97 protein-coding genes, 1 pseudogene and 2 riboswitches (1 of these 100 running past the window's edge) are annotated in these 115,343 nt (G+C 45.4%); of the genes and pseudogenes, 35 read left to right on the top strand and 63 right to left on the bottom strand.

Translation table 11 applies throughout. The annotated features are described in order from the left end of the window. From pncC to OH455_RS15025, 6 genes are all read right to left on the bottom strand, one after another. Positions 1-78: the 5' end (the start) of a nicotinamide-nucleotide amidase gene (gene pncC, locus OH455_RS15050; protein WP_269981964.1), read on the bottom strand. Its footprint begins 408 nt before the window's first position; the window shows 78 of its 486 coding nt (coding positions 1-78); it begins with the start codon at positions 76-78; its stop codon lies beyond the left edge, outside the window. 78 nt (positions 79-156) lie between these two features. Next, complete coding sequence (locus tag OH455_RS15045) at positions 157-1,221, bottom strand: toxic anion resistance protein (RefSeq protein WP_045977631.1); 1,065 nt, start codon at positions 1,219-1,221, stop codon at positions 157-159. Between the two features lie 9 nt (positions 1,222-1,230). Beyond that, positions 1,231-1,941, bottom strand: a complete 711-nt coding sequence (locus OH455_RS15040; RefSeq protein WP_269981963.1) for a phospholipase D-like domain-containing protein — start codon at positions 1,939-1,941, stop codon at positions 1,231-1,233. Continuing rightward, a complete protein-coding gene (locus tag OH455_RS15035; RefSeq protein ID WP_269981962.1) occupies positions 1,931-6,796 on the bottom strand; it encodes a DNA repair ATPase in 4,866 nt (1,621 codons plus the stop codon). Before OH455_RS15035 ends, OH455_RS15040 begins: the two co-directional genes overlap by 11 nt. Positions 6,797-6,855: 59 nt before the next feature. Next, positions 6,856-8,943: a peptidase gene (locus OH455_RS15030; RefSeq protein ID WP_045977628.1), complete on the bottom strand. Its 2,088-nt coding sequence runs from the start codon at positions 8,941-8,943 to the stop codon at positions 6,856-6,858. 28 nt (positions 8,944-8,971) lie between these two features. Further along, a complete protein-coding gene (locus OH455_RS15025) occupies positions 8,972-9,586 on the bottom strand; it encodes a DUF1449 family protein (protein ID WP_045977627.1) in 615 nt (204 codons plus the stop codon). 312 nt (positions 9,587-9,898) lie between these two features. Between OH455_RS15025 and mutS the strand changes: the two genes are divergently transcribed. Next, positions 9,899-12,463 (top strand): DNA mismatch repair protein MutS, encoded by a 2,565-nt coding sequence (gene mutS / locus OH455_RS15020; protein ID WP_269981961.1) that lies wholly within the window; start codon positions 9,899-9,901, stop codon positions 12,461-12,463. 63 nt (positions 12,464-12,526) lie between these two features. Here mutS and lptG read toward each other — a convergent pair whose 3' ends face one another. Further along, entirely contained in the window at positions 12,527-13,597 is a 1,071-nt protein-coding gene (gene lptG, locus OH455_RS15015; RefSeq protein ID WP_045977626.1) for an LPS export ABC transporter permease LptG, read from the bottom strand. A 3-nt stretch (positions 13,598-13,600) separates the two neighbouring features. Continuing rightward, positions 13,601-14,704, bottom strand: a complete 1,104-nt coding sequence (gene lptF / locus OH455_RS15010) for an LPS export ABC transporter permease LptF (protein ID WP_269981960.1) — start codon at positions 14,702-14,704, stop codon at positions 13,601-13,603. 190 nt (positions 14,705-14,894) lie between these two features. Between lptF and pepA the strand changes: the two genes are divergently transcribed. The 3 genes from pepA (at position 14,895) to OH455_RS14995 (ending at position 19,875) form a co-directional block, all read left to right on the top strand. Next, entirely contained in the window at positions 14,895-16,403 is a 1,509-nt protein-coding gene (pepA, locus tag OH455_RS15005) for a leucyl aminopeptidase (protein ID WP_045977624.1), read from the top strand. Positions 16,404-16,455: 52 nt separating this feature from the next. Continuing rightward, positions 16,456-16,905 carry a DNA polymerase III subunit chi gene (locus OH455_RS15000; protein WP_045977623.1) on the top strand — a complete coding sequence of 150 codons (450 nt, stop codon included), beginning with the start codon at positions 16,456-16,458 and terminating at the stop codon, positions 16,903-16,905. 96 nt (positions 16,906-17,001) lie between these two features. Continuing rightward, the gene (locus tag OH455_RS14995; protein ID WP_269981959.1) at positions 17,002-19,875 is read left to right on the top strand and encodes a valine--tRNA ligase; all 2,874 of its coding nucleotides are present in this window, start codon (positions 17,002-17,004) and stop codon (positions 19,873-19,875) included. Between the two features lie 52 nt (positions 19,876-19,927). Here OH455_RS14995 and OH455_RS14990 read toward each other — a convergent pair whose 3' ends face one another. Further along, on the bottom strand, positions 19,928-20,920 hold the full coding sequence (locus OH455_RS14990; protein ID WP_269981958.1) for a M48 family metallopeptidase: 993 nt from the start codon (positions 20,918-20,920) through the stop codon (positions 19,928-19,930). Further along, positions 20,920-22,095: a YjgN family protein gene (locus OH455_RS14985; protein WP_269981957.1), complete on the bottom strand. Its 1,176-nt coding sequence runs from the start codon at positions 22,093-22,095 to the stop codon at positions 20,920-20,922. Before OH455_RS14985 ends, OH455_RS14990 begins: the two co-directional genes overlap by 1 nt. Positions 22,096-22,394: 299 nt before the next feature. Between OH455_RS14985 and OH455_RS14980 the strand changes: the two genes are divergently transcribed. Further along, the gene (locus OH455_RS14980) at positions 22,395-23,132 is read left to right on the top strand and encodes a substrate-binding periplasmic protein (RefSeq protein ID WP_269981956.1); all 738 of its coding nucleotides are present in this window, start codon (positions 22,395-22,397) and stop codon (positions 23,130-23,132) included. Here the strand turns inward: OH455_RS14980 and OH455_RS14975 are convergent. Together OH455_RS14975 and OH455_RS14970 are read right to left on the bottom strand one after the other, a co-directional pair. Further along, positions 23,129-24,091: a D-2-hydroxyacid dehydrogenase gene (locus OH455_RS14975; RefSeq protein ID WP_269981955.1), complete on the bottom strand. Its 963-nt coding sequence runs from the start codon at positions 24,089-24,091 to the stop codon at positions 23,129-23,131. The two genes, OH455_RS14980 and OH455_RS14975, sit on opposite strands and share 4 nt — an antisense overlap. A gap of 29 nt (positions 24,092-24,120) precedes the next feature. Further along, positions 24,121-24,858 carry a pseudouridine synthase gene (locus OH455_RS14970; RefSeq protein ID WP_269981954.1) on the bottom strand — a complete coding sequence of 246 codons (738 nt, stop codon included), beginning with the start codon at positions 24,856-24,858 and terminating at the stop codon, positions 24,121-24,123. Between the two features lie 187 nt (positions 24,859-25,045). Here OH455_RS14970 and OH455_RS14965 point away from each other — a divergent pair, with 187 nt between their 5' ends. After that, positions 25,046-26,317: an NRAMP family divalent metal transporter gene (locus tag OH455_RS14965; protein ID WP_269981953.1), complete on the top strand. Its 1,272-nt coding sequence runs from the start codon at positions 25,046-25,048 to the stop codon at positions 26,315-26,317. 61 nt (positions 26,318-26,378) lie between these two features. Here the strand turns inward: OH455_RS14965 and rapA are convergent, their stop codons facing one another. Then, on the bottom strand, positions 26,379-29,288 hold the full coding sequence (gene rapA, locus OH455_RS14960; RefSeq protein WP_045977615.1) for an RNA polymerase-associated protein RapA: 2,910 nt from the start codon (positions 29,286-29,288) through the stop codon (positions 26,379-26,381). 473 nt (positions 29,289-29,761) lie between these two features. On the opposite strand from rapA, the gene OH455_RS14955 reads away from it, so the two are divergent. The 5 genes from OH455_RS14955 to OH455_RS14935 all read left to right on the top strand — a co-directional run bounded on the left by OH455_RS14955 (position 29,762) and on the right by OH455_RS14935 (position 34,430). Further along, complete coding sequence (locus OH455_RS14955) at positions 29,762-31,138, top strand: PhoH family protein (protein ID WP_269981952.1); 1,377 nt, start codon at positions 29,762-29,764, stop codon at positions 31,136-31,138. Positions 31,139-31,256: 118 nt separating this feature from the next. After that, entirely contained in the window at positions 31,257-32,261 is a 1,005-nt protein-coding gene (locus tag OH455_RS14950) for an ornithine carbamoyltransferase (protein WP_269981951.1), read from the top strand. A gap of 247 nt (positions 32,262-32,508) precedes the next feature. Further along, positions 32,509-33,438, top strand: coding sequence for an aspartate carbamoyltransferase (gene pyrB, locus OH455_RS14945; protein WP_029236336.1), 930 nt, complete (start codon positions 32,509-32,511; stop codon positions 33,436-33,438). 14 nt (positions 33,439-33,452) lie between these two features. Continuing rightward, positions 33,453-33,914 (top strand): aspartate carbamoyltransferase regulatory subunit, encoded by a 462-nt coding sequence (gene pyrI, locus OH455_RS14940; protein WP_045977612.1) that lies wholly within the window; start codon positions 33,453-33,455, stop codon positions 33,912-33,914. 126 nt (positions 33,915-34,040) lie between these two features. Beyond that, positions 34,041-34,430 (top strand): RidA family protein, encoded by a 390-nt coding sequence (locus OH455_RS14935; protein ID WP_206375141.1) that lies wholly within the window; start codon positions 34,041-34,043, stop codon positions 34,428-34,430. A gap of 55 nt (positions 34,431-34,485) precedes the next feature. On the opposite strand, the gene OH455_RS14930 is transcribed toward OH455_RS14935, so the two are convergent. Together OH455_RS14930 and mdh are read right to left on the bottom strand one after the other, a co-directional pair. Next, positions 34,486-34,677, bottom strand: a complete 192-nt coding sequence (locus OH455_RS14930) for a hypothetical protein (RefSeq protein ID WP_269981950.1) — start codon at positions 34,675-34,677, stop codon at positions 34,486-34,488. 99 nt (positions 34,678-34,776) lie between these two features. Next, positions 34,777-35,709, bottom strand: coding sequence for a malate dehydrogenase (gene mdh, locus OH455_RS14925; RefSeq protein ID WP_269981949.1), 933 nt, complete (start codon positions 35,707-35,709; stop codon positions 34,777-34,779). Between the two features lie 331 nt (positions 35,710-36,040). Between mdh and argR the strand changes: the two genes are divergently transcribed. The 5 genes from argR to OH455_RS14900 all read left to right on the top strand — a co-directional run bounded on the left by argR (position 36,041) and on the right by OH455_RS14900 (position 41,730). Continuing rightward, positions 36,041-36,511, top strand: coding sequence for a transcriptional regulator ArgR (gene argR, locus OH455_RS14920; RefSeq protein ID WP_045977608.1), 471 nt, complete (start codon positions 36,041-36,043; stop codon positions 36,509-36,511). Positions 36,512-36,845: 334 nt separating this feature from the next. Next, positions 36,846-37,814, top strand: coding sequence for a TAXI family TRAP transporter solute-binding subunit (locus OH455_RS14915; RefSeq protein WP_045977607.1), 969 nt, complete (start codon positions 36,846-36,848; stop codon positions 37,812-37,814). A gap of 228 nt (positions 37,815-38,042) precedes the next feature. After that, a complete protein-coding gene (locus tag OH455_RS14910; RefSeq protein WP_269981948.1) occupies positions 38,043-40,622 on the top strand; it encodes a TRAP transporter permease in 2,580 nt (859 codons plus the stop codon). A 133-nt stretch (positions 40,623-40,755) separates the two neighbouring features. After that, complete coding sequence (locus OH455_RS14905) at positions 40,756-41,193, top strand: universal stress protein (RefSeq protein ID WP_045977605.1); 438 nt, start codon at positions 40,756-40,758, stop codon at positions 41,191-41,193. A gap of 144 nt (positions 41,194-41,337) precedes the next feature. Continuing rightward, positions 41,338-41,730: a DUF2061 domain-containing protein gene (locus tag OH455_RS14900; protein WP_206375146.1), complete on the top strand. Its 393-nt coding sequence runs from the start codon at positions 41,338-41,340 to the stop codon at positions 41,728-41,730. 6 nt (positions 41,731-41,736) lie between these two features. Here OH455_RS14900 and OH455_RS14895 read toward each other — a convergent pair whose 3' ends face one another. Together OH455_RS14895 and rraB are read right to left on the bottom strand one after the other, a co-directional pair. Beyond that, positions 41,737-42,537, bottom strand: a complete 801-nt coding sequence (locus OH455_RS14895) for a glycosyl hydrolase 2 galactose-binding domain-containing protein (RefSeq protein WP_206370020.1) — start codon at positions 42,535-42,537, stop codon at positions 41,737-41,739. A 132-nt stretch (positions 42,538-42,669) separates the two neighbouring features. Next, positions 42,670-43,083, bottom strand: a complete 414-nt coding sequence (rraB, locus tag OH455_RS14890) for a ribonuclease E inhibitor RraB (protein WP_045977602.1) — start codon at positions 43,081-43,083, stop codon at positions 42,670-42,672. A 564-nt stretch (positions 43,084-43,647) separates the two neighbouring features. On the opposite strand from rraB, the gene arcA reads away from it, so the two are divergent. After that, a complete protein-coding gene (arcA, locus tag OH455_RS14885) occupies positions 43,648-44,868 on the top strand; it encodes an arginine deiminase (protein WP_045977601.1) in 1,221 nt (406 codons plus the stop codon). A gap of 77 nt (positions 44,869-44,945) precedes the next feature. Here the strand turns inward: arcA and tldD are convergent, their stop codons facing one another. From tldD to OH455_RS14755, 26 genes are all read right to left on the bottom strand, one after another. After that, complete coding sequence (tldD, locus tag OH455_RS14880; RefSeq protein WP_206370019.1) at positions 44,946-46,391, bottom strand: metalloprotease TldD; 1,446 nt, start codon at positions 46,389-46,391, stop codon at positions 44,946-44,948. Between the two features lie 9 nt (positions 46,392-46,400). After that, on the bottom strand, positions 46,401-47,219 hold the full coding sequence (locus OH455_RS14875; protein ID WP_269981947.1) for a carbon-nitrogen hydrolase family protein: 819 nt from the start codon (positions 47,217-47,219) through the stop codon (positions 46,401-46,403). 12 nt (positions 47,220-47,231) lie between these two features. Next, positions 47,232-51,107, bottom strand: coding sequence for a YhdP family protein (locus tag OH455_RS14870; RefSeq protein ID WP_269981946.1), 3,876 nt, complete (start codon positions 51,105-51,107; stop codon positions 47,232-47,234). 7 nt (positions 51,108-51,114) lie between these two features. Then, on the bottom strand, positions 51,115-52,584 hold the full coding sequence (gene rng / locus OH455_RS14865) for a ribonuclease G (protein WP_045974794.1): 1,470 nt from the start codon (positions 52,582-52,584) through the stop codon (positions 51,115-51,117). Between the two features lie 22 nt (positions 52,585-52,606). Beyond that, positions 52,607-53,167, bottom strand: a complete 561-nt coding sequence (locus OH455_RS14860) for a Maf family protein (RefSeq protein ID WP_269981945.1) — start codon at positions 53,165-53,167, stop codon at positions 52,607-52,609. Between the two features lie 3 nt (positions 53,168-53,170). Next, positions 53,171-53,659, bottom strand: a complete 489-nt coding sequence (gene mreD / locus OH455_RS14855; RefSeq protein WP_045974796.1) for a rod shape-determining protein MreD — start codon at positions 53,657-53,659, stop codon at positions 53,171-53,173. Next, positions 53,649-54,536 (bottom strand): rod shape-determining protein MreC, encoded by an 888-nt coding sequence (gene mreC / locus OH455_RS14850; protein ID WP_045974797.1) that lies wholly within the window; start codon positions 54,534-54,536, stop codon positions 53,649-53,651. Before mreC ends, mreD begins: the two co-directional genes overlap by 11 nt. Before the next feature lie 58 nt (positions 54,537-54,594). Further along, positions 54,595-55,638: a rod shape-determining protein gene (locus OH455_RS14845; RefSeq protein WP_004747218.1), complete on the bottom strand. Its 1,044-nt coding sequence runs from the start codon at positions 55,636-55,638 to the stop codon at positions 54,595-54,597. Between the two features lie 153 nt (positions 55,639-55,791). Continuing rightward, positions 55,792-59,256: a DUF6701 domain-containing protein gene (locus OH455_RS14840; protein ID WP_269981944.1), complete on the bottom strand. Its 3,465-nt coding sequence runs from the start codon at positions 59,254-59,256 to the stop codon at positions 55,792-55,794. Beyond that, positions 59,253-59,675: an MSHA biogenesis protein MshP gene (locus tag OH455_RS14835; RefSeq protein ID WP_269981943.1), complete on the bottom strand. Its 423-nt coding sequence runs from the start codon at positions 59,673-59,675 to the stop codon at positions 59,253-59,255. Before OH455_RS14835 ends, OH455_RS14840 begins: the two co-directional genes overlap by 4 nt. Further along, positions 59,647-60,423, bottom strand: a complete 777-nt coding sequence (locus tag OH455_RS14830) for a PilW family protein (protein ID WP_269981942.1) — start codon at positions 60,421-60,423, stop codon at positions 59,647-59,649. Before OH455_RS14830 ends, OH455_RS14835 begins: the two co-directional genes overlap by 29 nt. Further along, positions 60,420-60,986, bottom strand: coding sequence for a prepilin-type N-terminal cleavage/methylation domain-containing protein (locus OH455_RS14825; RefSeq protein ID WP_269981941.1), 567 nt, complete (start codon positions 60,984-60,986; stop codon positions 60,420-60,422). Before OH455_RS14825 ends, OH455_RS14830 begins: the two co-directional genes overlap by 4 nt. Next, the gene (locus tag OH455_RS14820; protein WP_269981940.1) at positions 60,964-61,455 is read right to left on the bottom strand and encodes a type II secretion system protein; all 492 of its coding nucleotides are present in this window, start codon (positions 61,453-61,455) and stop codon (positions 60,964-60,966) included. Before OH455_RS14820 ends, OH455_RS14825 begins: the two co-directional genes overlap by 23 nt. Positions 61,456-61,604: 149 nt before the next feature. Continuing rightward, entirely contained in the window at positions 61,605-62,066 is a 462-nt protein-coding gene (locus tag OH455_RS14815) for a type II secretion system protein (protein ID WP_219348171.1), read from the bottom strand. A 31-nt stretch (positions 62,067-62,097) separates the two neighbouring features. Beyond that, complete coding sequence (locus OH455_RS14810; RefSeq protein WP_045974803.1) at positions 62,098-62,673, bottom strand: prepilin-type N-terminal cleavage/methylation domain-containing protein; 576 nt, start codon at positions 62,671-62,673, stop codon at positions 62,098-62,100. 77 nt (positions 62,674-62,750) lie between these two features. Next, positions 62,751-63,212: an MSHA biogenesis protein MshF gene (locus OH455_RS14805; protein WP_269981939.1), complete on the bottom strand. Its 462-nt coding sequence runs from the start codon at positions 63,210-63,212 to the stop codon at positions 62,751-62,753. Between the two features lies 1 nt (position 63,213). Next, positions 63,214-64,437 (bottom strand): type II secretion system F family protein, encoded by a 1,224-nt coding sequence (locus tag OH455_RS14800; RefSeq protein WP_269981938.1) that lies wholly within the window; start codon positions 64,435-64,437, stop codon positions 63,214-63,216. An 8-nt stretch (positions 64,438-64,445) separates the two neighbouring features. Next, the gene (locus OH455_RS14795) at positions 64,446-66,170 is read right to left on the bottom strand and encodes a GspE/PulE family protein (protein WP_269981937.1); all 1,725 of its coding nucleotides are present in this window, start codon (positions 66,168-66,170) and stop codon (positions 64,446-64,448) included. Next, a complete protein-coding gene (locus tag OH455_RS14790; RefSeq protein ID WP_269981936.1) occupies positions 66,160-67,197 on the bottom strand; it encodes a tetratricopeptide repeat protein in 1,038 nt (345 codons plus the stop codon). Before OH455_RS14790 ends, OH455_RS14795 begins: the two co-directional genes overlap by 11 nt. Continuing rightward, positions 67,194-68,039, bottom strand: a complete 846-nt coding sequence (locus tag OH455_RS14785; protein WP_269981935.1) for an ExeA family protein — start codon at positions 68,037-68,039, stop codon at positions 67,194-67,196. Before OH455_RS14785 ends, OH455_RS14790 begins: the two co-directional genes overlap by 4 nt. Positions 68,040-68,045: 6 nt before the next feature. Continuing rightward, positions 68,046-69,680: a pilus (MSHA type) biogenesis protein MshL gene (gene mshL, locus OH455_RS14780; RefSeq protein WP_269981934.1), complete on the bottom strand. Its 1,635-nt coding sequence runs from the start codon at positions 69,678-69,680 to the stop codon at positions 68,046-68,048. 15 nt (positions 69,681-69,695) lie between these two features. Beyond that, the gene (locus tag OH455_RS14775) at positions 69,696-70,019 is read right to left on the bottom strand and encodes an MSHA biogenesis protein MshK (RefSeq protein WP_269981933.1); all 324 of its coding nucleotides are present in this window, start codon (positions 70,017-70,019) and stop codon (positions 69,696-69,698) included. Continuing rightward, entirely contained in the window at positions 70,012-70,662 is a 651-nt protein-coding gene (locus tag OH455_RS14770) for an MSHA biogenesis protein MshJ (RefSeq protein ID WP_269981932.1), read from the bottom strand. The genes OH455_RS14775 and OH455_RS14770 overlap by 8 nt, the downstream gene beginning before the upstream one ends. Then, a complete protein-coding gene (locus tag OH455_RS14765; RefSeq protein ID WP_269981931.1) occupies positions 70,662-72,101 on the bottom strand; it encodes an MSHA biogenesis protein MshI in 1,440 nt (479 codons plus the stop codon). Before OH455_RS14765 ends, OH455_RS14770 begins: the two co-directional genes overlap by 1 nt. Further along, positions 72,098-74,113 (bottom strand): RNase E specificity factor CsrD, encoded by a 2,016-nt coding sequence (gene csrD / locus OH455_RS14760; protein ID WP_269981930.1) that lies wholly within the window; start codon positions 74,111-74,113, stop codon positions 72,098-72,100. The genes OH455_RS14765 and csrD overlap by 4 nt, the downstream gene beginning before the upstream one ends. Positions 74,114-74,258: 145 nt before the next feature. Continuing rightward, positions 74,259-74,810 carry a single-stranded DNA-binding protein gene (locus tag OH455_RS14755; RefSeq protein ID WP_045974814.1) on the bottom strand — a complete coding sequence of 184 codons (552 nt, stop codon included), beginning with the start codon at positions 74,808-74,810 and terminating at the stop codon, positions 74,259-74,261. A 281-nt stretch (positions 74,811-75,091) separates the two neighbouring features. On the opposite strand from OH455_RS14755, the gene OH455_RS14750 reads away from it, so the two are divergent. From OH455_RS14750 to OH455_RS14735, 4 genes are all read left to right on the top strand, one after another. Next, positions 75,092-75,739 (top strand): response regulator transcription factor, encoded by a 648-nt coding sequence (locus OH455_RS14750; protein ID WP_269981968.1) that lies wholly within the window; start codon positions 75,092-75,094, stop codon positions 75,737-75,739. 117 nt (positions 75,740-75,856) lie between these two features. Beyond that, on the top strand, positions 75,857-76,729 hold the full coding sequence (gene galU / locus OH455_RS14745; protein ID WP_269981929.1) for a UTP--glucose-1-phosphate uridylyltransferase GalU: 873 nt from the start codon (positions 75,857-75,859) through the stop codon (positions 76,727-76,729). A 139-nt stretch (positions 76,730-76,868) separates the two neighbouring features. Further along, complete coding sequence (uvrA, locus tag OH455_RS14740) at positions 76,869-79,691, top strand: excinuclease ABC subunit UvrA (RefSeq protein ID WP_269981928.1); 2,823 nt, start codon at positions 76,869-76,871, stop codon at positions 79,689-79,691. A 64-nt stretch (positions 79,692-79,755) separates the two neighbouring features. Next, the gene (locus OH455_RS14735) at positions 79,756-81,519 is read left to right on the top strand and encodes a PglL family O-oligosaccharyltransferase (RefSeq protein ID WP_269981927.1); all 1,764 of its coding nucleotides are present in this window, start codon (positions 79,756-79,758) and stop codon (positions 81,517-81,519) included. A gap of 54 nt (positions 81,520-81,573) precedes the next feature. Here OH455_RS14735 and OH455_RS14730 read toward each other — a convergent pair whose 3' ends face one another. Next, positions 81,574-82,695 carry a pyridoxal-phosphate-dependent aminotransferase family protein gene (locus OH455_RS14730; RefSeq protein ID WP_269981926.1) on the bottom strand — a complete coding sequence of 374 codons (1,122 nt, stop codon included), beginning with the start codon at positions 82,693-82,695 and terminating at the stop codon, positions 81,574-81,576. Between the two features lie 219 nt (positions 82,696-82,914). After that, a riboswitch (Lysine riboswitch) is annotated at positions 82,915-83,092 on the top strand. Between the two features lie 90 nt (positions 83,093-83,182). Here OH455_RS14730 and lysC point away from each other — a divergent pair. Beyond that, positions 83,183-84,535 (top strand): lysine-sensitive aspartokinase 3, encoded by a 1,353-nt coding sequence (gene lysC / locus OH455_RS14725; protein ID WP_269981925.1) that lies wholly within the window; start codon positions 83,183-83,185, stop codon positions 84,533-84,535. Positions 84,536-84,614: 79 nt separating this feature from the next. On the opposite strand, the gene pmbA is transcribed toward lysC, so the two are convergent. Beyond that, positions 84,615-85,958: a metalloprotease PmbA gene (gene pmbA / locus OH455_RS14720; RefSeq protein ID WP_269981924.1), complete on the bottom strand. Its 1,344-nt coding sequence runs from the start codon at positions 85,956-85,958 to the stop codon at positions 84,615-84,617. Between the two features lie 108 nt (positions 85,959-86,066). Here pmbA and yjgA point away from each other — a divergent pair, with 108 nt between their 5' ends. Next, complete coding sequence (gene yjgA / locus OH455_RS14715; RefSeq protein ID WP_045974821.1) at positions 86,067-86,594, top strand: ribosome biogenesis factor YjgA; 528 nt, start codon at positions 86,067-86,069, stop codon at positions 86,592-86,594. Positions 86,595-86,662: 68 nt separating this feature from the next. Here the strand turns inward: yjgA and thiQ are convergent, their stop codons facing one another. From thiQ to mpl, 5 genes are all read right to left on the bottom strand, one after another. Continuing rightward, a complete protein-coding gene (gene thiQ / locus OH455_RS14710; RefSeq protein WP_269981923.1) occupies positions 86,663-87,367 on the bottom strand; it encodes a thiamine ABC transporter ATP-binding protein in 705 nt (234 codons plus the stop codon). Then, entirely contained in the window at positions 87,351-88,955 is a 1,605-nt protein-coding gene (gene thiP, locus OH455_RS14705; protein WP_269981922.1) for a thiamine/thiamine pyrophosphate ABC transporter permease ThiP, read from the bottom strand. The genes thiQ and thiP overlap by 17 nt, the downstream gene beginning before the upstream one ends. A gap of 9 nt (positions 88,956-88,964) precedes the next feature. Beyond that, on the bottom strand, positions 88,965-89,957 hold the full coding sequence (gene thiB, locus OH455_RS14700; RefSeq protein WP_269981921.1) for a thiamine ABC transporter substrate binding subunit: 993 nt from the start codon (positions 89,955-89,957) through the stop codon (positions 88,965-88,967). A gap of 53 nt (positions 89,958-90,010) precedes the next feature. Continuing rightward, positions 90,011-90,124, bottom strand: a riboswitch (TPP riboswitch). A gap of 37 nt (positions 90,125-90,161) precedes the next feature. Further along, positions 90,162-90,788, bottom strand: coding sequence for a flavin prenyltransferase UbiX (locus OH455_RS14695; protein WP_269981920.1), 627 nt, complete (start codon positions 90,786-90,788; stop codon positions 90,162-90,164). Positions 90,789-90,802: 14 nt separating this feature from the next. Beyond that, positions 90,803-92,155, bottom strand: coding sequence for a UDP-N-acetylmuramate:L-alanyl-gamma-D-glutamyl-meso-diaminopimelate ligase (mpl, locus tag OH455_RS14690; protein WP_269981919.1), 1,353 nt, complete (start codon positions 92,153-92,155; stop codon positions 90,803-90,805). Between the two features lie 314 nt (positions 92,156-92,469). Between mpl and fbp the strand changes: the two genes are divergently transcribed. Continuing rightward, positions 92,470-93,483 carry a class 1 fructose-bisphosphatase gene (gene fbp, locus OH455_RS14685; RefSeq protein WP_045974827.1) on the top strand — a complete coding sequence of 338 codons (1,014 nt, stop codon included), beginning with the start codon at positions 92,470-92,472 and terminating at the stop codon, positions 93,481-93,483. Positions 93,484-93,639: 156 nt separating this feature from the next. Further along, entirely contained in the window at positions 93,640-94,167 is a 528-nt protein-coding gene (gene ppa / locus OH455_RS14680; RefSeq protein WP_269981918.1) for an inorganic diphosphatase, read from the top strand. A gap of 43 nt (positions 94,168-94,210) precedes the next feature. Here the strand turns inward: ppa and OH455_RS14675 are convergent, their stop codons facing one another. Genes OH455_RS14675 through tamA form a run of 3 tightly spaced genes read right to left on the bottom strand, consistent with a single transcriptional unit; the run spans position 94,211 to position 100,046 of the window. Continuing rightward, on the bottom strand, positions 94,211-94,558 hold the full coding sequence (locus tag OH455_RS14675) for a gamma-glutamylcyclotransferase family protein (protein WP_206369991.1): 348 nt from the start codon (positions 94,556-94,558) through the stop codon (positions 94,211-94,213). Between the two features lie 20 nt (positions 94,559-94,578). Further along, positions 94,579-98,340 carry an autotransporter assembly complex protein TamB gene (gene tamB / locus OH455_RS14670; RefSeq protein WP_269981917.1) on the bottom strand — a complete coding sequence of 1,254 codons (3,762 nt, stop codon included), beginning with the start codon at positions 98,338-98,340 and terminating at the stop codon, positions 94,579-94,581. After that, positions 98,337-100,046 carry an autotransporter assembly complex protein TamA gene (tamA, locus tag OH455_RS14665; RefSeq protein WP_269981916.1) on the bottom strand — a complete coding sequence of 570 codons (1,710 nt, stop codon included), beginning with the start codon at positions 100,044-100,046 and terminating at the stop codon, positions 98,337-98,339. Before tamA ends, tamB begins: the two co-directional genes overlap by 4 nt. 119 nt (positions 100,047-100,165) lie before the next feature. Between tamA and msrA the strand changes: the two genes are divergently transcribed. After that, complete coding sequence (gene msrA, locus OH455_RS14660) at positions 100,166-100,795, top strand: peptide-methionine (S)-S-oxide reductase MsrA (RefSeq protein ID WP_269981915.1); 630 nt, start codon at positions 100,166-100,168, stop codon at positions 100,793-100,795. 47 nt (positions 100,796-100,842) lie between these two features. Here the strand turns inward: msrA and OH455_RS14655 are convergent, their stop codons facing one another. Beyond that, a complete protein-coding gene (locus tag OH455_RS14655) occupies positions 100,843-101,043 on the bottom strand; it encodes a DUF1107 family protein (RefSeq protein WP_045974847.1) in 201 nt (66 codons plus the stop codon). A 209-nt stretch (positions 101,044-101,252) separates the two neighbouring features. Between OH455_RS14655 and OH455_RS14650 the strand changes: the two genes are divergently transcribed. The 7 genes from OH455_RS14650 (at position 101,253) to OH455_RS14620 (ending at position 106,610) form a co-directional block, all read left to right on the top strand. After that, positions 101,253-101,804, top strand: coding sequence for a YtfJ family protein (locus tag OH455_RS14650; protein ID WP_045974832.1), 552 nt, complete (start codon positions 101,253-101,255; stop codon positions 101,802-101,804). Positions 101,805-101,877: 73 nt separating this feature from the next. Then, positions 101,878-102,180 (top strand): DUF2607 family protein, encoded by a 303-nt coding sequence (locus tag OH455_RS14645; protein WP_269981914.1) that lies wholly within the window; start codon positions 101,878-101,880, stop codon positions 102,178-102,180. A 70-nt stretch (positions 102,181-102,250) separates the two neighbouring features. Further along, complete coding sequence (gene zrgA / locus OH455_RS14640; protein ID WP_269981913.1) at positions 102,251-102,889, top strand: zinc uptake protein ZrgA; 639 nt, start codon at positions 102,251-102,253, stop codon at positions 102,887-102,889. A 56-nt stretch (positions 102,890-102,945) separates the two neighbouring features. Then, complete coding sequence (locus OH455_RS14635) at positions 102,946-103,653, top strand: ABC transporter ATP-binding protein (protein ID WP_269981912.1); 708 nt, start codon at positions 102,946-102,948, stop codon at positions 103,651-103,653. After that, positions 103,650-104,909, top strand: a complete 1,260-nt coding sequence (locus OH455_RS14630; RefSeq protein ID WP_269981911.1) for an ABC transporter permease — start codon at positions 103,650-103,652, stop codon at positions 104,907-104,909. Before OH455_RS14635 ends, OH455_RS14630 begins: the two co-directional genes overlap by 4 nt. A 2-nt stretch (positions 104,910-104,911) precedes the next feature. After that, positions 104,912-105,409 (top strand): DUF3299 domain-containing protein, encoded by a 498-nt coding sequence (locus OH455_RS14625; protein ID WP_443088605.1) that lies wholly within the window; start codon positions 104,912-104,914, stop codon positions 105,407-105,409. Between the two features lie 304 nt (positions 105,410-105,713). After that, positions 105,714-106,610 (top strand): TIGR03899 family protein, encoded by an 897-nt coding sequence (locus OH455_RS14620; protein WP_269981910.1) that lies wholly within the window; start codon positions 105,714-105,716, stop codon positions 106,608-106,610. Positions 106,611-106,835: 225 nt separating this feature from the next. Here OH455_RS14620 and pgi read toward each other — a convergent pair whose 3' ends face one another. Beyond that, positions 106,836-108,488 (bottom strand): glucose-6-phosphate isomerase, encoded by a 1,653-nt coding sequence (pgi, locus tag OH455_RS14615; RefSeq protein ID WP_269981909.1) that lies wholly within the window; start codon positions 108,486-108,488, stop codon positions 106,836-106,838. Between the two features lie 296 nt (positions 108,489-108,784). Here pgi and OH455_RS14610 point away from each other — a divergent pair, with 296 nt between their 5' ends. Next, positions 108,785-109,207 carry a secondary thiamine-phosphate synthase enzyme YjbQ gene (locus OH455_RS14610; protein ID WP_045974839.1) on the top strand — a complete coding sequence of 141 codons (423 nt, stop codon included), beginning with the start codon at positions 108,785-108,787 and terminating at the stop codon, positions 109,205-109,207. 47 nt (positions 109,208-109,254) lie between these two features. Here the strand turns inward: OH455_RS14610 and alr are convergent, their stop codons facing one another. Then, positions 109,255-110,331, bottom strand: a complete 1,077-nt coding sequence (gene alr / locus OH455_RS14605; protein WP_269981966.1) for an alanine racemase — start codon at positions 110,329-110,331, stop codon at positions 109,255-109,257. Positions 110,332-110,343: 12 nt separating this feature from the next. Further along, entirely contained in the window at positions 110,344-111,756 is a 1,413-nt protein-coding gene (locus OH455_RS14600; protein ID WP_045974840.1) for a replicative DNA helicase, read from the bottom strand. A gap of 173 nt (positions 111,757-111,929) precedes the next feature. Here OH455_RS14600 and OH455_RS14595 point away from each other — a divergent pair, with 173 nt between their 5' ends. Beyond that, positions 111,930-112,694 carry a DUF481 domain-containing protein gene (locus OH455_RS14595; RefSeq protein WP_269981908.1) on the top strand — a complete coding sequence of 255 codons (765 nt, stop codon included), beginning with the start codon at positions 111,930-111,932 and terminating at the stop codon, positions 112,692-112,694. A gap of 67 nt (positions 112,695-112,761) precedes the next feature. Here OH455_RS14595 and rplI read toward each other — a convergent pair whose 3' ends face one another. The 6 genes and pseudogenes from rplI to OH455_RS14565 all read right to left on the bottom strand — a co-directional run. Further along, on the bottom strand, positions 112,762-113,214 hold the full coding sequence (rplI, locus tag OH455_RS14590) for a 50S ribosomal protein L9 (RefSeq protein WP_045974842.1): 453 nt from the start codon (positions 113,212-113,214) through the stop codon (positions 112,762-112,764). A 32-nt stretch (positions 113,215-113,246) separates the two neighbouring features. After that, entirely contained in the window at positions 113,247-113,474 is a 228-nt protein-coding gene (gene rpsR, locus OH455_RS14585; protein WP_000090472.1) for a 30S ribosomal protein S18, read from the bottom strand. Between the two features lie 104 nt (positions 113,475-113,578). Continuing rightward, entirely contained in the window at positions 113,579-113,959 is a 381-nt protein-coding gene (rpsF, locus tag OH455_RS14580; RefSeq protein WP_004747103.1) for a 30S ribosomal protein S6, read from the bottom strand. 201 nt (positions 113,960-114,160) lie between these two features. Further along, positions 114,161-114,643, bottom strand: a complete 483-nt coding sequence (gene bfr / locus OH455_RS14575) for a bacterioferritin (RefSeq protein WP_045974843.1) — start codon at positions 114,641-114,643, stop codon at positions 114,161-114,163. A 75-nt stretch (positions 114,644-114,718) separates the two neighbouring features. Further along, entirely contained in the window at positions 114,719-114,907 is a 189-nt protein-coding gene (locus OH455_RS14570; protein WP_045974844.1) for a (2Fe-2S)-binding protein, read from the bottom strand. 342 nt (positions 114,908-115,249) lie between these two features. After that, a pseudogene (locus OH455_RS14565) lies at positions 115,250-115,343 on the bottom strand (elongation factor Tu); the annotation flags it as partial.

Raw genomic sequence — 115,343 nt, 5'->3', positions numbered from 1 at the left:
ACCAGTGCAAGATTCAGCAGTGGTCAAAATGTATTGTTGAGATTGCAACAAAGCTCCCAACTGCGCGCTTAACTCCATATCTAGTTTCCTGTTCAATCACTTTGCGGATAGCATAGAATAAAACGACGGCTAAGATTAGCCGTCGTTGCCTGAACGTTATTTTTCCAGTGATTGTTGCAGGGCAGATTTCAGTTCTTGTTCTGCCTGCTCAATAACTCGCTGCGCCTTTTCACGCTGCTCTCGACCTTCTTTTGCTCTTGAGAGGGTATTGCTTAGAGTTTCAATGGTGAGCTGATTGACTGTTTGTAACGAATCTAAATCCAAAATACCGCGCTGGTAGTTCTCGGCAATTTGCTCTTCTAATACTTTGAGCTTCTGTGCATTCTGAACGTACTGCTTGTTGGTGTAATCTTTGACCGCATGTGTAACTTGCAGTGCTTTTTCCTTTTCATAATTGGAAATAGCAATCAAGAATTGGCGCTTCCACAACGGGAAAGTGTTATGAACGATATCTTGAATATCCTCCATCAACATTTTGTTGCCCTCTTGGGACAAACGAATCTGCGGTGCAGTTTGAATCGCGGCCAACCTAGTGAGCTCCAAGTTGTGTACGCGTTTCTCTAACCTCGCCACAGCCTGTGTCGCATCTCGGTATTGCTGCGCATCTAAAGCATCTTCACTTTGTTCGGATTTAGCAAGTAGTCGCGGTAACACATCACTATTAAGCTGACTTAACTTGTATCGACCTGCGTCAATATAATGCTCTAGCCCTTCCAGTAGCTCTAGATTATGTTGGTACAGCGTATCAAGTTGATTAATGTCATGCGCTAATTTCACTTCCTGTCCTTGCAAGCGCTCAACCAATTGATCTAGCTGATTTCTCACTGAGTCAAAGCTCGTTGAAAACCTCTTGAACGAATCAAACACTTCACCAAACAAAGGTAATCGCGACAGTAAGCTACGCTGGCCTAGTTGATCAAACGCACTGCTATCCATTGAAGACACCATGGCTTGAAGAATATCGCCAGCTTCACCACTGTCTCTGACTCTAACCTGAGCTAAAACAGAATCAGAGAAAGCGGTGATTTTTTCCAGCGCTTCACTACCAAAAGTAATGGTCGCCACACTGTCAAAGGGATCAAAACGTTCGGCAATAGCCACTACTTCTGGAGTCGCTTCTACTTTCATCACTTCTGGCGGGGCTGAAACAGGTTCAGTCATAGGAGCTCCTTAATGTTGTGAAGGCTGATGGCAGGGAAACTGCTGCCACAGTTTTTCAAACTGTCTTGAAAAGGATTGAAGGAAGCGTTTGTCATCAGACAAAGTTATGTCTTCCTGATTGTATTTCGATGCGCTACGTGTCCAGTTGAAACTACCATTAATAAGACGCTTCTGATCGAAAATCGCAAACTTATGGTGCATATGATAAGGCGTGGTATCAATTTTAACAGCAACACCTTGCTCGGCTAAATACTCAATATCGCTGCCTTTGTCATACATCTTGTCGTTGTCTGAGATAATTCGAACTGTGACTCCACGTTGGTGAGCTTCAAGAATGTGTTTAGTCAGATCATCATCAGCAATAGTAAACACGCAGATATCGATGGAATCACGAGCCAACTTTAACTGCTCTATTATGCCAGTAGAGCAGCTTCTTCCTGGCGAAAACCAACTGGTCGCTAACTCACTTGACTGACCCGCGATGACGTTATCCAGTACCTTAATGATACGTTCAAGCCAACGTAACAACGCCGCTGGATCAGAACCTTTCTCCATGAATTGCTTAGCGAGCTTAAAACTCTGATTGCGTAAAAACGCTCGGTCTTCTTCAGACATTACCGCTTCCGCCAGTTCCGCCTGAAGATGGCGTCTCTCGTGGTCATCAAGACGATAGTCTATCAAAGACTCTTCCAGCCATTTGGCCCATTGATTACGATTCATTGATACTCTCCTGCCCAAAACGCGCGACATGCTGATTGAGCATTGCTAATTGCTGGACAACTTGACCAGCCCTATCTTCAGAATCTCCCATGAGTTGCTGACGTTGATAGCTCTGTTTAATCTCTTTCCATCTGTCCATTTGGTCTGGGGTCATATTGCCTCTTAATTCAGCCAACTTTAGTAAGTTCTCTTCGGTACCACTGGCAAGCGTCTGAGCTTCGCCTTGATAATGATCTTGAAGTAGGGTGTTTAACTCTTCTTCGGTCATCACCGACGAGATTTTCTCTACTAACTTGTTCATATTTCGGTATGAACCCTGCAATTTAAACGCCGGCTCTACACGATATTGTTCCGCTGTGGCAGCTGACTGAATATACTGTTGGTTCACTTTCAGTACTGTTTGCTGAACCTGTGTTAGCTTTTGAATCGTAGCAACAATCTCGCTGGCTTCGGTTGCGGAATATGAGTGGCTCATCTCACTCAATGCAATGCTCTCTCCTTGTGCCATACGAACAAAACGATACAAGTCATTCAGATCGCGGGTAGCAAGTGGGGCCAACACTGAGTTAGATGTCAGCGAGTTTTCAATAAAGCTCAGCTCAAACGCCAGTTTTTGATCAGATAGCATATCACCGAGGTTGTAGATATCCGCTCGGTTGGCCAACATATCGGGAATACGAAACGCTTCACCGGTTTCAGTGTATGGGTTGCCTGCCATAACCACAGCAAACTTCTTCCCTCTCATATCGTATGTTTTGGTTTTACCTTGCCAGGTTCCTTCAATACGACGAGTACCATCACACAAAGAAATAAATTTCTGCAACAACTCAGGGTGGGTATGTTGAATATCGTCGAGGTACAGGAGCACGTTGTTACCCATCTCAAACGCCAGATTAATTTTCTCTATCTCGCGAGCCGCATTCTGATCCGGTGCATCTGCCGGATCCAGGGAAGTAGCCTGATGACCAATAGAAGGACCATTGATCTTCATAAATACTAAGCCTAACTTATGTGCAACGTATTCAATTAACGTGGTTTTTCCGTAACCTGGCGGTGAAATCAGCAGCAACATTCCCATTAAGTCGGTGCGCTTGTTGTCTCCAATCGTTCCCATCTGTTTGGCGAAGTTATCACCGATCAATGGCAAATAACTTTCACTGATGAGTTTATTGCGGACAAAAGAAGTCAGTGGGCGAGGTTTAAACTCTTCTAGGCGGAACTGTTCCTTCGCTTTGGACAATAGCTCGGTCCTTTGCCCTAAATAGGCTTCATATTGAGGTACGACCTGACTTCGATGTGATTCACCGCGCTGGATAAAATCATCCAATACGACAACCAATTCACCGTTGTTGACCCTATCATGCTCTCCAAGCAATCCAGAGACTGTGCACTGCAAAGAAAAATCGATGCTCTCTAACGTTAGATCAGCTTGAGTCTTGCACAATGCGATCGCCGCGCTTTCAACGACGAATGCTTGACCATATTCTTTCTGAGTAGTGTATGCCTTCAACCACTGTTGGTGATCGCTAAACTGCTCACTCAACGGTTGTTCAGAGGGTGACCATCCTAAGCTTCTGCGGAACTGAAGATAATCTTCGCATAAAGTAAGAGCATCTTGACTGACCTGAATTGTCGTCTCTTTTTGCGCTAAAAGGTGAATCAAGTAACGGGCACTGTCATCGGCCTCATAGCCTGAAAAGTCCAACACTAATTGCTGCTGTAATTGGTTAAAGGCGTCAGAAGCATTCAGGTGTTCACGCAGCAATTGAGCGTTTATCGCTTTGAGTCTCATCTCATGTACAAAGCTTTCATTGTGCTCAAGCAGCCAAAGGAAGGCATTCGCTCTCGCAGTTTGGCTAAAACGCAACAAGCCTGCTTTTTGGTAGATAGGTAACAACTGAGATAAGATTTTTACAGCATCACTGTCGTGAATCCCTTTGACATACCCTTCACGATAACGAGGCGCAGCAAAACGCTGGACTATCTCAGTCAAACGATTTTCACTCAATGCATGATACAAAGTGTTTAAATTTAAACCGGCTTCATTTTGCTCAGCGGAATAAACCATTAGATAAGCCAAATACTCTGCGCGATAAACAATGTCACTTTCTGATGCGACTTCCAACCGTGCAACATTTTGCAACTGTAAGAACTCTTCATTTTCAATCGGCTGATAGAAATCCGTTCCCGAGATGTGGGTACAAAGCCGACCTTGTTGTTCGATCAGACTTAAGTCCAACGCCTGTTGATTGACGCTAAAGCGGTGTTTACCTAAACGCAGAACTTTACCACCTTGCTCAAAAATATCCTGATTGTCGCGCAGCGAGCGCAATGATTGGTCTTGCAAAGATTTGAGTTTGGCATCCAAACTGTCCGCTTTAACACTATCTCCCAATTGGCGAATCGATTCGGACAACTGATGCAATTTGAGCACCATTGCGTCGGTCGCGAAGTAGCTATTTAGACCTGCTACATCTTCAAACTTAGCCACACGTTTATCGATGCTACTCATCGTCACCGTAGCAGCCTGCAACAAATTCTGCACTCTGCGCTGCTGCGCAGCGATCAATTGCTGCTTGTGGTTATCCAGCGTCGATTGAATTTCATCTCTTTTGGCATAAATCTCTGCGAGGAATTGGTCAAAATCAGCAAAGCGGGATTCCAGCTTATCAAGTTGGCTAATCAATTTGGCGAGCTGAGCGTCACAATCATCCGGTGACGTCGCTTGTTCCATCGCGCTACTCACTGACTGGCCGAGTAATTTAAACTGAGCACTGAACTCCGCTTGCGCTTCCTCGCTCTGTAGGCCTTTACTTCGGCTACGCAGCTTAGCGGAAACACTGTTGAGCAGTGAAGAGATCTCCGTAGTGAGATCTAGGATCCGTGTCGCCTGAGTTGGATCGTCAGTTTCAATGTCCGTGACTTCTTCGGTGACCAATTGCAGATCACTTCTTAAATCATCTAATTGCTGCTGAAGCTTGGCCATGTGAGACGTCTTTTCTGTCTGCTCTAACTCCGCTTCAATTTGTTTAATGTGTTTTTTGAATGGCTGGTAGGCTTTTTCATCCTGCAGCAATGTCAGTAGCTGCTGGTTTAGTGATTCACGTTGCTGCTGAAGTATCGTCAACATGCCATCAACACTCACCACATCAACGTAGTGTTGCTGACGCAAAGCCATTGTCGCGCCCACCTGACCTTTTACATCAGCCAGTAAGCCTAGCAGTACATTCGCTTGCTCTTTAGGCGCAAGTTTTATTTTGCCAACCAGATCGTTAATAACGACTTGCTGCTGCTCTGTGCTTTTAGAGGCATGGCTTTGCAGTTGTTGAACTTTAGCAAACTCATCAATAATTTTATCTGCTGTAACCATCAGTTCGTTGATGGCAGTTCCGATACCCAACGCATAGTCATGACTCAACCAATGGTAATGATCAAGAGTGCTTTGGCTCTGCTTAAGCAGCATCTCATAAGCGGCCTGTGTCACCTCTTCCGTTTGCGCTAACTGGCACACAGACAGAACAGAAGATAGCGCACGAACCAGTTCAGCATTGCCTAAATGAAATAGTGGGCTACTGCCATCAGTTTGAGCGTGAACACTCGCGTAATGCTCTGACGTTGAGAAGGGGGTATCCCACACACGTAAAGGGTGGATAGTGGAAGCTTCAGCATTTTCTGACAGTTGGAAAACGAGCAGTCGCCCATCAGGATATAGGCTAAAGCCGTGGCTTTCCATTGGCGCCGCAAACTGTTTTTCTATCATGTTGTAGGTGAAGGCAACATAGTAGCCTTGAGACATATTGAAGAAGAAATACAAAATATCTTCGCCATTGGGCGACACCACTTTCTGGAAAAACTGCAGATGTTGCCAAGGCATGTCAAATTGTTTGTGCTCACCATTCGCTAGCACGTAGCCATTGGCATATAAAATACCGTGCTCTTCAGGTAGAGCTTTTGCACTAACGCTCAAAGCATCCGTCCGGACAACCGACTGGGTGAGAGGGTTATACACAAAGTAACGATCTTTTCGCTCACGGTTAGGGCGGATTTTCAATGCGATCAACTCACCAACAAACGCATAGTCAATGTGAGCATCAGCTACGCTTTGGTGATGATCTTCCACTTCCTCGCTGTAAATGCCTTTACCATCATTGGTATTATCTTCGATTTTAATGGTTAGATCGCCGCCAATACACTCTACAAACAGCTTATCAGCAATAGAAACATGAGGATGGTTACCCATGATATGATCATCACGGGTCGTAGCGATCCAATCGAAATCGTGTTGAACGGTTTCAGTGAGAGAAGCATGTCCAGCAGAATCCAAATACTCAATAGAGTTTGCATTGATCTGAAAGCGAAACACTTTGCGATCTTCTACCCGCATACCAATTTGAAACGCTATGTAAAGCGTACTTTCCTGTCGTGAAATCTGAGACAGACGGGCGTCACGGTAGTAAGTAAACAGCTCCGTAAATTCGTGTTGAAAACGAATATCTTGGAGGAAACTGTTTTCTAACGAGGTAGGCTCGATACGAAGAGTCCCTTCGTTGTCATGCAATTGATAAAGACCAAACACGTCCTGCAAAGCAGGCACTGCTTTCATGCCAACGTGTACTTGATAGCCAAACAGTAGTTGCTGATTGACTTGAGCCATGTCAATGGGAATACAACGAGCATCAGTTTGAACATTCGTCTTACCGACCAGTTTAAGTTCTTGGCCGCCAAAGACTTGTTGACGCTGCTGATTAAAAGAGTGTGTGAGCGATTTTAATTGTTGGCCTTGTTGAGCCAAACGAGATTTGAGGACCTCGTATGCGCCACCTTCACTCACCGCTTTCTGAGTCGAATCTGACATAGTAATACCTGTTTATCCCGCTTGTGTGAAAGCGGGATTCTATGAGACTGATTGTAACGCTACGCTTTATTTTCTGAAGAAACGTCTAACGAACTTTGAATTTTCTTCATCAGTTCGGCAGCTCCGCCTTGTGAATTCAGCAAACTTGCTAAGGCAACATTACTAAGATCACTGCTCTTTAGATTGGTATTCTCAAGTACGTCTTTGATATCTTGAGGCAAACTGCGATTGCCTTCCATGTAATCAGAGACCAGTGGATTCAGCACTTTTGACTCTTCAAATTTGCTGTCCATAGCAGCAGCATCCATGATGGTACGGCGGATCTGCTCGACCCCTTCACCACCAAAGAGTTTGATGTCTGCGTCTGACAGTGCCTGCGCGATGGCCTTAGCATTTTCGCCAACCACAGATTTCTGCGCGTCAATACGTGCCAGCTCAAGATCTTTCTCTTGTTGCAATTGCATCACCCACTTATCGTGTTCACGTGTATGCTCATCGTACTGCTGAGCTGCTTCAAAGCGCGCCGATTGCGCTTCTGCCTCCGCAAGACCTTTCGCACGCATTGCCTGAGCTTCAGCTTCACCAGCACTTTGCAGAGTGAATGCTTCAGCTTCACCCGTTTCACGAATGGCCAGCGCTCTTTCGCGATCAACTTCAACCTCAGCCAAACCAGTCGCGCTGATAAGTTCTTTCTCAGCTTGAGCCATACGCTCTTTCGCGGCCGCTTCTTTGTCTTTGGTAATAAATTCTGCTTCTGCACGTTTCACAGCGACGATCTGCTCCGCTTCCGCTTCACGCGATTTTACAGCCAGTTCATTTTCCGCTTCACGGGTTTTCACTTTCAGCTCAGCTTCGTTTTCGATCAACAGACGTTCAGCGCGCTCTTTAGCGGCATCTTTTTCAGCACGAGCAGCAACGAGGAGTTCTAATTGTGCTGCTTCTGCTGCAGCCTCAGCCTCCACCATGGTTACACGCTTCTTACGGTTGACCTGTTCATTCACTCGTAAGTTTTCCGTTTCTTCTTCTTCACGAGCAATCTTGCGTTCGATTTCTACACGCTGAGAACGTGTTTCTGCAACTGATTTTAATGATTCCTCAACCGTCGTCTCTTTCTGCATTTCTTTTTCCACAACTTCAGTTGCAGTCCGAACTTTTTCAGTTTCCACAGAACGAGTGAGTTCTTCTTCTTGAATCGCGACCTGACGCTGGTTGGCAATGCGCGTCATTTCGACTTCCATCTGTACACTTTCGCGTTTTTTCGCTACTTCTTCTTCGGTTTCCAACTTCGCGAGTTCAGTAATGCGTTGGTATTCTTCTTTTTTCTCAGCAGACAAGGCCTCTTCTTGTGCTTTAATGATCTCCACTTCACGCTGAGTTCGCGCCACACTTTCATGCTCTTGTTTATCAAGCTGAAGACGGTTTGCTTCTGCCTCAACATTTTTCTTTTTGATCGTCGTACGCTCATCTTGACGAATAGCGTTGGTTTCCGTGTTTTTTTGTGCCGTAATCGCCGAGATCTTACGAATACCCTCTACATCAAGAATGTTATTTGGGTTGTGAGCATCAAGCGCGGTTTGGTCAATCTTATCGATCACAACGTCATAGATCTTGAAACCATCCATCTCACTGCCGATCACTTGAACAACTGCATCACGGAATGCACGTCTATTGGTCAGCAATTCTTCGAATTCAAACTGCTTCACTGCCGTTTTTAATGCTTCAGAGAATTTCGGCTGGAAGTGTTCTTTCAAACGCTCTAAGTTCGAAGCTTCATGGGCAGTAAATAGCTTTGCAACACGAACAATATCTTCTTCTTCGTGGTTTACACCGATGTAGAAATCAACTTTTAGATCCGCTCGAATGTTGTCGCGACAGTGCAAACCTTCGTACTCTTCCCCTTCCTGATCTTTGCGTCCGCTACGAGTCACCGAGATCTTCTTGCGGGTGATATCCATGTATTCAAACCGGTTGATCACAGGCCATACAAACGTGCCCGTTAATGATGCGCGAGTGCGCTCCAAGCCATTAACGATCAGAGCATCGCCTTCGCCTCTCACCTTTTTGTATCGTGAAGTAAGAAAAATCAAAATGAGCAGTGCGACACCACCACCCACTGCCATAAAAATTACACTTGGGGAAATTTCCATTAACCAACTCCTGTTGTAAAAATTTTGATTATTTTTTTGCTATTACGTAGCGACGAGATTTGGCTTCTTTGGCCACAATGACCACTTCATCACCGTATTCAATGTCAACCTCTTGCTCAGTTACCGCATCAAGTAAGTATTCATTTCCATTCTGAACAACCATGACTTCGCCAACCTCAGAAGTCACTTTGCTACTATGCACCCTTGCTGACAATCCCACATACTCAACCTGAGCAAAGGCGTTTTTCTTATCAAACAGGGGACTCAAGGGTTTTAACAACCAAGCAGCAATCACTAAAGCCAAATACGCAGTTATAGGGATAGAAACGAGGTTTGCAGCGATGAGTAACCCGTCTTTCCACCAGTTTTGAGCCCATTGCGACGCATAGAAAGACACAACCGTCGCAACAAAAAAGCTACAGCAAAGCGCGACCATAAGCGGCACTTTAGACAACACAGGCGGCAATATAAGCCCTGAACCTGGGAGGCTATCGAAATCAAACAGGTCGATCTCAGCAGTCGCACTTTCAACGACGTTGAATGCCAAATCAATCAGCATCACCACTAAAAGCACTAAAAAGGGCACAAAGAAAAGGCTGGTGGGGAATGCCATCAGCTCAGATAAGAAATCATTCAAAGTCATAGACGTCACATAGTTGTTTTCACAGCATCAGATCGATACTGAGTTTATTTACATGCTTATAAATAAGTTGGACATTTACGGTCAGAATACTTAACCAACAAGGTGAATAAAAACGATTTGCATCATTATATGACTCACTTCATAAAAAACCATTTAAATCATAAACCTTTAATACAATTCCCCCTCTGCCTACATCGTTTAAAAATTGCTATTCCCAAAGAACACTTACCCTATAAAACAAGCGAATCTCTTTTCGCTGGCAGAGGATTCACGTATCCTAAGCCACAATAAACTCAAATGAAGAAGTTACCCGTGAAAGCCGAACAAAAACACACTCCCATGATGCAGCAGTACCTCAAATTAAAGGCTGAGAATCCGGATATATTGCTGTTCTATCGAATGGGAGATTTCTATGAGCTTTTTTATGAAGATGCCAAACGTGCATCTCAGTTACTTGATATCTCGCTAACAAAACGCGGCGCTTCCGCTGGTGAACCCATTCCTATGGCCGGTGTCCCGTTTCATGCAGTAGAAGGGTATCTGGCTAAGCTCGTTCAGCTCGGTGAGTCAGTGGCTATCTGTGAGCAGATTGGCGATCCAGCCACCAGTAAAGGGCCCGTTGAGCGTCAAGTCGTTCGTATCGTGACACCAGGTACTGTCACTGACGAAGCACTGCTCTCGGAACGGATTGATAACCTCATCGCAGCGATTTACCACCACGATGGTCAGTTTGGTTATGCCACACTAGATGTAACCTCTGGCCGCTTCCAGCTCATGGAACCGGAAACCGAGGAAGCGATGGCAGCAGAACTGCAACGCACAGCCCCACGTGAACTGCTGTTTCCTGAAGACTTCGAACCAGTAGAATTAATGGCCACGCGCAACGGTAATCGCCGTCGTCCCATTTGGGAATTTGAACTCGACACCGCCAAGCAGCAGTTAAACCAACAATTTGGTACTCGTGATTTAGTCGGTTTCGGTGTGGAACAAGCACATCTTGGGCTATGCGCTGCGGGTTGTCTTATTCAGTATGTGAAAGACACACAACGTACTGCCCTGCCCCATATCCGCTCCCTGACTTATGATCGTCAAGATCATTCCGTTATTCTCGATGCTGCCACTCGTCGTAATCTGGAGATCACTCAGAACTTGGCTGGTGGCACTGACAATACACTCGCAGAAGTCATTGATCATACTGCAACTCCAATGGGGAGCCGAATGTTGAAACGTTGGCTTCATCAGCCAATGCGTGACATCAATACGCTCAACCATCGTCTGGACGCGATTAGCGAACTGAAAGAAATGACTTTGTTTGCTGAACTAAATCCTGTTCTCAAACAGATTGGCGACATCGAACGTATCTTGGCACGTCTTGCTTTGCGCAGCGCTCGCCCACGTGACATGGCACGCTTACGCCATGCTATGCAGCAATTACCTGAGTTAGCAGAAACAATGGGCACGCTTGCTCACCCTTACCTCACCAAGCTAGGTGAGTATGCAGCTCCTCAAGAGGCCGTTTGTGAGCTGCTAGAACGCGCCATTAAAGAGAACCCACCTGTAGTGATCCGAGAGGGTGGCGTGATTGCTGAAGGATATAATGCCGAACTCGACGAATGGCGAAAGTTGGCCGATGGTGCGACAGAGTATCTAGAAAAGATGGAACAGGATGAACGTGAACGCCATGGCATCGATACGCTCAAGGTCGGCTACAACAATGTTCACGGATTCTTCATCCAAGTCAGTCGCGGACAAAGTCACCTTGTACCTCCGCACTATGTACGTCGTCAAACGTTGAAAAACGCCGAGCGTTACATCATTCCTGAGCTAAAAGAACATGAAGATAAGGTTCTTAATTCAAAGTCAAAAGCACTGGCGCTTGAGAAACAATTGTGGGAAGAGCTGTTTGACCTTTTAATGCCCCACCTAGAAAAACTGCAGAATTTGGCTTCGGCTATTTCCCAGATAGATGTACTGCAAAACCTTGCAGAGCGTGCGGATAGCTTAGATTACTGTCGACCTGTAATGAGTCAAGATGCTGGTATTCACATCCAGTCAGGGCGCCACCCCGTCGTCGAGCAAGTGATGAATGAGCCATTTATTGCCAATCCGATAGAGCTCAACCCACAGCGTAAGATGCTGATCATTACCGGCCCGAACATGGGTGGTAAATCAACCTACATGCGTCAAACAGCTTTAATTGCTCTGATGGCCCATATCGGTTCTTACGTACCAGCTGAATCGGCACAAATTGGCTCGATCGATCGCATCTTCACGCGTATAGGGGCATCCGATGATCTCGCCTCAGGACGTTCGACCTTCATGGTAGAGATGACTGAAACGGCCAACATCCTTCACAATGCGACGCCTAATAGCCTAGTACTGATGGATGAAATCGGCCGAGGTACAAGTACTTACGATGGGCTCTCACTCGCATGGGCGAGTGCAGAATGGTTGGCAAAAGAACTTGGTTCCATGACCTTATTTGCTACTCACTATTTTGAGCTGACCGAATTACCGAACCAGATTCCTCATCTAGCGAATGTCCACTTAGATGCGGTTGAGCACGGCGATACGATTGCCTTTATGCATGCCGTTCAGGATGGTGCTGCCAGCAAATCTTATGGCCTTGCTGTGGCTGGGCTGGCTGGGGTACCAAAGAGTGTGATTAAAAATGCCCGAGCAAAATTAACTCAGCTTGAACAACTCAGTCAGGGAGAAAGCAGCAGCGTCACCTGTAGTTCGGTCGATATTGCCAATCAACTGAGCCTAATTCCAGAGCCAAGTGAAGTGGAAGAAGCTCTCTCTGGTATCGACCCAGACGATTTAACGCCACGTCAAGCACTGGAAGCATTGTACCGTCTGAAAAAGTTGCTGTAATAAAAAGCAAAACGGCAGCCATTCGCTGCCGTTTCTCTTTGTCACCTTATAAAAGCCGACGCTTTAAAGCTTTCTGCGCAATAGCATTAACGCCACGGTTAAAAACACGATACTAGGCATAACAGCACCAAAGACCGGAGGAATACTGTAAACCAGACTCAGCGGACCAAAGAACTCGCTAGAGATGTAGAAAGTGAACCCTGCGACCACGCCAGATAAAATACGCGCTCCCATTGTCACACTGCGCAACGGCCCAAAAATGAACGATAGCGCCATAAGCATCATCACTGCGATCGAGAATGGCTGAGTGATTTTACGCCATAAAGCCAACTCATAGCGCGAGGCATCCTGCTCTGAAGCTTTGAGGTAAGTGACATAATCATATAATCCACTCAAAGATAGTTCTTCTGGTTTTACCGTGACCACAGCCAATTTATCTGGCGCGAGAGAGGTCGTCCATCGGTACTCTGGCAAACTGGTTTTAGAGATTTCAATCTCATCTGACATCTCAGTAACCTGAACATCTTTCATCACCCAGGTATTATCAGACAGATAATCTACTTCCGCTGCATGCACAACACTTTCTAATTGCTTATTTTCGTTGAAGCGCCACATGTTCAAACCGTAAAGTTTATCGTCTTCAACTTTGCCAAGAAAAATAAAGTCGTTCGCATCGCGCGCCCAAACACCGGTTCGCACTGACATGATCGCTCCGCCAGATGTAGTAAAAGCACGCAGATCACGCGCCATCTTTTGAGCTTGAGGGGCCCCCCATTGACCAAGTAACGTCACTAGAATCATTAACGGGACTGCTGTTTTTAATACTGACAGCCCGATATCAAGCTTGGAATAGCCAGCCGCCTGCATGACTACCAACTCGGAACTTGAGGCCAGCATGCCTAATCCAATTAAAGCGCCCAATAATGCAGCCATTGGGAAGAACATTTCAATATCACGAGGAATACTCAACAATACGTAGAAAAGAGCTTGGATTAAGTCATAACTGCCCTGACCTACTTTACGTAGCTGCTCAACGTACTTGATGATGGCAGAAAGGCCCACAAATGTCGCCAACACCAGTGACGTAGTTGCGATAATGGTTCTACCAATATACAGATCGAGAATTTTAAACACGACTTATGCTGCCTTCTTTCTTTGTCTTAGTTTGTCTTTAAAGCGTCGCATTGGAATACTGTCCAAAGAATTGATCCCTAACGCAGTCAACAGCAAAGCGGCGTTAATCGGCCACATACCGATAAACGACGGGATCGAGCCATCTTCCAGCGCAGACTTCGTTGCACTGATCGAGAGGAAATACGCCAGATAGATGAGAATCGCAGGGCCCATTTTCGCAAAGCGCCCCTGACGCGGATTCACCGCTGACAACGGGACAACCAACATGGTCAGAAGCGGAATGCAAACCACCAGAGAAATACGCCATTGCAATTCAGCCTGAGCGCGCGGATCTGGGTTAGACACTAACTGCATCGTAGGGATAGCTTCCCAGTCACGCCCTTTCGGTTTCACATCACGTTGACCAATCAAACCTTCATACTGGTCAAAATCGGTCACCATGTAATCAACGCGCGTTGGTACACCTTCATAACGCGTACCGTCGTACATGCGAATAACCTGACGTCCATCACTTAATTCTTTCACTTCACCAGATTGCGAGAAGGACACACTTGGCAAAATTGAATCACGTGGGCGCATCTGAGCAACGAATACATGTTTAAGCTGCTTGCCTTCAATATCATCAATAAAGACCACTGAAGAACCGTCTGGAGTGCCTTGGAACTGACCCTTTTGCAATAAATCCACGCTATTTTCAGCTTCCACTTCTTCCTGTAACTGAATCAGCTTTTCTTGACTCATTGGTGAAAACACAAATGCATTGGCTGCGGCAATCACACCAGTAATAACGGCCAAATACAAGGCAGAACGTATCAGAAATTTATTGCCGATCCCCGTCGCATTCATGACAGTTATTTCACTTTCCGCATACAGACGACCGAAAGTCAGCAAAATACCAAGGAAAAGACTCAAAGGGAGCATCAATAAGCCCATCGAAGGCATACTCAAACTCACATAGTGCATCACCAGACCGGCAGGAATATCACCATCCGACGCATCCGCTAAAACTTTGATCAATTTTTGGCTTAAAAACACTAAAAACAGTATAAAAAATATCGCTAACTGGCTCTTGAGTGTCTCGCGGATCAAATATCTAACAATAATCACGCTGAAATTACCTATACAAAACTTGTTTTTTTAATTGAATCACTATAATTTCCCGTTGAACCTTTTATTTTTAAATTTTTGGCTAACTGTTAACGCGCTTATTTAAAAGTAGTTCCGATTAAGGAATCAACAAGTAAGACGCCATTATCTAACATTTAGTTCTATTTGTCTTCAGGATGTAGGAGTACGCATGGAGTTCAGTGTAAAGAGTGGTAGCCCGGAAAAACAGCGCAGCGCTTGTATCGTTGTAGGTGTATTCGAACCACGTCGCCTTTCTCCAGTTGCTGAACAGCTCGATAAAATCAGCGACGGCTATATCAGTTCACTACTTCGCCGTGGTGATCTGGAAGGTAAACCAGGGCAGATGCTACTTCTGCATCAAGTACCAGGTGTATTGTCTGAACGTGTTTTACTTGTCGGTTGTGGCAAGGAACGTGAATTGGGCGAGCGTCAGTACAAAGAAATTATTCAGAAAACGATCAACACTCTGAATGAAACAGGTTCGATGGAAGCGGTCTGCTTCCTAACTGAGTTGCACGTTAAAGGTCGCGACACTTACTGGAAAGTTCGTCAAGCTGTCGAAGCAACAAAAGATGGCCTGTATACTTTTGATCAGTTCAAGAGCGTGAAACCAGAGACTCGTCGCCCACTACGTAAGCTAGTGTTCAACGTCCCTACTCGTCGCGAGCTGAGCTTGGGTGAAAAAGCGATCACTCATGGCCTTGCTATTGCGTCAGGCGTAAAGGCATCCAAGGACCTTGGTAACATGCCGCCTAACGTTGCAAACCCAGCCTACCTTGCCTCACAAGCTCGTCGCCTAGCAGACGATTACGAAACCATCACCACCAAGATCATTGGTGAACAAGAGATGGAAAAACTGGGTATGACTTCATACCTAGCCGTTGGTCGTGGTTCTAAAAACGAATCTATGATGTCTATCATGGAATACAAGGGCAACCCGGATTCAGAAGCAAAACCAATTGTTCTGGTGGGTAAAGGTCTCACTTTCGACTCAGGCGGCATCTCACTCAAACCCGGTGAAGGAATGGATGAGATGAAGTATGACATGTGTGGTGCAGCATCTGTCTTCGGTACTATGAAATCTCTGGCAAAACTTAACCTACCAATCAATGTTATCGGTGTCCTTGCTGGCTGCGAAAACATGCCTGGCAGCAACGCGTACCGCCCAGGTGATATTCTAACCACTATGTCAGGTCAAACTGTCGAGGTGCTAAACACCGACGCAGAAGGACGTTTAGTTCTATGTGATGCATTGACGTACGTCGAACGATTCGAACCAGATTGCGTTGTCGATGTTGCGACTCTGACAGGTGCTTGTGTCATTGCATTGGGCCATCATATCAGTGGCGTTGTTTCCAATCACAACCCACTTTCCCATGAGTTGGTCAACGCTTCTGAACAAGCGAGTGACCGCGCCTGGCGCCTTCCAATGGCTGACGAGTACCATGAACAGTTGAAGAGCCCGTTTGCCGACATGGCAAACATCGGTGGTCGTCCTGGTGGTACCATTACGGCTGGCTGCTTCCTGTCTAAGTTTGCTAAAAAATACAACTGGGCACACATTGACATTGCAGGCACTGCGTGGAAATCAGGCGCAGCAAAAGGGTCAACAGGCCGTCCGGTCTCAATGCTTGTCCAGTTCTTACTGAACCGCAGTGGCCAAGAAACAGAAGAGTAATTTCTGAACTAATTCTAAAGGGCCGACAGGCCCTTTTTTATTCGGAATGATTATGCCAAACGCGACGTTTTACATCATTAAGCCTGATTCACCACAAGCCAATCAAAAAGGCTTTGAGCAGTATGTTTTGTTTCTGGCTGGTCACTTTGCCAAACAAGGCGCTAAGGTGTATCTCCATTGCCATGATAAACAACATGCGGAGCAGCTAGCGGAATGTTTCTGGCAAGTCGATGCCGAGCAATATCTGGCTCACAACCTCACAGGCGAAGGACCAAAATATGGCACAGGCATTGAAATCGGATACCAAGGCGTTAAGCCCTCATGGAACCGTCAACTAGTAATAAATTTGGCGGAAAATGAGACAACCTTTGCGAATAAGTTTGCAGAGGTGGTAGACTTCGTTCCTTGCGAAGAAAAAGCCAAGCAACTGGCGCGAGAACGATATAAAATCTATCGCCAAGCGGGTTATCAGCTACAAACGATCGACATCGCACACAACTAATGGTCAATCCTTATAGTTAAGCTCTCCTTCGAGAGAGTTCACTTATAAAGATTGACTTAGAATTAAACTAGACCTATCTGCAGAATATCTATAGCTATGGAAAAGACATATAACCCAACTTCAATTGAACAAGCTTTATACCAAGCTTGGGAAGAGAAAGGCTACTTTAAGCCACACGGTGACACGACGAAAGAATCATACAGTATCATGATCCCGCCACCGAACGTCACTGGTAGCCTACATATGGGCCACGCGTTCCAAGACACCATCATGGACACTTTGATCCGTGCTGAGCGTATGAAGGGCAAAAACACTCTTTGGCAAGTAGGTACTGACCACGCTGGTATCGCAACTCAGATGGTTGTTGAGCGCAAGATCGCCGCTGAAGAAGGCAAAACTAAGCACGATTACGGTCGTGATGCTTTTATCGACAAAATCTGGGAATGGAAAAACGAATCTGGCGGCACTATCACTAAGCAGCTACGTCGCCTAGGCGCATCTGTAGACTGGGACCGCGAGCGTTTCACTATGGATGATGGCCTATCTAACGCTGTTCAAGAAGTATTTGTTCGCCTGTACGAAGAAGACTTAATCTATCGTGGTAAGCGTCTAGTAAACTGGGATCCTAAACTGCACACTGCAATTTCTGATCTTGAAGTTGAAAACAAAGACAAAAAAGGCCATATGTGGCACTTCCGCTACCCGCTAGCAAACGGCGTGAAGACAGCAGAAGGTAAAGACTACATTGTTGTTGCGACTACTCGTCCAGAAACAATGCTCGGTGACACTGGTGTTGCTGTAAACCCAGAAGACCCTCGTTACAAAGATCTTATCGGCAAAGAGATCCTGCTTCCTATCGTTAACCGTCTAATCCCTATCGTAGGCGATGAACACGCAGATATGGAAAAAGGCACAGGTAGTGTGAAGATCACCCCTGCGCACGATTTCAATGACTACGAAGTTGGTAAGCGTAACAACCTACCAATGATCAATATCCTAACTTTCAACGCTGATATCCGTGATGCGGCTGAAGTCTTCACTACTAACGGTGAAACTAGCGATGTTTACTCTACAGAGCTTCCTGCTAAGTACCACGGCATGGAGCGTTTTGCTGCACGCAAAGCGATCGTTGCGGAATTTGAAGAGCTTGGTCTTCTTGATGAAATCAAAGATCACGACCTAACAGTTCCTTACGGCGACCGTGGTGGCGTGGTTATCGAACCAATGCTAACTGACCAATGGTACGTGCGTGCTGCACCTCTTGCTGAGCCTGCTGTTAAAGCGGTTGAAGATGGCGAGATCCAGTTCGTTCCTAAGCAGTACGAAAACATGTACTTCTCTTGGATGCGTGACATTCAAGACTGGTGTATCTCTCGTCAGCTTTGGTGGGGTCACCGTATCCCAGCTTGGTACGACAACGACGGCAACGTATATGTAGGTCGTACTGAAGAAGAAGTACGTGCAAACAACAACCTTGCACCAGTCGTTGTTCTTCGCCAAGACGACGACGTACTAGATACATGGTTCTCTTCTGCACTATGGACGTTCGGTACTCAAGGCTGGCCAGAGCAAACTGAAGACCTGAAGACATTCCATCCTTCAGACGTACTAGTAACTGGTTTCGACATTATCTTCTTCTGGGTTGCGCGTATGATCATGATGACCATGCACTTCAACAAAGATGAAAACGGTAAGTCACAAGTACCATTCAAGACAGTTTATGTAACGGGTCTAATCCGTGACGAAAACGGCGACAAAATGTCTAAGTCTAAAGGTAACGTACTTGACCCAATCGATATGATCGATGGTATCGACCTTGAGTCTCTAGTAGAGAAGCGTTGTGGCAACATGATGCAGCCTCAGCTAGCGAAGAAGATTGAGAAGAACACTCGTAAGACTTTTGAAAACGGTATCGAACCATACGGTACTGACGCACTGCGTTTCACTCTTGCTGCTATGGCTTCTACTGGCCGTGACATCAACTGGGATATGAAGCGTCTTGAAGGTTACCGTAACTTCTGTAACAAACTATGGAACGCAAGCCGTTACGTACTGATGAATACCGAAGAGCACGATTGTGGCATGTCACTGTCTGCTGAAGAGCGTGCTAACCTTGAGTTCTCTCTTGCTGACAAATGGATTGAATCTCAGTTTGAACTGGCTGCGAAAGAGTTTAACGCTCACCTAGACAATTACCGTCTAGACATGGCGGCAAACACGCTTTATGAATTCATCTGGAACCAATTCTGTGACTGGTACCTAGAGCTAACTAAGCCCGTTCTTTGGAAAGGCACTGAAGCTCAGCAAGTTGCGACTCGCCACATGCTGATCACGGTACTTGAGAAAACTCTACGTCTAGCTCATCCCGTGCTTCCTTACATCACAGAATCTATCTGGCAGAGCGTGAAGCCACTAGTAGACTGTGTTGAAGGCGACACTATTATGACTCAAGCGCTTCCTCAGTTTAACCAAGAGAACTTCAACGCTGAGATCGTAGAAGACATCGAATGGGTTAAGACTTTCATTACTGCTATCCGTAACCTACGTGCCGAGTACGACATTGCACCAAGCAAAGGTCTTTCGGTAATGGTTAAGGTTGCTGATGAGAAAGATGCAGCTCGTATCGCAGCAAACAAGACTGTACTAAGTTCACTGGCTAAACTAGATGAAATCAAAGTCCTAGCTAAAGGTGAAGAGACACCAGCTTGTGCAACTAAACTGGTTGAAAAGTCTGAGCTGATGATCCCGATGGCAGGTCTGATTGACAAAGATGCCGAGCTTACTCGTCTTGATGGCGAAATCAAAAAAACTCACGGCGAAATCAAACGTATAGAAGGCAAACTAGGTAACGAAGGTTTCGTTGCTAAAGCGCCTGAAGCGGTTGTTGCGAAAGAGCGTGAAAAGCTAGAAGGTTACCAAGAAACCTTAATCAAGCTTGAAGAGCAGAAGACAACCATCGCGGCACTCTAAACCAGTACCACACAAAGAAAAGGCAGCGAATACGCTGCCTTTTTTATCTCTACTATTCGCGTGCGGACTGAATACGTAGCTCAAAATCAGGGTGAGTACTCATCCACTCTGGTACGTCCAGCATTCCTTGTTGCCTGATTAACTCGAACATGTCTGCCATCGGCACACTACTGCCATAGATATCCACCATCGCTTGTCGAGCATAAACGTCAGCTTCCAATTCAGCTTCACGAGAGTGACCATTGGCAAGGAAGAAAACTCCTAGCCCAGCCAAGTTATCCACTACTCCCGAACTTTCACCGGTTAATAGGGCAACGCCAACGGAAAGTAAGCTCGAGTGGACCAAGCTTTTTATCATATGGCGATGATGAATATGACCTAGCTCGTGAAGTATAATGCTATCGAGTTGTTGTTCATTCTCAGCTAGAGTGACCAAGTCGTCGAGCAACACGATTTTCCCACCTGGTAAAGCAAATGCATTGGCGCCAAGTTCTGAGGAGCGAAACACCACCTCAATAGGATAAGGTAGTGGTTCCAGCTGTGTGACATGCTGAATCACGCGTTGGCGGATCGCATGCTGCTCTTGCAGACTCAACTTGCTCTCTTGCCAGCGATTATCAAAGCTTTCGAGCACTTTATCGCCCAGCGTCACTGCTACATAATCAGGGATGGCGTTGGCGACCTTCTCACTGGTCCATGGCAAAACATAAAAGTAGCTGCCTAATACCACTCCAATACATACTGCTACTGACAACAGCCAGGCCAACCAGTTAGCTTCCATTTTATCAATAGTACTGCTTCTGCGATTTCGCTCCAGCCAGTGGCTGACGTCTGTAGTTCTCTCCACGACAAACACCCAGCCATCGGGGAATTTAAAACGCACAGGGAGATTACCAACAGGCACACTGATATCGGCGTATTGCTGGTCACAGCTGATGATTTTCCCATCAACACGCAAACTTAATGCGTTGGCTTGAGTGACATCCAACTTGGCAGGATGGCGCTCCGAGCTACGTGGCGGAAATGCCACCCCGTCAAATAGCATTAGCTGATTCCGATACCTAGATCAAAAGCCTGAGCTACTTCATCTGATACCGCTGATTTGACCGTTGAATCTTGATCTGTCGCTTTCAGTGCGCTCATATCACCGAACACAACGGTATTATCAGCAACATAGCGGGACGTTCTGACCATAACCCAAGGTCTGGCAATACTGAGGGTTACTACCTGCAATAAGAAGTTAGAGATCACCAACCAAGTGTACCCTCTCGCAGTTAGTGACGACTTGAAAGTGTATCGATTGTCTGACTCTTGCGCCGATTTTGCTTGTAGCTGATCAAAAATGTAATTGCGTAATCTTGTGGTGGTATACGCCGTCAGACCGATAGTCAGAATGATGATGGCTATGTAGGCCACAATAAACGTCACAAACTGAGATGCGCCCATAAACGAGCTTAGATCGCCACTCTGAAATGCGGTGAAATCGAAACCGCTGAATACCGTCAGAGACATCACAACCAAAAGAACAATCGACGCAATAATACCCAGACCAATCGCCTTTAGATAGGTTTTGAAGAAGAAGCCAGTTTCAAGTTCTGCACTGAACTTCCAGTCTCCGTATCGATAGCCATTAGAAAAATATCTATGTGCGCCAGCCACGACCCATGCATATACCACAGCCATGAAAACAAAAGAAGCAATACCCAATACCGTTGCTCCTACCGGCGAAACACTGGCGACTCCCATGACTACACCAACGTAAATAGCCACAGCCAGCAAAGCGCCTAAACCTCGTCCCATCAGTGCCACATATGCATCTTTTAATGAAGAGTCAAAAGAGAAATGAACATTGCGGTAACTCGTCATTGCGGCATCAAAGCGGGCATTGCTCCACAATAACCAAGGTAAAGCAATGTAAAAAGCCAGTAGTAGTACAGCACTCACTACTGGGAAAAATGCGTTAGCCACAGCCCAAATGACTAGAACTGCAACAGCGACTAAACGCCCTTTGAGGATTTGCATCGGCACAGCATGATACTCAAAGTTATCATTGTCGACATAGGTATTGCCGTAGAAATAGCGTTTTGTTCTGACCTTCGCCCAAGCAGAATAAATGCCCAAAGTGATGATGCTCAGCAGAACATTGACTATCCAAATGCCAAAGAATTCGCCTCCCTTCCCCTTAAAACTAATGGGATTCGTTATATGTTTTTGTTCCATTTATTACATTTCCTGACGTAGTTGACTAAAAAAACAAGGCAAATAATTTCTTACATTTCATTGCCATCGTCCATGTCTTAATAACAAGAAAATGCAACCAATTGATGTACATCACAAATAACATGAGTTATTGATACAATAATTTTACATATGGTAGACACCAAATTTGTTTCCTCATGAGATCTCAAATACTTTTTGCTTGGCTACCGTCATGTTAGCTCAACGCTTTTGTTGTTATTGAGCCAATCGAGTACGTGTCTTCTAGAATTACTTAAGAGGTCACCAAATAAGGAACCCAAATGTTGAAGAAATCACTAGCGGCTATTCCCTTGCTTCTCTGTTTGTTCATATCATCAGCCTACGCCGAAAACACGCGTAAAACCGTCAAAATCACCGCTGGAGATTGGCCTCCTTTTATCGGTCAAAGCCTAGAAGATTACGGTGTCGTCGCACAAACCATCAAGCAGGTTTTTGCGTTACAAGGTTATGAGGTGGTTTTCACTTTCTACCCTTGGGCAAGAGCTTATGAGAAAGCCCAAAGTGGTGAATATGATGCCACTGCGGTGTGGATGTTTGATGATGAGCGGACGGAACATTTCTATTTCAGTGAACCCGTATCACAAGAGCAATTTGTGTTCTTTCATCACAAAGACCTCTCCTTTGATTGGTCTACTATAGACGATCTAAAAGGCTACAAGATGGGCGGCGGGCTTGGTTACAGCTATGGGGAAGCTTTGGATAGACTAATTGATGCCAAAGAGGTCAGTATAAGCCGGGTCAACAGCCCCAGTCAGAATCTGTTGCGCCTTAACCACAAACGCATCCAAATCTATCCGGAAGAACGTCAAATCGGCATGTATCACCTAAACCAACAACCAGAAGAGATTCAGGGTAATATTACCTACCACCCAAAACCTTTTCTTAATAACGACGGCTTTGTCATGTTCTCAAAACTAAGCCCAAGAGGAAAAAAACTACTAGAGGTTTTTAACCAAGGGCTTATTAAATGGCATCAGCAGCAATCTCAAAGTAACTAAACGACACGGTTTTGCTCTCGCCCTTGATGAAAAGCGTTAATATTGTCCATCAGAATATTCGCTAGATTCTGTATCGATGAATCACTACCCCACGCCACGTGTGGTGTTAGGAGTAAATTGGGCAAATTCATATTGGCGAGTAGCGGATTGCTATCATCCGCTGGCTCTTGGCTAAACACATCTACGCCAGCGCCTGCAATGGTGCCCCGTTTTAAGGCCTCTAGCAGAGCCATTTCATCAACTAACCCACCCCGTCCGGTATTGATAAGCACACTATGAGGTTTCATTTGAGTGAGCTCTTGATGCCCAATTAAGTGATGAGTTCGTTCATTCAGCGGACAATGTAGCGTCAACACATCAGCCATCATCAACACCTGCTCAAATGGCAGGTAGCCATTTCGACAACGATTTGCGCCTTTATGTTCGGCGTAAATAACCTGCATCCCAACCGCCCTAGCCAGAGCCGCAGTGGCCTGCCCCAAAGCTCCAGAGCCAACAACGCCCAAAGTTGATCCTGCTACGTCACCAATTGGGTGAGTAAAGAAGCAAAACTGCTTATTGCGCTGCCATTCCCCATTAGCAATATCATTGTGATAACCGATTAGATTGCGTTTAAGGGCAAATATCATCCCAATCACATGTTCAGGCACCGATTGAGTGGCATAGCCTTGCACGTTTGTGACGGCGATGCTTTGCTCGCGGCAGTAATCAATGTCGATGTTGTTGAAGCCAGTAGCCGAGACAGCGATCAGCTTGAGCTCCGGCAGTTGACGCAATACTGCCGCATCTAATACGACTTTATTAGTGATCACGATTTGAGCGTTTTTCAACCGCTCAACTACCAGCTCAGGGCTGGTAAAATCATATTCAATCCATTGATGATCAAAAGGAAGGTGAGGTAATTCGATATGAGTTGGGATCGTTGCACGATCCAAGAATACAACATTCGGCAGCGACATAGTTTCTCCTTTCGCTGCCTGTAATGAAATCATGGACGCGGCAGCGCTTTGTAATCAGGCAATTCTCGCACAGGATCGAAATAGTTAAAGATCAACGCCTCCGCTTCAGGATAAAAATCACAAGGAACAAAAATACTGCGTAAGCGATCATCTTGAGGGTGGTAAAAACTCAATTCAGCCGCATGCAGTTCAAGACGGTTGGAGAATTCAAAAGCTTCTCCTTGTGAATAAAATTCATCTCCGACAATCGGATGCCCTAAAGCCTGCATATGCACACGCAACTGATGTGAACGCCCTGTAATAGGCAGTAACCTAACAATGGTGGTCTGCTCCTCCCGCTTCGCCACCTCAAATAAGGTTTGAGATGGCTTACCCTGATCAAAACAGACTTTCTGCTTCGGCCGATTTGGCCAATCACAAATCAGTGGAAGATCCACTTTTCCCTCTTGTTGTTCAACCTGCCCCCATACACGAGCATAGTAGACCTTATGCGTGAGGCGAAACTGAAACTGTTTTTTTAACGCCGACTCTGTGGGCTTGTTCTTGGCAAACAGCATCAAACCTGAAGTTGACATGTCAAGGCGATGAACAGGTTGGATGTCGGGATAAATGTCTTTTAAACGGCTCCACATACTGTCGTAGTGCTCTTCAGCCCTTCCAGGCACAGACAAAAGACCCGACGGTTTATTCACAATAAGGATGCCTTCATCTTCAAATACTCGCTCAATCCATGGCTCAGTCGGAGGGTGGTATTGTTGCATAGCCATAAAACATCTCAATCAGGTATAAAACGCAACCAGTATATCAGAGTCAGGCTTGTGACGGCGTTTCCACATCCTAGTATGCTTTAGCTTTTTTCATGTAAATAATATTTAACACACTGATTGCATGTGATATTCATACTTAAAGTTGACAAGAAATAATCAATAACGACAAAAACATCAAGGAACCCAAATGGAAACGATCTCCGCTTCAGAAAGCAAACCCAGATGCTCTCTGTCACAACTCATCCGCTCGCTAGGCCCAGGAATTATGATGGCCGCCGCTGCGGTGGGAGGATCACATCTGGTGGCTTCAACCAAAGCCGGTGCAATTTACGGTTGGCAGCTAGCCGCACTCATTTTGTTAGTTAACTTTTTTAAATACCCATTTTTCCGTGCCAGCGTACAGTACACCATGGGAACCGGAGAAAGTCTGGTCGAAGGCTACGCCAAGCTAGGTCGACCTTACCTATGGCTGTTTGTCGCACTCAGCGTCGTTTCAGGCGTCGTTAACACAGCCGCCTTACTCCTCTTCAGTGCTAGCTTGTTGGGTTACTTTATTCCTTTCGAGCTCTCGACTACGAGCTTGTGCTTAATCGTCTTAGTCACCTGTTTAACGATTCTGTTTGCAGGTCACTACAAAGCCCTCGACACCTTATCCAAAATCATTATGGCGGTACTGACCATCGCAACATTGACTGCGGTCACTATTGCCGCAGGTAACCCTGTCGAAGCGGCTCCCGCTTTTGAAGCGCCCTCACCTTGGTCCATTGCCGCTATCGGTTTTATTGTTGTAACCATGGGTTGGATGCCAGCACCGATAGAAATTTCCAGCCTGACTTCAATGTGGCTTAAAAGTCAGCAACACCACCAAAAGGTAACCGCTCGTTCTGCTTTGTTCGATTTCAATGTGGGCTACATCGGTACCGCTATTCTGGCGATTGTCTTCCTTGCGCTGGGTACTTTGGTCCTACACGGCAGCAATATTGAACTATCTCAATCGGGTGTAGGATTTTCACATCAGTTGGTTGGGCTCTACGCATCAACCATTGGAGAGTGGTCGCGTTACCTGATTGCAGCCGTTGCGTTCTTCTGCATTTTTGGCAGTACGATTACGGTGATTGACGGCTACGCTCGAGTGATTTCAGAATCTCAACGACTACTGCGTAAGCAAAACGAGATGAAGCATAAAGTGACTCAAGGTTGGATGTTACTTATCTCCGCAGCGGCACTGTCAATTATCGTATTCTGGGCGACAGCACTTCTACCAATGCTTGATTTTGCGATGATTCTGGCCTTTATGACCACACCGTTTTTCGCGCTACTTAACTATATTCTGGTTTCAAAATCTCAGTTGCCAGAACCTTTAGTGCTCAGCAGTAAACTGAAATGGCTCTCCATCATAGGCCTTGTCTACCTGTTTGGTTTCTTGGCGGTATTTGTGTGGTGGAAGTGGCTGATGTAGCCAAATATCGACCAACAAAAAAGGCCTTCAAATGAAGGCCTTTTACTGTAAGTGACATAAATCAGTTGTGAGAAACAACGATCATACGCAAAGAATCTAGTTGATATTGAGCTTGAGCAATGTAGCCATTGAGCTCTCTCATTTGCTCTTCAATCGCCGCCAGTTCTTCATCACGAATGTTTGGGTTAACCGCCTTCAATGCTTGCAATCGTTCTAGCTCTGCATTCAAGCTCGCCTGCATTTCCCGTTGCGCTTGCGCCCGGACAGCTTCGACCTTTTCGACTATAAGCGCTTCACCTGCGGTGATCATCTGATGCACCTGAGCCTGAACTGAAGACACTAATTTCGTCGCCATATGGCGGCCTACTGGGCTAAGCTGACGGTTAAAGCTTTCAAACTCGACCTGCCCTGATAAGTCACTGCCTTTGCCATCCAACATCAAACGAATTGGTGTGGTTGGTAGGAAACGACTGATACCGCTTCGTTTTGGCGCTTGGGCATCAACTCTATATACCAACTCAAGCAGCATAGTGCCTACTGGCAACGCTTTGTTTTTGAGGAGAGATACTGCGGCGACACCGACACCTTCACTCATCAATAAGTCGATACCGCCCTGAATCATCGGGTGCTCCCAACTGATGAAGTTCATATCTTCTCGAGACAACGCCGTATCACGATCGAAGGTAATTGTTGCCCCTTCGTAAGGCAAACCAGGGTAACTTGGCACCATCATGTGCTCAGATGGCGTTACTACCAAGGCATTCTCCCCTTTATCATCCTGATTAAGGCCAATGGTATCAAACAGACTCAACGCAAACGTCACTAGATTGGTATCACCATCGGTGGCCGCAATCTTATCGACTATCTGCTGCGCTTTTTCACCACCATTGGAGTGCATTTCCAGTAAACGGTCACGCCCTTGCTCAAGTTGAGACTTAAGCTCTTTGTTCATCGCTGCCGATTCGCTGATCACATCATCGAGTTCGGTAACGTCACCCGAAGCAAGCATTTCGATCAAACGATCAGAGAACTTGTCATACACCGCTCGACCTGTCGGGCAAGTATCAGCAAACGCATTCAGGCCTTCATCGAACCAACGCGCCAAAATAGCCTGTGAAGTTTGCTCCAGATAAGGGACGTGAATATCAATATCGCGGCTCTGACCAATACGGTCTAGGCGGCCAATACGCTGCTCAAGTAAGTCGGGGTTAAACGGCAAATCGAACATCACTAGTTGGTTTGCAAACTGGAAGTTACGACCTTCTGAACCGATTTCACTACAGATTAGTACCTGAGCCCCGCCCTCTTCCTGCGCAAAGTAAGCGGCCGCTTTATCGCGTTCTAAAATCGACATACCTTCGTGGAACACAGTAGCACGGATACCTTCACGTTCACGCAACGCCTGCTCCAGCTGAAGCGCTGTGCTAGCACGAGAAGCAATAACCAAAATCTTGTCACTGCGCTTTTGTTTGATCTTCTCAATCAACCAATTGACGCGTGAATCAAATTGCCACCAGCTGGCATCATCGCCTTCAAATTCTTGGAAGATCTCTTCCGGATAGAGATTTTTCAACGCACGTGCTTCAGGGCTTATTTTGCCACCAATCATGCCTGATACGCGCATCGACGTCGTATACTGCTGAGGAATCGGCATGGGCAGCAAGTTTACGTTGCGCACTGGGAAGCCTTTGATTGCTGCACGGGTGTTACGGAAAAGTACACGTCCTGTGCCATGGCGGTCCATCAGGTTATCAATCAGTTCCTGACGAGCTGCAGCTTTAGCTTCTTCTTCGCTATCGCTTTCAATAATGCGGAATAAAGGCTCAACATCCTGTTCAGACAACAATTCAGTAATCTGATTTTTAGCTTCATTCTCGAGCTGTTGGCCAGAGAACAACGCACTCACTGAATCCGCTACTGGCGCGTATTGTTCTTCTTCCTCAACAAACGCTTGGTAGTCATAGAAGCGGTCTGAATCGAGCAAACGCAGACGGGCAAAGTGACTTTCACGTCCTAGTTGTTCTGGGGTTGCGGTCAAAAGGAGTACGCCCGGGGTACGCTCTGCCAGCCCTTCAACCACCTGATACTCACGACTTGGTTTTTCTTGACTCCATTCTAAGTGGTGAGCTTCATCAACAACCAGTAAGTCCCATTCACCGTCAAGCGCTTGTTCAAAACGCTTGCGGCTCTTGCGCAAGAAATCCAGTGAACACAGCACATATTGTTGAGTATCAAATGGGTTATCCGCATCAGCAAATGCCTCGATACAGCGCTCTTCATCAAAAATAGAGAAGTGCAAGTTGAAGCGTCGCATCATTTCCACTAACCATTGATGCTGCAAGGTTTCCGGAACCACTATCAAAATACGTTCCGCTCGACCCGCCAGCACCTGTTGATGGATGATCATCCCAGCTTCGATGGTTTTGCCTAGACCGACTTCATCAGCTAATAAAACACGAGGGGCATGACGACGACCGACCTCATGAGCAATATATAACTGATGAGGAATGAGACCCGCACGCATTCCACAAAGACCACGCATTGGGCTCTTGTGCTGTTCATACTGGTTCATCAATGCACGATAACGGAGCACAAAATTGTCCATTCGGTCGATTTGACCCGCGAACAATTTATCTTGAGGTTTGTTAAAACGAATTTGATTGCTGAGCATAATTTCGCGCAGCACAACCTCTTGTTCTCCGCTGTCTTCGCGAGTACCTATATAGGTAAACAGACCTTGGTCCTCGACCACTTGCTCAATCTTTAGTGACCAACCTTGCTGACTGTCAACGACATCACCAGCGTTAAAGGTTACTCGGGTTACAGGAGCATCATTACGAGCGTACACTCGGTTCTCTTCAGAAGCTGCGAACATAAGTGTCACAGTGCGCGCATCCAATGCTACTACAGTCCCTAAACCTAAATCGCTTTCCGTATCGCTGATCCAGCGCTGGCCCAAAGCAAATGTCATGAATCGACTACCTCATCTGTTTAATTCAAAAATGGGTTTAATTATCTTAGTTGTTCTTGCGTGACTTGAAAGGCAACTGACGGGGAAGTAAATGGTCAGCAGTCAAGCCAAAAAGGTCGCTCATATTACTCGAAGCTGTGATATTGGTCACGTACAAACACCTCAAAAACCAACAAATTTTTCTCTATCTTTTGCATGACATCAAAGTGTAAGAAAAGAGTGGCAAATCTAAAAAAGAGAGTTGGAAATCTGACTTATACTCACAGATGAGAATGTAGACGATGGTGTCAATGTTTTGACTGGCACGAGAGATGCATTATTTCGGATGACGATCAATACGGGTTTGTAGCATATCAGCTAACCGACAGCGATCTCTGAGCGACTTAGCGACATGCTGCAAACAACCGCAGGTAGGCCATCATCACAAGCGATTGTGAATGGCAAACAAGCCGCATCACGGCAAGGAGACGCTTATGGGTGACACGGATCGGAAACTTTTTGTCCTAGACACCAACATCCTTCTTCATGAACCTTTAGCCATCTATTCCTTTCAAGAACACGACGTGGTCATTCCAATGACCGTCCTCGAAGAGCTCGACCGAATCAAAGACAGCAAACGCGACGTTGCCCGCGATGCGCGAGTGGCCATCCGCGCCATGGAAGCTATGTTCAAAGACGCCACACCAGATGAAATCTCTGAAGGCATTCCCATCAATCGAGATAAAGAAAATACCGGCCATATCTCTATTCTCGCCGATTTTGAGCTGCAAGAGACTGTTAAGGCATTTGCTGACAAAGCTGGCGATAATCGCATTCTTAATGCGGTACTTTATCTGCAGAACAAACGAGCACCACGTGAAGTGGTTCTGATCACCAAAGACATCAATATGCGCTTACGCGCCAAAGGGGCAGGCGTTCGCTTCGTTGAAGATTATCGTACTGATCAATTAATTGATGACGTTCAGTACCTAACTAAAGGCTTCCAACGAATCGAAGGTGACTTCTGGAGCAATATCGATGAGGTCGAGAGTAAGAACCTTGGTGGTCACACGTTCCATACCCTAGATCGAGAGCCTTTTGAGCCAACTTACATTAATCAGTATGTTATTGATGAAGAGAGTGATTTCGCAGGGCGAGTGGAAGACATCACCCCTGACAAGGTAACACTGAAAGATCTCAGCCGCGAGCGTATGATGCATCGTCGAGCGTGGGACATCACGCCTAAGAACATTTATCAAGGCATGGCGTTAGATGCCTTACTCGATCCTGATATTGATTTGGTGATTCTAACGGGGGCTGCGGGTAGTGGTAAAACGCTACTTGCTATGGCGTCCGCTTTGGAGCAAACCATTGAACACGGTATGTTCGACAAGATCATCGTCACACGTAATACGCCAGATATCGGCGAATCGATTGGCTTCTTGCCTGGCAGTGAGGAGGAAAAAATGCTGCCTTGGTTAGCGGCGGTAACGGACACACTGGAAGCGCTACATAAGCACGACCACTGCACTGAAGGCTCATTGAAGTACATCTGTGACAAAGCCAATATACAGTTTAAGTCGATAAACTTTATGCGTGGCCGCTCAATCCAAAACGCGTTTGTCTTACTGGATGAGTGTCAGAACCTGACCGCTTCGCAAATCAAAACCATCATTACTCGCTGTGGTGAAGGTACTAAGATAGTTTGCTCGGGTAACCTGGCACAGATTGACTCCCACTACCTCACCCCTGTTACCTCAGGGTTAACCTACATGGTTGAACGCTTCAAGAACTTCGAAGGCAGCGCCAATGTCCACCTAAATGGCGTCGTGCGCAGCCGTCTGGCTGAGTTTGCAGAAGAGAATTTATAGTCATGAAAAGCGGGATATTATTTATATCCCGCTACATTTTTAAAATAACTATTCACAAGCATCACATAACTATGTTTAACTAGTCCTATTAAAATAATGAGCAATGAAGGACTGAAGCATGGCTTTCAATCTACGTAACCGAAATTTCCTTAAGCTTCTCGATTTCACCCCAAAAGAGATCCAGTTTTTACTCGATCTATCTGCGGATCTTAAGAAGGCAAAATACGCGGGCACAGAACAGAAAAAGCTCGTTGGTAAAAACATCGCCCTGATCTTTGAAAAAGCCTCTACTCGCACCCGATGCGCGTTTGAAGTAGCAGCCTTCGACCAAGGCGCACAAGTTTCTTACATCGGCCCATCTGGTTCTCAGATTGGTCATAAAGAGTCGATGAAGGACACTGCGCGTGTACTAGGCAGAATGTATGACGGCATTGAATATCGAGGGTTCGGCCAAGAAGTCGTAGAAGAGCTGGGGCAATACGCTGGTGTACCTGTTTGGAACGGTTTGACCGACGAATTTCACCCCACTCAAATACTGGCCGATTTTCTTACCATGCTTGAACACGGTCGCGGTAAGATGCTCCATGAAATCAAGTTTGCTTACTTAGGCGATGCACGCAACAACATGGGTAACTCTCTACTGGTAGGTGCAGCAAAAATGGGCATGGACATACGTCTCGTCGCCCCTAAAGCTTTCTGGCCAGAAGAGGAACTGGTGGCAAACTGCCAACAGATTGCTCTACAAACAGGGGCAAAAATCACCTTGACTGAAAGCGTAGATGAAGGCGTTAAAGGTTGCGACTTCCTTTATACTGACGTGTGGGTTTCGATGGGCGAAGCCCCAGAGGCTTGGGACGAGCGAGTTGCTCAAATGAAGCCTTATCAAGTCAATATGGACACCCTAGATAAAACCGGTAACCCACAAGTCAAGTTCATGCATTGCTTACCGGCATTTCATAATGATGAAACCACCATAGGTAAAGAAGTAGCCGACAAATACGGTATGAATGGGCTGGAAGTTACTGAAGAAGTGTTCGAGTCTGACCACTCGATTGTGTTTGATGAAGCAGAGAACCGCATGCACACGATTAAAGCTGTGATGGTCGCAACACTCGGTTCATAACACCAACAAAAATTGCACCATAAAGCGTCGATGTAATCGCTTGCGTTAACAAATCTTCAGCGTATAATGCTCGGCAATTTGTCTGGAGGTAGTGACCAAATGCCACGTAAAACGTGTTCTACAAAACGATTTACATTAGGTAAGCCAAAACGCTTACTGGCTGGTCTTATTACTATTTCCACCGATTTTTAAAGCCTCCCTATTGGGAGGCTTTTTTATTGCCTAAATTGCAGATGGGACGATGATTATGACGAACACGCTTTATAACAAGCACATTATCTCAATTCCTGAGCTTTCTCGTGAAGAGCTGGAACTGATTGTCAAAACCGCAGGTCAACTCAAAGCAGAGCCTAATCCTGAGCTGATCAAGAACAAGGTGATCGCCAGCTGCTTCTTTGAGCCTTCTACCCGTACTCGTCTGTCTTTTGAAACCGCTATCCAGCGCGTCGGTGGCAGCGTGATTGGTTTTGATAATGGCGGTAACACTTCGCTAGCCAAGAAAGGAGAAACCTTATCGGACTCGGTTCAGGTTATCTCTTCTTATGTCGATGCATTTGTTATGCGTCATCCACAGGAAGGCGCTGCACGATTAGCTTCTGAATTCTCCAATGGTGTACCTGTCATCAACGCGGGTGACGGAGCGAACCAACATCCAACCCAAACTCTGCTCGACCTGTTCTCTATTGCCGAAACACAAGGCCGTCTCGATAACCTCAATGTTGCCTTTGTTGGTGACCTGAAATACGGCCGTACCGTTCACTCTCTGACGCAGGCTCTGGCGAAATTTAACAATGTTCGTTTCTACTTCATTGCGCCAGAGGCACTAGCGATGCCAGATTACATTTGTGAAGAGTTGGATGAAGCTGGTATTGAATACAGCATGCACACAGATATGGAAACCGTCATCCCTGAGCTGGACGTGCTGTACATGACCCGTGTTCAGAAAGAGCGCTTTGACGAGTCGGAATACGCGCACATCAAATCGGCCTACATCCTTACTGCAGCCCTGCTGGAAGGTGCACGCGACAACCTAAAAGTGCTACACCCGCTGCCTCGCGTGGATGAAATCACTGTTGATGTCGATAAAACGCCACACGCCTATTACTTTGAGCAGGCTGAAAATGGCGTCTATGCGCGTGAAGCCCTACTTGCCCTTGTTTTAAACCAATCACTGTAATCTGGAGAATCATCATGGCTAAAGAAACTCAATTGCAGGTTGAAGCAATCAAAAACGGCACCGTTATTGACCACATTCCAGCTCAGATTGGTATTAAAGTTCTCAAACTATTTTCAATGGATAAGTCAGAGCAGCGCGTCACTGTTGGCCTCAATTTGCCGTCTTCGGCCCTCGGTCATAAAGATCTGCTTAAGATTGAAAATGTCTTTATCACTGAAGAGCAGGCAAGCAAACTTGCCTTGTACGCACCACATGCCACGGTTAACCAAATCGAAAACTACGAGGTTGTGAAGAAGCTGGCTCTCGATTTACCAGAACAGATCAACAACGTCTTTGAATGCCCAAACAGTAACTGCATTACCCACGATGAACCTGTAGAAACTAGCTTTAAAGTATTCGAGAAGAAAGATAACGTTCGATTAAAATGTAAGTATTGTGAAAAAGTCTTCTCACGAGAAATCGTTACTGAGCGTTAATCATCTATTAATCATAAATTATCTATCCCTGCTCTCTGCTAGCAGGGATTTTTCTTTACGCCGCCGAGCTTTCACGGCACACTGATTTCCCTTAATTACGTTAACCCCAACAGATGGAACATAATAATGACTAAAGTACTTCATACAGAATCCGCTCCTGCTGCTATTGGCCCGTATGTACAAGGTGTAGACCTAGGTAACATGGTACTGACCTCAGGTCAGATTCCAGTAAACCCTGCAACAGGTGAAGTATCAGCAGACATCTCTGAGCAAGCTCGTCAGTCTCTGGATAACGTAAAAGCGGTGGTTGAAGCATCTGGCTTGTCTGTTACTGACATCGTTAAAATGACGGTTTTCGTCAAAGACCTCAATGACTTTGGCACAGTTAACGAAGTGTATGGTCAATTCTTCGATGAGCATAATGTGTCAAACTACCCTGCTCGTTCATGTGTAGAAGTGGCTCGTCTACCTAAAGATGTAGGTATCGAAATTGAAGCGATTGCTGTTCGCAAATAATTTTCGAATATCATAAAAAAGCGAGCTTGATGCTCGCTTTTTTTACGCTAAAGAATCAATAATATTTGTCACAACCTATATGCAGTTGTGGGTCATCCATTAATTCGCTGATGTCAGCAGCAAACTGCTGATGAGAATCACGCTCCTCAATAAGAATCGCATGGTTCTTCTTATCAACGGCCAAGACTGTTCCAACGCCCTGTTTACATTCCACCAGCATACCTTTTTCGATTTCAGTAATATCCATATTCCTCTCCCTTTGTTGTTTAACTATTTACAACCTGAGAGATAAAAAGGATCAAAAAAGCCGACTCAAAGTCGGCTTTTTATAATATTAATTTAAGGCTTACTTAACGAAATCCATACCCGTTTGGATGTCGCCGTTCAGTGTTTCTAACATGCCATCAAGTGCTGATTTTTCGAATGCACTCAGTTCACCGTAGCTCAGGATCTCTTCAACGCCATCTTTACCCAGCTTCACTGGTTGTGCGAAGAACGGTGCATGCTCACCATCACCTTCAACGTAAGCGTATTCAACCACATCTTCACCTTGAAGTGCTTTCACTAGAGCAAGACCGAATCTGCACGCCGCCTGACCCATAGACAGAGTTGCGCTACCGCCACCCGCTTTTGCCTCTACCACTTCAGTACCCGCATTCTGGATACGCTTAGTTAGTGCTTCTACTTCTTCTGCCGTGAACTCAACACCTTCAACCTGAGAAAGCAGAGGAAGAATCGTTACACCAGAGTGACCACCGATAACCGGTACACGTACCTCACCTGGATCTTTATCTTTAAGATCCGCAACGAAAGTTTCAGAACGGATAACATCCAGAGTTGTCACACCAAACAGACGGCGCTTATCGTAAACGCCCGCTTTCTTAAGAACTTCTGCCGCGATTGGTACTGTCGTGTTAACTGGGTTAGTAATGATACCAATCATCGCTTTAGGACAAACGTGAGCAATTTTCTCTGCAAGAGACTTAACGATACCAGCGTTGACGTTAAATAGGTCCGCACGATCCATACCAGGCTTACGTGCAACACCCGCGGAGATAAGAACAACATCCGCACCTTCAAGGGCGGGTGTTGGATCTTCGCCCGCATAACCTTTGATTGATACTGGCGTTGGAATGTGACTTAGATCAGCAGCGACACCCGGAGTAACCGGAGCGATGTCATAAAGTGCTAAATCTGAACCTGCAGGAAGGCGGTTTTTAAGTAAAAGGGCTAGGGCTTGACCGATGCCTCCAGCGGCACCAATAACGGCTACTTTCATCGTAGTTCTCCTTGAGATGGATCTCTTTATAAGTCTTGGGGTGATTTGAAATCAACGCTGTCCAAAGCTATAGCAATCACATAATGATTACAATCAATTAACGTCAGCTTTGCGACCTTGCGCAACACAGTAACAACATACTACATACAAGTGTTTATTATCCTCATATTTACCTTTATTGACAAAGGGTTAAGCAATAATAAAGTTGCAATATCTCTCCCCTGTTTACAGTGACATGTTAGACAGATTTAGGGATAGCATTGGCACAATGTGCATAGCTATGCGAGAATATTCACTTGATTTTTATAAAAACAACGGCTGAAAGAGAACCATGCGTCATTCAGAAAAACAAGATAACCTCGTCCGTGCATTTAAAGCATTGCTAAAAGAGGAACGATTTGGCTCCCAAGGGGATATTGTCGAGGCTCTGAAAAATGAAGGCTTCGAAAACATTAACCAGTCCAAAGTTTCCCGTATGCTGACCAAATTTGGTGCTGTTCGTACCCGCAATGCCAAGATGGAAATGGTTTACTGTCTGCCAGCGGAGTTAGGTGTGCCGACAGTATCGAGCTCATTGCGTGAGTTGGTTCTAGATATTGACCGCAACAATGCCCTAGTCGTGATTCATACTGGACCAGGCGCAGCTCAGTTAATTGCTCGTTTACTCGATTCACTGGGTAAAGCAGAAGGCATACTCGGTGTCGTCGCCGGCGATGACACAATTTTCATTACTCCGACCCTAAATATAACGACGGAACAATTGTTCAATTCAGTCTGCGAACTATTTGAATATACTGGATAAGTTTCAGATATCGCCCCCTACTGTTGAGTCACTTGAGGTCAGTTGCCTTGTGACTCAAATCACATCTTAGACAAATCTCTTCATCCAAATGCGCATTAGGCTAAGCCATTGATTCAACGATGGTTTAACCTGCTAATTTAGGTTAAATTTTCGTTCAAAACGCAGCCAAATTCGCTATAGTTTTTAACAATCGTGTAATTATGTGCCAATTATTTGGTATTATTCTGCCACTTTTTCAACATACGGATTGAAAAAGATGCCGTTTCCATAATAGGAAACTCCCATAGCGACTACACTTGCTCTGGGTTAATAATGGATAAAGGAAGGGAAATTCATGGCATTGAACAAACTTATCAAAGTTGGTGCTATTGCAGCTGCTGTAGTGGGTGCTGGCGCGGTTAACGCTCAAGAATTCATTACGATTGGTACAGGTTCTGTAACGGGCGTTTACTACCCGACTGGTGGCGCGATTTGTAAACTGGTTAATAAAGGCCGTAAAGATCACAATATTCGTTGTTCTGTGGAGTCGACTGGTGGTTCGATCTACAACGTAAACACTATTCGTGCTGGAGAGCTGGACTTTGGTATCGTTCAGTCTGATTGGCAGTACCACGGATACAACGGTACAAGTAAGTTTGCTGAACAAGGCCCGTACAAAAAGCTACGTGCAGTGTTCTCTCTACACACAGAACCATTTAACATCATCGCTCGTGCTGATTCTGGTATAGAAAACGTATCTGACCTGAAAGGCAAGCGCGTAAACATCGGTAACCCAGGTTCTGGTGACCGTGCGACTATGGGTGTAGTAATGGAAGCCATGGGCTGGACTAACGACAGCTTCAAGCTTGCTTCTGAACTAAAAGGTTCTGAGCGTTCACAAGCTCTATGTGATAATAAAATCGACGCGTTCGTTTATGTTGTTGGCCATCCAAATGGATCAATCAAAGAAGCAACTACTTCATGTGATGCGAAGTTAATTTCTGCAACTGGCCCGCAAATCGACAAGATCGTCGCTGACAATCCATATTACGCATTCAGTACAATCCCAGCGGGTATGTACCGTGGTACAGATAAAGACGTAAACAGCTTCGGTGTTGCCGCGACTATGGTGACAACGACTAATGTTTCTGACGATGTTGCTTACAACGTGGCAAAATCTGTATTCGAAAATTTTGATACCTTTAAACGTCTGCACCCTGCGTTTGCAAACCTTAAGAAAGAAGACATGGTGAAAGCTGGTCTTTCTATCCCTCTACACCCAGGTGCTGAGAAATACTACAAAGAAGTAGGCCTACTTAAGTAACCTCTCTTTGTTCATCAAGGAGGTCACTACCTCCTTGATGCATCAAGCTCTAAGGTATTGAGCAATATCGTATTATTTGGAGTTTCATATTTTTTGAAACTCCTCTTTATTTGTATCTATCACAAACTTACTAATGAGCAATGTTTGATCTTTTCACTAGACTGAAAGATGCAAATCAGGTTCTGACAATCATAAAAAGACAGGCCATTTATAATAAGGATTAAGTACATGTCGAAGACAACATCTCCGTCTCAAGATGTGCAAGAAATGGTAGCTCAAGCCGATACAGGTGCACGTGCCCCTATGGGTATCCCAGGACGCATCTTATGGTTTGTGCCACTGTGTTGGTCACTATTCCAACTTTGGTACGCATCCCCTCTGCCGTTCATATTTAATTTTGGCGTACTCAACGACACTGAAGCACGTTCGATACATTTGATGTTTGCCGTGTTCCTAGCGTTTACCGCTTACCCCGCTCTGAAAACTTCTCCTCGTGATCATATCCCTGCTCTGGATTGGCTACTGGCATTAGCCGGCAGTTTCTCCGCTGCTTATATCTACATTTTCTACACCGAGCTGGCTGGCCGATCAGGTGCTCCAACAACATTTGACATTGTTGTTGCTGTTATAGGAATGGTGCTGCTACTGGAAGCGACACGTCGTGCACTAGGTCCACCACTGATGGTCGTTGCCGCCGTGTTCTTACTGTATACCTTTGGTGGTCCGTACATGCCCGATGTGATTGCTCACAAAGGCGCTAGTCTGAACAAAGCAATGTCTCATCTATGGTTAACAACCGAAGGTGTATTTGGCGTTGCTCTGGGTGTATCCACATCATTCGTATTCTTGTTTGTACTGTTCGGGGCAATGCTGGAACGCGCAGGTGCAGGTGCTTATTTCATTAAAGTCGCTTTCTCTTTGCTGGGACATATGAGAGGTGGGCCAGCTAAAGCAGCAGTAGTCGCATCAGGTTTATCTGGTCTGGTTTCGGGCTCTTCAATCGCCAACGTTGTGACCACTGGTACCTTCACAATCCCACTAATGAAACGTGTCGGTTTCCCAGGAACAAAAGCAGGCGCAGTAGAAGTTGCCGCTTCAACCAATGGTCAGTTAACGCCACCAATAATGGGTGCAGCTGCATTCCTAATGGTTGAATACGTAGGAATTTCTTACGTCGAAGTCATCAAGGCGGCAATCCTGCCTGCTCTGATTTCTTACATCGCGCTAATTTACATTGTCCACCTTGAAGCATGTAAAGCAGGCATGACTGGTCTTCCTCGTCGTCATAATCCAACACTGCTGGCTAGCTTACTGTCTTTCACTGGCACAATTCTTGGTCTATGTGTGATTAGTGCCGCTGTTTATTATGGTGTCGGCTGGACTAAAGACGTATTTGGTGATGCCGCTACACCAATCGTCACCGTTGCTTTGCTACTGTCTTATGTAGCTCTGGTTAATATCTCAGCCAAATATGCCAAAGAAGGCGCGATTGAGATCGATGCTGAGCTAACTGAAGTACCAGATCCTGGCCCAACCATCAAGTCAGGTTTACATTACCTACTCCCAATTGTTGTGCTAGTTTGGTGTCTGACCGTTGAACGATTCTCTCCAGGTCTATCCGCTTTCTGGGCGACGGTTTTCATGATCTTTATCCTGATCACTCAACGCCCTCTAATGGCAGCTCTTTCTCAACAAGGATCGATTGCAGAACAAACCAAAGAGGGCTTTATTGACTTACTTGAGAGTCTAGTTTCTGGTGCTCGTAACATGATCGGTATTGGTGTTGCGACTGCGGCTGCGGGCACAGTTGTTGGTGTGGTAACTCTCACCGGTATTGGTTTGGTGATGACGGACTTCGTCGAGTTTATCTCGGGTGGTAACATTATCCTGATGCTTCTGTTCACTGCTGTGATCAGTCTGATCTTGGGTATGGGCCTACCAACGACAGCAAACTACATCGTAGTTTCTACACTAATGGCTCCTGTTATCGTGACGCTGGGTGCACAAAGCGGCTTAATCATCCCTCTGATCGCCGTTCACTTGTTTGTGTTCTACTTTGGTATTCTGGCCGACGATACACCTCCGGTTGGTTTAGCAGCCTTTGCCGCTGCGGCGATAGCCAAGTCGGATCCAATCAGGACCGGTATTCAGGGCTTTACTTACGATATTCGTACCGCCATCTTACCTTTCATGTTCATCTTCAACACACAACTTCTTTTAATGGGAATTGAGAGTTGGTGGCATTTGTTGCTCACGATCATATCTTCCGTCATTGCAATGCTGATATTCTCTGCAGCAACACAAGGCTGGTGGTTTACTAAGAACAAGTGGTGGGAAACAGTTCTGCTTTTGGCTCTGACGTTTACTTTCTTCCGCCCTGGTTTCTGGTGGGATCAAATTTACCCAGCCAAAGTACTTCATCCAGGTACAGAGATCGCGCAGATCACTGAACAGCTAGCAGTTGGTCAAGAGATTGAGCTTCTTGTTGCGGGTGAGAACCTTGAAGGTGATTTCATCTCGAAGACTGTCCGACTGCCATTCGAGGACAGCGCAAAGTCCGCTGAAGATCGTATATCATCTATGGGTCTGATGCTGAATAGCAGCAATGGCCGTATGTTGGTCGATATGGTCGAATTCGGCAGCCCAGCAGAAGCAGCTGGCGTTGATTTCGACTGGGAGATTCGCTCGGTTGTAGTGGATGCAGATCGACCAATGAAAGAGTGGGTCTTCGTTCCTGCACTACTACTGCTCATCGGTCTAGGTATGAACCAGAGAAGACGAGCTCGTAAGGATGAATTGAGCGCGTAACTTAGTTAGCCTCGCTCCATAGAAGGAAGTGAGGCTACAATTAGCTAATCCACTTAAATTCGGTGGATTTGGTATTAACTAAGGATGCATATCTCAGCCATTTCTATGGTTGAGACTGAATAGAGAGCTATCGATGTATAAGCAAATTCTTGTTCCTGTCGATCTGAACGACAAAGGCTTTTCTGATAAAGCACTAGAGCTGGCTGTTTGGCACGCCAAGCACTCAAACGCTCAAGTTCATCTTCTGAACGTATTACCAGGTATTCACATGTCTATGGTTGCGACCTACTTTCCAAAAGATGCCGCAGCGAAAATGAAAACCGACGTTGAGAATCAGCTGAAACAGTTCGCTGTCCAGCACATTCCTGAAGAAGTGGTCTACAAAGCGCACGTAGCCGAAGGCAAAGCGTACGCGACTATTCTCGACTATGCGGAAAAGCTCGGTGCCGACCTGATTGTGATGCCAAGCCATAAGCGTTCTAAACTGGATAAAGTGGTATTAGGCTCTGTCGCCAGTAAAGTGGTTCAGAACTCACCCATCAATGTATTGGTGGTAAAACCGCAAGGCTAAGTTGATTGAATAAAGACAAAAGGCGCTCAATTGAGCGCCTTTTTTAATAGTTACTAACGATTGATATTATAGTTTCAATCGAATTTAACTAATGATAATAATTATCAATAATGATCCTATCAACACCAAAGACTGGATCACATCATGAAAAAGACATTAACCTTTGCAGTTATTCACTTCTCAATCGCTTTCACGGTCGCATATCTATTAACGGGAGATATCTTGATTGGTAGTCTGATTGCCATGATCGAGCCTATGGTGAACACCGTTGCGTTTTATTTTCATGAACGAGTTTGGCAAGCCTCACCCCAGTTGAAAAAACGTGAGAACGCTACAGCGCTGAAAACCACCAGCTTTGCCGTTGTGCACTTTAGTGTGGCGTTTAGTGTTGCTTATCTTTTGACAGGGAGCTGGTTAGTCGGTGGAGTTATGGCCGCGATTGAACCAAGTATTAACACTCTCGCCTATTATTTCCATGAGCGAGTATGGCAGCGCAAACAAAGCCCGCTATTTTCACAGCAAACGGCTCACGTTTGAAAACCACTACACAGGGAAATGGGTCACGCAAAGATTTTTACTCAGTCCGATATTAAATTTCTGCGTTTGACCATCCAACATCACTTCTAGCTGATATAGATCATTGAGATCAGGCTGGCTGGCATCAAAATAGATCGGCGCTTCAACTTGAAACAAAGCACTCGCATGATCATTGCGTACATCAATAGGTAGATGATAGGTCATTCCATTGAATTTAACTGCAGCAGAAATCAACCCCGGTGTGTAGGTGCTGTAATGAAGATCGACCAAAAACTCACAACCGCCGCCGTGGTGCCAGACCTGCTCGGTTGCAACATGATCTAAACGTACATGGCGAATAAACTGCAGGTAAGGTTTTTTCCATATACCCAATCGTGAATCAAACCTTTGGTGAGGTTGGTCACCTAAAGGACACATATCCAACTTGTCTTCTTCGAACAAAAGTTCTTCTTCCTCTTCAAGAAACAAGATCTCAAAGCGATTTCGACCGAGCTGCATGTAAGGACGAATGTCCTTTTTGTATTCCGCCTGTGAGCCATCACAATCAAACAGCGCTATACCATTGAGTCGCACTTCAGCATGGTAATCCACACCACCAAGTACCAAGTCAACGGCTGGAAACGCCAGCATAGCTTCATCAACTTCAATATCGTGCATCAAGTGCCACTCTTGCTCAGCGATATCTTGTTCGCACAACGTATCAGGTAAGCGCTCGCTTAATGCTGCAGGAAAAGTAATGTCATCCTGAGGAATAGAAAGGTCAGTAAGCGGAGAGATCTGCCATAAGCCTGCGAGTGATAGCTGCATGTTTCCCTTATTAAAATTGCGCTAGATCAAGTTTGGGTGATTATAAAGAATCGTCAGAATGAAAGATACTTATCCCTCGCCGAATGACAGCGACAAAAAAACCAGCCTTAGGCTGGTTTCTTCAACAACTTGTTACTCTTCGTCGTCATCTTCTTCTGGGTACAGTGCATCTTCGCCTTCGTAGTAGGTACCCCAACCGTCATAGATGATGTCATATTTCTCTGCAAGATGAATCAGCTTCTCTACTTGAGCATCAATTGTTTCTGCATCAAGAGCCGATTCCATTGTCGCATCACAGCACAGCAGTTTGTTGCCATCTTCATCTTCTGTTTCTTCTGCTTCTAATACTTCAAAACCCATTTTAAACGCTTCAACAACGGCTTTTTCCAGAGTATCGAAATCTTCAGCAAACAGGTGATGTTCTATTTCATATAACGCATCTGGATCACTACCGTCTTCTCGTAAGGCTTGGATGATCTCGCGAGTCTCTTCCTTTTGAATCTCAATTAATTCTTCAACTGATAGATATTCGTCTTCATGAGACATAAGTCGGCTCCAGATAGTGACAAGATTGATCGATTTTTACCGCAACGGAATATCGCATGGATCCAGCGAAATTACTACCCGCAATCTATTCGGATCGTCATCTTTGTTGGTACTATGATTAACGATCTAGCCGGATCTAGCTCACAACATTGAAAACTTAACATTTTTTTATCATACGTGTGATTCAGAATTATCTGTGGTCATCGATCACAGTTTGCTACCCGTCGTTGTGAGTTTTTATTTTTCAGCGCTGCATATCTTAGGAAAAATGATAACTGCATAGAAATATAACTTTCTGTCACCAGCTTGCAAAGTTGTGAATAGCTATGCTGAATTCAATTTTAATTTGTCAAAATCTTTCAGATGGCGTGACGAATAGAGTCGCAAAGTCAGCGCACAGATTTAATAGTAGCTTTTTAGATAAAAAGCCTACCAATGGTAAAATTATAAAAATTAAAGACCGGAAAAATAACAAATGCCAGTCTTTGAGACTATCATTACCGCTTGCATCTTGATAACAACCTTGTCATAAATACTCATTGGATATTATTGTAAGGACGCAAAATGAGTAAGTTGTACGTAGGCTCAGAAGTAGGCCAGTTAAGACGTGTATTGTTAGCCCGACCAGAGCGAGCGTTAACCCACCTTACCCCTTCAAACTGCCATGAGCTACTGTTTGACGATGTTCTTGCTGTCGAAGCGGCAGGAGAAGAGCATGATCAGTTTGCACAAACTTTGACGAATCAGGGTGTCGAGGTATTGCTACTCCACGATCTCCTTGTAGAGACTTTGGCAGTCAAAGAAGCCAAAGAGTGGTTGCTAGATACTCAGATTTCTGATTTCCGCTACGGTCCGACGTTTGCCCGTGACCTACGCCATTACTTATCGGATATGGATAATGAACACTTAGCAACCATCTTGCTCGGTGGCTTAGCTTATTCAGAGTTACCGATACAGTCTGCATCGATGTTACCTAAGATGCATCGTCCACTGGACTTTGTTATTGAACCATTGCCAAATCACCTCTTCACTCGTGATACATCATGTTGGGTTTACGGCGGTGTGTCTCTTAACCCAATGATGAAAGCAGCTCGTCAGCGCGAGACAAACCATCTACGAGCAATTTATCGCTGGCACCCTGTATTCGCAGGACAAGACTTCATCAAATACTTTGGTGATGAAGATCTGCATTATGACAACGCCAATATTGAGGGCGGTGACGTACTGGTTATCGGTAAAGGAGCAGTGTTGGTCGGTATGTCTGAACGAACAACAGCTCAAGGTGTTGAGAATTTAGCAGCAAATCTATTTAAGAATGGTCAAGCGAAAGAAGTAATTGCAATTGATTTGCCCAAACACCGCTCTTGTATGCATTTAGATACAGTAATGACCCACATGGATATTGACACTTTCTCAGTTTATCCCGAGATCATGCGCAAGGACCTTGATACTTGGCGCCTAACATCGAAAGGGGAAAATGAGATGAAGGTAGAACAAGTGTCAAGTTACACTCATGCTATTGAGCAAGCATTAGGCGTCGATGATCTTAAGATTATCACTACTGGCGGCGACAACTATGAAGCTGAACGTGAACAATGGAACGACGCGAACAACGTCCTAACTGTAAAACCAGGGGTGGTGATTGGTTACGAACGTAACGTTTACACTAACGAGAAGTACGACAAAGCAGGTATCGAAGTTCTGACCATTCCGGGTAATGAACTGGGCCGCGGACGCGGTGGTGCTCGTTGTATGAGCTGCCCAATTGAGCGTGACGATATCTAAAGAGAAACAGAACAAAAAAGGGTTGATGTGGAAACATCAACCCTTTTTTCATTGTTATTGGGTATGTCGAGTCGCGTCTAGTCAGTGCCACCAACGGTAAGCGAATCAAGCTTCAAGGTGGGTTGCCCAACACCAACAGGAACGCTCTGACCTGCTTTGCCACACACACCGACACCTCGGTCAATACTGAGGTCATTACCAACCATAGAAACTTGCTGCATTGCTTCAATCCCTGAACCAATCAAGGTTGCTCCTTTCACAGGGCGAGTAATTTTTCCATTTTCAATCAAATAAGCCTCTGAAGCAGAAAAAACGAATTTACCCGACGTGATGTCGACCTGGCCACCACCAAAGTTTGGTGCATAAAGACCTTTCTTTACCGTAGAGATGATTTCTTCTGGCGAATGTTGCCCTGGTAGCATATAAGTGTTGGTCATTCTCGGCATAGGAAGGTGTGCGTAAGACTCACGGCGGCCGTTACCTGTAGGCGCAACCCCCATAAGATGCGCATTGTGCTTATCCTGCATGTAACCTTTCAGGACACCATTTTCAATCAAGGTGTTGTATTGGCCAGCTACCCCTTCGTCATCGATGTTAAGAGAGCCGCGTAGGTCTTTCAAAGTACCGTCATCAACAATAGTACAAAGCTCAGAGGTGACTTTCTCACCAACCTTGCCGCTAAACACCGAAGATTCCTTACGGTTAAAATCCCCTTCCAACCCGTGGCCTACGGCCTCATGAAGCAGGACACCAGGCCAACCTGAACCTAATACAACCGGCATCGCGCCCGCGGGAGCAGCTTCAGCTTCAAGGTTAACTAGCGCCATACGAATCGCTTCATCAGCGTAGTGATAGGCTACTTTTATACCCTGCTCTTCAGTCAAAAAGAAGTCATAACCAAATCGTCCACCACCACCAGCACTGCCTCGCTCACGGCGTTCACCACGCTGAGCCAGTACACTGATAGACAAACGTACTAAAGGGCGAATATCTCCAGCATAGGTACCATCTGTTGCAGCAACTAGCATTTGCTCATGTACACCACTCAGGCTTACAGACACCTCTGTAATCAAAGGCTCCTTGGTACGGATGTAGGCATCCAGCTCTTTTAGCAATTGCGTTTTTTGCTCTTTTTGCCAGCTTTCAAGTGGATTCTCAGCAGCGTAAACTTGTTGATTATCACTACGCTTGAACGCCTGAATTTGAATATTTTGACCTTGTTGTGCAATACCACGAGCGGCCATGGCACTTTGTTTCAAACCTTCAAGCTGAATTTGATCTGAGTAAGCAAAACCGGTTTTCTCACCCGCGACCGCTCGTACACCGACACCACAGTCAATGTTAAACGAACCATCTTTGATAATACTATCTTCCAGAACCAGTGATTCATGCCAGCTCGACTGAAAATAGATATCAGCATAGTCAATCTGACGGCTAGCAATGCTGGCTAAAGTCTTTGCAATGTCCTTCTCGGTTAGACCTGCCGAGTTTAGCAATGCGTCTTCTACTTGGTTTATTGTCATACTTTGCTCTTAAACATGTAATTGGTTTTGGAACCGAGTGTGGTTGAGAGTAGGCATCGCCTTACGGATTTCAGATACTCGTTTTAAGTCAATATCGACCAACAGATTCTGCGGTTCACTATTGAGTTTGGCGACCACTTCTCCCCATGGAGAGATTACCATAGAGTGTCCCCAAGTTTCTCGACCACAAGGATGAACTCCAGTTTGATTGGCCGCGATAACCCAACTTTGCGTTTCTATTGCTCTTGCCCTTAGTAACGGTTCCCAATGCGCTTTGCCTGTAACAGCCGTAAATGCGGCAGGGACCAGCATCACATTTGCACCCCGCTTCGCCAGTTCACTATACAGCTGTGGAAAACGAACATCATAGCAGATTGTTAAGCCCAAATGAGCGATAGGCGTATCGACTGACACAATTTGCACACCTGGCTTGAACGTTTCGGATTCTCGATAACGCTGATGAGAGTCGGCAACATCGACATCAAACATATGCAGCTTATCATAGTGTGCAATGAGCTCTCCTTGAGGACTGAAGACCAATGAGGTCGTGGTCACATCATTCTCACAACGAATTGGCATGCTTCCTATGACTAGAAATACACCATGGCGTTTCGCTACCATAGCCAGATCCGTTTGAATCATTCCCTGATTTAATGGCTCCGCTATTGTGTGGTAATCGGTACGATGGCCAAACACTAAGCTATTTTCCGGCGTGATCACCAACTGAGCGCCAGCGGCGGCTAACTTGGCAACTTGCTGTTGAATGTAAGCCAGATTTTCCTGTTCATCTGGCCCCGATGTCATTTGAATCAGTCCCACTCTTTCCATGAGCGCTCCTTATTATTCAATTTTTTCGCGTAACGTTTCTGGCAACTTAAACTCGCCTTTACTCCGTGATAGCTCTTTAACGACAGGCGCATCCAGTGGCCCTTTCACTTCATAATTGACTTGAGTAAAGACCTCTACAACTGGTGAAATAACCGTGGTAATAGCAAGCACATATAGTGCCGTTTGCGGTGTCACTGCAAACGCGGTCAGTACAGGAATACCCGACGTAATATCAGGAACAAAGTTCACCTCTGCGTCTACAGTACGTGAGTTAAGGTTAGCCAACCCTTTGATTGTCATCTCACCCGCCACCGCATCCATCTTTATATCATTGGTAAGGAAGATACCATTTTTAATCTCACCGCTACCTTTAATCGAATTAAAGGCCATACCGTTATCAAAGACATCACTAAAGTCGAGCTGCATTTTTCGGATGATAGAATCTAAGCTAAACAGACCAAGCAGGCGTGCTGCACCACTGACATCTGATATTTGACCTTTACCTAGCTTGGTCGAAACATGCCCTTGCAATGTGTTTACCCTCATCGACCAAGGGGAGCCATCCCACTCGACTTTAGAGTCTATCTCAAACGGTGCCTGTTGAATGCCTGAAGTAATTCCAAAGCGTTCCATTACATCACTATTGTTGTCACCAGACATCTCGATATTGAACTTAGTATGATTCATGTCCTCCGTAAGCAGCCACGAACCATTCATATCCACCTTGTTCGCACCACTTTGGAAAGAGAGCTTTTTCCACTCGATTCGCTCACCTTGACGTTGGAGGTCTAGATGCGTTTGCCCGACTTTATAACCTTGCAACCAGAAATCATCGATTGTCAGTGTTATGTTGGGAACTTGCTCATGGAAAGCACGTTCAAAATGACTGATTAGCTCTTTCTGATCTTTCCCCGCTTCAAACAAGGTCTTGTCTTTGAATTCGGCATCTAAAGCGGGAATGTACACATGTAACCTGTCGAGCGCTACGGAGAGATCATAAGGTTCAATGTAGCTCGCCTCACCTGCGGCCTCCTGACTTTCAAGACTCATATGCCAGCCAAGGTTTTTACGTTTGGCAATAAAGTCGACATCATTCCATTCGATGCCCGCTAGGGTCAGCTCCCCCACATCCAATTCAACTCGATTGGGGATAGGTATCTCCGGCGTGTTCACCTCATTAAGAGCCGCCTCACTCGCTATTGATGTAGAACGAGAAAGCAGGTCCGCCCACTGTTCAAGATCAAACTTGTCTGTGCGTATTTGAACCTGATGTCCGGCCACTGGGCTAATTTTAAAACTGCCTTTACCTAAAATCAGATTTGTCGCTTTTAAAACAGGTGTGTCAGGCCGAATATCAATTTCTGCTTGATACTTCAAATTAGGTAACTGCAAGCGAGCAGTAATGCTTTCCTGATTGCCAGATGCCTGCATACTGGCTTTCCCCAGTTGAGATAAGTCTTTATTCAGGGGATAAGGGTACTGACTGCTCACCATCTTAAGATCCGCACTGGTATCAAGCTGGTAAGTAAATCCAACATCATTAAGCTGAATGTCCACTCCCATACTCCACGGAGCATGCCCCTTTAAAGGCCCAATCCAGCGCTCACCGACATAAGGTGTTAGCGGTTTCAAATCCCAGTCACCGACAACATCAATATTAACGTTGTAACCTTGACCGGCATTCTCACCAGCAAAATCAATAGCAACAGGCTGCTTCAATAATTGCGCTGACAAGCCAGCTGCGCTGACGACATCATTATCAAACTCGATTCGGCCAGATACGTTCTCCAGTTTCAGCGGTGGGGTTTCGATAGTGACCTGATTTTCATCCAGTTCAGCGTACCCCCAAGCACGAGCTTCCTCATCAGAACTAAACGGTATATTCAGTTGGAAACTGGATGCTACTTTGCCATCAACCTGTACCGCTGTTAACGCAGCTCCCACAGAATCAACCAATGGTGAGGACGTCATGTAGTCACGAACAGCATTACCCTGCGCGACTGAACTCGCTTCAATTTCAATATGCCCGCCCGGTGCTAACTCAGGTATACGGCCAGTAATTCGAGTCGCACTTACGTCCATTAACCTTGCATTACGTGAGTTAAGGTACATTGCATCATTTTGGAACAGTAAATCTAACTCCAAATCCGTAATGGCAGGCCAAGCGGTATCAAAACTGAACTTCGCTTGTTTCAGGCCTACCCAAGCCTGGAACATGCCATCATTCTTATGGTATGGAAAATCACCTAGTTCACCATACCAGAGCAATTTAGCGGTATTTACTTTCCCGGCTTGAATAGCTGTAGAAAGATAATCGGTTAGGTCTCGTCCGAGCGCTAAAGCGGGCAAATAGCGCCACGTTTCACCTGCATTATACAAATCGGCTTCCGCATAGAAGGACAAAAAAGGGCTTTTATCATTCGGAAAGTCGAGCTTGAACGATCCGAGCACCTGAAGATCAGGTGTTGCCGCCGTTACTTTATCTGCCCACAAACTCCACCCATTTTTGTGATTCTGCCACACCATATCGACTTGGCCTTGCTTAATGTTCAATGGTGCCTGAAACACTTCGCCATAAGGTAATAGGTCATCAATTAAGGTCACACTTGCTTTAGCCTGATGGATATCACCTGATATTGTCGCGGCAAGATGACGGACACCAGGCAATAACTCCCATTGTTTCATTGAACCATCAGTCAGCTGCGCAGAATAGTGGAGGGAGTTCAGTTCTTCACCGTGCATTGAAATTCGTATATCTTCCACTACACCGCCAAGGTCTAAAGTTTCTAGGAGCTGGGTAGTTTGCTTCGACTCTGGTGCCAGCTTAACCAATGGGGAAATGGCTTTAAGTTCAAGCTGAGAGATATTAAGTAGCCAGTCTTCAGGTTGCCACTGATAAGCAATATCCAACTCAGGCCATGGCTGGCCATCCGTTTCTAGGGCAAGTGAGTGAGCATTCACTTGCCAACCTTCACCTTTAGGCTCAAGTTGTAATATACCCGACTCAATCAGCAGTTCATGCTTACGCCCCTCTTTCCATGTAAGCTCAGAAGGTTCGAATTCAACATATGCATTGGTTGGTTTGTTGTGTTGCAGAGTAACCCAGCTGTTTAAACTCACCTGACCTTTTTCAATACCCGTTTCAGATTTAAGGTATTTTGTCAGCCAAGGTGTGACCAAAACGTTGTCGACTGCCAGATAGAACTCACCGCTGACTTCAGCCAAAGAACCATGGTCAATAAAATTGGCTTTAATCTGAACAGAATTAAGGTTACTGTGAGCAATGCTGACCTCACCGTCTGCTACATGGCGCCGACCTTTGTTTTGCCAGAACAATTTCGCTATGTCGAGTTCACGTTTTGAGCCATCAACTCCCTGCAACAAAATTTCAGAATCCACTAATGAAAAGCTATCTAATTGACGTAACAGTAGCTGATCCAACTGCTGTACAACACTCTTCTGCTCACCTTGCGGCTGCATCGCCGTTTTTTGTCCAGATTGCACCCATTCTATGGAGCTGATGTCCAGCTTCAGGTTATGAATGCTCAAATCAGCAATTACTGGACGCCGATCAAGCAGTGATTGAATGAGGTCAAATTCAACTTCGACTGTTTGTGCCGAAAAATGAATACCGCTACTTTCAGGCGTATTCGCACGTACATTCTGCAGTGATATAGAGGGGTGGGTGTTACGCCAGAACCCACTGATCTTATCGATTTCGAAATCAAGTTCTGATCCTTTATTGACCCAATTCTGGATGTCACTTTGGAAGTGATTGAGCTGGGGCAAAGTAATACGCAATGAGGTAATGACAATAGCCAAGGTGACCATCACAGTCACCAAGAGCCATATGAATACTTGGGTGAAACGTCTAACAGTGGTATTCACGAAAATCCTACATCATGACAACGTCAAATTGCTCTTGAATATAAAGAGGCTCTGCCTGAACCTTGACCTGTTTGCCAATAAAGACTTCCAGCTCTGCTAGTGCGTGCGATTCATCGCCTTGTAGTGCATCCGCAACGAAAGGAGAAGCATAAACCACAAACTTGTCTGCTTCATACGCCCGATTCACTCGGGTGATTTCACGAAGAATCTCATAACAAACCGATTCAACCGTTTTTACACTTCCCCGCCCCTCACAGGTTGGACAAGTAGAACATAGAATGTGTTCAATACTTTCTCGTGTGCGTTTACGCGTCATTTCGACCAACCCTAGCTGTGTAAAACCATTAATGTTGGTTTTCACTCGATCCTTATCGAGAGCAGCCTCCAAAGAAGTGAGTACACGCTTACGGTGTTCCTCTGACAGCATGTCGATGAAATCGATAATAATAATACCACCAAGGTTACGCAGTCTGAGCTGACGAGCAATCGCCTGCGTCGCCTCAACATTGGTATTAAAAATCGTTTCTTCGAGATTACGGCGCCCCACAAAAGCACCGGTGTTAATGTCAACCGTCGTCATTGCTTCTGTTTGATCAATAATCAGATAACCACCAGATTTGAGCTCAACTTTACGCTCCAGAGAACGCTGAATCTCATTCTCGGTATCGTACATGTCGAAAATGGGTTTATCGCCATTATACAGTTCGAGCTTTTCCGTCAATTCAGGAACATATTCAGATGTAAACTCTTTGAGATTTTCAAACTCCAAACGAGAATCAACCAGTATCTTAGTCAATTCTGTACCGACAAAATCTCGGAGGATACGTTGAGATAATCCAAGCTCACCATAAAGCGTAGAGCGGGTTTTGTACTTGGTGCGACGTTCATTCACCTTAGACCAGAGGCGCTTAAGAAATGCAGCATCCTGAGATAGCTCAGAGTCATGAGCTCCTTCTGCAGCTGTGCGAATGATAAAGCCGCCATCTTCATCGCAGTAATGACCGACCACTTTTTTGAGGCGGTTGCGCTCATCTTCACTCTCAATACGCTGTGATACGCCTACGTGGCTAGCACCGGGCATAAATACCAAATAACGAGAAGGTAGAGTAATGTCCGTTGTCAAACGAGCACCTTTAGTACCCAATGGATCTTTCACCACCTGAACAACAATATCTTGCCCTTGCCGAACTAACTCGGAAATATCTCTGACCTGAAACTGCTGTTTCTCATTTTCAGCCACACATTCAGTATGAGGAACGATATCAGAAGCATGAAGGAAGGCGGCTTTATCGAGGCCAATATCAACAAAAGCGGCTTGCATCCCCGGTAAGACACGACTCACCTTACCTTTGTATATATTACCGACTATTCCGCGCTTTGCTTCACGTTCAACATGGATCTCTTGTAGGGTTCCCCCTTCAATCATGGCCACACGAGTTTCACTCGGGGTCACGTTGATTAGCAACTCTGCACTCATCGGCGCACCTCAATATTTTAAATTATAAGAATTTGTGCAAGAGCTGGTCTGTTTCGAATAATGGCAGCCCCACCACAGCGTGATAACTGCCTTCAATACGCGTAACGAAACGTCCGCCAATCCCTTGGATCCCATAGCTACCAGCCTTATCGCATGGTTCACCAGTATGCCAGTATTGCTCTATTTCATTTTCGGACAAAGGTTTAAACCAAACGTCTGTAGTCACCACTACAGTCTCTTGTTGTTCTATGGTTGCAACGGTCACTGCCGTCATTACCTGATGAGCACGATCTGAAAGTCGCATCAACATCTGTTTAGCCTGCTCCAAACTCTCTGGTTTTTCCAGAACCGTACCATCGCAGACCACGATCGTGTCTGAACCAAGCACGACGGAATCACTCTCAGTCGCTACGCCAGCCATCGCTTTATCTAAAGAAAGGCGTGATACATACTGAACGGGCGTCTCTTGAGCGGCCTGCGTTTCTTCAACATCGGTGCGAATGACGGTAAATGAATAGCCCAGTTGTGACAGCAATTCTTTACGTCTCGGAGAGCCTGATGCTAACACCAGTTTTTTCATCATTAATTACCTTATATGCCAGTGTCGTCTTACTCTACGCATCAATAGGAATAGCCATGGCCAGAGAATACAGTTGATTAATCCGCTCCAAAGTGACAGCAGATTAAACGTTATGTCCTGTATCAAATACTCACCCGAAAAGATCAAGACGTCGAGAATCATGGAAAGCACTCCAATCAGCATCGCTTGCTGCCAAAGTGCCATATTGCGTAGGACCAGGAAATTAAGTGCGACGAGGTACACCACAATTGACATCATCATACCGCGGATACCTAATGTTGACCCCAACAGTAAGTCCCACAACAGACCGAGCACCAAAGCTGTGCCAACGTTAACTCGATGAGGTAATGCAAGTACCCAGTAACAAATCACCAGAAACAACCAAGACGGTCGCAATAAATCCAATACACCAGGCCATGGAATCGTCTGCAGTGTTAAGGCAATTAAAAACGAGAAGACAATGACCATCTTGCCTTTGAATACACTATTTGCCATTACCTGTTACCTCTTGCATATTGTCCGGTAATGCCTGCTGGATTTTGTTCTGACGTGAGTCATTTGGCCAGATCAACAACAGATAGCGTAGACGTTCAAAGTCTACTACGGGTTCCGCTTCAATAGCGGCAAACTCTCGTGCCGTATCACGCAGCACATCGACGACATGAGCGACAGGATACCCCTCTGGATACACTCCCCCTAGCCCAGAAGTCACCAATAAATCACCTTCCTGAATATCTAGACTAATCGGGATGTGATCTAAGTTAATTCGGTCAATTTTGCTATTACCTGACGCAATAACTCGAATATCATTACGTATCACCTGAACTGGAATTGCGCTCTGGCTATCAGTCAGTAACAACACTCTGCTATTATGCGCTGATACAAATGTCACCTGACCAACAATGCCTTTTTCGTTCGCTACGGGTTGACCGACATAAACACCATCTATCTGGCCTTTGTCGATGACAACCTGTTGGCGATAGGGGGACGTATCCACTGCCATTACCTCAGTAACGACCTTACGCTCATCCCGCACAAACGAAGAGCCCAGTAACTTTCGAAGACGCTGGTTTTCTTCACGGTACTGATCCAAAAGCAGCATGTCGTTTTTAAGACGCAAAATTTCGCGTTTAAGCTGGTGATTACTCTCCATAAAGTCTTTGCGAATGTTGAACCGTTCATAAGCCCCGTCAAACATAGTACGAGGAACATCAGCGAGATACTGAATAGGGGCAACTACGCTGTTGAGCAAGTAGCGTACCTGTGCAAATGCGCCTAAACGACTATCAGCCAGCATAAGGCTGGCTGATATAATGACTGCGAAAAACAGGCGTAGCTGAAGTGAAGGTCCTCGGCCAAAAATAGGCTTCATTGAATATGAGTTCCTTAATCGAATCGAAGCAGCCTAGCGATATACTAGGCAAACCCGATTATTCTTCACTGAATAGATCGCCACCGTGCATGTCGATCATTTCTAGAGCTTTACCGCCACCACGAGCCACACAAGTCAGTGGATCTTCAGCAATAACGACTGGAATGCCTGTTTCTTCAGTGAGAAGGCGATCGAGATCTTTAAGTAACGCACCGCCGCCGGTCAGAACCATACCATTTTCTGAAATATCAGATGCAAGTTCTGGTGGACACTGCTCCAAGGCGACCATCACAGCAGACACGATACCAGTCAGAGGCTCTTGTAGAGCTTCGAGAATTTCATTTGAATTCAGGCTAAAGCTTCGTGGCACACCTTCAGCAAGGTTACGGCCACGCACTTCAATTTCTTCAACTTCATCACCTGGGTATGCTGAACCAATCTCGTGTTTGATTTTCTCTGCCGTCGCTTCTCCGATCAAGCTACCGTAGTTACGACGAACGTAGTTGATAATGGCCTCATCAAAACGGTCACCACCAATGCGTACTGACGAGGAGTAAACCACGCCGTTTAAAGAGATCACCGCTACTTCTGTAGTACCGCCACCGATGTCAACAACCATAGAGCCAGTAGGCTCTGAAACTCGCAGGCCAGCACCAATTGCAGCCGCCATTGGCTCATCAATCAAATAGACCTCACGTGCGCCTGCTCCCAGTGCGGACTCACGAATGGCACGACGCTCAACCTGAGTAGAGCCACAAGGGACACATACCAAAACACGAGGGCTTGGTTTCAGTACACTATTATCATGAACTTGCTTAATAAAGTGTTGCAGCATTTTTTCGGTTACATAGAAGTCTGCAATTACGCCGTCTTTCATAGGACGAATTGCAGAGATGTTACCTGGAGTACGACCCAGCATTTGCTTAGCAGCATGACCAACAGCAGCAACACTTTTTCCTGCTCTGTTACGGTCCTGACGGATAGCGACTACTGAAGGCTCGTCTAGAACAATACCCTGTCCCTTGACGTAGATAAGAGTGTTGGCAGTACCTAAATCGATTGATAGATCATTAGAAAATATGCCACGAAGTTTTTTGAACATATTCTTCGCTCGTCCTGAAAGAATTAGAAGATAGAAAATTGCACTAAATGTACCAATGCCTTGCCTTATCAGCAAGGCATTGAACTATAAACATGGACTGAAACCCGCAATTTCTAACAGATTCCTAACGAAAGTCGAAAAATCTCGTTGTCTCTAATTCTGCTCGTTCCACCAAATGACTCGATCACTCCCTCGGTATAGACCAAATTGTGTCAGTCCTGAAGTGACATCATCCAGACTACCATCGCCATTTTCATCGTCTCTCAACCATGGAAACAAACTACTCAAATTAATGGATGTCGTAATGGTCCCCGTATTACCCGCGCCGGGGGGAGTATACTCAATCCAAGATTCGCCTGCAGAAACAGTCGAAGAGGAGAGGGATGCGGCCACTTGAGGTTGAACCGGAGAACCCACAGTAATCACATCAAAGCTTTCATTGCTATAACTAAAACTGGAAGCGGCAAATGTAGTGCACGAATCGTCTATATTGGTTTGAAAGGTGCCGCCAGAAAAATACTGTATCTCAAGCCCCTGTCTAAGGTTAGAAAGCTCTGAGCCATACGTGTCAAGTATTTTCATCCGCCCCCAACGTAACTGCATCGTTGTATCAATATCTTCAAATGTCAGAGGCAGGCATGAACCACTACTTGAGGTTTGATAACAAACACCATCATCATCCGTCAATTCCGCTTTGTCCATCGTCAGACTAAAACTGGCAATAAAAGGCTCAATTGCAGACGATGGCTTATCATAACTGACCGTTTCACCTGAAAGCTCTAATGTGACATTGGTCGAGTTAAACATACGGCTAAAGGAAGCGTTTGATGAATTAGGAGTCATGCCTAGCCCATTGCTCGAAGAGTATGCGCGTTGATCCCAAGACTTATTATATCTCCACCAATTTGTATCTAAATAGTTAACAGTAGCAGTGCCACTTTCTGATACTGGAGTGAGGTTAGCCCTCGGGTTTGCACTAAAACCAAATGGCTGTCCAATGTAAGTATGCGCTGTATTTGTGCTCAAATCACATGTAGCTTGTAACATTGGCGTTAGCTTTTGAACCGCAAAATATGCTGGAGTAAATCGTCCTATATTCCCTGTGGTGCCAGCGGTAATACTCTTAGCTGTACTTCCATAAAATGAGCTTGGTGGCGTCACAGTAAAACTAAACACCCCAACCTCAGAGACCGATTGCGTCACGCTATTCGTACCATTCAAAATAGGAGTATGGCTATAAGAGGTGGTACTGATACTGCCTGCGGTGCCTGTTGAGGGCTGTACCAAACTATGACTGATGGCAATGTTGCTATGTTTGTAGTTAGGTGTCACTTGGTTATCTTGATTGTAAGCGGTCACCTTAAGATTAAAGTTTTCCCCTGCTTTGGCGAAAATACTACAACTGATATCGGCACTACTGCAGGCTCCCGTGCCACCAGACGTGTTTTCAGCCGTTATGGTCAGATATTTAGGGAAACTCACGAAATTCTCTGCACCTCTAAGCTCTAACCCTAATTCATCTCCAGTTCCGACATATTTCGCATTTAACTGTAAATGACCTGCATCATCATAATTGAGATTGAATCTCGTTTGACCGTTACTATCAAACGCTAAATTATAATTCGTCGCCCCTAACTCACTGGTACCAAGATCCGTATCGCTCCCCGTCACATCAACGGATACTTTGGGGCTTCCGACCAAATCTATTTCTGGGTCTAAATACTGATTCCAAAGGGCGACACTCTTTGTCACTCCCCCAAAGCCGACATCACACTTAGTATTGCTGTCTCCCTGCTTGACAGCACTGAGCGTTACTTCAACGGATTCAGCGGCATACTTGTCTGACATATCGATAACGAAACCACTATCAGAAAAGACTAAATTACAGTTCTGGTCACTCCAGCTACCACTACCAATTTGGCATAAATTAGTGGAGAAAGGACGAGCAGGAGGGTTTGATCCCATCACATCTAACTTGATGCTGCCTGGAGAATGTTTCCGTATATAAAAGGTCTCAGAACCACCAGTAATGGTTTGCGTTATTCCCCCTTCCCAGCCTCCTCCTCCAGAAACGACGGAAGGAGATAAGGTAATGCTGACAGGATCGGTGTATAACTCTGTACAGTTATCATTCTTACATGCCTTAATTGTGACTTCTGATTTGTTACATGTAATCCCTTGCCCAGTATGGGTAATACGAAAATGATCGATTTGATCTTCTATTGGGCGGGAATTCAGTGCACAAACTTGGAAATTATCTATTTCATGATTATTTGTCAGATCACCTGTCGAACCTGTGATAGACAACAAAAAATCTTCAGGAACAGCCGCTTGAGAATATTGGCTTTCCAGCACATCGACTGGGCCAACAATAGTCTGCCAATCTGCCGTGCCTATTTTGCGGAAGATCTCGACCTGAGACTGGTTGCTAATTCTTGAATCTACCACGATTTTATAGCGATGGACGGAGCCGACGTTGTTATTGTCAACCGTCGGCGACAAACAATTGCTGTTCTGGTTTGTTTGACCGTTATTACAGGCGCCAGCTAAGTATCGATACCCTGTTTCATTCGATCCAGAGCCTCTTAGGGCAACAGACTGACGGCGCTGCCCGGGATCAGTTCCCTCCCCCCCTTGCGCAGAGAAGTTCCCATATTCGTCGATACCAATACCTAACCAGCCTCCGGCAAACCCAGGTTCATTGGTCTTAAAACCATAACCTAAAGGACCACCAAATGCGCCCGCTCTTGGCGTAACTAGCGCATCAGACAAGACAACAGCAATACCATCCGCCCCTGAGCCATTATAGGCAAAATGATCAAACTCTATCTCCACCAAATTGTCTTTGGCTGGGAATAGACGCTGGTACGTTGCTGACGTGGCCTGATCTTGCACCGCTTGAGTAAAGCGTAATCGACTGCTGATAATTCCAGGTTGAAAAGAACCACTACTGGTCGACGTCACCCACAGGTCGGAAAGTGACCCCGAATTGAAATCATCGCTAAAACACTCCAAAGGAACGCTTGAATTGTCACACATACCGATGAGATCAGCGTTTTCTATCACATCAGGATCAACCGTTACCGTACTGTTACCCGTTGTTACTAACGCACCTCCAGCAGCAAGAGCTCCTGAGATACTTGCACTACCAGCCACCTGAACACTTCCTGCAACGTAAACAATGCCATTGATTTTGTTTTGGCCACTGATCTGCAAACTGCCCGCTACATAAATAAACAAATCTTCAGGATCACCATCAAGGTTTAACTCAGCATTCGTTAGTTGGAGAGAATCAAAATACAAACGAGTCGTTGAACCATTGGTGCTGAGTTCAGCCCTATTTTGGAATCGGCCAGCGTAATAACTATAATCGCCAGGTGTAAAGTTACTCGTTCTTAATGTAACGCCTTGCCAACAAAGATTGCTTCCTCCAAAACGGAAACAGTCAAGATTCCCCAGTTTGTTATTAATAATATCCGGTGGTGGAACTAAACCATTTCCCGAATGGTTTCCAGAGGGAGGATCAGTGAAGATATCTGTACATTGAGGTACAGCATAAGCGTAAATTGGTATCATTAGACCAATCACGAAAAAAACAATACTCCTCATCATGTTCATTTTCTGACTCCTACCTCAATGACTCTTTGCAGTTGCCACCCTCCCACTTGGCACAATCCTGTTGAAACCAATTGAAACACCTCAACATTATTATCTAGCCTGCCCAAAGAGGTACATGTCACCGAGGCCGAGCACTGAGATAAACCAGTCCCCGAAAAACGAATCGTTTGCGCGGCCCCTACCTGACAGCTGCCATCCGTATCAGTCTGATAGAAACGGCTGATTTCTATCTGCGCCGCGGAACGTGCCGCCATTTCTGCTCTTGTACCAATAACTGATGCAATCAGTTGATCACTACTACGCTCTTGGTTTCGATTGGCGATGGCTGCCATAAACCCTACCACTACAACAATGATGAAGATAACCAGAAGCAATCCACTCCCGTTTTGACTACGGCGTGTTGTAGATAAGTGCATCATGATCAAACCTTATTTGTTCTCCATTATCAGAAAACGTAAGCTCCATCTTCACCAAACCGTTGCGTTGCAGTTGAGGTGAAGCAACAACAAAATTCACTGCAGCGAGATTGCCCGCGACCCTCACCCCCTGACCAAGCAATGCAGGATCTAACGTCACTCTATCTAGAGCATAGTTGGAATACCTCAATAGCTCAGTGCCAACTAAGCAAAATGCGACGGGATCACGGTAGAAATACAAACGATCTGCAGGGCTCAATGCAGTAAAACCTGCACTGACCGTTAAATTGACATTCACCATGGAAGTCATCGCTCCACTGGCACTAAAATCAACATCTGTACTCACTTGGGCAATTTGGCCAACACCACTAATACTCTGCCTCAGCTCTGCTGCATCTGTTGGGTACACCACTACACGCTCTCCAGCAGTGATACTTTTCACAACAGGGAGCACTCGAATGGCTGCTGACGTAGCCGCAACGGTAGGAAGGTCCATGTATATGGCACTGTTTGTGATCGGCAAAATCTCAATGCAGTTATTCGCCACCACGACACTATTGGGAATGGCTTCTCTAATCTCTCGACGTAGCCTTTCAGTAGCAAAGCGCCCTTGCTGAATTAAAGCTTCACGATTAGATGAGTCTGAGTAAAGTACCAATGACTGACGCACCACTTCACCGACAAACAGCCCAACAATACCTAACAAAGTGATGGAAATAACCATTTCAATCAGAGTAAAACCGCGCATCAAAAATTTCCTTTTGTCGCTGAAAATGGATAAGTATTCCCCTGACGGTCAGTAATTGTAACGGTAATTCGCTTATAATGTGTCCTGGTGAGAGATTCTGTGCCTTGCATGGTGCCACCGATATCTTGCTCGTAGAAGACAAGAATGGCGACGTTATAGCCTTGATACTCACCACTAATATCAACACCCAGCACATCTTGAACAGCACCGTTCAGGCCATCAAAGTCGTCAACATCATTGTATAAGGTTTTATTTAATTCACCTGATTCTGGACCAAGGCTGCCAGTTTCAGTACAAGAAACACGATCGGTAGTATCAACGAGAACACATTCGGGTAAACCACCATTTGGCCCAGAATTGTGATCAAAATTACGGCCCAACACCTCATCCAACACCGCTCGGCCTAACTCCGCCGCTTTAACCGATGAAACCTGCTCAGCACTTTGTTTACCTTTAGGAAACAGCGCAATCGATACACCACTGATCGCGATGCCAATAATCACTATAACGATCACCATTTCCAATAACGAAAAACCGTTATGTCTAGCAGCTTGTCGAGTTCGCAAAAATCCCCCCTTCTGAATTAACACAAATAAATCGACGAGTACCAGACTGCCCTTGAATAGTAATGGTGCAAGAAGCTGCAGAACACTGAGATGGACGTCCTAAACTATCAAAATCAATAAAGTTACCTGAGCTGATTGTTAATGACACACCGTCTTCGTTAGCGTCAACAAAACTACTGTCGCTGGTGTTAGTGGGAAACGTCGTTGTACACGCACCCGACACGATGGATGCCGCCATATCAATCGCTTGATTTCCATTGACAATCCAACGCCCGCATAAGCTACTACGATTCATCGCTCTCAGCTGAGTTAAGCGCAGTGACGATAAAACGGCTTCTTCCATTAATTGTGCATCAAAACTGCTTTTACCCACGTAACGACTGGCAGCATAGACTGAAACCACAGCAAGCAACACAATAACTATAATAAGCTCAATTAACGTAAAGCCTCGACAAGGCTTAGCATTCATAAATTACCTAAGTAGTTAATTTTTCTTGTTTGATTATAAATTAGAAAAGCCATTAATGAGGGTGTTCTAGGTAGGTTTTGAGAGGAAATGAGAAATCAATCAGATGTCGAAGAAAAGAAAGGCCAGCGTTGCTGGCCTTTCTTTAATAATTAGTTACAACCACCTGTTGCTACGGTTGTCGAAGCCGCACTCGCAACAGCGGTACCTGTGGCCTGCGTGTAAGTAACAGCACATGTTGCATCGGTAGAACCACTGAAGCCATAGGTAATACTAGTATTTGCAACACTTGTCACAACGCTCCAATCACTATCAAGGCCAACAACTGCCGCTCCGATACCGCCAGTTGTCGCCAGCGGGTAACCATAAATTGTCAAAACGCCTTCCACTGCGGTCCCAGCAGCGGCGCTCGCCGTTTCTCGGCCATCAATAACAGCTTTGCCATACACAATGCCAGCAGCACCATCAATAGCACCTTTAAGGCCTTGTAAAGATGCTTCTCGTGCATCTCCTTGTAGGTTAAGAAAACGAGGTGCTGCCGTTACTGCCAGAATACCGAGAATAACAATCACCACTACTAATTCGATTAGGGTGAAACCGCCTTGTTTTTTCATAGTCTCTATCTCTCTATGTTAATCCGCAGTACTACTGCAATGTCACGGTCACACGACCAGTTTTAATCTCATAAACAAACTGATGACCCGAGCTACCTTCTTTCTGAATATAGGTACAAGTATCGTTTGAATCATCAGCTTGTGCTGAATACTTTACATTAGAATTCGTATTCGAATTTGTAACAGTGTCCACCTTAGGTGGGTTTTGCAGCAAGCTTTCCATTAAATCTATACACATTTGATCCGTGAGGCTGGTTGGAAAACTGACATTGTCTGTGTTCAAACCATAGGGGTAACCATCGCGAAAGCCAGTGTCAGCATTACTGCTATTTTTTGAGCGAGTCAGCCAGAAATCGACACCGTCATAATCAACACGATTGTATGATTCAGAGCTTATTGTCAACGATGGGCGAGCCTCCGCTTCCCATTGTGCGCGAGCTGAAAGCACTCCGGTAGCAAAGCCTCCAGCAACCCCCTCTACACTGGCTTTCTTTGCTTCGTCAGTCACATCTAAAAAGCGAGGTAAAGCGGCAACCGCCAGTAACCCGACAACGACAATGACAACGACAAGCTCAACTAACGAAAAACCAAACTGCCTATTATGCATAATTACAAACTCGCTATTTAGTACAACGTATTATACGAGATATCTACGATATAACCATCACAAATATGTCAATAAAATCAAGTTGATGAAAAGCCGACACTCACAGTAAACGTATTATCCACCAGTTGTATATGAATCGATTTACCCTGAGTATAAACATAGTCACATTGGTAATTATTTAATTCAGAGCGATTAACTACCTTGAGTGGCATTGAATCCAAAATGCTCAACTTCGGGTATAGTAGTGAAAGCCAAGCCATACACTGCTTATTCTTTTCAAACATTTTTGGCAATACCCAACCTGTCTCAGAAAATACCAAGCTTTGATTTTCCACAATCAAACTTTCTCGCTGCCCCTTCAACATCCATTGCTGTTTGTAAAAGCTCGCTCTTTCAATTATCCGCTTACTGGCCAGTAAAAAGGCAGCATCATCAACATCCTGCTCTAATTTTTCCAGCACCAAAACAAAGCTGAGCAATAAAATAATAATAGTCGACAACCAGACGACTAACCTTGAGCGTTGTATACCACCCGCCATATTAACCTTGAATAGCGTCTAGCATGCCCCACATTGGCAGGAATATGCCAAGTGCAAGAATTAATACCATACCCGCTACTACGACTAATAATATAGGCTCTATTCTTGCTGTCAGCGTTTTCAAGTCATAGTCCACTTCACGATCATAAAAATCCGCTGCTTCAAGCAAAAGCTCATCAATTCGTCCGGTTTCTTCTCCAACGGATAGCATCTGCAGCACCAACGGCGTAAACACCTGACTATTACTCGCTGTGGTTGATATAGTACCCCCAGCTTCAATGGACGATTTCATTTCTAAAAGACGGTTTTCTAAATATTTGTTTTCTAAAGCTTCTGCGGAGAGTGCCAGTGATTGGTTTAGAGGAACACCCGCTTTGAGCATCAGTGCAAAAGTACGAGAAAATCGCGATAGCTGAGCACGATTCACTAAATCGCCGATGATTGGCATGCGTAAGCGAAATTTGTCCCACTTTTCCTCGCCAGTTGCCGTTCTTACCCATGCCTTAAAAGCAAATATCAGACTGATAATACCCGCCAGCATAAAGGCCCAATAGTTGACAAAGAAGTCAGATGTCGCGATCAGAATTCGGGTGGGCAGTGGCAGATCAACGCCAAAGCGAGCAAACATACTGGCAAACTGTGGAATCACCTTAACATTGAGAACAAACAGCGCGACGAGAATAAAACTGATCACAAACGTGGGATAACGCATCGCTGTTTTGATCCGTTTACGTGTTTCCACCTCCTGCTCATAGTAATTAGCCAGCTGCATAAGAGCCTGATCCAGTCGGCCTGTATTTTCGCCAACATTGATCATGGAAACAAACAGCGGACTAAACACTTTAGAATGCATCTGCATTGATGATGACAAGCTACGTCCATTGGTTAGCTCTTGCGTCACTTCTTCTAGTGCCTGTTTCAACTGTTTATTAGCACTGTTTTGGGTTAACCCCTTCATTGAGCGTAATAAAGGGACGCCCGCCTTTGTCAAGCTATAGAGTTGACGACAAAAAATAACCAGTACTTCCAGCGGAATCGACGGCTTAAATAGAGCTCCGAAATCCGCGCTAAACGCGCTCTCACCACTTCTACCTAGTGTGATAGCGGTAGGAATTACACCTTTGTTGAGCAAGGACTCTGCGGCCGCTTCTTCATTTGGGGCTTCTACCTGCCCAGTCGCGGCTGTACCATCTATGTTGCGTCCCTGATAACTGAATACTGGCATAATTCACCCTATAGGTAGATGGCTTCAACAGACCCAGAAGCATCACCTTCGCCGAGGTTCATAACTTCATCTAAGCTCACTACTCCCTGTAATGCGAGTTCCATTGCAGACGCAAGCAAAGGTTTATAACTGTCAGACTGACGGGCAGCGGCTGAAAAGCCCACAGCGTCATTGGCCCTAAGCCTATCCATCATCTCCTGTTCGAGTTCGAGCATCTCAAAAACACCTATCCGACCTTGGTAACCGGTAAGATTACAGTTTTGGCACCCACGTCCTTTAACAAAAGCAGCGTGTTCTTGATTAGGGAAGCGCTGCGCTAACCACTGTTTGCGAGCATCTTCAACAACATCTTCAGTTTTACAATCTGGGCAAACTTTACGCACTAGACGTTGAGCTACCACCGCACGAACGGCGCTTGCCACTAAATAACCAGGAGCACCCATATCCATCATTCTTAGCGCGCTATCCACCGCATCGTTAGTATGTAAGGTACTTAAAACCAAATGCCCCGTTAACGCTGCACGCAAACCAATCTCCACCGTTTCTTGATCACGCATCTCACCAACAAGGATGATATCGGGATCCTGACGAAGAAAGGTTCTTAGAATTGTTGAGAAATCGAGATCGATTTTAGAATTTACCTGAACTTGGTTCACGCGTGGTAGACGATATTCGACAGGGTCTTCTGCGGTAATGATCTTCTTGCCGGGTTCGTTGAGTTCACTTAACGCCCCATATAACGTGGTGGTTTTACCTGAACCTGTTGGTCCAGTAACTAATATCATACCGTGTGGTCGACGAAGTTGACGCCGCAGACGTACTAGTAAATGGTCTGGCATCCCAGAGTATTCGAGCTTTCTCACTCCTGTCGATTGATTGAGAAGGCGCATTACCACAGATTCACCATGCTGCACTGGCATCGTCGACATACGTATGTCAACCGACTGACCTTTGGCCCTAATGTTAAAACGGCCATCTTGTGGTAGACGCTTTTCCGATATATCCAAATTGGCCATCAGCTTCAAACGCAGAACTAAAGCGGGTGCAACATTAACCTCATTAAGCAAGGTTTCATGCAGCACACCATCTATACGCTGGCGCAAGCGCAATACATTGGCATCCGGCTCAATATGAATATCTGAAGCTCCAACCTGAATAGCATCTTCAAATAGGGAATTGATCAGCTTCACAACCGTGACTTCGTCACTGTCTTCATCCTCAATACTGAAATCAAACGCTTCATTTACTTGATGTTCAGCTTGAAGTTGCTCAGCAAAAGAAGCAATTTCTTTGGTACGCCGATAGTAACGATCAAATCCATCAACCAGTTGTTTTTCAGCCGCAATAACAAATTCAATACTGTAATTAGGAAGTTGACCAAGCAAAGCTTCCTGAGCAAAGAGATCCGCTGGATCACTCATCGCGACTCGAAGCGTATCCCCCTGACGACCTATTACTAATGTTCTCAATCGGCGGGCGTGCACCTCAGGGAGGAGCTGCACCGCATCGGCATCTATATTCGCTCGGCTAAGATCAATAAGCGGAACATCAAGCTGTTGGGATAAAAAGGTCAACATTTGATGCTCAGTCAAAAAACCGAGCTCAATCAGGGTCGCCCCTAGTTTTCGGCCTGTACTCTTCTGAGAAGCGAGTGCCTCCTCTACCTGAGAATCAGTAATAATGCCTTCTTCAACCAGTAGGTCTCCAAGACGTTTCCTAAGCTTAATTTGCATCCGGTTGCCCCTCTAAACGACTAATAAGCGACAAACGGTCACGGATAAACTGTTTTGACTGGTTCGATAACCCTAGTTTCGTTAAAGCTTGCTGATATGCTTCTTCGGCTTTAAGTAAGTTCAACGCCCTCTCTTGCTGGATACCCAAACCTAACCACCATCGACCACTATCAGGGTCCATTGACACTAGGCTTTGATAACTACTCAGAGCCATGTCATCTTGTTTAGATTTTTGAGCCAGTGCTGCTCGCAGGGATAAATACTCTACTGAAGCCTTCTGCGGTAAGTGCACCAAAGCCGTTAACGCCGCCTCGTTTTGCTGCTCTTTCATTAGTAACTTAGCCAAAGACATCCTTAGTGTACTGTCTTCTCTATCGAGCTGAATGCCTTTGCTTAAGATATCGACCGCTTTTCTAGATTCTCCTTTGCCGTAATAAAGCGCTGAAAGCTTTTGTCGGACCTTAACACTAGCTGGCGCGTAACGAAGCGCCTCCTGATAATGGCTCAACGCTTCGTTGAGATTATTGTTGTCGAGTGCTTTTTTAGCTCGAATCTCTGCTTTTTCTGCAAGTTGAGCCGAAGAAAGCTCTACTTGGTGGACCACAACCTCCCCTTTTGCGACTTTAGCCGGAGGCGTTGCTGTCGCAGCTACTTTGAGTATCTTCGGTTGTGGCAAAAGACGAGCATTTTCATTGGTAAAATTTGATGGCGGTGGATTGTTTTTCTTATCAGACTTGTGCTGAGGTAGATAAATAGCATTACTGCTGACTGACGATTTCGATGTAGGTGAAACAACAGGCTCAACCGTTTTATCAACACTAACTACCGCCAGAGGCTGAGACTCGGAAATAGGCGCTTGAGTAGAGAGCGCCCACCCCCCGACAGCCAAGCTTAAACCAAAGCTGCCAACGACCCAAGGCAGGATCTTAAGCTGGCTAACAGGTTTCACGTTCGCCTTGGCGATCTGCTCTGGCTGATTGGAATGATTATTGGCTAGTTCAGAAAGCGCATTGTTGATGGCACTCATGGAAGACTCCAACCCCAAATTTGCGGGCATTTAAATTTTGGTTTGCAGCTGTCATACGTATCATGGATAGCGTTAAACACCTGTCGGTTGCTGACCTTGTATTCACTCTGGCTACACGCTAGGACCAAGCACTTATGACAAATTTGATTGATCAACCTTGGAATGCCCCGACTGGCTTTCCAGATCGATTTTTTCTGACTGAGTGTAAACAGTTCAAGCTTGCCACCAGACTTTTCGATCCGATTATCTATGTAAGCTACCACCTCAGAAACAGACAGTGTTCTTAATTTCGCACTGAATGTAATGCGTTGTCGAAGTTGACGCAGGTGATGCTGTTCAAGCCGTTCATCCAACTCAGGTTGGCCTATTAGTACAATCTGCATCAGTTTGTGGTACTCCGTCTCCAAATTGCCAAACAAGCGTAGCACTTCCAGCGCTTCATCACTCAAGGCCTGAGCTTCATCAACAAACAACACAACTTGAGCACCACTTCTTGCTAGCTCTATAAGTTTAGCTTGTATATCATCGACGAGAGTCGTGGTATCGGTAACACGTACTTCAAGCTCTGTCGCAATCGCTCTCCTAAGTTCATTGCCACTTAGCGCAGGGTTAGGCAGATAAACCAGTTGTACTGTCTGACCTAGCTGATTGACTAGAATTCTGCAGACCATGGTTTTTCCGGTACCGACTTCTCCGGTTACCTTAATTAACCCTTCTCCCATTTCTATCGCAGATTGAACCGTTTGAATCGCCTCATAATGAGGCTCTAACCCCAAGAACAACTCGGTGTTCGGGGTTAAATGAAACGGAAACTGAGTTAAACCAAAATGCTCCAAATACATAGTCGTTTACTGCTCATTAGGAAACCATTCCTGAAGTAAATCCCTAGACCGTTCAATTTCTTTCTGCCACGTATTTACACCCACAACTGTTGGTTTAAGCAAGATCACTAACTCTGTCTTCTCTGTGTACTGTGTGGTATTTCGGAACAGATGCCCTAACGCTGGGACATCGCCTAAAAATGGGACTTTAGAGGTTCGATCTAGCGTGTTTGACTTCATGAGCCCTCCAATCACAACGACATCGCCATCTTGGGCACGAATAACCGAGTCTGATTCACGAATAGAGCTGGTAGCAAGAGGTAAAGAGACTGTGCCTGAAGACCCTGTATTGATATTTTTTGTTTCTTCCGTCACATCAATTACGGCAGGATGGACATGTAAAAGTACACTGCCATCATTGTCTATTTGAGGAGTTACATCGAGGGAAATACCTGAGAAGAATGGGGTCAGTTCAATATCTGTGCTGGTTGTCGATGTTGTACTGCTTGAATCAACATTGGTCGAAAAATCCGTGACAAAATAGCTGTCCGTACCAACTTTTATTACCGCCTTTTGATTGTTAGAAGCTGTAACGCGAGGGCTAGAGAGAACATTCAGATCACCTTGCGTTGCCATAAAACTGATGACCGCATCAAAGCTACCACTAGAAATAACCAAGTTAGCCTGACCACCCAGCAAAGAACCTACCGCATCCAAACCGGGTAATGTGGCTGGCGTCCCCGTGGTCACTGGGGTTCCTTGACCTATGGTGTAATTGGCCCCATTCGAAGTGAACGCCTTCGACCAATCAATGCCTTGTTGATAGCCATCGCTCAAGGTGACTTCAAGAATTTTAGCTTCGAGGATCACCTGTCGGTGTAAGCGCTTTTGAGATTCACCAATAAAATTCCTCACTTCACGAATTTCATCCGGAAACGCTCGAATCGTAATCACGCCAGCTTGTGGGGTTATGACGACACTTTGTCCCTGACCCGAACCAACCAACTGGCTTACAGCCTGCTCTAGCTGAGGCCAGAAATCACTCTCACTGGTGGTTTCTATTTCGGTACCGCCTTTGGACGAGCTGGTATTGGAACTCCCCGTACTTGACGTATCTGAACTGGAAGAAGACGAACTTGAAGAACTGTTGGTTACAGTACCCGTAGTGATAGAAGTCAATGAACGACCATTACGCTTGAATTGCAGATAATCAACCGGAATAGTCACCGTTCTCAAACCTGCTGGGTAAATCTGTATTACCTTTCCAACTTTTTCAATTTGATAGCCATAAAGGTCCTGAACAACGGATAACACTTCGTCTAAAGTAACGTCCGTCAAGTTAACCGTAATAGTGCCCGACACATCAGGATGTAAAGCGACACTGAATTCCGTTCCCTTTACTAAACTGGCAAAAAAAGCGTTGGCATCAACATCATTTGCTTGAATTCGAAAGCGTTTCACCGTCTCTGACGCAATCAAGCCTGAACCATCCAACTCAGGCATCAGGTCAGCTTCTACAGAGGGTGGCAAGTCATCTAAGCCATGACTGCCTGATTGGCTCAACGCTTCATTGAGAGCGTCTTTTGCCTCCACAGGTGGACGATGCCCCATAGAGCAGCCAATTAATGACGCAACTGTAAAGACTACAACAAGTTTACGCATACGCTTCCAATAACCTTACTGTTTTATATCCAGAGTAAATAGCTCTAACTTCCATTGTTGACCCGCTTTCAATAGCGTAACAAGTTCTGGTTCAATATGACTCACCGTATATCCGTTGATCGTATCCCCTACTAATGCCACTTGATTACTAAGTACTGCCTTACATTGTCTAGCCGCAGAGCAAACAATACTTTCCAACGTAGGGATGGGCTGTTCAGTAATCTTAGCAGCAGGTTTCGCCTCTTGAGGCTTCTGCCAACCCAAAGGCGCCGTTGGGTCCTTTGAAGCGTAGATCACCGACGAATAGCCAATCAAAACGACAAAAATGAATTTAACCACCGATGAACTCCTGTCTTGTTCCAAGCGTGTACACCTCAAGTATTAAACGAGCGGTTGGGTATTCCTCAACGGTGTAATTGAAACTGCGCCAATAATACTTCACTGGAAGAGATTCTAGAGTGTTGAGATAGCTAAGAATCGAGAAATAACTGCCCGTTAGTTCGATCTTGACCGGATGTAGGTAATACCCTGTCTGAGTCTGTTTATCCGCGCCGCCAACGATTGGCTCTGCTGCCATTGACTCGAGAGACACCAGCTTCAATCCTTTTGTGCCAGCCAAAACACCCTCCAGTAACCGCGCCATTTGACTAGGGGAAATAAGGGTTTCTATTATTTCAGCCAACTGCTCTGACAACTGCTGACTTTCCATCAGAAGTTGCTTGTATTGCACATCTATCTTCTGATCAGGATCTTTGTTAAGTGTAGCGGTTGCCAACAGAATATCCGCTTCGAGACGTTGTACGCTCAGCTTAGCTGAGCTAACTTGCCCTGATAAGGATTGATTCGTTTTCAGTACAGGTTCAATCATCCAAACAAGCAAGGATAAACCAATAATAACTAGACCACAGATAGTCAGAAGCCACTTTTCACGTTGGCTTAGTAGGCTGAATTTGTCACTCAATTGGTGCCATAATAGCTGCATTATTTAGGCTCCTGTTTCGTGATAAGTTCAAACGTCACAATGTCATCATCGTTGCGACCAATTTTGAGCTTTTCAAATGTTCGTCCCACAAGATCTACTTCAGATTTAAATTGATTTACCCAATTGGGAATCGCCCTAGCTTCGCGCGCAAGTCCTTGTAAATCCATGGTATCAGCATCGATAAAGATATGATTTAACGAAATATCCTGTCGGCCTAACTCTGCTAGCGCACGCATCACACCTGAGTATCCAATTTGCTGAGATTGGTCAAACCCTTTGACGGCTTTAAATGAAGCCTGTTTCGCCTGAATATCAAGCTTTAATCGCGCAACAGCGGCAACTTTAGCTGCTGATGGTTTATGTTTTGCCATGCGCTGACTCAGTTCGGCAATCTGCTGCTCGAGCCCTACTTGCTGAGCTCTGTACTTTTCTAGATCTCGCTCAAGCTGAACTTGTTGAAACTGAAGATAAGCGAAAATACTGACTAAGACTGTCGCAACGGCAGACCAACCCACAACCACTTGAAATAGGTTAAATATTTCTTTTTTTGGCTTCAGGGAATCTGGGAACAAGTTGACCGCGCCGTCACTGAGCTGATCAACATACTCAATCAGGGTATCCCCAGATTCTCGATCACCTTCAGTTAACGCCGCAACGTTGACACTCAGACGTTCACTTAGTGCTTCAACCAGTTGTTGTTGATCTTCCTCATCACAACATATTTTCATCTTATGAAGAGAAGCGCCGCGATACTGTGAGGAAAGGTAGTCAATCGAGCGTTGTAGTTCTAAGGCAATACCATCAAGCTGAAGTGCACTAGTGGCAACACCTGTTAGTGGAGAAGCGACTCCCCTAATCGTTCTCTGGAAAGCACAATGGTGATCGACGAAAGCTCTAACCCGGAAGCTACTTTGCTTACTGCGTTGTAAAAGCAAAAAGCTGGACAGTTCACCCGCAGATACTCCCCATACCTCATCCTCGACCAAGACTCGGTTTAGCATGATATGATGAGCTGACAAACTTTGTTGTAAGCCAACAATCAAACTCTTAGGTACAACATACACTTGTAGCTTGTTACCGATCGGCAGGTGAGCAGCATCAGCAACAATATCAGTCACTTTTTCACTGATGAGATCTTTGAGCAGAAAGGGTAAAGCACTACTCAATTCAGTTTCAGGAATGTTAGGCTTATCGATTTGGTAGATTTGATAGATTTTCGAGTTTAGGACAATATCCAGATGCAAGTCAGAGAGTTTCGATTGGACCAATGTTTTGAGCAGTGTTTCTTGCCATGCCCCTTCTTCCACCATCACCTTAGAGGGTAGCTTGCCTTCAGCCAACGCTGAAAAATAGAGTTCGCCAGGCTGAACAACGACGGTCAGTTTTAAGCCGACTCGCTGTTTGTGATTAAACTTTCCTATCAAAGACTGAATGTTCATTTACTGCTAAATTTTCGCCACCGGTTGCGACGACCGACTTGCACTTTACTGGCCATCATAACTTTCCTTTCAGTTTCAACTTTAGGCACCAATTGTTGTTCAGACTGAAAGTAGCGTCCTTGAACACCCTGTACTCCTAAAGCCAGCATAGTCTTGTACTCCTGTTTATTGTCGACCCCAACAGCAATAACTTGAGTTTTGAGTCCTTCACATGCGCCTAATAAACTTCGAACAAATAACTGATTTTCGTCTCGCTGATCTATTTGTTTCACTAAACTTCTATGCAGTTTTAAAAAATCGACTGGAAGATCTTTTAAATAATGAGTGCTCACAATCGATCGACCAGCTTGGCCAACGGCAATGCGACACCCCAATCCAGAAATCATTTTTATCACTGGACGCATATAGTCCAGATGTTTAACTAATCTTGCTTCTGAAAATTCGAAGATCAACAATTTTCGTTGTTCTGATGTTAATTGTAGTAGTTCATCCCGAAACCATTTGAAGTATTCTCGACCCACAAACGGCACTACATGAATGTTTACAGAGTAACATATTCTTTTCTTTGACACTTTCAGAAATTTTACGATCGCAGCAAAAACAGCACGATCAAGAACGGCTTCATAACCCACAGATTCTATAGCAGAATTGAATCTAGATGCCTTTATCAAACCTTTATCCGGATCATTAATACGCACAAAAAGCTCAGAGTGCTCAAACACCCTGTCTTTGTTTGAATCTAACAAATAGCAGGGCTGATAAAAAATATAGAGTTTTTCTGGCTTAATTACTAAATCGAATAGAGTACGCCAACGCACGTTACCGCGGTCATCATCATGCGTGACCAATTTATTAAATTTGTTCCAGGTATTTACGCGCTGTAACTGAGCACTTTTCAGGGCTGTTTCTACTTCATCTAGAATACGTCCTTGGCTCTCTCCTTCTCTGTACATACTGACACCAATGTGCAACCAATTTTCTTTTTCTAGAGGTAAAGGAGGAGAGAGTTTAGTCAATTGCTTTAAGCTATTTATTGCTATTTGAGCGACTTCTTTACTGCCTAAATGAGGGGCAAAAATAGCAAAGTCAGACTCATAATAACGAGATAGAATAACGTCTGGATAACGCTGAACAATGTTATTCAAGCCAGTGCCGATATCGATCACAAAGTCATCTGCTACCTGTTTCCCAGACTCTTCTTGTAATTGTTCCCAATCGTCGATACGCAAAAGCAATACACCACCGTGAGAACCATGTTCAGAAAGTGCTGATTCTAATTTACTGTCGAAAAGTACGCGATTAGCAGTACCAGTGACCTGATCTAAAAAAGTTTGGGTGCGAATGAAAGTATCGAAGCGGCTGCGCTCTTGACGAGCGTCCTGCAATTCTTCTATTAACCGGTCTAGAGCTTCACTGGCCGTGTAGGGCCACTCTCTAACATCACCTTTGGTATACTCTTCAACACGTCCAGCAAGAATCATTCGTCCTCGTTCCTCCAATAACTCAGATCCTGCAAGTTGCTCCTTGAGCCATTTAACACCGCGCATTAAGCAGAAAATAATCAAAACCACAGCTAAGGTGATCGACCATAAAGCTTCTAGGGAGTAGCCATAGCCGATGTAGGGAGGAACGGCTTTGAAGTGGAGACGATAACCAATATTGCGCTCTAGCTGGTATTCAGTGTCATAGAGGAGAACTTTATCAACTTTCGAAGAGGTGTCTTTATAACGGTATATAACACCATGGGTAGATAGCAGCTCCATCTCAACAATGTTGGAAGCTTGGAGCATTTTGGGCATCCAACGTTGCAACGAGTATGCGGCGTCAGGATCTTCCATTTCCTTATCTAATACTTCGACAATGCCTTGAAGAGAATGATCTAGGTACTCTTGGCCAAGTCGTTTAAACGATAAGGTCCCACCTAAAAAAAGGATGAACATCGCACTGGTCACTATGACAGTGACAAACGCAACGAGGCGAGTGCTCAACTTTAAGGTAGGGGTATACCTCATAGGTAAAGAATTCCTTTTCTCAAAATAAGGTCGTAGCAGCGATAAAAATCAATCGGCTCTCATCATTGCCATTAACTGATTGGTCTGTTTTTCTAACTATATAAAAAAGCCGCGAAATTCGCGGCTTTTTTCAGGATTCAATGAGTTAGAATGGGATATCGTCATCAAAATCCATTGGCGGCTCATTGTATTGAGGCTGACTTTGGTTCTGTGACTGCTGCTGTTGCGGCTGAGAATACTGTTGCTGAGCCGGTTGACTTTGCTGCATTGCAGGCTGTTGAGGCTGACCCCATCCGCCTTGCTGTTGAGGCTGTCCCATCGACTGACCGGGAGATCCACCTTGAGCGCGACCACCGAGCATTTGCATTACGCCATTGAAGCCTTGAACAACCACTTCTGTCGTGTAACGGTCTTGACCATTTTGATCTTGCCATTTTCGAGTTTGTAACTGGCCTTCAATGTAAACCTGAGAACCTTTACGCAGGTATTCACCAGCAACTTCTGCCAGCTTGCCAAACAGTGACACACGATGCCATTCTGTTTTCTCACGCTGTTCGCCAGTTGCTTTATCACGCCAGCTTTCAGACGTCGCAATCGTGATGTTTGCTACAGCGCCACCGCTTGGCATATAACGTACTTCCGGATCTGATCCCAGATTTCCGACTAAAATAACTTTGTTGACTCCACGGCTCGCCATGATTCGCTCCGTCTAATTTTTCTATTTACCTTAAAACAGCACATTAGGATAACACGCTTTACTCTTTGAACAAATTGCAATCCTCACCATGGGTTCACAAAGTCATGAACCCTATAGATAGCTGTATTATTTACGAGCAAATTCAATTCACTACGTGATTGATAGATTTAATAATTACCTACTAACATGAAACTATACGCAATCCTGTAAACATAATTCGCACTAGTCACATTTCTCCTTCAATCTGCAACTACTTGTAATGAAATCGAATGAAAACTCCGATGAGCAAAAATATCTATACCCGAACTATCTACTTTCTATGTGAAGATAAAAGCACAATTAACCCTCTTATCCGTCAGGTTGAGGAACAACTCCAGATCCAGATCCCCCGAATCGAGCCCGACGAATTAATGCTTGCCATGCAGCAGCATAAGCATAAGATTCTGATGATAGATCACAAGAACTATCAAACACTCAATAACCAGATCCGTGACCTTCCTCTCTCGAACAAAATGTTTGAAACCATCATTTTTAATGTAGAAAAAAGACTGAAAACAGACGACCTACTCTGCTTTGGCGACCTAAAAGCTCTTTTTTATCAAGAAGAATCAATTGAAGCGATTGCAAAAGGGTGTGGTGAAGTGATCAATGGTCAAAACTGGCTACCTCGAAAAGTGGCTGCTCAACTGCTGCATTACTATCGCCATGTAGTACTCAGCCAAACTGCTCCAGCCACCGTAGACTTAACTGCTAGAGAAATCCAGATTCTGCGATGTTTAAAAACCGGAGCATCCAACATACAAATTGCTGAAGATCTATTCATCAGTGAGTTCACTGTTAAATCTCATTTGTACCAAATCTTCAAGAAACTCTCGGTAAGGAATCGTGTCCAAGCCATTGCTTGGGCTAATCAACATATGCTGTCTTAAATATAATCCGATGCGCAAAAACTAACATTTTGTCTTTAACATTCATTATCCATTCACGCAAAAAGTGATAAGGTTGCGCCAGCTATAACAGATTAATTAAATATATAGGGTTTAAACATGATCAAAAAGTGCCTTTTCCCAGCGGCTGGCTATGGAACTCGCTTTCTCCCTGCGACCAAATCCATGCCTAAAGAAATGATGCCAGTCGTCAACAAACCGCTTATCGAATACGGTGTTGAAGAAGCTATTCAGGCGGGCATGGATGGCATGTGCATTGTCACTGGCCGCGGTAAGCACTCGATCATGGACCATTTCGACAAGAACTACGAATTGGAACATCAAATCAGCGGAACGAATAAAGAACAACTGTTGGTCGATATTCGTGACATTATCGAGAGCGCTAACTTTACTTATATTCGTCAGCGTGAAATGAAAGGACTAGGGCATGCAATTCTTACTGGCCGTGAGCTAGTCGGTGATGAACCGTTTGCTGTTGTGCTGGCCGACGACCTTTGTGTCAATGGACAGGAAGGAGTGTTAGCCCAGATGGTTGCCCTGTTTAAGCAATTCCGCTGCTCAATTGTCGCTGTTCAAGAAGTACCTGCCGACGAAACTCACAAGTATGGTGTGATTTCTGGTGAGATGATCAAAGACGACATCTATCGTGTGGATGATATGGTTGAAAAGCCGGAGCCTGGAACTGCACCAAGTAATCTGGCTATCATTGGTCGCTATATCTTGACGCCTGATATTTTCGAGCTCATCGAAAATACCGAGCCAGGTAAAGGTGGAGAAATTCAGATTACTGACGCTCTACTGAAACAGGCAAAGGCAGGTTGTGTTCTGGCCTATAAATTCAAAGGAAAACGCTTTGATTGCGGTAGCGTTGAAGGGTACATCGAAGCAACTAACTACTGTTTTGAGAACCTTTACCTAGCGGATAGCAAAAAGTCAGAACTGGATAAACAAAAAACGACAAAAGAAGCTTAATCGCTTTATGCTAGCCATGCTTCTAAGGCCGCTCAATAGAGCGGCCTTTTTGTTACTGTTTTTTTATCCAGTATTTTCTTTGAACATTTATTACTCTATGTAATACTTAGCCCACTTGTTTTTACATTGAGCGAGAACAATGGATAAGATCGAAGTTCGCGGCGCACGCACCCATAACTTAAAAAATGTGAACCTAACCATTCCACGAGATAAACTCATCGTGATTACAGGTTTATCCGGTTCAGGTAAATCATCACTTGCCTTCGACACCCTGTATGCGGAAGGTCAACGTCGTTATGTTGAATCCCTATCGGCCTACGCTCGCCAGTTTTTGTCTTTGATGGAAAAGCCCGATGTCGATCATATTGAAGGCTTATCACCAGCCATTTCCATTGAACAAAAATCAACGTCGCACAACCCTCGCTCGACCGTTGGTACCATTACTGAAGTGTATGACTACCTACGTCTATTGTACGCACGTGTTGGCGAGCCGCGTTGTCCTGAACATCATGTACCATTGACAGCTCAAACCATCTCACAAATGGTCGACAAAGTTTTGGAACTTCCTGAAGGATCCAAAATGATGCTCCTTGCGCCAATTGTTAAAGAGCGTAAAGGCGAGCACGTTAAAACATTAGAAAACCTTGCTGCACAAGGCTTTATTCGCGCTCGTATCGATGGTGAAACTTGCGACCTATCCGATCCACCAACCTTAGAATTGCATAAAAAACACACCATTGAAGTCGTAGTAGATCGCTTTAAAGTGCGCGATGATTTACAACAGAGGCTGGCGGAATCCTTTGAGACGACGCTCGAATTGTCCGGCGGAATTGCGGTCGTGGCTCCGATGGATGGAGATGGCGCAGAAGTGGTCTTCTCTGCTAACTTCGCCTGTCCACATTGTGGCTATAGCATGCAAGAACTAGAACCGAGGCTGTTCTCGTTCAATAATCCAGCAGGCGCCTGCCACACCTGTGATGGTCTTGGTGTACAACAGTATTTCGATCCAGATCGAGTGATTTTAGATGACTCTTTAAGTCTCGCCGAAGGGGCGATCCGTGGTTGGGATCAGAAAAACTATTATTACTTCCAAATGCTGTCATCTTTGGCAGAACACTATAATTTTGATCTAAAAGCGCCTTTTAAGTCCTTATCAAAGAAAATGCAAGATGTGGTACTTACAGGATCCGGACGTACAGAGATCGAGTTTAAGTACATCAATGATCGCGGCGATATTCGCGTCAAACGTCACCCATTTGAAGGCATACTCAATACCCTTGAGCGTCGCTATCGTGATACTGAGTCTAATGCCGTACGTGAAGATCTAGCTAAGTACATTTCAACTCGTACTTGCTCGAGCTGCGAAGGCAGTCGCTTGCGTTTAGAAGCTCGTAATGTATTTATAGGCGACACAACCTTACCTGAGATTGTTGAGCTCAGTATAGCAGATGCGTTGGGTTTCTTTGCCTCATTGGAGCTAGAAGGTCAGAGAGCGCAGATTGCCGAAAAAGTAATGAAGGAGATCAATGATCGTCTCCAATTTTTAGTCAATGTTGGCCTCAACTACCTCAACCTTTCTCGTAGCGCTGAAACCTTATCAGGGGGGGAAGCTCAGCGTATTAGACTCGCCAGCCAGATTGGTGCAGGTCTGGTCGGAGTAATGTACGTATTAGATGAACCTTCCATCGGACTTCATCAACGTGATAACGAGCGACTATTAAACACCCTAACTCACTTGCGTGATTTAGGTAATACGGTGCTGGTTGTAGAACATGATGAAGATGCGATTCGCATCGCCGATCACGTGATCGATATAGGCCCTGGAGCTGGTGTACATGGCGGTAGCGTGGTGGCAGAAGGGACCATGGAAGATATTATCGCCACTCCAGAGTCACTAACTGGCCAATACCTCAGCGGTACAAAAAAAATTGAAGTGCCTGCACAGCGTACCCCTATCAATAAAAAGAAAGTAGTCGAGTTGTTCGGCGCTACAGGTAACAATCTTAAAGATGTGACATTAACAATCCCAGTTGGTTTGTTCACCTGTGTGACAGGGGTTTCAGGTTCTGGTAAATCTACTCTGATCAACGATACTTTTTTCAAGATTGCACACACTCAGCTAAATGGTGCGACGACAGCCACTCCATCTCCTTATCAAAAAATTAAAGGTTTGGAGCATTTTGATAAGGTTATCGATATTGACCAAAGTCCAATAGGGCGCACGCCACGCTCTAACCCAGCCACTTATACAGGTATCTTTACACCGATCCGAGAGCTGTTTGCGGGAACGCAAGAAGCACGCTCTCGAGGTTATAAACCGGGTCGCTTCAGTTTCAACGTACGTGGAGGGCGATGTGAAGCTTGTCAGGGCGATGGGGTCATCAAAGTCGAGATGCACTTTCTACCAGACGTTTACGTGCCATGCGATGTGTGTAAAGGCAAACGCTACAACCGTGAAACTCTCGAAGTCCACTACAAAGGCAAGACCATTGATGAAGTACTGGGGATGACGGTTGAAGATGCACGAAACTTCTTCGATCCTGTACCCGTCATAGCACGTAAGCTGCAAACACTTATCGATGTTGGACTTTCTTATATTCGTCTTGGCCAAGCTGCGACCACCTTATCTGGGGGTGAAGCGCAACGTGTCAAACTGGCCCGAGAACTATCTAAGCGTGACACTGGTAAGACGCTCTATATTTTGGATGAGCCTACCACTGGCCTGCACTTCCATGATATTCAACAGTTACTTACGGTACTGCATCGACTACGTGATCACGGTAATACAGTGGTGGTCATCGAACATAACCTTGATGTGATTAAAACCTCAGACTGGATTGTCGATTTAGGCCCAGAAGGTGGTCAAGGTGGCGGTGAAATTATTGCTGAAGGAATACCAGAAGAAGTGGCCAAGGTAAAAGGCTCACATACCGCACGATTCCTCAAGTCTATGTTAATATAAAGAAAAGTAGTAAATTAAACAGACCATAACATGGTCTGTTTAATTTTGAAGGACGCAACAATCAATGGCAACCATCCATTTGGCAGGGACAAGTCTAGAGCCGCAAGCACCTAAACTACCGCTCATTAAGCCGTTTCTTGTTTCTATAGCGGTCGTATTTTTGCTCGCGATGCACATTTTCACCCCTAATCCGGGAGGTGCTGGGCTCGCGCTCTCTTTTAATACAACGACTTGGCTTGCAGTCAGTTTCTCTCTGGCAATAGGGTTGTATCAGACCGGAACCCAAGGTGTGATCAGATACAATAAGCTGACTATTGGGCTGTTTCTGTGCTGCGTATTGATCACAATCCCGATATTTTTCCCTTACTCAGACTTTTCCCTTTCTCAAGGTAAACTGCTTGGCTTATGGGCTGGTTACGGGCTGTTTTTTGTCCTTCAACAATTTCGCTTCAGCAACAAGCAGAAGCAACGTTTATTGTGGTTCATCACCATCTCGGTCTTTATGCAGGCGCTGTTTGGCTGGTTTCAATATTTACTCCTGCAGCCTGACAACTTGTTGGGTTACGATACAGTAAAGAATCGCCCTTATGGTATTTTTCAGCAGCCGAATGTCATGGCCAGCTTTCTCGCCACGGGATTGGCTCTGTCAGGCTACCTACTCACTCGCCACCCAAAGAAATACAACCGTCATCTCAGTGAAGTTTCGTTGCTGTACTTGATGCCAGTTGTGACGGTTCCATTACTCATTTTGATAGCGTCTCGCACTGGTTGGCTAGGGTCTTTTATGGCTGTCGTTTTACTCTTGCCTTACCTCTATCAATTCGCAACCAAAAAACGCTTTGGGGGCTGGCTTGCATCCATTTTACTCGGCCTATCAATTGGTGGTGGCATTAATATATTATCGGATGGAGAGTCTCTAGCGTCTAAACGGGCTAACCTAGAAAGCCCGAGACAATACACTTTTCCTCAAACACTCGATATGTTAGTTGAGAAGCCATTCACAGGCTACGGATACGGGCGATTTGAGCCAGAATATATCGTCTACACGGCGCGCCAACATCAGTTAAACCCTAACTATCATCCCGGTCTTGCTTCAATGGACCACCCTCACAATGAGCTGCTTTATTGGGGGGCAGAAGGAGGGTTGCTTCCAGTATTAGCTATCGTACTCGCAGCGGTGATGGTTTTAGTAAGGATCTACAATGTTAAAAAAGGTACTCGCCTCGCGATGTTTGCCTTATTTGTGCCAATAATCCTCCATAGTCAACTTGAATACCCTTTCTACCATTCAGCCATTCACTGGATAACCTTTGTGGTTCTGCTTTTCTGGATTGATCAACGCGCGCGCTCGTATCGTTTTGCGTCATTCAGCATTGTGACTAAAACACTGTTTCGAGTGATGAGTTTAGTCTTACCCATTGTAACCAGTTTCTACATGCTCACCGCGTTACACACTAACTATGTCCTCACTCAGTTTGAAACATCGCAGCCTAAAAATCCTGACTTACTCAAGCAAGTCAGTAATCCAATAGTTTGGAAAGATAGGTACGACTGGGATATTTATAGCACCTATCTCAATATTGGCCTTTATCGTCAGGAAGCGAAGTTCATCCAGCCATACATTGACTGGTCATTGAAAATTATTAAAGATAAACCAAGGCCCGCGTTTTATAACAATCTAATTCTTGCTTACCAAGGCTTAGGGGATAGTGAACGTGCCGAGCAAATTCGTAGAGAGGCGCAATACTTGTTCCCTGCTCGCGATTTCTCACAGGTGCAATACGTCGCTCCAGATATCGATGCACTCAAAGCAGACAATGAAAAGTAGCCGAATAAAAAGGCGACGCTTAAAGCGTCGCCTTTTTATTCTATTTTGTGGCAGTTACTGCGTGAGTGACTCTTCTAATGCTCTCAAACAGAGTGCAACATTTTCTGCACGAGCGCCGTAGCCCATAATGCCGATGCGCCATGTCTTACCCGCTAATGCCCCCAAACCGGCACCAATTTCGAGATTATAGTTTTCTAGCAAATGGTTACGAACCCCCGCGTCATCAACGCCTTGAGGAATATAGACTGCATTGAGCTGAGGTAAACGTGATTCTTCTTCAACAACAAACTCAAAACCCAACTTTTCGAGACCTAACTTCAACTTTTCATGCATGTCACTATGACGCTGCCAAGCATTCTCTAACCCTTCATTCTTTAGGATTAATAGCGACTCATGCAGCGCATAAAGGCTGTTTACAGGCGCTGTATGGTGGTAGCTACGTTTTCCTTCCCCGCTCCAATAGCCTAATACTAGACTTTGATCTAAAAACCAGCTTTGGACAGGTGTTTGCCTTGCCTGAATCTTCTCAATGGCTAGGGGGGAGAAGGTCACTGGCGATAAGCCAGGAACACAAGATAAACATTTCTGGCTGCCTGAATAGACCGCATCTAGCTGCCATTCATCGACTTTCAGTGGCACACCACCTAAAGAAGTCACCGCATCAACAATCGTTAGCACACCGTGCGCCTTTGCAAGTTTACCCAATGCTTCTGCATCGCTGCATGCGCCTGTCGATGTTTCTGCGTGAACGAATGACAGGACCTTTGCATCTGAATGCTCTTTCAATGCCTGCTCGACTTTATCGACCGAGACAGGAGTACCCCATTCATCATCAACAACTACTGCAACACCACCCGCTCGAACTACATTTTCGCGCATGCGCTCGCCAAACACACCATTGCGACAAACGATCACCTTCTCACCCGGTTCAATCAGGTTAACAAAACAGGTTTCCATACCTGCACTGCCCGGCGCTGAAACGGCAATAGTGAATTCATTTTCAGTTTGAAAAGCGTATTTGAGTAGCTGTTTTAGTTCATCCATCATTTTGATGAACAAAGGGTCAAGGTGACCAACGGTAGGGCGACTCAAAGCCTGCAAAACTTGAGGAGAAATATCCGAAGGGCCAGGGCCCATAAGAATACGGTGAGGGGGGATAAAGCTTTGAATCGTCATTGTTCACTCCTTGATATCGGTCTGCTTTTACTTTATTTGTCTTTACATTAAAACAAATCGACACCAGCAGCAATTGGACGAAAGTTGCCAGGTAAAACCACTGTCACAAGTTTGTTAATTAATAAACCGATTAAAGTGACACTTTCCCGTTGACAAAGCTCAAATAAAAACGTTCAATGCAGTTTGTATGGTGAATTTTTATGCCGCCATATGAATGCATTTTGCAGAAGAGGAGCACTACCCAGGTAGGTGTTTTGTGGAGCCACAACTCCGATACAAATCACTGAGGGGGAGTAGTGCCGAGGTAGATCAACGTTGTGGTTTTGATCTGTCGGTTGACTTGGGTTGACTCCCATCAACTGTCATCAGCTCAGTCTGGTGAAGAGCTTCTGAGGTAAACCTTACACAATAAAACCTCTCTATACGCTCAATCTCTCTTCAAGCAAGGATTACTTATTTACTTTCAGGAAGTTGTGGGAGAAATGCCGTGGGCAATTTTAACGTTGCTAAATTTGGTGGAACCAGTGTTGCTAACTTTGAAGCCATGAGTCGCTGTGCTGCGATCATTGAACAGAACCCAAACACAAAGTTAGTCGTCAGTAGCGCCTGTTCAGGTGTGACAAACTTATTAGTCGAGCTCGCGAACGGAGTTCAAGATCAGACAGAACGCAGTGTGATTCTAACCAAACTCGCCAGTATTCATGATGCGGTACTCAATCAACTAGAAGATGCGACTCAAGCGGCCAACGAGGTCTACTCCATTCTAGATACCGTCACAAGTTTGGCAGAAGCCGCCTCGATTCAGTCAAGTACCAAGCTGACCGATCACCTTGTTGCCTGTGGTGAGTTGATGTCTACACATCTGCTGGCCCAGTTAATGAAGGAACGTGGCATCAATGCGGTACGCTTTGATATTCGTGAAGTACTACGCACAGATGACAATTTTGGTAAAGCAGAACCGGAACTGGCCACCATTCGTCAACAAGCGCACACTTCACTTATCCCGTTATGCCAACAACAGGTTGTGGTAACTCAAGGTTTTATTGGCGCCGATGCAGATGGCAATACCACGACACTGGGTCGAGGTGGTAGCGATTACAGTGCCGCACTTATTGCAGAAGCAGTTGAAGCTCAGGGACTTGAAATTTGGACCGATGTACCGGGAATTTATACCACTGACCCACGTATTGCCTCAAAAGCCTCTCCTATCTCAGAGATCAGCTTCAGTGAAGCCTCTGAAATGGCTAATTTTGGCGCTAAGATCCTTCACCCTTCGACGCTGATCCCTGCTCTACGCCATGATATCCCGGTGTTTGTCGGTTCATCAAAGCAACCTGAAAAAGGCGGAACTTGGATTCGCCATCAAGTCGAGAGCTCACCTCTTTTCCGAGCTTTGGCTTTACGATGCAATCAGACCATGGTGACGCTGCGCAGCGCACAGATGTTCCACGCTTACGGCTTTCTCGCCAAGGTATTTGAAATTCTGGCGAAGCACAAGATTTCGGTGGATTTGATTACCACTTCAGAGATCAGTGTCAGTCTAACGCTTGACCAAACCGACACATCTGGCGGTGCCCCTCAGTTACCAGAAGCCGCACGTCTTGAGCTGGAAGAGCTGTGCACCGTTGAAGTGGAACATAACCTGTGTCTGGTCGCGCTGATTGGCAACAACATGAGTGAGAGCAAAGGTTATGCAAAACAAGTATTTGGCACACTAGAAGAGTTTAACTTGAGAATGATCTGCTATGGTGCAAGCCCACACAACCTGTGTTTCTTGGTTGGTGAAGCCGATGCAAAATTAGCGATTCAGAAGCTGCACACTGAATTGTTTGAGAAGTGATAATAAAGCAGAGAACAAAAGAGGGTTGGCGCTAAAACGCCAACCCTTTTAATTTATACTAGTGATAAAACCGAGTATATTACTCACCGGCGACTTTCATAGATTCAATCAGAATCGAACCTGTCTGTATTTGCGATCGGGTTTCAACATCATTCCCTACCGCGACAATCTGATCAAACATGTCTTTCAGGTTACTGGCGATGGTCACTTCAGAAACAGGATATTGGATCTGGCCATTTTCCACCCAGAAGCCAGCCGCGCCTCGAGAGTAATCACCGGTGACGATATTCACGCCCTGTCCCATCACTTCAGTGACAAGGAAGCCCGTTCCCAGTTCTTTAAGCATCTGCTCAAAGTCTTGCCCCGTCGATTGAACGAACCAGTTATGAATGCCACCTGCGTGACCCGTTGGCGTCATGTCCATTTTACGCGCGGCATAGCTGGTCAATAGATATGTCGCGAGCACACCATCGGTAATGATTTCACGATCTTGGGTTGTAACACCTTCACTATCAAATGGGCTCGACGCTAAGCCGCGTAGTAAATGCGGTTTTTCAGCAACATTAAACCAATCTGGAAGTACCTTTTGGCCGAGATGATCAAGTAAGAATGATGACTTGCGATACAGGTTACCACCACTGATTGCCATCACTAGGTGTCCAAGTAAACCTGTTGCCACATCAGCTGCGAACATTACAGGATATTGACCTGTTTTCAGCTTTTGCGCATCAAGTCGACTGATGGTTTTCTCCGCCGCTTTCAAGCCGACTGACTCAGGTGTCCAAAGATCATCTTTATGGCGTGCGACTGTATAGCTATAGTCACGCTCCATAACACCACTTTCGCCCTGACCAATCACACAACAACTGGTACTGTGGCGACTGGAGGCATAGCTAGCAAGCAAACCGTGACTGTTGCCATAAACCTTCAAACCATAATGGCTGTCGTAACTCGCACCATCGCTTTGTTTGATTTTGTCACTGAAAGATAACGCTTTTTGCTCAGCAGCAATCGCAATCTCGGCAGCATGATCTGGGTCTGGTGTATCAGGGTGAAACAAATCAAGATCAGGAATTTCTTTTACCATCAGCTCTTTAGGAGCTGGGCCTGAGCATGGATCTTCTGAAGTGTAATTGGCAATATCAAGTGCTGCCATCACCGTCTGTTGAATGGCTTTCTCACTGAGATCGGAGGTAGACGCACTGCCTTTGCGCTGACCACGGTAAACGGTAATACCTAAAGCGCCATCGCTGTTAAATTCAACGTTTTCCACCTCACACATACGTGTTGATACACTCAGGCCAGTGGTTTTAGTGATCGCGACTTCAGCGCCATCGGATTTTTCCGCGGCCATTTCCAGTGCTTTCGCAACGGCGGCCTCAAGCTCAACACGTTGCTGAGCGACTTGCTGTCTTACGTCCATATCTTCTTCATGCTTAAGGTCTGTTGTCCCTAGAATAACAAGAATTTCGCTTTCTCCCCATGATTCTTGTTAAAATAGAGAAATAGATGTTCAAATTAAGGCAGAAAGATGGCCCGTAAGAATCAAAAAGCGCCATGGGAAGAAGAAGAGGAAATCATTTGGGTCAGCAAAACCGAAATGAAGCGTGACATGGAAGAGTTACAAAAACTGGGTGAAGAACTCGCCAGTCTAAAACCTTCGGTGTTAGAAAAATTCCCGTTAAGTGAGGACCTTGCCGAGGCAATTAAAGATGCACAACGCTTTAAAAATGAAGCACGTCGTCGCCAGTTGCAATACATTGGTAAGCTGATGCGTTTCGAAGATCCTGAACCACTTCAAGCGGCACTAGACAAAGTACGTAACAAGCACTCTCAAGCGACTGCTGCACTGCACAAGCTGGAACAGCTGCGTGATCGCGTCGTTGAAGAAGGCGATGACGCCATTGCGGATGTAGTGGATCTATACCCACAAGCGGATCGCCAGCGTTTACGCCAATTAGCACGTCAGGCAGCAAAAGAGAAGAAAGCGGGTAAGCCAGCTAAAGCGTTCCGTGAAATATTCCAAGTGCTAAAAGAGCTCAACGACGAAGAGATTTAAGCAAGCCGCTTTAGATAAAAATGGGCTGATGTAGATACACCAGCCCATTTTTTTGCTCTTAGGGAAAGTTATTCGCCCGCTTTAACAAACCCACTGAGTACAGCATGGCTATGTTGCTGGGTTAAAAGTTCAATCGTTTCAGCAACCGCCACCTTTCCTTGGTCAACAAAAGCAAAATGCGAGGCAATAGCTTTAGCGTCGCTGATATGGTGAGTCACCATCACCACAGTAATGTTACGCTCTGCGGCTAACTGCTTGACCAGCCCGAGCATCTCTTCACGCAATACCGGATCAAGCGCAGAGAAAGGTTCATCAAGCAGCCAGATAGGGTGAGGCTGAACAAAACAACGGGCCAATGCGACACGCTGACGCTGTCCACCCGATAATTGTTCAGGTAAACGATCCAAATATTCCTCGATACCGACCTGAATCGCGGCTTGTTCCACCTGACTGGCTTGCTCAGAATTAAGTTTCAATCCAGGGTTCAGCCCCAATCCAATATTTTCGCGCACGGTGAGATGGGCAAACAGGTTATGCTCCTGAAATAGCATCGCAAAAGGACGCTGGTGAGGCTCTTTGCCCACAACTTCTGATTCATCAGCTTTAATACTGCCACTTTCAGGTTCGATAAAACCCGCAACCAAGGCCAGTAACGTTGATTTCCCCGCCCCACTCGGCCCCATCAATGCGACCAGACTTCCATGCTCAATATCTAAATCAAAATGGAATAGATCCTGATGGTAATAGTAACGAACATCATTGAGGGTCAGCATAAGTCACCTTGGCGTTTGCCTTAAACAGGGTTTCAATCAGTACAAAACAGCCAACACTGAGCAGTAACAAAGTCACTGACACTACAGCAGCTGCATCCATCTGATAACTGCCCAGCAATTGGAAAAGATACAACGGCAGCGTGCGGAACTCCTGACTGCCAAACAGGGCAATTGCACTTAAGTCTCCCACCGCAAACATGAAACTGATCGCGAAAGCATGTGCCATTGGCTTTCTCAGTGCTCGCCATTCAACAACGCGAAAGCGCTGCCAACCTTTGATACCTAAGCTTGCGCATAGGTATTGGTATTGCTGTTCGATCTGCAGCATCGGTTGTGACAAGGTTTTGATCACGTAAGGCAAGCCCATCAACGCATTCACCGCAACCACAATAAAAAACGCCAGACTAAACACATCAGTAAAAGACCGCAATAGCAAAAATAATCCTGTAGAAATCACCAAGCCGGGAGTGACAAGAATGATCGTACCCAATAGCTCAATCTGATCCGCACGATGACTTCTTGCGTTCAGTCGCAATCGACGGCTGGTCAACAATATTGCAATCCCTGCCGAGAGTGCAATACTGCTCGCCAATGTTGCTACTTTGAGCGACGACCATAACGCCAGCCAAAATCGTTGGTCAGTAAACACCGATAAGGCTTCTGAGTTGATGCCACTGAGCACCACCATCAGTAAAGGTGGCAGCACCAATAGCATGCTCAGGCCAATCCAGATCCAATCCCAGCTATATGACCAGATGGAGTCCTTTACCATATAAAGGTTGTGACTTGGCGCGCCTGAACTCACAGCCACAGGTTTGGTCAAACGTTGCACCGCCAACGCCATAATGCCACACAATAGCATCTGCCATAACGCGAGCAATGCCCCTGCCTGCAAGTCAAAATCAAATTTGATCGCTTGATAAATCGCCAGCTCTATCGTGGTCGATTTCGGCCCGCCACCGAGTGCCATGACCGTCGCAAAACTGGTAAAACACAGCATAAACACCAAACCACACACGTGCGGCAACTGCTGACGTAAGCGAGGCCATTCGACCCACTTAAATTTATGCCAATGGCCCATACCTAGATGCGCACACAGTTTATGCTGCTCAGCCGGAATAGACTCCAATGACTGTAATAACAGGCGCGTCGCATAAGGCAGGTTGAAAAACACGTGCGCCAGTAAAATGCCGTTCAGACCATAAATTGAAAAAGGCAGCCTAGAATCAAACCATTTAAATGCTGACGACAACAAACCGCTATTGCCATAAATCGCCAGCAAGCCAAACACCCCAACCAATACAGGCAGCACCAATGTTGTGGCAAACAACTTAAGCAATAATGACTTACCAGGAAAGTTACGCCGAGATAAAGCATGCGCTAAAGGAACCGCTAAACCAACACTGAGCAGAGTCGACAGAAACGATTGGTAAAAGCTGAACTTGGTCACATACCGATAGTAAGGGTCTGACCAAACCTGAGCGATATTCAGGGATGGGGCCGCAACTAATAAAGCACCGAGAGCAGAAACAACAAAGGCCGAGATAGCTATCGCGACCCAGAGTCCCAATTGTGGAATACTACGCAAAGCGTCTCCTTAAAAGGTTAAGGCACTTTGCCACTCACGTATCCAAGCTTTTCGGTTTTGGGCTACTTCTTCTGCGCTAAAACTCAATGCTTTTTCAGGTACCGTCAGTGTCTCAAAACCTTCAGGCAATGCGACTTCTGTCACTGGGTACATCCAGTTACCCATTGGCATCAAAGACTGAAAATCATCGCTAAGGATAAACGTCATAAATTCATCGGCTAACTTTTCGTTTTTCGATGCTTTGACTTTAGCCGCAACTTCAACCTGAGTGTAATGGCCTTCAGAAAAGTCAGCCGCTGCGTATTGGCTGTCGCTTTCTGCGATCAGGTGATATGCCGGTGAGGTGGTGTAAGACAACACCATGTCTGACTCACCTTCAAGGAACATAGAGTAAGCCTCAGACCAACCTTTCGTGACAGTGACGGTTTTCTTAGCCAGTAGCTTCCAAGCGGGTACAACATCATCACCATAAACAGATTTCATCCACAACATCAGACCTTGACCCGGTGTTGAGGTGCGTGGATCCTGATAAATCACTTTCAGATCATTCCGAGATTCCACCAGTTCTTTAAGACTCTTTGGTGGATTGGTTAGCTTTTCTTTGTTGTAAACAAACGCAAAGTACCCGAAGTCATACGGCACAAAAGTACTGTCTTCCCAACCATTGGGCAATTTTACTGATTTGGTATCGACATTATGCTCAGCAAGCAAACCTGTTTTCTGTGCTTCCGCCATTAGATTGTTGTCCAAACCTAACACAATATCCGCTTTGCTGTTGTCCCCTTCGAGACGCAGGCGGTTAAGAATAGAGACACCATCATCAAGAGCAACAAAATTGACATCACAACCGCAATGCGCTTCAAAAGCGGCTGCCACTTTCGGGCCGGGGCCCCAATCCGCGGCAAAAGAATCGTAGGTATAAACGGTAAGGGTGTTATCTGCTGCCAATGCAGAAAAAGATGTCAGTGTGGTAACGGCGATGGTGCTTAAAGTGGTTTTCACTGCTCGCTCTCTCCTTGGTTGAGCGGCACAGGTTTGAGGAAACATTGGCAGGGCAAATGTTCAGACTCAATTCCTACGCCAGCATTATCTGGTTCAGGTACACGGGTCCTGGGCTTTGCCCAATCTCAGCTTCATCTGTGCGATGAATAGCTCCCCGATGAGTGTCGGCTGAATTGTAATCGTAATGTTATCAATTGGCCAGAATTAAGCGCGCTGGTCATATCCCCAACGCGGAACAAGCCCCTGTTCAACATTAAGATGATCGAGAACCCTCGCCACCATAAAGTCGACCAGATCTTCAATAGACTTAGGTTGATGGTAGAAGCCCGGTGCCGCAGGCATAATGGTGACGCCCATCTGCGACAATTTATGCATATTTTCTAGATGCAACGTCGAGAACGGTGTTTCACGGACGACCAGCAGCAATTGCCCACGTTCTTTCATCACCACATCAGCCGCACGCTCGATGAGATTGTCGGACATACCATGTGCGATGGCAGCGACACTGCCTGCAGAACAAGGACACACGACCATCTGTTTTGGCGCCGCAGACCCGGAAGCCACTGGAGAGAACCAGTCGTCTTTACCATAGACAACCAACTTCTCGGAATCACAATTAAGGTGTGCGACCAATGCTTGTTGGGCGGAATCTGGGTTCGCTGGCAATTTCATATCATGCTCAGTTGCTAACACAACTCGAGCCGCTGACGATATCAGCAGATGTACCTGATAGCCGGCGGCTAGCAGACATTCAAGCAATCTAAGCCCATACGGTGCGCCTGAAGCCCCCGTAAAAGCGAGTGTAATTGCTTTGTTTTTCTCATTATTCATACTACTACATTAATCTATTCGGCGAGTTTAGCCAGCAGCTTGTCGTGGATGCCTTCAAACCCACCATTGCTCATCACCAGAATTTGATCGCCCGGTTGAGCCTGTTCAGTCAGCATCTGCACTAACGCATCAACACTGTCTGACACATAAGCCGATTGCTGACACTGCTGGGCAATGTCCTCGACAGACCATTCAATACTATCTGGTTGATAAAGGAAAACTACATCGGCCTGAGCAAGGGAAGCCGCCAATGTTTCTTTGTGCACGCCACGTTTCATCGTCGCACTACGAGGTTCAAGTACTGCTAGGATACGTTGTTGGCCGACCTTATTACGCAATCCACCCACAGTAAGTTCAATCGCCGTAGGATGATGAGCGAAGTCATCGTAAACCGTAACCTGATTCACTTCACCTTTTAGTTCAAGTCGACGTTTGGTATTGATGAATTTCGCCAGCGACTGACAGGCTAAATCTGGAGTTACACCCACATGACGGGCTGCTGCGATGGCCATCAAAGCATTGTCGACGTTATGATCACCCACCAGATCCCACTTCACAGTACCGACGGCTTCCCCTTGGAAGAAAACGGTGAATATTGAACCATCGGCGACTTGTTTCTCCGCTCGCCAATCACCTTGTTCACCGCTGAACTCCGTTTCGCTCCAGCAGCCACGCTGTAATACATCGCCAATTGCTGAATCTTCTTGCGGAGCAAGGATTCGACCGTTCCCCGGCACGGTTCTGACTAAGTGATGGAATTGGCGCTTGATCGCTTCCAGATCATCGAAGATATCCGCATGATCAAACTCCAAATTGTTCATCACTAACGTACGAGGATGGTAATGCACGAACTTAGAACGCTTATCGAAAAAAGCACTATCGTATTCATCAGCTTCCACGACAAAAAACATACTTTCGCCCAAACGTGCTGAAACACCGAAGTTGCCCAAGACACCACCGACAAGAAAGCCAGGTTGGTAGCCACAATCTTCTAAAATCCACGCCAGCATGCTGGAAGTGGTCGTTTTTCCATGAGTTCCAGAGACAGCCAGCACCCAACGGTCATGGAGAAGAAACTCCTGCAGCCACTGTGGGCCTGAGGTGTATCTCAGATTACTGTTCAATACATGTTCGACACAGGGATTACCTCGACTCATCGCGTTTCCAATCACAACGAGATCAGGTGCAGGAACAAGCTGAGAAGGGTCAAATCCTTCAATTATTTCAATACCTTGAGATTCCAACAATGTACTCATTGGTGGATAAACGTTGGCGTCACTCCCCGTCACTTTATGACCCAATTGACGAGCTAAAACCGCAGCACCTCCCATAAATGTGCCACAAATTCCCAAGATATGAATATGCATAAACAACCTTCTCCAAGGCGAAAACTGAGCTGACATTATGGCGATTATACGCAGAAAAGCGAACTACTTTGCTCACTGTTTTACGTCACACGAGCGCAAATGATTGCGTGTTATGCGCGTTATCCAACTCGTATGGTTTCAAACAAGCAGATGAAAACTGTTATCAAGTCGACAAATAAAACGAGATCTCAGTCAGTTAGTTCATTACCAATAAAAAGATCTAACTCTTAAACTAGGCTTAGGCGAAATTTAAGATCCGTCAGAGTTCATCATCGCCTATCCCCTACTATATTGAAGCGACTAAAGGAAAAATCATGTCTGGAATGCGCACCCTTGGCGAGTTCATTGTTGAGAAACAAGCGGACTTCCCCCACGCTAGCGGTGATCTATCATCCCTACTTTCTTCTATCCGACTTGCTGCAAAAATCGTTAACCGCGAGATCAACGCTGCTGGTCTTGGTGACATTACCGGTGCAGTCGGTACAGAGAACGTACAGGGTGAAGACCAGCAGAAGCTGGATGTTTACGCGAATGAAAAGTTTAAAGCAGCGCTAGAAGCCCGTGATCAGGTTTGTGGTGTAGCCAGTGAAGAAGAAGACGAAGCCGTTGCGTTCAATAAAGAGTTGAACAAAAACGCGAAATACGTGGTTCTGATGGATCCGTTAGATGGCTCTTCAAACATCGATGTCAACGTGTCTGTCGGTACCATCTTCTCTATTTACCGTCGTGTATCGCCTATCGGTACTCCACCGACAGAAGAAGATTTCCTTCAACCCGGCCATAAACAGGTTGCGGCAGGTTACGTGATTTACGGCTCTTCAACCATGTTGGTTTACACAACTGGTAAGGGCGTTAATGGTTTTACCTACGATCCATCTTTGGGCACATTCTGCCTGTCTCATGAAAACATGATGATCCCGGAAGATGGAACGATTTACTCAATCAACGAAGGTAACTACATCCGTTTCCCAATGGGTGTCAAGAAGTACATCAAATACTGTCAGGAAAATGAACCGAGCGAGCAGCGTCCTTACACGTCACGCTATATCGGTTCACTGGTCGCCGATTTTCATCGCAACCTGCTTAAAGGTGGTATCTACCTCTACCCAAGTACACAAAGCCATCCAAACGGTAAACTACGTTTACTTTACGAGTGTAACCCAATGGCATATATCATTGAGCAAGCTGGTGGTGTCGCGTCTGATGGTAAGACTCGTATCATGGATCTAAAGCCGACTGAATTGCACCAACGTGTACCTTTCTTTGTTGGCTCAAAAAACATGGTTAAAAAAGTGGAACAGTTCTTGGAACGTCACCCAGAAGATTAAGTGCGAAGGCGCTTTCGGCGCCTTTTTCACATTTTCTTGAGCAAAATCTCGCCTTAGTTGGTTTACATAAAACCGAGTTTAGCAGTAAGGTATTGCGGTCTTATATTCAAGCCCGTGTGCCTCACTGAGGTACAAACTAAAAAAGGAACTTTCTTAATGAGTTTAAACAACGTACCAGCAGGTAAGTCTCTTCCTGATGATCTCTATGTCGTGATTGAAATCCCTGCTAATGCGGATCCAATCAAATATGAAGTAGACAAAGATTCAGGTGCTGTGTTCGTCGACCGCTTTATGTCTGCACCTATGTTCTACCCATGTAACTACGGTTATGTAAATCACACTTTGTCTCTAGACGGAGATCCAGTAGACGTTCTGGTTCCAACACCGCACCCTCTGATGCCTGGTTCAGTGATCCGCTGCCGTCCTGTCGGTGTTCTAAAAATGACGGATGAGTCTGGTGAAGACGCGAAAGTAGTAGCGGTCCCACACACTAAATTGTCCAAAGAATACGATCACATCAAAGACGTAAACGACCTGCCTGAGCTACTGAAAGCACAGATCACGCATTTCTTTGAGCGTTACAAAGAGCTTGAGTCTGGCAAGTGGGTAAAAGTCGACGGTTGGGAAAACGTAGAATCTGCTCGTAAAGAGATTCTTGAGTCTTACGAACGCGCACAGAAATAATAAAAAAGAGCCAGCAATGCTGGCTTTTTTATATCACTGAACGCTAGACCCGCTGGCACCAGTCACCTGAAGAAATAATGGTATCAAGTTTGCTGCCATCTTGGTAAAGGTATATCCAAGCTTCACCGAAGGGGGTTTCAATTTTCTCACGGCGATACTCAATAGGAACATCCTCAAGTTGATCGACTTTAGATAGTGTCAGCCCATCAATCAAATACACTTCCCCAAGAATCGACCCATGACCCTCAATAACCGCTGGATATGATCCAAGATCATATAGTGCGTAGTTAGGAAGCGTTTCAAAATGACCTAAGCATTGGGAGCCAACCAAATAATCATGGTTACTTTCTCCCTGACGTAGGGTTCCATATACAAAGAGTAAATGCTGCATCCTGCCACCTAACTTGACGATCAATTGAATTCAAATTGATACAGCAGATCGACTGCGCTGTCCAGACCTGATACAGCCTCAACATATAAATCTTGCATCAGTCGATAACGCACCGTAAATTCGCCCACAGAGTCAAAGATACCCACGCCATATTTGACCTGCAGACCCGGTAGAACGTAACCGCTCACGGTTACTTGTGAATCATCACCAGACCCAGAAGTATCCAACTGAAGATCCTGAACACCAAAAGCTTGGCCAATTTCGCCTACGACACGACCACTTTGGGCTAAGCTCAAACCAATCAACGTCGTCGTCATAGAGTTACTGCCTGATTCACCATCAATATTTTGGCCACGCAGTAAATAAGATAGTGCATTAGCTTGAGGCATTGGAGGTTCAGAAAAAATAGTGACGGTAGGTTCATCAGCAGGCCCAGTAACTCGAACACCTGCCGTGACCTCATCTCGAGTGTTGTCAGGGTTACGTACCGCAGTAATTTGCACATAAGGTTGATCCACCGGACCATTCATCAGAACCTTACCTTGTTTGATTAACAAATCTTGGCCAAAGGAGCGGTAGGAGCCATCGACAATATTCACTTCGCCAGTCACAAACGGCCCCTTATCACGCTGTGCAACATTGAGGTTTCCCGATAAACCGCCCTCTAAACCAAAAGCTGAAAGTTTGAAGTCCTCGCCAATATTGATGTTAATGTTTGTCTGAACACTAAACGGTACGCTAGGGGTTTCATTTTGGGGCTGAAGCTGATCATCTAGAATAACCTGATCCTTCGATATTCCAATCGCGCTTGGCGGCAGTTCCTCAATCACAATGCGTCCCCAAGGCAGAGAAATCTTACCATCGATCTGAGCTTGCTTGGGAGAAGCCGATATCGTCATATCTGGCACAACCTTGATTTTCACCATCGGCGGCACATCCACTAACAGCTCTTCGGCAAAAACCCGAACATTCGTCTGCCAATCTTTGAGATCTTGCCAGTTAGCATCTCCGGCAGCTTCCAGCTTACCATCAGGTGTATTGATCATCGCCGCGAGTGTCGCGTCATAGCCCGAGAAACTGAGGGACAGTTTACCCGAATCAATCTCAACGGGTGTGATTTCCCCTTTAAGCAAAATATCATCGACCACAAACTGGCCATAAACTTTAGGGTGCATCATAGGGCCGGAAAATGTTAAATCGGTACTAACATTAGATTTCATCTTGCTATAGTCGCCAAGAAGAGGAGCAAGAAAATCCAAGTGGAAAGTCGTTAAACCAAGCTTACCATCCAGCTGTTTGTCTTTCGCTAACACATCAGGGATATGGATCTCACCTGAAATGTCTCCATTGTCTGTCACATCCAGTAACCAGTCAGCCTCAAGTTTGTTGTTCTCAAGATGAGCATTAAGTTTGAGTGACTCCCAACCAAGATGGACAGGCTGCTCATTATTTTGCGTTACCGATCCTTTGGGCATTTCTAACTTGATCATGATCTGTGGCGCTTGTTCTGGTGCCCACTTAGCCATCGCAGTAGCATTCACTCCACCCTCTAATTTAATCGTTTGAGGCACAAACGCTTTAAGCTGATCAAAATCGAACTGTTTGATGGAAAGATGCGCTTCGCCACTTTGACCCGCGTTTACATCCTGATCGAGACAGATCGAAGCATCGGCTTGTAACCAACAATGCGCCGCAACGAATGCCTGCTGTGAGTCAATAAGAAACTCTAACTGAGTCGGTTGATTCAAGTTCCACATACCTTGCTCTGATGTCAACGACATACGCTCCAGCGCACCTTTCCACATCAACTCAGGCTTATCTTTCAACGCACCTTTAATCGCCAATTTCGTTGAGGCGATGTTTGACTCAAGATCAAGAGTCAATGCGTGCTGCTGTTGCTCGCCATCAAAATTTAATAACACTTTATCAATCAGATAATCTTGATATTTGGCTCTGGCAACTCTGAGCTGCAATTCACCAGAAGGTAAAGGCAGTGGAGAGATCTTCCCTTGCAGCGAAACATCCTCTACCTGCACATCTTGCTGCCACTTAATGGCTTTCACATTTAGATCCACACCAACCAAAGGTTTATCCAACTTACCAGTCAGCCTAATCTGACCTTGAGCGCTACCTCTTAAATCAGGGACGGATTTAGCGATATCTGGAAAGTCGACGGCAAGCTGCATATTTAGGTTTTGTTCAACCTCACCCTTTGCCTTCAGATGATTCGGTCCATGAGATAAGACTAAGCGTGGCGTATCAATTTTGAGTTCACCAGTGCCCGCTTTATCGGAAGCAGACAACGCACCTTCTATGTTCAGCGGGTAATCTCGCAAAACGCCGTCAATGTCTAATGTTGGTAACTTAACCTGCCAACCACCTTGCTCCGTCAATGAACCTGTCGTGGCGAACTTGCCGCTAATATTCCCTTCTGCCTGCTGCCACTGTAGTCCCGGTTGAATGTCCTTCAGTGAAAGGTTCGCTGCCCAGTTAATCGGCGCTTGCCAATTGGCCATCACCGTACCACTCACCTCCCCTCCTAAGACTTGTATAGAGAGGGACTGAAGATCGATTTGGTTTAAATCCCCGTTGCCATGCAGAGTCAGGTCAGCATCAGGCAATTGACTACCTTTCAGAGCCGAATCGAGTTCAACACTGTAGCCGTTTAGCGAGCCTTGAGTATGCAAGTTGCGTATTGTCGCAAAATAATCACCGTGACCTTTCAACGGCCATTGAAGGTCACCATCAATCAAAGTCAGCTCAAAAGGAAATTCGGCATTAAGTGGCTGCAGTGCAGCTTCAAGATGAGCTTTAGCTAAACCGCCGAAGTCTGCCTTTAACGCCAGTTCAGCAACACTTCCCGTCGCATGCAGTTTGACTGTCTGTCCATCCGCTATCTCCTGCTTCACTTTGGCATTCAGTTCCAACTCCAACGGATAGTCATCTGATAAGGTCACTGTTGTACTAAGCACACCTTCGATTTCGGGCATATCCAATGCAAGAGTATCAACCTGAACTTGGGATCCAGCGGCACTTGCCTCCAACCCCAAATGGTTTACGACTACAGGAGTGGATTGTTGCAACTCAAAATCATTCACATCCAGTCGCACTACATCAATTTGTAGCGGTAAGGTAATGTTTGGTAAGACTATCGGTGCGTTAGTGTCCGCAGAAGAACTCGCAGCAGGAGCTGATTCACTGGCATCACTTGGTGCCAAAGCCACTCGAATGGAGTCGATCGCCGTTTGATTAATTCGTAGACGATTACCCTGAAAGGCCAACCCAGTCGTGAAAGACTGCCAATTGATCTGATTACCTAGTATATCCAGGGAAATGTCGGTTAAGGCCACGCGTTTGACTTTAATGGGTATAGGCGCTGTCACTAGTCCACTTTCGTCAGCCACAGGTTCCTCTGGCGTTGTGCTGCTCTGCGGTAATTCCGGCATATCAAACTTAAGGCCATCTACCGCGAGTTCATCGACACAAACACTGGGCTCTGTCAGGCAAGCTGCATTAACCGCCAACGTGATTGAGCGAGCCTGAACATCGACGTTAAGCGAGTCGTCTTTAAACGCGACACCATTAAGCGTAAAGCGCGGGAAAATCGCCCCTGAATAGGACTCGATTTTCAACTGAGGTACAAACTTTTCTGCTCCCCAGAGTACTATTTTAAGACCCGGAGTTGTAAAAAGAACTGCCGCTAGGGCAATAGCAATCACCACCAAAAAGCTGAACAATGAGATAGACAGCCGCTTTGACCATTTTAAAACAACCTTGGTCATAATTCGGGCCCTAACGTGAAGTGGATTTTAAATTCATCACCCGGCGAAGTATCAAGGCCCCAAGCAAAGTCGAGACGAATTGGACCCACGGGCGATGCCCAACGAACACCAAAACCAGTCCCGCGCTTAAAATCAGGCTTGTCATTGAAGGCATCGCCATAATCATAAAATACCGCTCCCCACCAATTACCATAGACACGGTATTGATACTCCAAGGATGAAGTCGCGATGTATTTGGCCCCCGTCAATGCACCACTACTGTCTTTGGGGGAAATAGATTCATAGCCATAACCACGCAAATTATTGTCACCACCGGCAAAGAAACGCAGTGATGGAGATAACTTATCGAACTTGTCTGCAAAGTTGGCACCTCCGTCTAAACGTAAGATCCCCCGATGATTGCGACCTGCGCTACGAATCCAAGATGTGCCTGCTTGCAGGCGAATGACCCGAGTTTCAGATAATAAGCTTTCATCACCGTACTCAATAGTCAGGCTTTGGCGATCTCCCCAACGAGGCATGGCACCGCCGCGAACTCGGCTGCGACTGTATGTCAGACCTGGGAGTAGAAACTGACCAGAGTCATCCTGAAGGCCTTGTTCGTAGTTTTCCAACAAGTAGCGAATAAACAAAGTTCTGTGCCAACCATTGTCTAAGGTCCAGTGGCGCTCAAGCGCTAAGTTAGACTCAAGGCTTTTTGTATCTCGGTTATCGACATTTTTCATCCCATAACCAATGCGATAATACTCATTCAACGCATCTTCAAGTGGGATACGGTAGCCTGCGGTAATCGTCTGCTCAGGCCCAGAGAGAGAAAAGCTACTGTCAAAGCTGTGGCCACGTGCGTTGACCCAAGGTTTTTTCCATTTCAGGGAACCTCGAACACCGACGTCAGTAGAGTAACCTAAGCCTGTTTCCAGTTTGTTCTTTGCCTGTGGAGCCAGAGACACTTTCATTGGCAACTCTCTGCTCTTACTCAGCATGGATAAGTCAGGCTCAACAAACACCGAAGAAAACCAATCCGTATTAGACAAGTTTTGATTGTACTCTCCGACTTGCGAAACCTGATATGGTTCTCCCTTTTTGTAGGGAGAAAGCGATCCTACACGGTCTTCTTCAATCTGACTTCCCGAAATTATGTTCTCACCAAAAGCGTAACGAATACCGCTGTCGAAATGCAGGCGTATAAAGGCTTGATTCAAATCCGGTGAAACTTCAAGGCGGCTCATCGAGTAATCACCCTCAAAATAACCTTTCTGCAATGCCAGATTACGGATTCCAGATTTAAGTGCATCATATTGGCTATGATTCAGGATCTGGCCTTCCTTGATACCACTTTTTCGGAGCAACACTTTAAATGAACGGTCATCGCTAGCTTCACCAGTCAACTTTATATCCACTTCTTTAATCAATACTGGTGGACCAGGGGTAACAGTCACCACTAAATTATGACCATCGTCTAGAACTTGAAACGAAAAATCTGGATGATAGTAGCCGAGGGCATTTAGAGCTTCTGTGATGCTCTTTTCGACACGAGCTTGAAAGCGTAGACTGGTGTTATAATCTTCGTCAGGAATAGAGGTCAGATAAGCATCGACATTCATCTCTAGCTCACCAGATAACCCTTGAACAGACAAGCCTACTGTATCAGCAGACACAGGAAAACCACTGGCAAGGAGAATGACTGGTAATGACTTTCTTATCATGTTTTATCTACTACCCAAGAATCGTAACGGAATAATAACGCCACACAAAAAATAAGTCTGTACGAAAACAGTCAATTAGGCGGTCTACTCTCAAGATTATTAATTTAAGGATATTCACTATGCTCGATAAACAAACCATGATCACGGCTCAGCAAGCTTTACCGGGACGTAAACAACCACTTGCGATTGATGATACACACTTTGTCAATCAATCCAGTTTAACCGCACCACCCGCTGAAGGCTGCGAAGAAATCGTGTTCGGCATGGGATGTTTTTGGGGAGCAGAACGTCTGTTTTGGCAACTTGATGGCGTGATCAGTACTTCGGTGGGATACGCTGGTGGCTTTACACCTAACCCAACCTATGAAGAAGTCTGCTCAGGTCAGACAGGTCATACTGAAGTGGTGCGGATTGTTTTTGACCCTGCAGTTATCAGCCTTAACCAACTACTGCAAATATTTTGGGAGCGTCATAACCCAACTCAAGGAATGCGTCAGGGCAACGACTTAGGCACCCAGTACCGTTCAGCTATTTACGTGTATAGTGACGAACAATATCAAGCAGCGATACAATCGCGAGACGAGTATCAATCGTTGCTCGGACAAGAAACATCATCCATTACCACCGAGATTCTGCCTGCTGGTCGCTACTATTACGCAGAAAGCTACCACCAGCAGTATTTGGCTAAGAATCCAAATGGGTATTGTGGGTTAGGTGGTACTGGTGTGTGCTTCCCACCAGAAGATTAAACGCTACCAAACAAAAAAGTCGCCCAGTTGAGCGACTTTTCATTTTCCTAAACAGGTAACACGGTAATCGCTCGATTAATTTCCTTGAAAGTATGCATTTTCTTTTTATCTTTTATGTCCGGCATCAGAACCTTACCGTTATCAAACCTAAACTTGCCAATTCCTGAAATGACAAACTGTCCCTTGAATAATGTCTTCACAAAGCGTGCCACTTGATGTGGTCGATATTTCGTAAATTCGCGCAGCATAACTACCTCAATATCCATTTGCGATCTGATCCTTTCCTTGGATCCGCTTCTTTTCCTCTTCGGTTTACAATACATCATACACATTAATGTAAGACCAACAACAAGCAAGATCACAAACACAAAACAAATTATTAACATCATTGGTTTTCTTCAGCGACTGAGAATTTTTAGGTATATACTTTTCCCGCTTACTAAAAAGGAAGAAAATAGTGAAAAACAAGACTCTAATCGCTTTGACAGTAGCATGCTCTCCCATGTTTGCTCTGGCGCATAACATCACTGTCGGCCAAACAGTTCCAAACGTTGAAGTGGCTAGCCACGGTGAAATCATGGTCAAAGATAATGATACGACGTATCAACCATGGTCATCTCAGGACATGTTAGGTAAGGTACGTGTGATCCAAGCTATCGCCGGACGCAGTAGCTCGAAAGAACTTAATGCCCCCCTTATGTCAGCTATCACAGCCGCAAAATTTCCATCAGAAAGCTACCAGACTACCTCCATCATTAACCAGGATGATGCGATCTGGGGGACTGGCTCGTTCGTTAAATCCTCAGCAGAAGACAGCAAAAAAGAATTCCCATGGTCTTCAATGGTACTTGATAAAGAAGGTGTGGTTACTGGCGCTTGGGAACTTCAGGAAGAATCTTCCGCCATTGTACTACAAGACAAGCAAGGTACCGTCTTGTTTGTTAAAGAAGGTGCTCTGAATAATGAAGAAATTCAACAAGTTTTGACACTGATTAAAGATAACATCTAATCTCATTTGCGCTTAGCGTTTTCTTAAGAGTTGTTATAATATAACAGCTCTTTTTCGTATTAAATGAAACGCTGTGATTAAAACTCATCCCAATCTAACCAGACGCTCAGCGGCCCTTGCTTTCTTTGGCATTGTGCTGATGTTATGGATGAGCTTCGCTTACATCGACCACCAATACGATATCTCGCCTGCCCATCACAGTGATCATCACTGCCAACTATTTTCTTGTGCGCAATACGGCATGAGCCATTCATCTCCGACACTCACCGATACCTCATTACCAGATGTATTCATCGAGCAGAATGATTATCACTTCTACCAGCGACTAGCATTTGCCTATCAGGCCCGCTCTCCCCCGGTGAGACTAACTAGTTAACTCAGATTTTTACGTTCTGTTTCAAAGCAATAACCATATATTTTATCAAAACACTTTATTAGGATTCACAATGAACTCAATGACAAAAGTTGCAACACTGGTTGGTCTTGCCCTAAGTACTACCGCTTTCGCTGAAGAAGGATTCCGTCAACACGAAGCTCACGTGCACGGCCACGTTGAGCTAAACATCGCTCAAGATGGTAAAGAGCTTTTAATGGAAATTACCGCTCCTGGTGCTGATGTTGTCGGCTTTGAACATGCTCCAAAAACAGCAGAACAAGAAAAAGCCCTAAAAGACGCAGTCACTCGACTAAAAAATGCAGACTCTATTTTCACTCTTGCATCAGCAGCTGGTTGTCAGGTTGAACATCAGTCAGTAAAGCACACTCTAGGTGCTGACGACCACGACCACGACCACGAAAAGCATAGCGAACATCATGATGAACACAAACATCATGATGACCATAAACATCACGATGATCATAAAGGTCACGAAGGTCACGACCATCATGATGAACCTCAAGGCGGTCATGGCGAGTTTACTGTCGAATATCACTTCGAATGTAACGACATCAACGCACTTTCTTCCATCGATACACAATGGTTTAAAGCTTTCCCAAGCACAGAATCTATTAGCGTTAACCTATTAACAGATAAAGTGCAAACCGCACTCGAACTATCTGCAGACAACACTAAGATTTCGCTTTAAGTCCAAAACGACCTGATAGCTTGCGGCTATCAGGTCTACTCGTTCAGGTTGATCCAATGGTAGAAAACAAAAGTAACAGCGTCGTTGATCTGGAGCAGGTCACCTTTACCTGGCCTGGGAACCCAACTCCGACACTCAATATCAAACAACTGCATATCACTAAAGGCGAGCACCTCTTTATTAAAGGCCCCAGTGGCTGTGGTAAATCCACCTTGCTCGGGCTACTCACTGGAATTAACACTGCCAGCAGCGGCCAGCTACTTGTTTTAGGTCAGGACCTCAATCAGATGAGGGCTAACCAACGCGATAAATTTCGTGCCGATCATATTGGCTATATATTCCAGCAGTTTAATTTGCTCCCCTACCTCAACGTGATTGAAAATGTCATCCTGCCGTGCCAATTTTCCGCACAACGCAAATCACAGGTTGAGACATCACTGGTTGAAGACGCCACTCGGCTTCTGAAAAAACTGCATCTACCTGAACATCTGTTGAAGAAGCCTGTCGTCGAACTGAGTATTGGACAGCAACAGCGTGTCGCTGCCGCTCGAGCTCTGATTGGTAAACCGGCGCTAATCATTGCCGATGAACCCACTTCTTCACTTGACTACGAAAATCGCACTGCATTTATCGAGTTATTGCTCGAGCAGGTCAATCAGGCTCAATCAACCCTGTTGTTCGTCAGTCATGACCCCACACTGGAAAGCGTGTTCGATCGCACCTTAAACCTCAATCAAATCAATCAGGCAGGAGCACAACAATGACCCCAACATTTATGCTTGCCTGGAAGAGTGTCCGTAACCGTCGTGTCACCGCCATTCTGACCATATTAACCGTCGCTATTTCGGTCATACTACTTTTGGGGGTAGAAAGGATCCGTACCCAAGCCAAAAGCAGCTTTGCTAATACAATTTCAGGAACTGACCTGATCGTCGGTGGACGTTCTGGGCAAGTAAACTTGCTGCTTTACTCAGTGTTTCGCATCGGCAACGCTACCAATAACATTGACTGGAAAAGTTATCAGGAATTCAGTAATCATCGTTCTGTGAAGTGGGCGATACCTATTTCTCTCGGAGACTCACACAAAGGCTTCCGCGTGATGGGCACCAATCATAGCTATTTTGAACACTATCGCTACGGCAAAAAACAAAACATCTCCATCGCTGAGGGACGCGAATTTGGTGGTTTATTTGAAACCGTCATTGGCTCCGATGTTGCCCGCTCTCTCGGGTACAATATAGGCACAGAAATCATTATTGCCCACGGCATCAGTGACGTTGGCTTCAGTCGTCATGACAACCTGCCGTTTAAAGTGGTCGGTATCTTAGCTCCGACAGGCACCCCAGTTGACAAAACCGTACATGTCTCACTCGAAGCGATTGAAGCGATTCACGTTGGCTGGGAATCTGGAGCCCACTTAGGCAATACACCAAGTGCTGAGCACCTTGAAAAGCAAAACTTTCAGCCAAAACAAATTACTGCCATGCTTCTTGGCCTGAATTCGAAAATTCAGACCTTTGCTCTGCAGCGCCAGATCAACACTTACCCTAAAGAACCGCTGAGTGCCATCCTACCGGGCGTTGCGCTGCATGAATTGTGGGGGATGATGTCGGTGGCAGAGCAAGCCCTGATGGCAGTTTCGGTATTCGTGGTCATTGCCGGACTACTGGGAATGTTGTCGAGTTTACTGACTAGCTTACAGGAAAGACGTCGAGAGATGGCCATTCTAAGAGCAATGGGAGCGAGACCAAGGCATGTTCTCTCTCTGTTAGTTCTCGAAGCCAGTGCTTTAACCTTAGTTGGCTTAGTTGTCGGTGTGCTAGGTCTTTATGCTCTATTAGCCGCTATCGCACCAGTCATTCAACAACAATATGGAATTAATATTGAGATGATAGCCATATCCCATTATGAGTGGATATTGCTTGCAGCTGTGCAGTTAGCAGGTACTGTAATCGGCTTAATTCCAGCATTCCGTGCATACAGACAATCCCTTAGTGACGGGATGACAATTCGGGTTTAAACATGAAAAAGATACTAATATTAGTCATATTTGCCATGAGCGTTATGACACCCTCTATAGTCAGTGCTAAAGAAAATACTCTCAAACTGGACTGGATCGATCTGATCCCAGAGAGTGAACGAAAACAATTCGATTCCTATGGCATGCCAGTAACTGATCACTCTGGTCAAGCAGCAAAACAATCATTGATGGGCAAGGTCCGTCAGGAGCTCAACGGCAGTCAGGTTAAAATACCTGGTTTTGTGATTCCGTTGGAAGGGGATGAGAACAAAGTCACCGAATTTCTACTGGTACCATACTTTGGTGCATGTATTCACGTACCACCACCACCACCAAACCAGATCATCTACGTGAAATTCCCGAAGGGAGCACCAGTACAGCAACTGTGGGATGTCATCTACGTGGTCGGCACACTGAAAACAGAAACCATCAACCATGAATTGGCTGAAACAGGTTACGTTTTAGAGGGCACCGCAATCGAAGAATACGATGACTACTAATAGGTATTAACATAAAAGCAACCTGTTAATTATCCGCTTTTCTTTATATGTATCTAGAGAGATAAACCAAGACGGCTAGATAGACCAGAAATAGTAGGGCAATTGACAGGTGCTTTTTCAGTTTATTCTCATTAAAAAACTTCATAAGCCCCTCAAAAATATCGATAACAATTTTAACAACTTATTATCATTTGGCATAGCGCCAATTTTCAAGGATTGCTCACATAGTTCTTCTGGCAGCCAATCAGCTTAAGAGGTAAATTTAATTAAATACATTTAACACTCTGATGGTCAAGGAATTCACATGTCGGAAAAGCAAAAGCCAGTGGTTATAGAGCACGAGTCCAGCGCTGAATCACGGCATGAAAAAAAGAAAACCTATATCAAAGATAGTGCCAGTCGGGTGATGAACATTGCTCAAACCCATGGTTTGGATGCCTTATTACAAAAAGACTCGCCAGAAAAAACGGCATTAGAACGCGCCCTCATTCGCGAGCGCCGCTACAAAGAGCAAAAACAAAAAAACCTCGAACAAATCCTTAAGCTCGCTCACCTATCCTGTAAAGATGAAACTGCGAGCGACCCCGATCAAGATTGGCTGCACCGCTTCTTTAACATGGCTCAGGAAGTACATAACACCTCAATGCAGCGCCTATGGGCACAAGTGTTAAAACGCGAAGTCACCAACCCAGGTTCGACGTCAATGAAAGCGCTCAAGGTGCTACAAGATATGTCACCTAAGGAAGCACAGACCTTGCAGCGTGCCGCCTCTTTAGCATGTAGTTTTGGTGGCGATACCAGTCGCAAGCTGTTAATTGGCTATCGGTCACAAGGGGGGATTTTCAGCTTTGGTAAGCGTAATATTACCAGCAATATCAACGTTGGTAATTTTCAACTTCCCTATTCCAGCCTATTGGTCTTATTTGAACTTGGTCTGATGCATGGCACTGAGTTGGAGTCAGGTGAAATTGAGCTCGATTCCCCCTTACCGCTTACCTACCAGGGCAAGCAGTTATCACTGCAAGCGCACAGCAAAGGGGTTCGACTTCTCTACTACCGCTTTAGCCCAACTGGCAATGAATTGTGTAAGCTACTTGGAAACAAGCCGAACATGCAGTATTACGATCAGATGGTCGCCCTATTAAGCCAGAAATTTACTGCCAGTACAGACGTTCAGCCAAGTGTGGATACGACGGTTTAGGGGAAACGGGAAACGGGAAACGGGAAACGGGAAACGGGATGATTATCTCTGCCTATGAACGTATTCTGTCAACATTCCATGCACCACAACCGACTCTCGTTACTACTAGAGCGCACCTCTCGAAGGGCGAAGCCCGCTCCCGTTATCCAGAAGCGCAGCGTTCCCGCTTTCCAAAACAAAAACGCCAACCCGACAGGTTGGCGTTTTTACTTAGTTCGGAGCAGCTTATGCCTTGTAAGCTTTGAATGCGTTAATCAGACCATTCGTTGAGCTGTCGTGAGAACTGATTTCCGACTCATCGGCTAATTCAGGTAGGATTTGATTAGCCAATTGTTTACCTAGCTCCACCCCCCACTGATCGAAGCTGAAAATATTCCAGATAACACCTTGGACGAAGATCTTGTGCTCATACATAGCGATCAAATTACCTAGCGTACGCGGTGTGATTTGCTTGACTAGGATTGAGTTAGTTGGTCGGTTACCTTCAAACACTTTGAATGGTGCTAAGGTTGCCGCTTCTTCTTCACTCTTGCCTGCTTTGGCAAATTCCGCTTTGACCGTCTCTTCCGACTTACCAAAAGCAAGCGCTTCAGTTTGAGCAAAGAAGTTAGACATTAATTTCTGGTGATGATCACCTGCAGGGTTATGACTAATAGCAGGTGCAATAAAGTCACAAGGGATCAGCTTAGTACCTTGGTGAATCAACTGGTAGAAAGCGTGCTGACCGTTAGTGCCAGGCTCACCCCAGATAATTGGACCTGTTTGGTAAGTCACTGCATTGCCATCACGGTCAACGTACTTACCGTTAGACTCCATGTTGCCCTGTTGGAAGTAAGCTGCAAAACGGTGCATGTACTGATCGTATGGAAGTATCGCTTCAGACTCAGCGCCGTGGAAGTTGTTGTACCAAAGGCCAACTAGCGCAAGGATCACAGGAATGTTGCTTTCTAGATCCGCAGATGCAAAGTGGTTATCCATTTCATGAGCGCCATCTAGCAGCTCAACAAAGTTGTCGTAACCCACCGCTAGGGCAATGGAAAGACCAATTGCTGACCATAACGAGTAACGACCGCCAACCCAGTCCCAGAACTCGAACATGTTGTCGGTGTCGATACCAAACTCAGATACGGCTGGTGCGTTGGTAGAAAGCGCTGCAAAGTGCTTAGCTACGTGTGCTTCATCACCTGCTGACTCAAGGAACCAATCACGAGCACTGTGTGCATTGGTCATAGTCTCTTGTGTAGTAAACGTCTTAGATGCGACCAAGAATAGTGTCGTTTCTGGGTTTACTTTCTTTAGCGTCTCAACGATGTGCGTACCATCAACGTTCGAAACGAAGTGGAGATTTAGGTGGTTTGTGTAAGGAGCTAGAGCTTCAGTCACCATATAAGGACCAAGATCAGAACCACCGATACCAATATTCACAACATCAGTAATCGCTTTACCTGTGTACCCTTTCCACTCGCCGCCGATGACACGTTCCGTAAACGATTTCATTTTTTCTAGCACTGCATTTACTGCAGGCATGACATCTTCACCATCAACCATAACAGGAGTGTTACTGCGGTTACGCAGTGCTGTGTGGAGTACGGCGCGACCTTCGGTTTGGTTGATTGCTTCACCACTGAACATCGCTTCAATTGCTGCTTTAAGCTCAGTTTCGCCAGCTAATGCGAACAGGTGCTTCATAGTTTCTTCATTGATTAGGTTCTTAGAGTAATCAACAAGAATGTCTCTACCGAAACGCATAGAGAATTTGTCAAAACGCGCAGCGTCTTGAGCAAACAGCTCTTTAAGATCCATATCTTGAGCCGATTCGAAGTGCGCAGTCAGCGCGTTCCAAGCTGATGTTTGCGTTGGATTGATATTTTTCAACATGGTTACTATCCCGATGTTACAGTAGGTTTTATTCTACATTGATTGACTGAAGAGTAAGATAAACGACAGCCAGTAGAATCCCCGATTAAGCAAAAATAGTTCGGTTCTCGCATTGCAACAAGCAGCCAGAACTTTGTAATAAATTTTCAAGGTGCAATTATGAACCAGTGTGGCTGCACCATCATTGAGTTAAGTCACGTTAAGTGATTTAGTTACACTCAAACCCATGACTAGCTATTGGCACTCACCTTACCGCCTCAGGTTGAATTTGCCAAATAGATTATAGAGGATGCCATATGTGGGCTCAGAAGCGTATTCAATTGAGCGCGAGAAAACGCGGATTTCATCTCATCACCGATGAAATAGAACAACAAATTCCAGAGATAGCGGATTTTTCTGTCGGAATATTACAGTTATTTATCCAACATACTTCTGCAAGCCTGACCATTAACGAAAACGCCGACCCAACGGTACGTCATGATATGGAAAAGCACTTTAACCAGTTTGTGCCAGAGCGCGCCCCTTACTATAAGCATACCTATGAAGGCGATGATGATATGCCCGCCCATATCAAAACGTCGATCTTAGGGTGCAGCGTGATGATCCCCATTAGCAACGGACGATTAGCTCTAGGGACATGGCAAGGAATCTACCTTGGAGAGCATCGTGATTACGGTGGTAGCCGCACCTTAGTTGTGACGATTCAGGGCGAAAAATAAAAAGGCTGGCTTAATAAGCCAGCCTAAAACGAAAGATTCGATGTCAGCTATTTGGAATATTCCATTTCCACTCGCGAGGTCAGTTTAGTTACCAGTTCATAAGCAATAGTGCCAATATGGCAAGCCACCTCTTCAGCAGGAAGGCTTTGTCCCCAAAGGATTGCCTCATCCCCCACCTTATCATTAGCATCTGGACCGAGATCAACCGTCAACATGTCCATCGATACTCTTCCCGCAATCGGTACTTTGCGACCATTGACTAACACTGGTGTGCCATTGGGAGCGGTTCTTGGGTAGCCATCACCGTATCCAATCGCGATAACCCCCACTTTGGTATCGCGTTGACTGGTCCACATCCCGCCATAGCCGACGCTCTCACCCGCTTTTACTTCACGTACCGCAATCAGGTGTGATTTGAGCGTCATGACAGGTTGATATCCCATCTGCTGTGCCGTTTTGTCGTTAAATGGCGAAACACCGTACATGATGATTCCGGGTCTAACCCAATCGAGGTGGCTGTTCTGCCACGCCAATAATCCCGCAGATGCGGCGAGTGAACGCTCGCCTTCGCAACCATCAGTCAGAGACAAGAACAGCTCAGTTTGTTCTGTCGTAGTGGACTTATCCAGCTCATCAGCACAACCAAAATGACTCATGTAACGCAGTGGCTTCGCCACGTTATGACACGCTTTGAGACGAGAGACAAAATCCCAGTATTGTTCCGGCCTGACACCGAGACGATGCATCCCGCTATCGATTTTAAGCCAAACAACGACAGGAGTATCCAGCTCTGCTTGCTCAAGTGCTTCAAGCTGCTCTTCACAATGCACTACGGTTTGAATGTTATTAGTCACCAAGACAGGTAAATCGCCCGAAGAATAAAAGCCTTCGAGTAATAAAATCGGTGTCACCACACCGCAAGCCCGAAGTTGCAATGCTTCTTCAATCCGTGCCACACCGAACGCATCTGCATCCGTGGCATACTTTGCAACATGTCTCAAACCATGGCCATAGCTATTGGCCTTAACCACCGCCATGATCTTACTATTTGGTGCTTGAGATTTAATCTGTTTTAAGTTGTGTTGCAACGCATCTAAATCAATAAAGGCCGTTGCCGCTTTCATATAACTCATGCGTTACTCTTCATCCACATCAAACGCCGGGCCAGCATAATTATCAAACCGTGACCATTGACCTTGGAAAGTCAAACGTACCGAACCAATCGGACCATTACGTTGCTTACCTAGGATGATTTCCGCCGTACCTTTCATCGGGCTATCTGGGTGATACACTTCATCACGGTATATAAACATGATCAAATCAGCGTCCTGCTCTATCGAGCCTGATTCACGCAAGTCTGAGTTAACAGGGCGTTTATCGGCACGTTGCTCTAAGGAACGGTTGAGCTGCGACAGTGCGACCACTGGCACGTTGAGCTCTTTAGCCAAGGCTTTCAGTGAACGGGAAATTTCGGCGATTTCCAACGTACGATTATCAGCCAGCGCAGGGACACGCATTAATTGAAGGTAATCGACCATTATCATAGACAGACCACCATGGTCACGCGCAATACGTCTTGCTCGTGAGCGGACTTCGGTTGGTGTCAGACCCGAGCTATCATCAATGAAGATGTTTTTCTTCTCCATTAAAAGCCCCATAGTAGAAGAAATACGCGCCCAATCTTCATCATCTAACTGGCCAGTTCTTATCTTGGTTTGATCGACACGAGAGAGGGATGCCAAAGAACGCATCATCAGCTGTTCAGATGGCATCTCCAAAGAGAAAACCAACACGGGCTTATCATGGGCCATCGCTGCATTTTCAACCAAGTTCATCGCAAATGTTGTTTTACCCATCGATGGACGCGCTGCAACAATCACTAGGTCCGAGCCTTGAAGACCTGCCGTTTTCTTATTCAAATCGGTAAAGCCCGTCGTTACCCCTGTTACCCCATCCTGAGGGGATTTATAGAGCATCTCAATACGTTCGAGCGTTTTCTCAAGAATATTATCGACGTTTTGCGGCCCCTCACTTTCGCTAGTACGCGACTCGGCAATAGCAAACACCTTACTCTCTGCCATATCAAGCAGATCCTCAGATGTACGCCCCTGAGGATCGTATCCCGCATCGGCAATTTCATTCGCCACACCGATCAAGTCGCGAGTCAGAGCACGTTCCGCGACGATATCTGCATAGGCGTTAATGTTAGCTGCGCTCGGTGTATTCTTGACCAAATCTGCAAGGTAAGCAAAACCACCAACATCGTCCAATTGTTCACGCTGCTCTAAAAACTCTGACAAGGTGATCAAGTCAAGAGGCTGGCTATCTTCTAGAATGCTTTGCGATGCTTCGAACATCAAACGATGTGGACGACTGTAAAAATCTTTCGCCACCACGCGTTCAGATACAGTATCCCAGCGCTCGTTATCCAACAACAAACCACCGATGACGGACTGCTCAGCTTCCAACGAATGTGGAGGAACCTTGATAGCATCGACTTGGGCGTCTGCTGGTTTCTGATTACGATTGTCTGTTCTCTGTTCTGCCATGCTCTTGCTCAACAATTTACTTGTGACCGCTCATTATAGCCAGAATGAACGGGATGTCTGTAATAAACAAGGGGTTTGAATGCAACTCGTGTAGAATTAACTTAGAACTGACGGAATTTGAGTGAATAACCTCTACTATTTCCCCAATTTTTCCATCTATAAAGAGGTAGTGAGTGACGAAAATTTGGCTCTTGAGTGCAGGCCTACTGTGCAGTTCCGTAGTCCTTGCGGATGAGACAGTACAAAGTCAAACGGACATTGAAATACCCTCCCCTTGGGATACCGAAATTGAATTCGGTTATCAGGCGCATACCGGAAACTCAGACTCACGTTCCCTTAATTCTCGACTCAGTGCCGAGTACCTATCTGGCCGATACCGAACCAGCGGTGAGTGGAAGTACTACCTACTTTATAAGGATGGGGAAGAAGACAAACGGCAGTCAACCTACACGGCACAGAGCGACTATAAGCTTAGCCCTAAGACGTATCTTTACGGCAGCTTCAAAGGTGTCGATTCTCGATATAGTGCTTATTTTAAGGACTATACGCTCTCGGGAGGCTTAGGTTATCAATTTTCTAATACCGATGTCTTTGTACTGGAACTCGAACTCGGCCCTGGTTTCCGCTACCAAGAGCCCAATACTGATGAAATTGGTGACAGCGATATTGTCTTTGAGGAAACCGTTCAGGAAGCGATTTTTCGAGGTAAAGTCAATTCAAGTTGGCAAGTACTGAAAAACCTTAGCCTAGCCGCCGATGTGACTCTCGTCGCTGGTGACAGTAACCTCAGAGTAGATACAGATATCAATGTGACCAACAACATCACAGAAGATATCGCACTCAAATTGGCTCATACACGTCAATATCATGACCGCGTCCCCGAAGGGCTAAAGAAAGCCGACAGTATTTTCTCTGTTAACTTACTTTTCTTATTTTAAATACCACACTTTAGACATAAAAAAAGCACCTCTGGGAGGTGCTTTTAAAATACGTCTTGATACTGAATTACTCAGCAGCAACAACTTGTAGGTTAACCGCAGCGAATACTTCAGAGTGAAGCTGAACGCTGATCTCGAACTCACCAGTGTTACGTAGCGCGCCTTCTGGAAGACGAACTTCGCTTTTCGCAACTTCAACGCCAGCAGCAGTGATTGCATCAGCGATGTCACGAGTACCGATAGAACCGAACAGTTTACCTTCGTCACCAGCTTTAGAAGCGATAACAACAGCTTCTAGAGCGTTAACTTTCTCTGCGCGAGCTTCTGCAGTAGCTAGTTGCTCAGCAACTTTAGCTTCTAGTTCAGCACGACGAGCTTCGAACATTTCAACGTTAGCCTTAGTTGCCATAACTGCCTTAGCTTGAGGGATAAGGAAGTTACGAGCATAGCCAGATTTAACGTTTACAGTGTCACCAAGACCACCTAGGTTACCGATTTTATCAAGTAGAATAACTTGCATTGCTTAATCCTCTTTCTTAATAAAACGACCGATTACTGATGCTTGTCAGTGTACGGTAGTAGAGCTAGGTAGCGAGAACGCTTAATAGCGCGAGCTAGTTGACGTTGATACTTAGCGCTTGTACCAGTGATACGGCTAGGTACAATTTTACCAGCTTCAGTGATGTAGTTTTTAAGAGTTGCTACGTCTTTGTAATCAATCTCTTGTACGCCTTCTGCAGTGAAACGGCAGAATTTACGACGACGGAAGAAACGAGCCATGGGCTATCTCCTGATCTTAAATTTGAAAAAAGTTGTCTGCCTAGATAAACACATTCGAGTAACCCCTTGAGTTATCTAGACTGAGTACTAATTCTGAGTAGTAATTACTCAGCCGCTGCTTCTGGCTTAGCTTCAGCACGCTCTTCGCGACGAGGAGCACGCTCTTCTTTCTGCTTAAGCATGATAGATTGCTCAGTGATAGCCGCTTTAGTACGCATGATCATGTTACGTAGAACTGCATCGTTGAAACGGAAAGCAGTTTCTAGTTCATCGATAACAGCTTGGTCAGCTTCAACGTTCATTAGAACGTAGTGAGCTTTGTGAAGCTTGTTGATTGGGTAAGCCAGTTGACGACGACCCCAGTCTTCTAGACGGTGGATAGTACCGCCAGCTTCAGTGATAGAACCAGTGTAACGCTCGATCATGCCAGCAACTTGCTCGCTTTGATCAGGGTGCACCATGAATACGATTTCGTAATGACGCATTGGTTGCTCCTTACGGATTATTCAGCTTCCACAATTGGCCCGGTCATCCAGAGGAAGCAAGGAACTAAAGATAATTGACCGAGATTTAAGGAGCACGAATAGTACAGAATGATTGCAATTTAAGCAAGAGAAATGTGATACAAGGGTTGCTAGAGAATAGAACAGCGCATAACACGCTGCTCTAAGCTGTTGTCGTTCTGCTTAGTCGTCGTCTTCATCAACAAACTGAGCCTGTAGGTAGTTTTGTATACCTGTCATGTCGATCAAACCAAGTTGAGTTTCAAGCCAATCAACGTGTTCTTCTTCATCTTCTAATATATCCTGAAACAGATCTCTGGATACATAATCGTGCGTATCTTCCGCGTAAGCGATCGCCGCTTTTAAGTCAGGTATCGCAGCCATTTCTAACTTGAGGTCACATTCCAGCATCTCTTTGGTGTCTTCACCAATCATTAACTTGCCAAGATCTTGCAAGTTAGGGATGCCTTCAAGAAACAGAATACGTTCAATCAAATGATCTGCGTGCTTCATTTCATCGATAGATTCGTGATATTCCTTATCCGCCAAATGCTTTAACCCCCAGTCTTTATACATTCGCGCATGAAGGAAATATTGGTTAATGGCAACTAGCTCATTGCCAAGGATTTTATTGAGATGTTGAATAATGATTGGATCGCCTTTCATGACAAAAACCTCCTCTTTGGCTCCATTTAAACTTTAGAACCAATTGAGAAGGTGTCAAAAATACACGAGGCTGTTTTAGCTCGCTTTTTGGTACTGTACTACACCTGTTTCATTGAGGATTTCCTTCGCCATCTTGACACATTTTCCACATTGACTGCCAAGTGCGGTGCATTTCTTTATGCCTTTAATATCGGTTACGCCCTCTTCTAAAGCTAACCTCCTGATTTTCTTGTCAGAAACTCCATGACACAAACAAACGTACATAAATGAGACCCGTAATACAACCTAGGATAAAAATATAAACAATAATTGTTCTTATTACCAGTTAGGTTGAAGAAGATATTAAGACAAATTTGTTATAACAAACAGGACGAATGAAAGGTGCAAAACACTTACGCGTTTAACCATACTTATAGCATGGCTTTATAGCTATTTAACAAATTGTTTTATAAGATAAAATGAAGTTTATATCTAGATATGATCCAAAAGGTGAATATTTTTTTTATAACCAAATAATAAAAAAAGAGAAGCCGAAGCTTCTCTTTTTTTAGATGTGCTTTCTTCATAAATGAAGAAAAGTGCAAGATTTCAGTTAATTCCTAAGAATTAGTCGAAGATCTTAGCAACAACACCAGCACCTACTGTACGGCCACCTTCACGGATAGCGAAACGTAGACCTTCATCCATTGCGATTGGAGCG

The sequence above is a fragment of the Vibrio sp. T11.5 genome, assembly GCF_027587155.1.
GTDB classification, from domain to species: Bacteria; Pseudomonadota; Gammaproteobacteria; order Enterobacterales; family Vibrionaceae; genus Vibrio; species Vibrio neptunius.
This window is presented reverse-complemented; position numbering and strand designations above follow the sequence as displayed.

Coding starts and splice junctions, on each gene's coding strand:
- OH455_RS15045 (WP_045977631.1), bottom strand. CDS start 1,221: ATGACTGAACCTGTTTCAGCCCCGCCAGAAGTGATGAAAGTAGAAGCG.
- OH455_RS15040 (WP_269981963.1), bottom strand. CDS start 1,941: ATGAATCGTAATCAATGGGCCAAATGGCTGGAAGAGTCTTTGATAGAC.
- OH455_RS15035 (WP_269981962.1), bottom strand. CDS start 6,796: ATGTCAGATTCGACTCAGAAAGCGGTGAGTGAAGGTGGCGCATACGAG.
- OH455_RS15030 (WP_045977628.1), bottom strand. CDS start 8,943: ATGGAAATTTCCCCAAGTGTAATTTTTATGGCAGTGGGTGGTGGTGTC.
- OH455_RS15025 (WP_045977627.1), bottom strand. CDS start 9,586: ATGACTTTGAATGATTTCTTATCTGAGCTGATGGCATTCCCCACCAGC.
- pepA (WP_045977624.1), top strand. CDS start 14,895: ATGGAGTTCAGTGTAAAGAGTGGTAGCCCGGAAAAACAGCGCAGCGCT.
- OH455_RS15000 (WP_045977623.1), top strand. CDS start 16,456: ATGCCAAACGCGACGTTTTACATCATTAAGCCTGATTCACCACAAGCC.
- OH455_RS14995 (WP_269981959.1), top strand. CDS start 17,002: ATGGAAAAGACATATAACCCAACTTCAATTGAACAAGCTTTATACCAA.
- OH455_RS14990 (WP_269981958.1), bottom strand. CDS start 20,920: ATGCTATTTGACGGGGTGGCATTTCCGCCACGTAGCTCGGAGCGCCAT.
- OH455_RS14985 (WP_269981957.1), bottom strand. CDS start 22,095: ATGGAACAAAAACATATAACGAATCCCATTAGTTTTAAGGGGAAGGGA.
- OH455_RS14980 (WP_269981956.1), top strand. CDS start 22,395: ATGTTGAAGAAATCACTAGCGGCTATTCCCTTGCTTCTCTGTTTGTTC.
- OH455_RS14975 (WP_269981955.1), bottom strand. CDS start 24,091: ATGTCGCTGCCGAATGTTGTATTCTTGGATCGTGCAACGATCCCAACT.
- OH455_RS14970 (WP_269981954.1), bottom strand. CDS start 24,858: ATGGCTATGCAACAATACCACCCTCCGACTGAGCCATGGATTGAGCGA.
- OH455_RS14965 (WP_269981953.1), top strand. CDS start 25,046: ATGGAAACGATCTCCGCTTCAGAAAGCAAACCCAGATGCTCTCTGTCA.
- rapA (WP_045977615.1), bottom strand. CDS start 29,288: ATGACATTTGCTTTGGGCCAGCGCTGGATCAGCGATACGGAAAGCGAT.
- OH455_RS14955 (WP_269981952.1), top strand. CDS start 29,762: ATGGGTGACACGGATCGGAAACTTTTTGTCCTAGACACCAACATCCTT.
- OH455_RS14950 (WP_269981951.1), top strand. CDS start 31,257: ATGGCTTTCAATCTACGTAACCGAAATTTCCTTAAGCTTCTCGATTTC.
- pyrB (WP_029236336.1), top strand. CDS start 32,509: ATGACGAACACGCTTTATAACAAGCACATTATCTCAATTCCTGAGCTT.
- pyrI (WP_045977612.1), top strand. CDS start 33,453: ATGGCTAAAGAAACTCAATTGCAGGTTGAAGCAATCAAAAACGGCACC.
- OH455_RS14935 (WP_206375141.1), top strand. CDS start 34,041: ATGACTAAAGTACTTCATACAGAATCCGCTCCTGCTGCTATTGGCCCG.
- OH455_RS14930 (WP_269981950.1), bottom strand. CDS start 34,677: ATGGATATTACTGAAATCGAAAAAGGTATGCTGGTGGAATGTAAACAG.
- mdh (WP_269981949.1), bottom strand. CDS start 35,709: ATGAAAGTAGCCGTTATTGGTGCCGCTGGAGGCATCGGTCAAGCCCTA.
- argR (WP_045977608.1), top strand. CDS start 36,041: ATGCGTCATTCAGAAAAACAAGATAACCTCGTCCGTGCATTTAAAGCA.
- OH455_RS14915 (WP_045977607.1), top strand. CDS start 36,846: ATGGCATTGAACAAACTTATCAAAGTTGGTGCTATTGCAGCTGCTGTA.
- OH455_RS14910 (WP_269981948.1), top strand. CDS start 38,043: ATGTCGAAGACAACATCTCCGTCTCAAGATGTGCAAGAAATGGTAGCT.
- OH455_RS14905 (WP_045977605.1), top strand. CDS start 40,756: ATGTATAAGCAAATTCTTGTTCCTGTCGATCTGAACGACAAAGGCTTT.
- OH455_RS14900 (WP_206375146.1), top strand. CDS start 41,338: ATGAAAAAGACATTAACCTTTGCAGTTATTCACTTCTCAATCGCTTTC.
- OH455_RS14895 (WP_206370020.1), bottom strand. CDS start 42,537: ATGCAGCTATCACTCGCAGGCTTATGGCAGATCTCTCCGCTTACTGAC.
- rraB (WP_045977602.1), bottom strand. CDS start 43,083: ATGTCTCATGAAGACGAATATCTATCAGTTGAAGAATTAATTGAGATT.
- arcA (WP_045977601.1), top strand. CDS start 43,648: ATGAGTAAGTTGTACGTAGGCTCAGAAGTAGGCCAGTTAAGACGTGTA.
- tldD (WP_206370019.1), bottom strand. CDS start 46,391: ATGACAATAAACCAAGTAGAAGACGCATTGCTAAACTCGGCAGGTCTA.
- OH455_RS14875 (WP_269981947.1), bottom strand. CDS start 47,219: ATGGAAAGAGTGGGACTGATTCAAATGACATCGGGGCCAGATGAACAG.
- rng (WP_045974794.1), bottom strand. CDS start 52,584: ATGAGTGCAGAGTTGCTAATCAACGTGACCCCGAGTGAAACTCGTGTG.
- OH455_RS14860 (WP_269981945.1), bottom strand. CDS start 53,167: ATGATGAAAAAACTGGTGTTAGCATCAGGCTCTCCGAGACGTAAAGAA.
- mreD (WP_045974796.1), bottom strand. CDS start 53,659: ATGGCAAATAGTGTATTCAAAGGCAAGATGGTCATTGTCTTCTCGTTT.
- mreC (WP_045974797.1), bottom strand. CDS start 54,536: ATGAAGCCTATTTTTGGCCGAGGACCTTCACTTCAGCTACGCCTGTTT.
- OH455_RS14845 (WP_004747218.1), bottom strand. CDS start 55,638: ATGTTCAAAAAACTTCGTGGCATATTTTCTAATGATCTATCAATCGAT.
- OH455_RS14840 (WP_269981944.1), bottom strand. CDS start 59,256: ATGAACATGATGAGGAGTATTGTTTTTTTCGTGATTGGTCTAATGATA.
- OH455_RS14835 (WP_269981943.1), bottom strand. CDS start 59,675: ATGATGCACTTATCTACAACACGCCGTAGTCAAAACGGGAGTGGATTG.
- OH455_RS14820 (WP_269981940.1), bottom strand. CDS start 61,455: ATGAATGCTAAGCCTTGTCGAGGCTTTACGTTAATTGAGCTTATTATA.
- OH455_RS14815 (WP_219348171.1), bottom strand. CDS start 62,066: ATGAAAAAACAAGGCGGTTTCACCCTAATCGAATTAGTAGTGGTGATT.
- OH455_RS14810 (WP_045974803.1), bottom strand. CDS start 62,673: ATGCATAATAGGCAGTTTGGTTTTTCGTTAGTTGAGCTTGTCGTTGTC.
- OH455_RS14805 (WP_269981939.1), bottom strand. CDS start 63,212: ATGGCGGGTGGTATACAACGCTCAAGGTTAGTCGTCTGGTTGTCGACT.
- OH455_RS14800 (WP_269981938.1), bottom strand. CDS start 64,437: ATGCCAGTATTCAGTTATCAGGGACGCAACATAGATGGTACAGCCGCG.
- OH455_RS14795 (WP_269981937.1), bottom strand. CDS start 66,170: ATGCAAATTAAGCTTAGGAAACGTCTTGGAGACCTACTGGTTGAAGAA.
- OH455_RS14790 (WP_269981936.1), bottom strand. CDS start 67,197: ATGAGTGCCATCAACAATGCGCTTTCTGAACTAGCCAATAATCATTCC.
- OH455_RS14785 (WP_269981935.1), bottom strand. CDS start 68,039: ATGTATTTGGAGCATTTTGGTTTAACTCAGTTTCCGTTTCATTTAACC.
- mshL (WP_269981934.1), bottom strand. CDS start 69,680: ATGCGTAAACTTGTTGTAGTCTTTACAGTTGCGTCATTAATTGGCTGC.
- OH455_RS14770 (WP_269981932.1), bottom strand. CDS start 70,662: ATGCAGCTATTATGGCACCAATTGAGTGACAAATTCAGCCTACTAAGC.
- OH455_RS14765 (WP_269981931.1), bottom strand. CDS start 72,101: ATGAACATTCAGTCTTTGATAGGAAAGTTTAATCACAAACAGCGAGTC.
- csrD (WP_269981930.1), bottom strand. CDS start 74,113: ATGAGGTATACCCCTACCTTAAAGTTGAGCACTCGCCTCGTTGCGTTT.
- OH455_RS14755 (WP_045974814.1), bottom strand. CDS start 74,810: ATGGCGAGCCGTGGAGTCAACAAAGTTATTTTAGTCGGAAATCTGGGA.
- OH455_RS14750 (WP_269981968.1), top strand. CDS start 75,092: ATGAGCAAAAATATCTATACCCGAACTATCTACTTTCTATGTGAAGAT.
- galU (WP_269981929.1), top strand. CDS start 75,857: ATGATCAAAAAGTGCCTTTTCCCAGCGGCTGGCTATGGAACTCGCTTT.
- uvrA (WP_269981928.1), top strand. CDS start 76,869: ATGGATAAGATCGAAGTTCGCGGCGCACGCACCCATAACTTAAAAAAT.
- OH455_RS14735 (WP_269981927.1), top strand. CDS start 79,756: ATGGCAACCATCCATTTGGCAGGGACAAGTCTAGAGCCGCAAGCACCT.
- OH455_RS14730 (WP_269981926.1), bottom strand. CDS start 82,695: ATGACGATTCAAAGCTTTATCCCCCCTCACCGTATTCTTATGGGCCCT.
- pmbA (WP_269981924.1), bottom strand. CDS start 85,958: ATGGACGTAAGACAGCAAGTCGCTCAGCAACGTGTTGAGCTTGAGGCC.
- yjgA (WP_045974821.1), top strand. CDS start 86,067: ATGGCCCGTAAGAATCAAAAAGCGCCATGGGAAGAAGAAGAGGAAATC.
- thiQ (WP_269981923.1), bottom strand. CDS start 87,367: ATGCTGACCCTCAATGATGTTCGTTACTATTACCATCAGGATCTATTC.
- OH455_RS14695 (WP_269981920.1), bottom strand. CDS start 90,788: ATGAATAATGAGAAAAACAAAGCAATTACACTCGCTTTTACGGGGGCT.
- mpl (WP_269981919.1), bottom strand. CDS start 92,155: ATGCATATTCATATCTTGGGAATTTGTGGCACATTTATGGGAGGTGCT.
- fbp (WP_045974827.1), top strand. CDS start 92,470: ATGTCTGGAATGCGCACCCTTGGCGAGTTCATTGTTGAGAAACAAGCG.
- ppa (WP_269981918.1), top strand. CDS start 93,640: ATGAGTTTAAACAACGTACCAGCAGGTAAGTCTCTTCCTGATGATCTC.
- OH455_RS14675 (WP_206369991.1), bottom strand. CDS start 94,558: ATGCAGCATTTACTCTTTGTATATGGAACCCTACGTCAGGGAGAAAGT.
- tamB (WP_269981917.1), bottom strand. CDS start 98,340: ATGACCAAGGTTGTTTTAAAATGGTCAAAGCGGCTGTCTATCTCATTG.
- tamA (WP_269981916.1), bottom strand. CDS start 100,046: ATGATAAGAAAGTCATTACCAGTCATTCTCCTTGCCAGTGGTTTTCCT.
- msrA (WP_269981915.1), top strand. CDS start 100,166: ATGCTCGATAAACAAACCATGATCACGGCTCAGCAAGCTTTACCGGGA.
- OH455_RS14655 (WP_045974847.1), bottom strand. CDS start 101,043: ATGCTGCGCGAATTTACGAAATATCGACCACATCAAGTGGCACGCTTT.
- zrgA (WP_269981913.1), top strand. CDS start 102,251: ATGAACTCAATGACAAAAGTTGCAACACTGGTTGGTCTTGCCCTAAGT.
- OH455_RS14635 (WP_269981912.1), top strand. CDS start 102,946: ATGGTAGAAAACAAAAGTAACAGCGTCGTTGATCTGGAGCAGGTCACC.
- OH455_RS14630 (WP_269981911.1), top strand. CDS start 103,650: ATGACCCCAACATTTATGCTTGCCTGGAAGAGTGTCCGTAACCGTCGT.
- OH455_RS14625 (WP_443088605.1), top strand. CDS start 104,912: ATGAAAAAGATACTAATATTAGTCATATTTGCCATGAGCGTTATGACA.
- OH455_RS14620 (WP_269981910.1), top strand. CDS start 105,714: ATGTCGGAAAAGCAAAAGCCAGTGGTTATAGAGCACGAGTCCAGCGCT.
- pgi (WP_269981909.1), bottom strand. CDS start 108,488: ATGTTGAAAAATATCAATCCAACGCAAACATCAGCTTGGAACGCGCTG.
- OH455_RS14610 (WP_045974839.1), top strand. CDS start 108,785: ATGTGGGCTCAGAAGCGTATTCAATTGAGCGCGAGAAAACGCGGATTT.
- alr (WP_269981966.1), bottom strand. CDS start 110,331: ATGAAAGCGGCAACGGCCTTTATTGATTTAGATGCGTTGCAACACAAC.
- OH455_RS14600 (WP_045974840.1), bottom strand. CDS start 111,756: ATGGCAGAACAGAGAACAGACAATCGTAATCAGAAACCAGCAGACGCC.
- rplI (WP_045974842.1), bottom strand. CDS start 113,214: ATGCAAGTTATTCTACTTGATAAAATCGGTAACCTAGGTGGTCTTGGT.
- rpsR (WP_000090472.1), bottom strand. CDS start 113,474: ATGGCTCGTTTCTTCCGTCGTCGTAAATTCTGCCGTTTCACTGCAGAA.
- rpsF (WP_004747103.1), bottom strand. CDS start 113,959: ATGCGTCATTACGAAATCGTATTCATGGTGCACCCTGATCAAAGCGAG.
- bfr (WP_045974843.1), bottom strand. CDS start 114,643: ATGAAAGGCGATCCAATCATTATTCAACATCTCAATAAAATCCTTGGC.
- OH455_RS14570 (WP_045974844.1), bottom strand. CDS start 114,907: ATGTACGTTTGTTTGTGTCATGGAGTTTCTGACAAGAAAATCAGGAGG.